Origin of the sequence: Streptomyces griseoflavus, from assembly GCF_014649995.1 — a bacterium.
In the GTDB taxonomy this organism is placed as follows: domain Bacteria; phylum Actinomycetota; class Actinomycetes; order Streptomycetales; family Streptomycetaceae; genus Streptomyces; species Streptomyces griseoflavus.
Genome location: NZ_BMUC01000007.1, coordinates 241,898 through 357,240, shown reverse-complemented (window position 1 = coordinate 357,240; position 115,343 = coordinate 241,898). Strand labels below are relative to the sequence as shown.

Here is a 115,343-nt window from a genome sequence, read left to right as displayed (position 1 = left end):
GGTGCCCTCGACGAAGACGTACTTGCCCGGGCGGCCCTCCTGGACCAGCTTGCGGGAGGCGTCGGGGACGTAGAAGACCGGCTGGAGCTCGCGGTAGCGCCCGGACTCCTCGTTGTAGGACCAGCCGACCCGGTGCCGCATGAACTCGCGGAACACGAAGATCGGCGCGCTGACCAGGAAGGTCATCGAGTTGTGCTCGAAGGGGCTGCCGTGCCGGTCCCGCATCAGGTAGTTGATCAGGCCCTTGGAGCGCTCCGGGTCCTTCCGCAGCTCGCCGATGGACTGCTCCCCCAGCGTCGAGACGCGGGCGGCGAACAGGACGTCGGAGTCGGAGGCGCTGGACTTCACCAGCTCGACGGTGACGTCGCTCCGCAAGGTGACGTCGGTGCGCGGTGACGGCTGGGGATCGTCGGCGGAGGTCAAGGGGGTCCTTCCCGTCGCGGCTGCTGTGCGGCGCCCACTCTACGGGGCGCCCGGGACCGTGACGGAAGTGCCCTGCCGTGACGGAAATCGCGTGCGGGGCACCTTTTGGGGCATCCGCTCGTCTGTACCGGTGACAGTGATTTCGTTCGATCCCGGAGGGAGACGCATCCCGATGTTCGGTCGGCGCGAACCCGTACCGTTCGCCTTCGTCGCCGAGGCGGACCGGTTCCGCAGCAATGTCGCCCCGCCGCCCCGTGAGCGGGCCTCCGCCGGCGAGATAGCCGGGCGCTGGCTGCTCGGGCTCACCCTGGTCGCCGGTCTGGTGGGTTCCCTGGTCCTCGGGACGCCGTCCATGTCCACCGCCCCGTCCGGAGCGGACACCCAGGAGTCCCAGGCCACCGACGGCCGCTGAGCCGCACCCGCCGGCCGCGCGGGCGCCATCCGGACCCCCGAGGGTGGTGACGGGTGACACAGATCGGTAGCCTCACCGGGCACACCCCACGCATGGATCGAGTGAGGACCAGCCGTGCCCCTGCCCTTCCTGACGGCCGACCGCGCCTTCGACACGGCGGACGACGTCGCCCTGCCGTACGACGACCGGGACCGGTGGCGGCGCCCGTACCGCCCCGGGCCCTGGCGGGTGGGGGCGGCGGCGCTCCTGCTGCTGCTCGCCTCGTTCGTGCTGTTCGCCGCGGTGATCATCGCGGCGACGGCGTCGGTGTCGTCCGCCGGGACGGTGTTCGCCATCGCGCTGGCCGGGGTCGCCTGCACGCTGCGTCTGCTGCGCATGGGCGTATGGGTCAGTGCCCGGGGGCTGCGTCACGTGGCCTTCGTCAGCACGCGCACGACGGCCTGGGACCAGGTCGCCTCCGTGCGCACGGTGCAGCAGCCGGTGCGCTGGCTGGGACTGCCGCGGACGGTGCAGGGGCAGGCGCTGGTCCTCGACCGGCGGGGGCGTTCGGCGGAGTCGCTGCCGCCGTTGCTGACCTCGCACAACGCGGACTTCCTGGGGCGCGACCAGCTGGCCTTCGACCGGGCGGCGGACACCGTGGAGGCCTGGGCCGCCGAGTACCGGCGCCCCTGAGCGCCCCGCTCCCCCGCGCGCTCAGGACGAGGTCTTGTGCAGCGTGATCGCCCGCTGCATGGCCTTGCGGGCACGCGGGGTGTCCCGGGCGTCGTGGTAGGCGACCGCGAGCCGGAACCAGCTGCGCCAGTCGTCGGGGGCGTCCTCCGTCTCGGCCCTGCGCCGGGCGAAGACCTCGTCCGCCGAGTCCCGGTCGATCCGGCCGCTGGGCAGACGCCTCAGCTCGTCGACGGGCAGACCGCCCTCGGCGTCGAGGAGGGCCGCGAGCCGGTTGGCGTCGCGGACGAACTCGGTGTTCTTCCACAGGAACCAGACACCGATCACCGGCAGGATCAGCACCGCCACGCCGAAGGTGACGGTGAGGGGCGTACCGGCCTCGATGAGCAGCACACCACGGCTGCCGACCAGGACGAAGTAGACGACCAGGACGGCGGCCGTGACGGCGTAGGAGATCTTGGCGCGCATGGGTCTGCGGGTGCTCAGTTCAGGTCGAGGAAGTGTTCCAGGCCGAAGGTGAGGCCGGGAGTGGTCACCACGCGGCGCGCGCCGAGCAGGATGCCCGGCATGAAGCTGCTGTGGTGCAGGGAGTCGTGGCGGACGGTGAGGGTCTCGCCCTCGCCGCCGAGCAGGACCTCCTGGTGGGCGAGGAGTCCGCGCAGTCGGATCGCGTGCACCGGGACCCCGTCGACGTCGGCGCCGCGGGCGCCGTCGAGGGCGGTGGCCGTGGCGTCCGGGGCGGGCGGGCTGCCCGCCTGCCGGCGGGCCTCGGCGATGAGCTGGGCGGTGCGCGTGGCGGTGCCGGAGGGGGCGTCGACCTTGTTCGGGTGGTGCAGCTCGACGACCTCGACCGACTCGAAGTAGGGGGCGGCGATCTGCGCGAACCTCATGGTGAGGACGGCGCCGATGGAGAAGTTCGGCGCGATGAGCACGCCCGTCTCCGGGGACTGGTCCAGCAGGCCCCGGAGATGCGCGAGGCGGTCGTCGGTCCAGCCGGTCGTGCCGACGACCGCGTGGATGCCGTGCCGCACGCAGAAGTCGAGGTTGCCCATGACCGAGGCGGGAGTGGTCAGCTCGACGGCGACCTGGGCGCCCTGCTCGGCGAGGGTCTCCAGCTTGTCGCCCCGGCCGAGGGCGGCCACCAGCTCCATGTCGTCGGCGGCCTCGATGGCCCGTACCGCCTCGGAACCGATCCGGCCCTTGGCGCCGAGGACCGCCACGCGCAGCTTGCTCATGTTCGTTGCTTCCTTACGGGAGGGGTCAGGCGACGGCGTCGTGCAGGCGGGACGCCTGCTTGTCCTTGAGCGGGCCGATGACCGACAGGGACGGCCGCCGTCCCAGGACGTCGCGGGCGACCGAGCGGACGTCGTCCGGGGTCACCGAGGCTATCCGGGCCAGCATGTCGTCGACCGACATCTGCTCGCCCCAGCACAGCTCGCTCTTGCCGATACGGTTCATCAGCGCGCCGGTGTCCTCGAGGCCGAGGACGGTGGAGCCCCTCAGCTGGCCGATGGCGCGCTCGATCTCCTCGTCGGGCAGTCCGTGCTCGGCGACGTGATCGAGTTCGTCGCGGCAGATCTTCAGCACGTCGTGCACCTGGGAGGGCCTGCAGCCCGCGTACACGCCGAACAGGCCGCAGTCGGCGAAGCCGGAGGTGTACGAGTACACGCTGTAGGCGAGGCCCCGCTTCTCCCTGACCTCCTGGAACAGGCGGGAGGACATACCGCCGCCGAGGGCGGTGTTCAGCACGCCGAGGGCCCAGCGTCGCTCGTCGGTGCGGGCGAGGCCCGGCATGCCGAGGACGACGTGTGCCTGCTCGGTCTTGCGGCCGATCAGCTCGACCCGGCCGGCGGTGCGCAGCGTGCGCAGGCCGCCGCGCGGGGCGATCGGCTCGGCGGCGGTGTCCTTGAGCGCGCCGGCCTTCTCGAACGCCGTACGGACCTGGCGGACGACCTTGTTGTGGTCGACGTTGCCGGCGCAGGCGACCACGAGGTGGGTCGGGTCGTAGTGCTTCTTGTAGAAGCGGCGGATGCGGCCGGCGGTGAGGGCGTTGACCGTGTCGACGGTGCCGAGGACCGGGCGGCCGAGGGGGTTGTCGCCGAACATGGTGTGCGCGAACAGGTCGTGCACGCAGTCGCCCGGGTCGTCCTCGGTCATGGCGATCTCTTCGAGGATCGCGCCGCGTTCGACGTCGACGTCCTCCTCCCGGATCACCGAGCCGGTGAGCATGTCGCACACCACGTCGATGGCGAGCGGCAGGTCGGTGTCGAGTACCCGCGCGTAGTAGCACGTGTACTCCTTGGCCGTGAAGGCGTTCATCTCGCCGCCGACGGCGTCGAGGGCGGCGGAGATGTCCAGGGCGGACCGGCGCGAGGTGCCCTTGAAGAGCAGGTGCTCCAGGTAGTGGGTCGCGCCGTTCAGAGCCGGGGTCTCGTCGCGGGAGCCGACGTGCGCCCAGATGCCGAAGGTCGCCGAGCGCACCGAGGGCAGCGTCTCGGTGACGATGCGCAGGCCCCCGGGGAGGGTGGTCCTGCGGACCGTGCCGATGCCGTTCTCGCCCTTGATCAGGGTTTGGGTACGGGCGACGGCCCGCGCCTCCGAGGAGGTGCGGGCCGTCGCCTGGGAGCCACGGGACGTCACTTGTCGGCGTCGTCCTTCTTCTCGTCGCCCTCTTCGCCCTCGACCACGGGGATCAGGGAGAGCTTGCCGCGGGAGTCGATCTCGGCGATCTCGACCTGGACCTTCTGGCCCACGCCGAGGACGTCCTCGACGTTCTCCACGCGCTTTCCGCCGGCCAGCTTGCGGATCTGCGAGATGTGCAGCAGACCGTCCTTGCCGGGCAGCAGGGAGACGAACGCGCCGAACGTGGTCGTCTTGACGACCGTGCCCAGGTAGCGCTCGCCGACCTCGGGCATCGTCGGGTTGGCGATGCCGTTGATCGTGGTGCGGGCGGCCTCGGCGGAGGGGCCGTCGGCGGCACCGATGTAGATGGTGCCGTCGTCCTCGATCGTGATCTCGGCGCCGGTGTCCTCCTGGATCTGGTTGATCATCTTGCCCTTGGGGCCGATGACCTCGCCGATCTTGTCGACCGGGATCTTCACGGTGATGATCCGCGGCGCGTTGGGGGACATCTCGTCCGGCGTGTCGATCGCTTCCATCATCACGTCGAGGATGTGGAGGCGGGCGTCACGGGCCTGCTTGAGGGCGGCGGCCAGGACGGAGGCGGGGATGCCGTCCAGCTTGGTGTCGAGCTGGAGGGCGGTCACGAACTCCTTGGTGCCGGCGACCTTGAAGTCCATGTCGCCGAAGGCGTCCTCGGCACCGAGGATGTCGGTGAGGGTGACGTAGTGCGTCTCGCCCTCGATCTCCTGGGAGATCAGGCCCATGGCGATACCGGCGACGGGGGCCTTCAGCGGCACACCGGCGTTCAGCAGCGACATGGTGGAGGCGCACACGGAGCCCATGGACGTCGAGCCGTTGGAGCTGAGGGCCTCGGAGACCTGACGGATCGCGTAGGGGAACTCCTCGCGCGCCGGCAGCACCGGCACCAGGGCGCGCTCGGCGAGGGCGCCGTGGCCGATCTCGCGGCGCTTCGGGGAGCCGACGCGGCCGGTCTCACCGGTGGAGTAGGGCGGGAAGTTGTAGTTGTGCATGTAGCGCTTGCGGGTCACCGGGGAAAGGGTGTCCAGCTGCTGCTCCATGCGGAGCATGTTGAGGGTGGTGACGCCCAGGATCTGGGTCTCGCCACGCTCGAACAGCGCCGAGCCGTGCACGCGCGGGATGGCCTCGACCTCGGCGGCCAGGGTGCGGATGTCGGTGACACCGCGGCCGTCGATGCGCTTCTTCTCCTTGATGACGCGCTCACGGACCAGGGTCTTGGTCAGCGAGCGGTACGCGGCGGAGATCTCCTTCTCGCGGCCCTCGAACTCCGGCAGGAGCTTCTCGGCGGCGAGGGCCTTGACGCGGTCCAGCTCGGCCTCGCGCTCCTGCTTGCCGGCGATGGTCAGCGCGGAGGCGAGCTCCGGCTTGACCGCGCCGGTCAGGGCCTCGAGGACGTCGTCCTGGTAGTCCAGGAAGACCGGGAACTCGCCAGTGGGCTTGGCGGCCTTCGCGGCGAGGTCGGCCTGGGCGCGGCAAAGCACCTTGATGAAGGGCTTCGCGGCCTCCAGACCGGCGGCGACGACCTCCTCGGTCGGCGCCTCGGCGCCGCCCTCGACCAGCTTGATGGTCTTCTCGGTGGCCTCGGCCTCGACCATCATGATCGCGACGTCGCCGTCCTCCAGGGTGCGGCCCGCGACGACCATGTCGAAGACGGCGTCCTCGAGCTCGGTGTGCGTCGGGAAGGCCACCCACTGGCCGCGGATCAGCGCGACGCGGACGCCGCCGATCGGGCCGGAGAAGGGCAGGCCGGCCAGCTGCGTGGACGCGGAGGCGGCGTTGATGGCCACGACGTCGTACAGGTGGTCGGGGTTGAGCGCCATGATCGTGGCGACGACCTGGATCTCGTTGCGCAGGCCCTTCTTGAAGGACGGGCGCAGCGGGCGGTCGATGAGGCGGCAGGTGAGGATGGCGTCCTCGGACGGCCGGCCTTCGCGGCGGAAGAAGGAACCGGGGATCCGGCCCGCCGCGTACATCCGCTCCTCGACGTCCACCGTCAGGGGGAAGAAGTCGAGCTGGTCCTTGGGGTTCTTGGAGGCGGTGGTGGCCGACAGCACCATGGTGTCGTCGTCCAGGTAGGCCACGGCCGAGCCAGCGGCCTGACGGGCCAGGCGGCCCGTCTCGAAGCGGATGGTGCGGGTGCCGAAGGAGCCGTTGTCGATGACGGCCTCGGCGTAGTGGGTCTCGTTCTCCACTAGCGATTTCTCCGTTACTTGTCGTCTTTTGTCCCTGCTCGCCCGTGTGGCGAGGGGACGGTGGCGGAGAAGCGCTCCACTGGTGCGGGCCGGTCTTCGATCGAAGCACCCGGGGTTCACTCTCCCGGGGGCCACTACCGAGGACCGGCGGCGGCGAGGTGCGCTTCTCCTCGTGCGTCGTGACGTCCGATGACGTCGGTGGGTGACCCCCGCGGGTCCGCATACCCATGCGGGGCGGGGCATCACACCGTGTCGTGTCTCTTGCGTTGTGCTACCACACTACAAAGGTGCGGTGACAGTCCGCACGTACAGCAAAAGGAGCGGCCCCCTTGTCCCGGGAACCGCTCCCTGCACGGCGTCCTACTTGGCGCCCGCCGCACCGCGGCGGATGCCGAGGCGGTCGACCAGCGCACGGAAGCGCTGGATGTCCTTCTTGGCGAGGTACTGCAGCAGCCGGCGGCGCTGACCAACCAGGATCAGCAGACCACGGCGGGAGTGGTGGTCGTGCTTGTGGGTCTTGAGGTGCTCGGTCAGGTCGGAGATCCGACGGGACAGCAGAGCGACCTGGACCTCGGGGGAGCCGGTGTCACCCTCCTTGGTACCGAACTCGGAGATGATCTGCTTCTTCACTGCGGCGTCGAGCGACACGCGTACTCCTCATAGTCTGTGAGTGGCCACCGAGTGCCCCCGGTCTGCTTCTCGGGGGGTCTTCCACGACTCGGAAGGCGGGGATCCGCTGGGCGCGGCCTCCAGGGCGACAGCTCGCTCCGGGGGTGCGTACACAAACGGCCGTCAGCCAGGGTACCAGGGCGTCGGCCGGCCGCGCGCTGCCCGGGGCGGGTGCGGGTCTCAGCCGGTCAGGGCCCGTACGGCGGTGAGGACGCCGAGCGCCGCCAGGCACAGCGGCACCAGCGTCAGCAGCACGGCCGACTCGGCGAGGTCGAGGAAGCGGCCCCAGAACGGGGTCAGCCCCTTGCGCGGGACGACCAGACCGATGGCGGTGATCAGCGCGGCGCCGGCCGCGACGGCGGCCGTCAGCCAGACCGTCCGCAGGTCGAGCGCTCCCCGGTCGCCGTGCAGGATGAACTCGTCCAGGGCGCCGGACGGCGGGTCGAGCACCAGTCCCAGCAGCAGGGCGGTGATGGCGCCGAGACCGGCGGCCAGGGCGCAGACCACCTGTGAGGTGTAGCGGAACAGGCGGGCGCGGATCAGCATCGACAGACCGGCGGCGAGGGCGAGCAGCTGTCCCCAGACGTTGTCCGAGAAGCCGAGGACTGCGGCGGAGGCGACGACGACGGCAGAGGTGCCGCCCACCAGCCCCAGCAGCAGTTCGTGGCCGCGCCGGGCCTGGGCCGCGATGCGTTCGGCGTCGAGGGCCTCCGCGTCGGGCGCCTGGGAGGGATCGGGGTCGAATTCGTCGGCGAGGGCGGACCGGGGGGCCGCGTAGCCGATCGGCAGCCGCGCGAAGCGGGCGGACAGGCCCGGCAGGAAAGCGACCAGACCGATCGCGCAGGGGGCGCACACGGCGGCCGCGTCACTCGCCGAGGCCTCGGTGGCGATGACGACGAAGGTGGCCAGGGTGCCCACCGCCGCGACGAACGTGGCGGCGACGAAGGGCGCGTCCGATCCGGGGGCGAGCGCGAGCAGGGTCACCGACGCCACCAGCACGACGGCGCAGCCCAGCATGAACTGCAGCCGGCCCGGCCCCTGCCCGTCCTGGGCCGCGACGATGCCCGACCCGGCGATCAGGAGCAGGGGCAGGGCGCCCAGGCCCAGGGCGACGGCGGACGCCCGGTCGTCGTAGACCCGCGCGCGGACACCGGCGAAGGCGGTGAGCAGGAGGCCGAGGGCTCCGGCGATGACGCCGGGCAGCCCGTGCATGTCGTGGCGCACGGGGTCGGCGGACCACAGGACGAACGCGAGCATCAGCAGCAGGACGGCACCGCCGGAGAGGCCCGCGGCACGCAGCAGGCCGTCGCTCCACAGGTGCCGGTCACGGACGACCGCGGAGGCGACCGCGTCCGGCACGTCGTCGTGGACGGCGGGCGGCAGCGACTGGGCGAAGGGCCGCAGGCTGAGGACGTCCCCGTCGAGGATCCGCTCGTCGGCCAGCGTGCGGGCGCCGTCCAGGACCCTGCCGTCGCGTCGCACCAGGTGGTATCCGGTCGGCGTGCCGGCCTCCTGGGTCTGGCCCGTCAGCCTCAGGATCTCCGGGTGGACGTCGGCGACCGGTATGTCGACCGGGAGCGCCACGTCGATACGGCTGTCGGGTGCCACCACCGTCACTCGGCAGAACCCCGTCGCCGTGGTCGTACTCACCTTCACTGCCCCCCTGCTTCGCGGATGCGTACGCTGCGCCGGGCCACCCTACCGACTGGCGGTGGGGGTGGTGGCACGTAGGATCGCCCGAGTGCGGAGGACGACCGTCACCACGGGGGTGCGGTGTGCAACCGATTGTCCGCACAGGGGGATTGATGCTCCGGTGAGCCAGATCGTCATCAAGCGCCCACCGCGTACCCTGCCGCCCGAAGTGCCCTCGGACGAGCTGCAACTGGAGAATCCTCCCGAACTGCCGCGCGGGCAGCAGGAGGGCATGCTCATGCAGGTGCTGCCCACGCTCGGCATGGGCTCGTCGGTGGTGTTCTACTTCGCGTCCCCCAACGCCCATCCGTTCATGCGGATCATGGGTGTGGTGATGCTGGTGTCGACGGTGGCGATGGTCGTCGCCCAGATCGTCCGTCACCGCCGCGGTACGCAGGGGCAAATGGCCGACGTGCGCCGCGACTACCTCCGCTATCTCGCGCAGACCCGCCGCAGGGTCCGCGGCACGGCTCGCCGGCAGCGCGACGCGCAGCTGTACCTGCATCCCGCGCCCGAGCAGCTGTGGGCCGTGGTCGCCGAGGGCAGCCGGGTGTGGGAACGACGCGTGGGGGACGCCGACTTCGGTCAGGTGCGACTCGGTCTGGGCCCGCAGCAGCTCGCCACGCCGCTGTCCGCACCGCAGACCGCCCCGGTCGACGAGCTGGAGCCGCTCTGCGCGGGCGCCATGCAGCGCTTCCTGGCCGTGCACGGCCAGTTGGACGGCCTGCCGGTCGCCGTGTCGCTGCGCGCCTTCTACCACGTGACGGTCTCCGGAGATCCGGACCGCGCCCAGGCCGCGGCCCGCGCACTGGTGGCCCAGGCCGTCACGCTGCACTCCCCCGACGACCTGGTGCTCGCCGTGGTGACCGCGCCGGGCGCGGTGGACCGATGGGACTGGACGAAATGGCTGCCGCACTGCCAGGTGCCGGGGTCGTTCGACGGGGCCGGCAGCCTCCGGCTCTTCGGGGACGACCTGGGTGAGCTGGAACAGCTCCTGGCGGGCCGGCTGGAAGGCCGGCCCCGCTTCAGCCGGGAGGGCAGGCCGCTCCTGGACCAGCCGCACATCCTGATCGTCCTCGACGGCGGCATGGTCCCCCCGATGTCCGCCTTCGCGGCCGCGGAGGGTCTTCAGGGCGTGACGATCGTCGAGGTCGTCTCCGGCGAACTGGACCAGCCGCGCGGAGATCTGTCCGTCGTCGTCCGTCCGGAGCGGCTGTGGCTCGACTCGGGGGCCGGGATCGCCTACGAGGGTGAGCCCGACGGACTGTCCCTGCCCGCCGCCGAGGCGCTCGCGCGGCAGCTGGCGCCGCTGCGTCTGGGCGGCGGGGACGACGACGAACCCCTGCTCGCCAACCTGGACTTCACCGAGCTGCTCGGCCTGGGGGACGCCGCGGCCGTGGACGTCGCGCGCACCTGGCGGCCGAGGTCCGTCCCGGAGCGCCTGCGGGTGCCGATCGGGGTCGGCGAGGACGGCCGCCCCGTGATGCTGGACCTCAAGGAGGCCGCGCAGGAGGGCATGGGCCCGCACGGTCTGTGCGTGGGCGCGACCGGTTCCGGCAAGTCCGAGCTGCTGCGCACGCTGGTGCTGGGACTGGCCGTCACCCACTCCTCCGAGACGCTGAACTTCGTCCTGGCGGACTTCAAGGGCGGCGCCACCTTCGCGGGCATGTCCCGGATGCCGCACGTCGCCGCCGTGATCACCAACCTCGCCGACGACCTCACCCTCGTCGACCGCATGGGCGACGCGATCCGCGGTGAACTGCAGCGCCGCCAGGAGCTGCTGCGCGCCGCCGGCAACTACGCCAACATCCACGACTACGAGAAGGCGCGCGCCGCCGGCGCTCCGCTGGAGCCGCTGGCCTCGCTCGTGATCGTGATCGACGAGTTCAGCGAACTCCTCACCGCCAAACCCGACTTCATCGACATGTTCATCCAGATCGGCCGCATCGGCCGTTCGCTGGGGGTGCATCTGCTGCTCGCCTCGCAGCGGCTGGAGGAGGGCCGGCTGCGCGGGCTGGACACCTATCTGTCGTACCGGATCGGTCTGCGGACGTTCTCGGCCGCCGAGTCCCGGACCGCCATCGGCGTGCCGGACGCGTACCACCTGCCCTCCGTCCCCGGCTCGGGGTACCTGAAGAGCGGCACGGACGAGATGGTGCGGTTCAAGGCGGCGTACGTGTCCGGGACGTACCGCGCGGGCGGCCCGGACACCGGCCGCGGAGACAGCCTGCCCGTGGAGCGCCGGCCCGCGCTGTTCACCGCCGCACCGGTGCCGGTGACGTACGCGGCGCCGGACCCGGACCGGACGCCCGGCCCCGACCGGCGTCAGGAGGACGACGCGCTGGCCGACTCCGTCCTGGACGTGGTGGTGCAGCGGCTGGAGGGGCAGGGCGTGCCCGCGCACCAGGTGTGGCTGCCGCCGCTGGACCGGGCGCCGTCGCTGGACGAGCTGCTGCCCGCCCTGGCCGTCTCCCCGGAACGGGGCGTCCACCCGCCGGACTACCCCGTGCCGGGCAGCCTGACGGTCCCGCTCGGGCTGATCGACAAGCCGTTCGAGCAGAAGCGGGAAATCCTCTACCAGGACTTCTCCGCCGCGGCCGGCCACATGCTGGTGGTCGGCGGCCCGCAGTCGGGCAAGTCGACGCTGCTGCGCACCCTGATCACCTCCTTCGCGCTCACCCACACACCGCACGAAGTGCAGTTCTACGCCCTGGACTTCGGCGGAGGCGGCCTGTCCGCGGTGGCCGACCTGCCGCACGTGGGCGGGGTCGCCTCACGCCTCGACCCCGAGCGGGTACGGCGCACGGTCGCCGAGGTGGCCGGCATCCTCAACCGCCGCGAGCAGTTCTTCCGCGCGCACGGCATCGACTCGGTCGCCACCTACCGCCGGCGCCGCGCGGCGGGCGAACTCCCCGGCGAACCGTGGGGGGACGTCTTCCTCGTCATCGACGGCTGGGGCAACTTCCGCAACGACTACGAGGGCCTCGAAGGCATCGTCAACGACATCGCCGCCCGGGGTCTGGGCCACGGCGTCCACGTCGTCCTCGCCGCCTCGCGCTACATGGAGGTGCGCGCGGTCCTCAAGGACCAGATCCTGGGCCGCCTGGAACTGCGCCTCGGCGACGCCATGGACTCCGAGTTCGACCGCAAGGTCGCCCTGAACGTGCCGGCCGGGGTGCCCGGCCGCGGACAGGTTCCCGCCAAGTTGCACTTCATGACGGCGATGCCGCGGATCGATGCCTCGTCCGCACCCGACGGTCTCGCCGACGCAACGGCCCAGCTGGTCCGCACGGTCAAGGACGGCTGGCAGGGCCCGCCGGCCCCCACGGTGCGGCTGCTCCCCCGCAAACTGCCCGCCGACCAACTGCCCAAGGGCTTCGAGTTCCCTCAGCACGGCATCGCGATCGGCATCGACGAGGCCAACCTGGAACCGGTGTTCATCGACTTCGACACCGACCCGTTCTTCCTCGTCTTCGGGGAGAGCGAGTCCGGCAAGACCAACCTGCTGCGCCTGATCGCCAAGCAGATCGCCGAACGCTACACCCCGGCCGAGGCCCGCATCGTGGTCGGCGACTACCGGCGCACCATGCTGGAAGCGGTGCCGGAGAGCCACCTCCTCGAGTACGCGCCCATGGCGTCCGCGATGCAGGTGCACATGGACGCCGTACGGCAGTTCATGGAGAAGCGGGCGCCCAAGCCGGACATCACACCGCAGCAGTTGCGCGATCGCAGTTGGTGGAGCGGCCCGCAGCTGTTCATCCTGGTCGACGACCACGAACTGGTCGCGGCCAACTCCGGCAACCCGCTGTCGCAGTTGGTGGAACACCTGCCCTTCGCGCGGGACGTGGGTGTGAAGTTCGTCATCGCGCGGAGCTCCGCCGGGGCCTCCCGCGCGATGTTCGAGTCGTTCATGCAGCGCCTGAAGGAACTGGGCGCCCAGGGCATCGTCCTCTCGGGTGACCCCAGTGAGGGTGACATTCTCGGCAACGTGCGGGCCCGCCCGATGCCGCCGGGACGTGGCGTGTTCGTCTCGCGCAAGCGCGGGACACCGCTGATTCAAGTGGGCTTGCTTCCGCAACGGCACTAGGGTGATCGACTGGGCGCCGGAAGGGGCGCCCGTGAGGTAACGGGGAGGCAGTAGACGTGAGTTCGAACGGGGGCGGCGGAGGCACGGGCGGCGCGCCGGACACGGGCAAGTCGTTCGACACGCTGGCCCATGTGAACCCGGCGATGGCGCTGGACATCCAGCACAGCGCCATGGCGGGCTTCAAGAAGCGCGTCGACAACCTGCTGCGGGAACTGGACGAGTCCGAGGCCGCGCCGTCGAAGGTCGGCCAGGACCGCCTCAAGCGCGCGCAGCTGGGTGCCGCGGAGTTCCAGGAAGCGCAGTTCCTCTACGACTCGTACGCCATCGTCCACGACGAACTGGAGAAGCTGTCCAAGGCCCTGGGCGCGCAGATCGAGGGCATGGGGCTGGCGGTGCAGGCGTCCCGGGTGGGCTACGAGAACCTGGACGCGGACATCAAGGCGCGGATGAAGGCGGTCAACGCGGAGGCGGAGAAGTACTACGTCGTGGAGCGGGATCCGTATGTGGAGCAGCCGGCCGTCGAGGTTGAGGCGCCCGCAACCGCAGAGGACAGGGGGGTGACCCACTGATGGGCGCGCAGTCGGGCCGCGGAGCACCGCAGCCAGGGCGTACGGACTTTGAGTCCATGACCCACGAGCAGCTTGCAGCCCTGATCGACTCGGCGAGTTCGGAAGGGGCGTCGCTCCTCGCCACGAAGCTCTCCAAGGCCTCTTCGACGATCACCAAGATCGGCGACGACCTCATGACGTACGTCAAGGGGCTTGAATGGCAGGGAGAGGGCGGGGACGCCTTCCGTGACTGGGGTGGGCAGAGCGCGGCCGCGACGCTGCGCCTGGGGCAGTACGCCGAGGTGTCGTCCCGCTGGATGGCCACGGTGGCCCAGGCGGTCGCCGAAGCCAAGGCGGCGATGCCGGCCACATCCGAGACCACGCAGGCCAAGGCGGACCTCGCCGACGCGCGGAAGACCATCGCAGCGACGCAGGAACCGGGCGCCCGCAACGACCCCGACGCTCGCAAGCTGGCCCAGACGGCCCAGTCCGACGCGACGGCGGCGCAGCAGCGTATGGAGGCCGCGAGGGCTGAGGCGATCCAGCAGCTGAGGAAGCTGGCACAGACGTACGAGTACTCGGCCCATCAAGTGAACAGCGTCGAGCCACCCACTTTTGCGCCTCCGGCGCAGCACTTGGAGGCAAAGGAATGGCGGGCGCCGCAGGGGCAGGACGTTGCCATGCCGGGAGGCTATGCAGCGACAACCAGCTCCTATGTCGGAACTGGCGGGTCTGAAGGACAAGCCGGCGCACCCGTCAGGGCGTCATCGAGTACTTACCTGCCCTCGTCCGGTGACACCTCGACTTTCGACAGAGAACAGTCACGGCCCGCGGCCATGAACATCGACGGCGTGACCGCTGTGCCGGATACCCGCTCCACGACGCCCGCCAACGCGGCACCGACGCAGACCGTCACCGGCTCGCGTCCCGATGTCGGCCACGCCCAGCAACCGGTGATCGTCCCGCAAACAGTCCCAGGCCGTGGTGGCGTCCCCGGTGCGGCTGGTCCGCAGCAGACGCCTCCGACCGTTCGCTCGACTTTGGTGTCGGGGCAGGGCACGCCGAGTGGTGGACGTCTGCGTGTTCCGGGTGATCCCGGCATCGTCGGAGGGCGCCCGGTGCTTCCCGGTGCGGGCAAGCCCGCTACCGCCCTCCCGCGGGGAACAGTGATCGGCGCCGATCTCGGCCACGGACGTCCCTCCCAAGGACAAGCACCCATGGGACGCGGTGTGTCTCCGGGCGTTCCGTCCGGTGGAAGTCCAGCAGCCGGGCAGAACGGCACCAGCGGCGGGCGGCGGCTTGCTTCGGAAACCGGCGGTGTGGTCGGCAGCCGGCCGGTTCAGCCGGGCCGCTCCGGACCACGGCCGTTCACACCGGGCGGTGTCGGGCTGGTACGCCAGTCGAACGCCGGCGAGTCAGCCCACGGCTCGATGGCCGGTCGCGCGACAAGCGGGATGCAGCCCGGTCATCAGTCGTCCTCTCGCCGCGACAATCGCCAGGAGCAGACTCAGCGTCCGGGATACCTCGCGGAAGACGAGGAGACGTGGGCTCGCAGGAACCAGCGTGCGGTTCCGCCTGTCGTCGACTGAGCCGTCAAGAGAACCTCCGTACTCAGGAAGGCACATGCGCACCAGCAGCAAGCATTCACGGTGGCCCCTCTCCATGGCATCGGCCGCTCTCGGCCTGCTGCTGGTAGGCATTGCCGCAACACCCGCCCACGCCGAATCGATCCGTTCGATGCAATGGCACCTCGACGCCATGCACGCTGAAGAGATGTGGGAGGTCAGCACCGGGCGGGGCATCACTGTCGCTGTCATCGACTCGGGCGTCGACGGCACTCTCGCCGACCTGAAGGGCCAAGTCCTGAGTGGACAGGACTACTCCAAGCAACGCGGTGACGAGCACACCGACATCGAAGGCCACGGGACCTCCGTCGCGGCCTTGATCGCGGCCACGGGAGCACGAGGAGCGGAACAAGGGTCCTACGGCCTCGCGCCGGACGCCAAGATCCTCCCGATCCGGATGCGCTACGCCACCGAGGAGTACGGCAAGGTCGACAACAAGGCGGAGTACTCGCGCGTTCTGACCCGAGCGATCCGCTACGCGGCGGACACGGACGCGCGGATCATCAATATCTCCATGGGCAGCTCCGACGCGCCAGGCAGACGGAACGTCGGCACACCGGAGCTGGAGTCGGCGGTCCGATACGCCATCGACAAGGGGAAACTGATTTTCGCGGCCGTCGGCAACAGCGGCGACACCTCCAACCTCTTGGAGTACCCGGCGGCGACCCCGGGCGTCGTTGGCGTAGGAGCCACTGACAAGGACGCCAATGCGCTGGAGGAATCCCAGCACGGTCCGCAAGTCGACCTCACTGCCCCCGGTGGCGACATCGTCAATGCCTGCACCGGACGTACGGGAGTCTGCAAGAGCAGTGGCACCAGTAACGCGACCGCTCTGGCTTCAGCATCTGCCGCACTCATTTGGTCGAAGCACCCCGACTGGACCAACCACCAAGTCCTCCGAGTCATGATCAAGACAGCCGGCAAGGCCAGGAGCGGTGCGGAGCGAACGGACTATGTGGGCTACGGCATGGCACGGCCTCGGATCGCTCTGAAGAACCCGGGTGACCCGGGCCCTGCGGATGAATACCCCCTGCCCGATCTGGACGCAGCCGCCCCGAAGACTCCGTCGGACGAAGCGTCACCGTCCACAGGGGACGACAAAGGTGGCAGCGCAACAGCCGACAAGCCGGATCCCTCAACTGCCACCTCCTCCGACGACGGCGGCATCGAAACTGCGTGGATCGCAGCGGGCGTAGCAGCCGCCGCACTCCTCGCGGCCGCTGTCGCCATCCCCGTGCTTCGCGCCCGTCGTCGGAAGACCGCTCCGAGTCCGACAGCCCCGCCGGCCCCACCGACCTACTCCCCCTACGCACCGCCCATGCAGCCCCCGGCCTACGGACCCCCGGCAGGACACATCGCACCTCCCCCTCCCGGATCCTCCGACGAGGGGCGACACCCTTAAGTACGCCCCTCGGCCCAGGAAGACACATGCACGCCAGCAGCACGCCATCACGGCAGCGCTTCTCCATCGCAGCGGCTGCCCTCGGCCTGCTGCTGGTGGGCGTCGCAGCAACACCCGCCCATGCCCAGTCGGTTCGCTCGATGCAATGGCATCTCGACGCCATGCAGGCCGAGGAGATGTGGAAGAGAAGTACCGGCAAGGGCATCACCGTTGCCGTCATCGACTCCGGCGTCGATGACACCCTTGCCGACCTGAGGGGGCAAGTCCTCGAAGGTAAGGATTACTCCGAGCAACGTGGTGATGAGAACACCGACATCGCCGACCATGGGACATCCACAGCGGCACTGATCGCGGCCACGGGAGCACGGGGAGCGGAACAGGGGTCCTACGGTCTCGCGCCAGGCGCCAAGATCCTGCCGATCCGGATGCGGTATTCCACGGAGAACTACGGTCAAGTCGACAGCAAAGCGCAGTACTCACGCGTCCTGACGCAGGCGATTCGCTACGCGGCGGACTCCGAGGCCCAGATCATCAACGTCTCGATGGGCAATTCCGACGCGCCGGGCAGAAGAAACGTCGGAACCGTAGAGCTTGAGTCCGCAGTCCGATACGCCATCAGCAAGGGCAAGCTGATTTTCGCAGCTGTCGGCAACAGCGGGGACAAGTCCAACCTCGAGGAGTACCCAGCCGCGACCCCCGGGGTTGTGGGTGTGGGAGGCACGGACGAAGACGGCAAAGTCCTGAAGGAGTCCCAGCGCGGTCCGCAAGTCGACCTCGCCGCTCCCGGCGGCGACATCGTCAACGCCTGTGCTGGGCGTACGCAGATCTGCAAAGGGAGCGGCACGAGTGCTTCCGCAGCCCTGGCCTCGGCCTCTGCCGCACTGATCTGGGCACAGCACCCGGACTGGACCAACCACCAGGTTCTCCGCGTCATGCTGAACACCGCCGGAAAGGCCAAGAGCGGCGAGAAGCGGACGGATTCCCTCGGCTACGGCATCGTCCGTCCCCGCATCGCGCTCCAGAATCCAGGTGACCCGGGTCCGGCTGATCAGTACCCTTTGCCCGATCTGACAGCGGCCGCATCGCCGCCGCCATCAGTGGGCACCCCACCCGCCACCGGCGCGGGGGGCGATGTCACAGCGACTGACAAGGCGAAGCCTGCCTCGTCCGCGTCGGGCGACAACGACGGAAGCCGAGCCGCATGGGTAGCTGCGGGTGTAGCAGCCGCCGCACTCCTCGCGGCCGCTGTCGCCATCCCCGTGCTTCGCGCCCGTCGTCGGAAGACCGCTCCGGTTCCGACAGCCCCGCCGGTCCCACCGACCTACTCCCCCTACGCACCGCCGATGCAGCCGCCGCCCTACGGACCGCCGGCAGGGCACGTCGCGCCTTCCCCTCCTGGATCTTCTGACGAGGGGCGACGCCCCTGAGTACGCCCTCAGCCCAGGAGGACACATGCACGCCAGCAGCACGCCGTCACGGCAGCGCTTCTCCATCGCGGCGGCTGCCCTCGGCCTGCTGCTGGTGGGAATCGCCGCGGCACCCGCCCACGCGGAGTCCGGGCGGGACCGCCACTGGCATCTCGATGCCATGCAGGCCAAGGTGATGTGGGAGGTGAGCACGGGAAGCGGCATCACCATCACTGTCATCGACACCGGTGTGGGTGCCTCCTGGCTGACCTCAGAGGTCGAGTCCTGAAGGGCAAGGACCTCTCCAAACACGAAGGAGATGAACGCGCCGATCATTCAGGTCACGGCACGAGTGTGGCTGCGCTGACTGCTGATACTGGCGCGCGCGGCGGCGTCAACGGGCGTCAAGGCAACCGAGGAATAAGTGGCAGCCACTCTGTGAGCTGGTGATGCTGCGGCGCCTCCGACGGGATGAGGTCAATGATCGGACGAAGCAGGGTCAGGAGATTCTTGATACGCCGCAACCGCAGAATCTCCTTCCTGGGAAGCGATGTCCATTCATCCGTGATGGCATCCACGTCGTCTCGCGATTCACGAATCTCTTCAAAGACGGCCCGACACACTTGGATCGGATCGCGAAGCGGATCGCCCTGCAACGGCCCAAAATGCTGCACTGCGTACACGCGTACGTGAATCTCGTCAGCTAGAACGCTCGCCGATTCGAATTTTCCACTGTTCTGCTTCCGACTAAGCGCGGCCAAGGCGAGCCGGGCCCAACGAATCTGCGTCTCCCTGTCCAGGTCAGGATTGCGCATCCTGCCGACCGACAAATCGCGCACCGTTTCCCATGATTGCCAGTCGAGGACCAAGTGATCCGATTGCATCACCAAGGTCTCTAGTTCTTCAAGTGGCGCGCCCGAGATCTTTTCACTTCCGAATTGCGCCGAGCCCTCGTCCAGTGCGTCATTCGAAGAATGGAATTCCTGCACGCTCAAACGCCTCCCTTCCGACTCCCAGGCTCTCCTGCGAGGGTCTGTAATGCCCACTGTTATTATTGATCTCCATACCGAAGTAGTTTCCCCCACTCCCAGAGATCTCCGCCTCTCCAGCTGTCTGCACTTTCCCTCCGCGCGTCAGAACGGGATGCTTCAGCTCGATACCCGAAACATACTTGGGCATTACGAGAAGATTGCCATTTCCATCTACGACCCATTTTACAGTTCCGGAGTTTATCGCTTCATCAAACCCATCATCCCCCACTCTTAGCGGCCTGACGCCCAGGCGATCCGCAACCGCTAGTTCACTATCCAACTCATTCGGCATTTGATTTTCATATGACGGGGAAAGCCCAAGAAAGTCAGCGTTAGTCTGCGGATTCGTCACGTACGCCGCAGGATTGAGGGCCGGTGCGAGACCCAGCGGATCAGGTGTGAGGTACCGCGCCGTTTCCGGGTCGTAGTGGCGGAAGTAGTTGTAATGCAGGCCCGTTTCCGGGTCGTAGTACTGGCCGGGGAAGCGCAGGGGTGTGTAGGCCGTGCTGGAGGTCGGCCAGGTTGTTGTGCCCCACAGGGTGCTGCGGGTGCGCCAGGCTATGTCGCCGTGTTCGTCGATGAGTTCGGTGGGGGTGCCGACCAGGTCGGTGACGATGGCGAAGAAGCGGGAGTCGATCTCCTGCTGACGGGCGTCCGCGGCGGTGATGCGCTCTGATTGAACGATGGGCTGGAGGCCGCGATGGTCCCAGGTCAGGGTGACCGGGTTCGGGAGAGAGACGGATGTTGTTGTCTGCTCGCAGAGAGTTGTGCCGTCCCAGGCGAAGGACACTCGTTCCAGGACGGTGTCGCCGTCCTCAGCCAGGCGGACCTTGGCCGTGCGGCGGCCCAGGGGGTCATAGGTGTAGCGCCAGCGGGTGCCGTCGGGGGTGATGACCGAGGCCAGGCGATCTTCCGCGTCCCATGTGTAGTGCCAGGTGTCCGGCTTGCGGGACGGGCGCGGTTTCTGGCGGAGGGTGGTGCGGCCCAGGGCATCGTGTTCGTAGCGGACGCGGCCGGCTCGGGTGACGTGCATGCCGGAGTAGGTGCGGTCTCCTGCGGCGTCCTGGCCGGGGTAGGAACTCGGCCAGGACGCCTGAGTCTGGTTGCCGGCCTCGTCGTAGGCGTAACGCTCGGTCCAGTTCGCGGCGTGGACGGCCGTCACGCGGCCAGTCACATCCAGGTCGAAGCGGCGCGGGCCCGAGAGCTGGTCCTCGATGCCGATCAGGTTGCCGTCGGCGCGGTAGGTGTACGCGCGGTGCTGCACGGAACTACCGTCTGTGCCTGTCACCGACTGGGTTGTCGGGCGGCCCACGGGGTCCAACGTGTGGGCCAAGGTGATCGATTCGCCTATGCGGCGGGTCAGTTCCCGGCCGGCCGGGTCGTAGGTGAAGTCGATGGTGCGGCCCGAGACCGTCATGCCGGTGCGGCGGCCCGCCGGGTCGTAGGTCCAGGTGGTGGTCGCACCGGTGGGGGTCGTGCGGGCCGTGCGGCGGCCGAGGTCGTCGTAGGCGTAGGTGAGGGTGCGGCTGTCGACCGTTTCGGAGAGGACTCGGCCGTGGATGTCCCGGTCGATCATCAGGGTCGTGCCATCGGGGCCGGTGGCCTGGGTCAGTAGGTCGGTGGTGTCGTACGCGTAAGTGGTGGCTCCGTCGGGCGTGTACTTGGCGGTCACCTGGCCCAGTGCGTTGCGCTCGTACGACAGGGTCTGGCCCAGCACGTTCCTGCGGGACGTCAGGCGGCCGGCCGCGTCGTACGTGTACGTGAGGGTGCGGTTGTCGAAGTCGGTTTCCGTGCTCAGGCGGCCGGCGGGGTCGTAGGTGTAGTTCCAGGTCAGGCCCTGGGGGTTGGTGACCTTGGTGAGGTTCAGTTCTGTGTCGTGGTCGAACTCGTAGCGCACTCCGTCCGGGCCCGTGCGGGCCGTCAGCAAGTCGAAGTGCGTGTATTCGAAGTGTGTGACACCGCCGAGTCGGTCTGTGTGAGTGGTGCAGTTGCCCTCGCCGTCGTAGGTCCAGGACTCGGTGGTGCCGTCGGCGGCGGTGCGGCGGGACAGGCGTCCCTCCACGGTCCATTCGAAGCGGGTCACCGCGCCTGTGGGGTCAGTGATCGTGACCGGGCGGCCGAAAGAGTCCCGTTCGTACGACGTTGTCGCGCCGAGAGGGTCCGTGACGCGTACGGGGAGGCCGGCGTTGTCGCAGTGGATCGCTGTCGTGTGGCCGAGGGGGTCGATGACGGCCGTCAGGCGGCCGCGCTCGTCGTTGGTGAAGTGGGTGGTGTGACCCGTCGGCGCGGTGAGGGAGGTTCTGTTGCCGCGGGAGTCGTACGTCTGGTGGGCGGTGGTGCCGTTCGGGTGGCGGACCGTCGTGGGAAGGTGGAGGTCGTTGTAGTCGGCTCGGGGCTCGCGGCCGTCGGGACGTAGGACAGAGGTGAGGTTCCCTGCCTCGTCATAGCCGAAGCGCGTGGTGTGGCCCAGGGCGTCGGTGCGGGACAGCAGGCGGTTGTAGCGGTCCCGGTCGAAGCGGGTGACCGCGCCCACCGGGTCGACCTCGGCCACCACCTGGCTCAGTTCGTTGACGAAGTAGCGGTAGACGTGTCCGTTGCCCGTGGTGGCGGTGGTGGTGCGCAGGCCCGTCTCGGGGTCCCGGTCGGTGTACGCGATCCGCAGGCTCATGTGGCCTTCGGCGCCACCCTCGGCGATACAGCGGTCGCGGTCGTCGTACGCGTAGGTGTAGCCGCGGTCGTTGGTGTCGGTCCAGGAGGTGATGCGGCCCGCTGCGTCGTAGGTGAAGCGGAGCGGCAGGCCGGAGGAGTTCACCACCTCGGTGAGGTCACCTGCCGTGGAGTAGCCGTAGCGGATCAGTTGCTGGTCGCTGCCGTCCGGGGCCCCGCCCACCAGGTGCAGGGCGGTGATGCGGTGGTCTTCGGCAGTGATGCGGATGCGGTAGCCGCCGCTGTGGGAGAGGGCGGTGGGGGTGCCGTCCGTGTCGTGCTCGAAGGTGATGCGGTTGCCGTTGCGGTCGTCGATCCGGTCCAGGAGGGCGTGGTCGTCGGCATGCCGGGCGAAGTGCCAGGTGCGTCCGAGAGCGGGGTTCGTGATCGTGTAGCCCTCGGGCTCGGAGCGCAGCTCCCAGCGTGGTCCTTCCGTCGGCAGGCTCGTACCGTCCGCCGCCGGGTGCGGGAAGGCCAGGATCAGGCCGTCCTCGTGGACGAAGACGATGCGGTCGGGCTCGATCTCGAGCCGCTGGTCGACGGTCGAGGACCAGGAGGGGCCGAGCCAGCGGCCGGCGCGGTAGCCGGACTCCGCGCGGCGTTTGAACACCAGGGGAAGTGTTCCGGGGAGGGTCACGTCGGTCTGAGGCAGATACATCCTGCCGGTGGCCAGGTCGACCGGGTCGGTGGGGTTGTGCTGGGTGGCGTGGCCGTCGCTGTGGGTGCCGGGGTCGCTTCCGTCCACGTGGGAACCGGCCGTGCCCAGGCCCGTCGGGCTGCCCATGGCGTTGCGGCCGTCCATGTGGCGGGCCAGGCTTCCCGCGCCCTTGAAGGCCGCTCCGCCGGCGAGGCTGGGCACCGCGTAGCCCAGCATGCGGGCCGGGTCCTTCTGGAATTCGTCCCAGGTGTTGACGGCGCCGTCGTAGATGGCGTTCGAGAAGCCGACCGGGTCCCTGACCGCGCCCACGCCGCCGTCGATGACCATCGCTCCGTCGTGGAGGTAGGCCTTCGGTTCGGTGAGCAGTCGGCCCGGGTTGACGGCGAGGCCGAATTCGACGAGGTCGTTCCAGCCCTCCTTCGCTCCCTCGGTCATGCGCTGCCGGCCGCTCGGTCGTTTCGGAGCCTTCTCCGCGGCCTTGTTCAGCGTCCGCTTCGCGGCGTCGGCCGCCTCGGCGACCTCGCCCCGTGCGGTGTTGATCATCTCGACCAGTTCCGCCATCGCGGTCCGCCCCGGGTCGGTCTCGGGTGGCCGGGTGGGCAGCGTGGGCGCTTCCGTCTTGATCGCCGCGTTGTAGTCGTCGACGGCCTTGGCGTACTGGCGGGAGAGCTCGCGGGCGACGGGTGCCTCGTGGTCGAGGATGTGCCGGGTGAGGCGCTGGGCGCCGCCGAGGACCTCGCGGTAGGCGAGTACGGCGGCGCCCGCCTCGACGAAGGCGCCCATCGCTCCGTCGAGGTCCTTGGGCAGCTTCTTGACCGTCTTGCGGAACTCCTCGGCGGCCTCGCCCTGCCAGGGGTCGGTGTTGAGTTTGCGCAGTTGTTCCGCGCCCTCGCCGAAGTGTGCCGCCGCGCCGCCGAGTTTCTTGATCAGCCGGTCGAGCTCAGCGGGTTTGCCCGGGATCCAGTCCTGGACCGTGTCCGCGGGGCCGATCCATATACGGCGAAGGAGGAACCGTTTCTCCGACATGCTGGTGTTCCCGCTCCTGCCGCTACTTCCGGGGTCCGTCAGGGGTTTGGTCCTGGCCGTCGCGCTCCACCGGCACCAGTCGGGCCTGGACCTCGCCGTCCTCGGCTAGTCCGTGCTCCTCGAGCCATGTGGTGACGGGGTGGTCGTTCTCGTACTGCTGCTGCCGCTCGAGCATCATGGCCTTGTACCGGTTCTTGGTCTCGGTGACCAGGAAGTCGTTGATCGTGGCGCTCAGCGCGGCGACGATCATGTCGGCGTCGTCGGCGATGCAGCCCAGGCCGTGGCACCACTTGTCAAGGAAGTCGTTGACCGCCTCGGTGACTTCACCGGCACCGGTCCTGTCCTCGGTGACCTGGAAGGCGTCGTCGAAGAACTGGCCGGCGCGTTCCTTGGAGATCTTCCGGGCAGCGGACGTGGACTCCTCCAGCGGCCGTGCGATCGACTGGAGGAACTGCACCTCCCACTTGAACTCGCCGCCGTCCGCGCCCCGTCGGATGAGCCAACCCTGTACGTCGCTCATGCCGCACTGCCCCGGGGACGGTAGGAGATGTGCAGTACCGGTTCGGCGGCGGTGGCGGCCGAGGCGAGGCGCACGGTGTGCTCGGCGGCCGGGTCCAGCCAGACGTCGAGTTCAGGTGGCAGCAGGCCGAGGAGGTCGGCGCCCGTGGTCGAGAACCATGCTCCGCCGCCGGTGAACAGCTGGAACTGCTCCAGCGAGGTGAACACCGGTACCAGCCGGGTCGCCGCAGGGGCGGCGGGTTCGGCGGTGGCCAGGTCGAGGATGCGGGAGCGTGGCGGTGCGTCGTCGGCTGCGGACTCCGGTGCGTTCATCGTCAAGAAGCCCGGCTTTTGCGGTCGTTCGCAGTACACGCGGGTTCGGAGGAAGGCGTCGAAGACGTCCTGCGGGGACGCCTCACCGCGCTTGGCCCGTCGTACGGTGCCGGCCAGGCCGGCCCTGTCGTCCGGCTGCTGCCGTGCTTCCTGTGGCTTCGCCGTGCCGGCGTCGTTGGTCGTGGTCATGTCGGCGCCGCCCCCATTCGCACGCATGTGCTCAAAGATCACACACGTCGACGGTGGTGTGCAACGCGCCTTCGCCGGCCGGGACGTGGCGAAGCGCGCAGGCGAAGAGGAGGCGTACCGGGGCCGGTTCGCCTCCTCTTCGGCCGGCGCAGTGCCGTGTGGGTCAGCCCATCAGCATGCGGAAGCGGGCCGCGTTGCCGTGGTCGGTGTCCTTGTAGCCGATGACGGACTCGTCGAGGAGCTGGGCGATGCGGGCCAGCTTCTGGCACATCTGGTCCATCTCGACGCTGCTGCTGCGCTGGATCTCGGTGTAGGCGGTCTTCGCCTCGCCCTCCCAGGTCTCGGCGACGGCCTTGACCTGGCGCATGAGGACGTCGAGCTGCTCGCTCATCTCCTTGGCCGTCTTGCGGACGTCGATGGCGGCCTGGGTGACGGTGTCGAAGTTGACCGCTGTGCGGTCGTAGTTGACGCTCACTGTGTGCTTCTCCCGGATGCGGCGGTGTCGGTCAGGCGAGGTCGGTGATGCGGCTGGAGACCTGGTAGGAGTTGTCCACCCGGCGGATCTCGGAGACGCGCTCCTGCTCGTTCGCGCTGAAGCCCTTGACGCTCATCCGCATGACGTCCTCGAGGTCGACGAGGTCGTCCTGGAGCTTCTTCAGGTGCTGGTTGACCCCGCGCTGGACGGCGTCGAACTCCTTGCCCGCGGCGCCCTGCCAGCCCGCCTGGATCATGTCGACGACGGTGTTGAGGGACGTCACCCTCTTGCTCACGTCCGTGTGGAAGTCCTGGATCTTGTTGGCGAGATCCGTAAGGTCGGAGTCGCTGTAGTCGACGCTCATGTGCCTCTTGCCCTCCTTGTGAAGTGCTGGTGGCCGTCGCCACCGTGACGGGTCGCCATGGACGGATGTCCAGGTGTCCTGGCGGGCAAGAACCGCTGCCTCCCAGCGCGACACGTGGTCGCAGCGTCGCGCCGCCCCCGTGCGGTACCACACGCGTGGCACCGGGAGCCACTTTAGTCACTTGGTGTGGGTGTTCCAACTGCAAAGCGGCCACGGGCGAGTTCGGGCCCGGTACTGTCCGCCGCAACCGTGTGATCCGGCCACGGAACGGACATGCCCCGCGGGGGGTGCCCAGTACTGTGGCCGGGGATCGTTCGTACGTGACGAGAGGACACCGTTCCGCCATGGCTGATCTGCCGGACCGGGAGCGCGAGACGCCCGAGGACATCAAGGCGCGCAAGGAGCGTGAGCGGGACGAGCTGTACGCGCTGGACATCTCCGGCGTCGAGTGGCACTCCGCTCCGGGCACGGAGGAGCACGAGGAGCGGGTGGAGATCGCCTACCTGCCCGACGGCGCGGTGGCCATGCGGTCCTCGCTCGATCCGGGGACGGTGCTGCGCTACACGGAGGCCGAGTGGCGTGCCTTCGTCCTGGGGGCGCGGGACGGGGAGTTCGACCTGGAGCCGTCGGCGGGCAACGCGGCCGCCGGCGACTGACCCGCGCGGGACGTCACGCCTCCCGCTCCCCCCGGCGGCGGCGCAGGTCGCGCAGGGCCACCGCGGTACCGGTGATGACGGTGACCAGGACCCCGGTGATGCCCAGGGCGTAGGTGGCGTGCCGTTCGTCGCGTTCCGCCGGGGTCTCCGCCAGGGAGAACGGGGCGACGTCGGGCGACTTGGCCCTGGCCACCCCGGGGTCGGGCGTGGGGGACGAGGGGGGGTCGGCGAGGTCGGACTCCTGGACGGCGCGGACCGGGTCGACCACGCCCCAGCCGACGAAGTCGTCGTGGCCGTTGACCGAGCGCTCCGCCGTCTGTTCGATCCGGGTGACGATCTGGGCCGGGGTCCAGTCGGGGTGCTTCTCCTTGAGGAGGGCCGCCACCCCGGCGACGAAGGGGGCGGAGAAGCTGGTGCCGCTGTCCGTGCACTGGCCGCCGCCGGGGACCGTGGAGACGATGTCGACTCCCGGCGCTGCCACTCCCACGAAGTCGCCGGCCTGGGAGAAGGCGGCGCGTTCGTTGTTGCGGTCGGAGGAGGCCACGGCGAGGACGCCGTCGAAGGCGGCGGGGTAGGTCTTCCTGGCCTTGCCGTCGAGACCGTCGTTGCCCGCCGACGCGACCACGACGACCTCGCGCGCGATGGCCTTGCGGACCGACTCCGCGAGGGCGGAGGTGGCGGACAGCGGCTTGGCGGTGTCCTGGGAGATGTTGATGACGTCGGCGCCGCGGGCCACGGCGTGGTCGATGGCCCGCGCCATGCTGTCGGAGTCGCCGCTGCTGTCGGCGTCGTTCTGGCGGATCGGGATGATGGTGGCGCCCGGTGCCAGGCCGACGAATCCGGTTCCTTCGCGGGGGCGGGCGGCGATGATGCCGGCGACCTTCGTTCCGTGCCCCACCTCGTCGTTGGTGGGGTCGCCGCCCTTGCCCGTGGTGAGCAGGTCCAGTCCGGCCGCCTTGTCCACGGCGCCGGTGAGCTGGGGGTTCTTGTCGTCGACGCCCGTGTCGATGACGGCGACCCGGACGCCCTTGCCCTTGCCGGTGCCCTGCCAGAGTTCGTCCAGCAGGACGCGCTGCAGGGACCAGGGGCGTGCCTTGAACTGCTGCTCACTGGGGTAGGTGCACTCTCCGCTGCCGTCGAGCCGGACGGGCTCGGGCGGCGGTCCGGACGCCGCGCGGGCGGGGGTGGGCGGAGCGGCGCCGAGTGCGGTCAGCAGTACGGCGGTGGCCAGCAGGGCGGCCTTGGTGGGCGACACCGGTGCGGTCCCTTTCATGTCCGTCGTCCGTGGTCCGTGCGTGGTGGGGCGGCGGGTGTCCGCCCGGGTCCCCCGGATCACGAACCCTGGGGCTGCCGTGCGCTGTTGGTGTCCAGGCGCGGTCCCTTGGCGAGGAACTCGGACCAGGCCAGCGGGATCCTCGTCGGCCTGACGTTCTGGTAACCGAGCTTGACCTGGGCCTCGCTGGGCTCGGGCGCGGTGTCCTGCTCCTGACCCGCGTCGTCCTTGTCCGGGGCGCCCGCGCCGATGTCGGAGGTGTCGCTGTCGCTGTCCCCGTTCGCCTGGACGGCGTACCGCAGTCCGGTGTCCGTCACCAGGAAGAGGGAACCGGCGTCGGAGGCGGTGCCCTGGATCTGCGTGTAGAGCTGACCGGTTCCGGGGGTCACGTAGGTGCTGGTGCCGCCGGCCGTGATCTCGACGGGGTAGCCGCTGCCCGCCCAGGTGCTGAGCACCGTCGAGTTGTCCTCGCCCACGTCGCGCAGCACGCTGCACACCGTGTTCCGGCCGCTGTCGGCGGAGTTGACCTGCTGGGCCCGGAGCCGGGGCCAGTCGGCGGGCTGCCCGGCGAACGGCTCGGGGTCGGCCGTGAAGTCCTGCAGGCCCACGGTGCGGGCCTTGCCGTTCAGGTTCAGTACGGCCGTCTGCGGTGAGGAGATCAGCAGCCAGGCGGTGAACTCGCTGACCGGCTGCACCTTTCCGGGCAGGACGACGAAGTACCGGGTCCCCTCGCCGGTCTCCGTCCTGAGGACCGTGCCGACCCTGTTCTCGTCCGCCGACAGCTGTCCCGGGACGCCCGCCGGATCGCCGACGTTCGCGGGGAGCCGCGGGAAGCGGATGGGATCGCCCTCGTGAAGGGTGGCGAGCCATTCCTCGGAGACGAGCTGGGGTGTGCGGGAGCCGACGAGGGCGACGGTCAGCGGGTCGGATTCGGCGCCGGTGACGGCGTACGAGGTCCCGCGGGCGTCGACGAGGTGGCGCTCGCCGCCGCGGGTCTTGACGTACAGGGTGTCGCCGCCGGTGAGCCGGCCCGCTCCCTCGGTCTTCTTCTTGTCGGCGTCGGCGAGCACGAACGTCGCCTCCTGGACGGTGCTGTTGCCGTTCTTGCCGCCGGGCTGCGCGCAGACGGCCCAGCGTTTGGCCCGGCCGGCCTCGTCCGCGGAGGGCAGGCGGTCGGGGGCGTAGGGGATGCCGAGGATGGGTCCGCGCGGCAGTTTGCCGGAGTCGAGGATCTTGTCGTCGACCTGGACCACCTTGTATCCGGCGTCCTTCATCAGCAGGCGCGCGGAGGCGTGGTTGAGCACCGGGTGCAGGCGGGTGTCACCGTCCGTCTTGAGGACGACGTACCGGGTCGTCGACTGCTTGCCGACGATCACGCGGGTACCGGGCTTGTCCCAGTCGGGCGGGGCGGTGGGCTTGAACATGCCCCAGGCGCCGAACACGCCGAGCACCAGCGCGCCGACCACCAGGCTGGGGACGACCGCGCGCAGCGGCCGGGGCGCTCCCTCCTCCGACCCCGTAGGTGAGGGCTGGAGGAACGCGGCCAGCATGCGCCGCTTCGCGAACGTGTAGGCGTTGAGTTCGTCCCGCCGTGATGCCATGAGTGACTGCCGCTCCCCGTTACCGCCCCCGGGGTCCGAGTCCCGGGCCGTCCGTTGTCGGACGGGCCCCCTACTATGCCTGGTGATCGTCGGCGTGCGGGGAGCAGGTAGGGTTCGGGCTCCTTCCGGGCCCGTGGCGGGGCAGGCGCCCGGGGCGAGTTGAGCAGATCGGGGGATGGTGTGAGGGCTTCGGGGACGCGGGTGCGTGGCCCGGCGGGAGTGCGGGGGCCGTCCGCGGGCGGGCCCGAGGGGGCGGGGCAGCCGTCGGCGGCCGGGGAGCCCTCGCGGGAGCAGCCGCGCCTCAAGGCGCGCCCGGAACAAGGTGGTTCGTTCCGGTTGCAACGGCTTGTGCTGCTGGAGATCGCCGCGGCCGTGCTGCTCGTCGGCTGGGTGACCGGTCCGGTCGGCCTGGTGCCGGCCGTGGTCGTCGCCGCCGTGCTCGTGGCGCTGGCCGTGGTCCGTCGCCGTGGCCGCTCGCTGCCCGAATGGCTGGCCACCGCGCGGGCGTTGCGTGCGCGGCGGAAGCGGGCCGCGGCGCTCGTGGTGCCGCCGGGGACCGAGCCGGGGCTGGTGCCGGTGCTCGAATGCGCGCCGGCGCTGCGCACGTACTCCCACGGGGTGCGGGACCGGCGGCCGGTGGGGATCATCGGGGACGGCACCTTCGTCACCGCGGTGGTGCACGTGGAGGCGGACTTCACCGCGCTGCGCGCGGAGCGCGGCAGCCGGCCGCTGCCGCTGGGTCTGGTGCGGGACGCCCTGGAAGTGGACGGGATACGGCTGGAGTCGGCGCAGGTCGTGCTGCACACCCAGCCCGCTCCCGCGCTGCACCTGCCCCGGCAGTCCGTGGCGGTGGCCAACTACGCGCCGCTGCAGGAGCAGATCGAGGCCCCGGCGGTGCGCATCACCTGGGTCGCGCTGAAGCTGGACCCCGAACTGTGTCCCGAGGCCGTGGCCGCGCGGGGCGGCGGGCGGCTGGGGGCGCAGAAGTGCGTCGCCCGCGCGGCTCATCATCTCGCCAGCCGGTTGACGGGTGCCGGTTTCCGGGCTGCCGTGCTGGACGAGGAGGAGCTGGTCGCGGCCCTCGCGACGTCGGCGTGCGCCAATCCGCTGGTGACGGCGGAGGCGGGGCGGACGGAGACGAGGGAGCGTCGGACCGAGGAGTCCGGCCGCAGCTGGCGCTGCGACAACCGCAGGCACACGTCGTACTGGATACGCCGGTGGCCGGGGGCCGGTGGCGGCGACGGGCCGTCGCTCCCCCAGTTCGTCGCCCGTGTGACCGCGGTGCCCGCGCTCGCCACGACCTTCAGTCTCACGCTGGCGCGTGCGGAGGGGCAGGAGGTGTCCCTCTGCGGTCACCTGCGGGTGACGGGACGCAGTGACGACGAACTGGTGGCGGCGCGGCGCGCGGTGGAGGAGGCCGCCCGGGGGACCGGGGCGGGCCTGGCCCGCCTGGACCGGGAGCAGTTGCCCGGCATGCTGGCCACGCTGCCGCTGGGAGGTGCGCGGTGACGACGACCACGACGGGTACGGCCGACGGGGCGTCGGCTCAGGGTCCCCCGGACGAGGGTGCCCCGCCTGCGGGCCGGCGGGGCGGTGTCGGGCGGCTGCTCAGTGGCTTCGGGCTGCTCGGGCCGCGGCACGGGCGGCACACGCTGTCCGCGGCCGAGGTGGACGCGCTGGCGCTGCCGATCGGTGACGACGGGGTCATCGCCGGGGTGGACGCCGAGGGCCGGCCGGCGGTGCTGGGGCTGAACCGGCCCACGCCGTACGACGTCGTCCTGATCGGCGGGTTGTGGACGGCGCAGGTGCTCGCGCTGCGCGCGGCGGCGACGGGGGCGCGCGTCGCGGTGGAGACGGGCCGCCCGCAGGCCTGGTTGCAGATGCTCCACGCGATGGGCGGCGGACAGAACGGTCTGGCGGTGTACGACGTGGGCCGTGTGCCGCCGCAGGGCGCCTCCGCGGGGACGCCCGTACTGGTCGTGCGGGACTGCGGGATGCGACCGCCGAGGGGGCGGGTCGCCTCGGGTCCCTGGCAGTCGCTGCTGACCCTGTTGCCGTATCTGAGTCCTGTCGCTCCCGGGCTGCTGCGGCGGGCCCGGCTGGCCGGCATCCAGCGGGTCTCTCCGGACGAGGCGGCGGAACTGGGCCGCACCATGGGCCTCACACCGGCCGAGGTGGAGTCCCTGCCCACCCTCGCGGACGGCGTGACGCTGTGGTGCGCCGACGGCGACCGGCAGTACGTGACGACCCGGCCCACGGACGCGGAGACCGGACTGCTGGGCATGCCGCGGCGGATGGACTGACGGGACCGGGGACGCGCGGCGTCGTTCCCTCACCCGGTGTTCACCGCATTCCCACATGACCGCCCGGCTTGCCCCGTTTGCGGGCGGATGTCGGGCGGCCGGTCCTCGGCGGTGTTCCCTCGGCGGCCCGGAGGGCCGATGGTGGTGGGTGGACGGGCCTGCCGATGTGGGGCGTGTGGTGATTAGGCTGGGAGTGGGCGTGACGCCGGAACCCGTGAACCGGGCGGCGGCGTCCCGGACGGGGGCGGGGGAGGCCGGCGGCGCCGGAGCAACTCGCCCGGCCTCGAGCGGCTTCGGACCACTGCGAGGCACTACGGACGACGGACACGGTCGCCCCAGCGTGGCATGGGGGTGCACGACCAATCAGGAGGAACTGTGAGCAGCGATCGGGACGGGACGCGCGGGGGCTGGGCGACACCCGGCGATGACCAGCCCGACGCGGAGTCAGCCATCGACACGACGGGCGAGTTCACCATCGACTACGCGCCGCCGGCCTGGTACACGCAGAATTCCGCGGGGAGTTCGGGCCCGGAGGCGTCGTCCTCCTCTTCCGGTCCCTCCGATGCCGCCGGTTCCCCGGCTTCCTCCTCTTCGCCCGTTTCCGGTTCCCCGCCCGTCCAGCCGCCGGCGGCGCCTTCCGCCGCAGGGCCCGTTCCGCCGCTGCCCGGGCCGATCCCGCCGCCGCACGGTGTGGGGGCGGCGTCCGACTCCCCGTCCGCGCCGGGGGCGCCGTTCGCTCCTCCCGCGCCGCCGTCCGGGCCGCCGGTGGCCGTGCCCAGGCTTCCCGTGGGGAGCGGGTTCGAGCCGCAGCGCCCGGACGCGGAGGCCGCGCCGGACGCCGGGGGTCCGGATGCCGGTGCGGCGTCACCCTCGGATGCGCCGGACGCTCCGGCGGGCGGGGGCCCTGCGCCGTGGTCCGCGTCGCAGGTCTCCCCCGCGCAGCCGGGGCAGCCGGAGCCGACCGGCAATGGTGATCTGGAGAGCGGTGCCACGATCCGCTTCTCCGCCGCCGCGTTGAAGCGGGAGATCGCACAGCGGGAGACGGCCGGCGAGGTGCCCGCGGAGGCGGGGACCCCGGCGGACACAGGGGCAGCGGCGGATGCGGACGCCACGGCGGAAGCTGGGGCACCGGCGGATGCGGGGCCGGCGGCCGGCGCCGCAGGACCGGCGGACGGCGACGAGGACGCCCCGGCGGGGCCCGCGGATGCCGCGGGCTCCTCCGGCGACGGGCCGGGCGACGCCGAGAGCACCGAGGGTCCCGTGGACGGTGAATTGGCCGCGGAGCCCTCCGGCGCCGCGGCCGGCGGCGTCTCCTCCACCGAGGACGCGGTCGCGAAGGCCGACGGGGAGGACGAGGACGCCGGATCGCCGGTGACGGACGGGACCGACGGGGCGGACGGGGCGGGCGACGCCTCGGCGGCGGAGCCGGTGGCCGGGCCCGAGGACGCGGTGCCCGCCGAGGACGTGCCGGCGGCGCCGGAGCCGGAGGACGCCGAGCCGGTCGGGTCCGGCTCGGCGCCGGCCGAGGAGACCCGCGTCGGGGCCGACGAGGACGGCACGCCCCGGGATGCCGTCCCGGCGCCGGCCGACGCCGCGCCCGCCTGGACTCCCCCGGTGCCCCAGGTGCCCCCGGCCCCGCCGGCGGCGTACCCCGCCGCCGCACCCGCGCCCGCGGCCGAGTGGCCCGTGCAGCCGCCGCAGGCACCGGTGCAGCCGCAGCCCGCGGCAGCGCAGGACCAGCCCGCCGTCCCGGCCCAGCAGCCGCCGTTCCAGCCGCAGGCACCGCAGCCCGCGCCCGCCGCCTGGAACCCGCCGCCGACCGCTCCGGCCCCGCCCGGGCAGCAGCCCGCCGCGCAGCCCGGTTACGGATTCCCGCAGCCGGGAGCCGCCGCCCAGCAGCCCGCCGTGCAGCCCCCTGCCCAGCCGCAGGCCCCGCAGCCCGGGTACGGGTTCCCGCCCGCCGGTGCGGTCCAGCAGCCGCCCGCGCCGGGGCACCCCGTGAACCCGCCCGCGCACGACCCGCAGGCCGGTTACGGCTTCCCGCAGCCCGGCGCCCCGGCCCAGCCCGCCACTCCCCCGGCCGCGAACCCGCCGTCACCGCAGGCCGGTTACGGCTTCCCGCAGCCGGGCGCTCCCGCGGCCCAGCAGCCTCCCGCCCAGCCGCCGGCCGCGAACCCGGCCGCGCCGGAAGCCGGTTACGGTTTCCCGCCCGCCGGTGCCGCCCCGACTCCCCCGGCGCAGCCCGGTGGTTACGGTTTTCCCCAGCAGCCCCAGCAGCCGCAGCAGCCCCAGCAGCCGCAGCACCCCGGTGTGCCCCCGCAGGCGCAGCACCCGCAGGCGCAGCCCGGGCAGCAGGTGCCGCAGCAGCCCGTCGACCCGCGTGCCGGGGCCGCCTGGCCGCAGCCCATCCAGCACGACCAGCGGCAGCCGACCAACCCCGGCGCCGCGCCGCTCGGTTACACCGCTGCCGTGGAACTGTCGTCGGACCGGCTGCTCAACAGCAAGCGGCAGAAGGCGAAGAGCAGCCGGCCCGCGTCCGGCGGGTCGCGTTTCAAGCTGGGCGGGAAGAAGGAGGAGGCCGAGCGGCAGCGGAAGCTGGAGCTGATCCGCACGCCGGTGCTGTCCTGCTACCGCATCGCCGTCATCAGCCTCAAGGGCGGTGTGGGCAAGACGACCACGACGACCGCCCTCGGTTCCACGCTCGCCACCGAGCGGCAGGACAAGATCCTCGCGATCGACGCCAACCCGGACGCCGGGACGCTGGGCCGCCGGGTGCGGCGCGAGACCGGGGCCACCATCCGGGACCTGGTCCAGGCGATCCCGTACCTCAACTCGTACATGGACATCCGGCGGTTCACCTCACAGGCGTCCTCCGGTCTGGAGATCATCGCCAACGACGTCGACCCCGCCGTGTCCACGACGTTCAACGACGAGGACTACCGGCGCGCGATCGACGTGCTCGGCAAGCAGTACCCGATCATCCTCACCGACTCGGGTACGGGTCTGCTCTACAGCGCCATGCGGGGCGTGCTGGACCTCGCCGACCAGCTCATCATCATCTCCACGCCGTCGGTGGACGGTGCGAGCAGTGCCAGTACGACGCTGGACTGGCTGTCCGCGCACGGGTACGCGGACCTCGTCTCGCGGTCCCTCACGGTCATCTCGGGGGTGCGCGAGACGGGCAAGATGATCAAGGTCGACGACATCGTGGCGCACTTCCGGACCCGGTGCCGGGGCGTGCTCGTCGTGCCGTTCGACGAGCACCTGGCCGCCGGTGCGGAGGTCGACCTCGACATGATGCGGCCGAAGGTGCGGGAGGCGTACTTCAACCTCGCCGCGCTGGTCGCCGAGGACTTCGTCCGCCACCAGCAGTCGCACGGGCTGTGGACCTCCGACGGCAACCCGCCGCCGGTCGCCGCCCCGCCGCTGCCCGGCCAACCCGTGCCCGGCCGGCCGCAGGTCCCGGGCCAGCCGATGCCCGGCCCGTACCCCCAGCAGCCGCCGCCCGGACAGCACTACCCGCACCCGGGACAGCCGCACCAGGGACAGCCGCCGGTCCCGCCCGGGCAGCCGTACCCGCAGGTACCGGGTCAGCCCCATCCTCCGCAGCCCGGACAGCCCGGCCCGCAGTAGGCCCGCGAACGCCGGAAGCGGCCCCTCACCCGAGGGGCCGCTTCCGGCATGTACGGGTCCCGCTACTGCGGCGGTGCGGCCGCGGCCACGAGCTCCTTGCAGCGCTCGACGTCCTCGGCCATCTGCTCCAGCAGCGCCTCGATGGTGTCGAACTTCGCCTGCCCGCGGACGAAGGCCAGGAAGTCGACGGCGACGTGGAGGCCGTACAGGTCGAGGCCGACGCGGTCGATGGCGTACGCCTCGACCGTGCGCTCGGTGCCGTCGAACTGGGGGTTGGTGCCGACGGAGATCGCGGCCGGCATGGCCTCGCCCTGGGCGTGCAGCCAGCCTGCGTACACGCCGTCGGCGGGGATCGCGGTGTGCGGGAGCGTCTCGACGTTGGCCGTGGGGAATCCCAGGTCGCGGCCGCGCTGGGCGCCCCGGACGACGATCCCCTCCACCCGGTGCGGACGGCCCAGGATCTCGGCGGCGCCCCCGACCTCGCCCTCGGCGACCAGGCGGCGGGTGAGCGTGGAGGAGAACGGCTCGCCGCCGCCCGCCTCACCGCTGACGTACAGGTCGACGACCTCGACGTCGAAGTCGTAGACCTCGCCCTGCTCGGCGAGGAAGTCCACGGTGCCCGCGGCCTTGTGGCCGAAGCGGAAGTTGGGGCCCTCGACGACCGCTTTGGCGTGCAGCTTGTCGACGAGGACCTTGACCACGAAGTCGGCCGCGGACAGCTTCGAGAACTCGGTGGTGAAGGGGAGGATCAGGACCGCGTCCACCCCGAGATCCGCCATCAGCTCGGCGCGCCGGTGGTGCGGGGCGAGCAGCGGGGGGTGGCTGCCGGGGCGGACGACCTCGCTGGGGTGCGGGTCGAAGGTGACGACGACGGCCGGGACGCCCAGCTCGCGGGCCCGGTCCACGGCATGCCTGATGATCAGCTGGTGCCCGCGGTGGACTCCGTCGTAGGAGCCGATGGTGACGACGCTGCGCCCCCAGTCCTGGGGGATGTCCTCCAAGCCACGCCAGCGCTGCACTGTGCCTGCTCCTCGTCGAAAACTTGCCGGACGGACCCGGGTCCGCGGACTTCTCTGCGCAGGTCTAAGGGTGCCATGCCGCGTGCTGTCCGCCCGCATCGGCATGGTCACTGTGTGACGGGGTGCACGTGGGTGCGGGTCAGGCGGGGACTCCCGCGCCCGCCAGTTCCTCGATCGTCCGCCGCGTGGCCGGGCCCACGAGCGGGGCCCACTCGCGCGGGGCGTCCGCGAGCCAGCCGGCCACGGTGACGGCGAACCCGGGGACGTGGCGGCCCAGGTCGGTCAGGCAGCGTTCGAAGCGGGCGGCGCCCTCCGGGGTGCGGCCGAGGAGCAGCCCGGTGCGGTGGACGAGGACGCGCGGCTCGGGGCCGCTGGTGCGGGGGGCGGCGCGCAGCACCGCCTCCAGGACGGCGGGGTCGGACTCGCGGGCGAGGAGGGCGTCCAGCAGTTCGCGGCGCAGCGGGCGGGACGCCTGGGTGCCGGGTGCGGCGAGGACCCCGGCGAGGACCAGCCGGAGCGGTTGCGGACCGTCCTCGAGCAGGCCGGTGAGCAGGGGCCGGAGTACGGCGTGGTCGGCGGGGCCGCCGTGGTCCAGTCTCCGGTCGGCGTACGCGGCGAGGGGCCCGGTGAGTTCGGGCCGCCGTGCCGCGCTGTCCCGCAGGAGGGCGGCGACCGGCCGGGCGAGGGCGGGGGTGGTGGCGTCGGCGAGGGCGTGGAAGGTGCCGGCCGGATCCGCCGCTCCTGCCAGCCTCGCCCGGAAGGCGTCGAGGACGGGGCCCGGGTGGGTGTCGAGGGCGCCGGTCAGCGCGCTCGGCGGGAGGTGGGGGTCGCCGTCCGCGAAGTGGGCCAGGGCCCGGGCGAGGTGCCGGTCCCTGCTGTCGGGGTCACGGACGAGGAGGGCGAGCGCCCCGCCGTGCAGCTCGCGGTCGGTGGCGCGGACGAGGACGGAGAGGGCCGCGTACCGGAGCAGGGTGCGGTCGGCGGCGTCGCGTGCGTGCGGCGCGGCCCGCAGGCCGTAGGTGATCGCCGCGGCCCGGCGCGCGGGACGTTCGTCGCGCGCCCAGCGGTCGGCGGCCCGGCACATCGCCGCGGGCTCCTCCTCCGTCAGGACGGTGAGCAGTTGGTCGGCGCGCCGGTGGGCGCTGTCGGCGAGGGCTTCCGTCAGCGTGTCCAGGGCCTCGTGGCGGTGGGTGTGCAGCAGCGCCTGCGCGGCCGTCGCGACGGTCGCGTGCGGGGTGGCGGGCAGCGGCCGCTCGTCCTCGAACCAGCGCACCAGGTACGGCAGTACGGCGGCGGGGTCGGCGGTGAGCAGCCGGGCGGCGGCGTCCAGGAAGCGGGGTCCGCCCTCGCACGGGGGGCCGTCGGCGTGGACGAGGCGGCGCAGCAGGGCGCAGCGGTCCTCCGGCGGCAGCCGCAGGGCGGTCCAGAAGGCGGGGCCGAGCTCCGGCGGGACCGTCCGGCGTTGTTCCCGCCATGCCACGATCCGGTCGGTCAGCAGGCGCAGCACGTCCGTGTACGGGGTCGCGTCGGGCACGCGGGCGAGGGTGGTGGTGAGCAGGCGGGCGGCCCACCAGGAGCCGGGGTCGGCGTCGAGGGCGTGGGTGAGGTCCGCCAGGCGTGAGGCGAGGCGGCCGGTGCCGTGCCGGCGGGCGAGGAGCAGCAGGGCCTCGACGACGGGACCGACGCGGTGGTGCGGGACGGACTCCGGGGGCGGCGGGGTGCGGTGGCCGTGGTGGACCAGGGCGCGCAGGGCAGCGTCCACGTCGAGGTGGAGGCCCTGGAGCCAGGCGGCCTGCTCCTCGTGGGCGAAGTGGTATCCGGTCCCCGCGGGCACCAGGAGTCCCTCGGCGAGCACGGCGGCTGCCCAGCCGGTTCCGTCCCCGCCGGGCCGTCCGGGGGCGGGACCGGCCGGGAACAGGTCCTCGAACGTCTCCCGGTCCAGTCCGCCGTGCCCGGTGCCGAGGCCGCGGCGGGCGGCCTCGTGGACCCGTCCGGCCACCTGGGCCGCCAGCCGCCGTACGGCCGTGCCGCGCAGTCCGTCCTCGGCGGCGAGGCGGGTGGCGATCCGCAGGCACAGCAGGTCCAGGTGGGCCGAGAGCACGTCCTCGCGGTGGACGGGGACGTCGGGCGCGTCGCCGGCGAGGGCGGACCTGACCTCGGCCAGCAGTCGCAGGGTCAGCGGGTGGCGGGCGTGGGAGCCGGTGACCGCGCCGTCGGGGATGCCGTGACGGGCACGGACGTCGCGGGCCTCCTCGGCGGTGAGGCCGCCGAGGAGTACGCACGGGGGGAGCCCTTCGGGGCGGGGCTCGCCGGAGTGCAGCAGGTCGTCGGGGAACCCCGCCTCCTCCCAGTACTCCGCGCGGCAGGCCACCACCAGCCGCGTGCCCGTGGCCCGGAGCCACCGCGCGGTGCCGGCGGTCCATTCGGGGAGGCGGTGGAAGAGTTCCGGCGGCATCCGCTCGGGGTCGTCGAGGAGCAGCAGCAGGGGGTGGCCGGCGGTGCGGGCGAGGCGGGCGAGACGCTCCGGGCTCACGTCGCCGAGGGCGTCCGGGGTGACCGGTGAGGGAGTACGGGAGGCGGCGACGGCCTCGGCGGCCCGGTCCAGTGCGCGGCGGGCGGCGTCCGCGAGGGAGCGGTCGTGCTCGCGGAGGTCGGCGCCGCGCAGCGTCAGTGTGGGCCGTCCGGCTCGCCGGCGGCGGGCGGCGAGCGCGGCGAGTTCCGTGCTGCGGCCGCTGCCGGGGGCGCCGACCAGGCCCAGTACGGTGGCACCGCCCCGCTCGAAGGCGGCGAACTCCGCCAGGACGGCGAGCCGTTCGACGTGGTCCACGGTGGTGGTCGGTGCTGTCCCACCGCGGGGGGAGGTGACCGCCGTGCCCGCCGGAGCGACGGCGGAGTCCGCCGTGTCCGGTACGAACCCGGCGCCCCGGACCACGAGTCGCGCCGCGTCAGCCGCCCGTCCGGGGGCGGCGCCCGCCGGGCGCACGATGTCCGGGACGAATGCCGCGCCCTCGGCCGGAGCCGCCGTGGCCACCGTCGGGGCAGTGGTGAACCCTCCCGCGCCGGTGGGGCGTTCGTCCCACGCGGCCGTCAGTTCCACCAGCCCGGCGAGGTTGAGGTCGGCGCCGTGGGCGGGGACCGTGGCCGCGTTCTCGGCGAGCAGTCCGGCGAGGGCCGGAGCCGCCGAGGGGAGCGGCACGGCGAAGCCCACGTCGCTGTCGGCCGAGCGGAGGGCGGTGCCGAGGACGCCGAGCACGGTGCCGGTGCGGGCGTCGAGCACCGGGCCTCCGGCGGCTCCCCCACCGAGCCGCAGCGCGTCCCGGCCGGCGGTGCCGACCGCCAGCTCCAGGGCGTTGGCGACGGGGTACGGGCGGTCGGTGGCGGTGTAGGTGACGGCGGCCGTGCCGAGGACCCGCGCCTCGCGCCAGCCCCCGGCGGCGATGCGCACATAGGTGCCGGTCCCGACGCCCTCGCGCGCGGAGACGGGCAGCGGCGCCACGCCCAGCCCGTCGGTGCGTACGAGGGCCAGGGCGAGCGCGGGCAGCGGGGTGACGGCGTCGGCGGTCACCACACAGTGGCGGTTGCCCGCCGCGTACAGCACGAGCCGGGACAGACCGTCGACCGCCTCGTGGCTGGTGATCACGGTGCCGTGCCGGTCGGCGACGAAGCCGGTGCCGCGCGGGCGGCCGGCCAGGTCGCGCAGGCGGACCAGGCCGTCGTCGACGGGGTGCTCCGGCGCGTCCGGCCCCCCGTCCGGCAGAGCACGGGGCGCGGCCGAACAGGCGAAGGGGTCCGGGCGGCCGGGGGTGACGAAGGCGGCCGAGGCGACCCCGAGGCCGGCGAGGTCGCCGCCGGGCCGCTCCGAGGCCCAGGTGGGCCGGGGGCGCCCGGACGACTCCACGCGCCCCGGTGTCCTCCCGTCGCCGGAGGGGTCCTCGCGGTCCCGGGGACGCGGAAATCCCGGGGCGCCGCTGGAAACCGCGGGGCTGCCCGGGACGTCCCGCTCCTCGCGGGACCCGATTCGTGACGGCATCCTCGAGCCTCCCGCCGTACATCCGTGCCCTGGTCTGTGACATTAGGCCCGAAATGATCAGCGGGACAGGTCCACCGGCGAACGCGCCCCGTGCGCTCCCCCGGTTCACTCCGAGCGCCCGCACCTACGGGTGAACAGGCGGGCGCGAAGGGATGGACCCTGGAGGTGGGGGAACCGAGGGGGACCGTGGAGCGGCGTCATGTCCATCCCCGTGACGCCGCTCCACGGGCGGACCCGCGGTCCGGTCGCCGCGGTCAGCCGAAGACGGCCAGGCTCTTCGCCTTCCCCCGCTGTTCCTCGACGAGCGCCAGGAACCGGCCCCCGGGGGCGAACACGCCCACGGCTCCGGATCCGGCGTACTCCTCGGGCATCTCCAGCCGCACGCCGTTGGTGAGCAGCCTGGCCCGCCGCTCGTCGACGTCCCAGCGCGGGAAGGCGGCCGTGGCGGCCTCGGCGATGGGCATCACCGTCAGCTCCTCCTGGAGCTGGTCCAGCGTCTTCGCGGCGTCCAGCTTGTACGGGCCGACGCGGGTGCGGCGCAGCGCGGTGAGGTGGCCGCCGACGCCGAGGCCGGCGCCGAGGTCGCGGGCGAGGGCGCGGATGTAGGTGCCGGAGGAGCAGACGACCGACACCACCAGGTCCAGCACCGGGGTGCCGTCCTCGGCGACGCCCTCCCGGACGTCGTACACGGAGAAGGACGAGACGGTGACCGGCCGGGCGGGGATGTCGAACTCCTCGCCCTCCCGGGCCCGCTTGTAGGACCGCACCCCGTTGATCTTGATGGCGCTGACCCTGGACGGGACCTGCATGATGTCGCCGGTCAGCCGGGCGACACCGGCGTCGACGGCCTCGCGGGTGACCGCGGAGGCGTCGGTGGAGGAGGTGATCTCCCCTTCGGCGTCGTCCGTCAGCGTGTTCTGTCCGAGCCGGACGGTGCCGACGTACTCCTTCTCGGTCAGCGCGAGATGACCGAGGAGCTTGGTCGCCCTCTCGACTCCGAGGACGAGGACGCCCGTCGCCATCGGGTCGAGGGTGCCGGCGTGGCCGACGCGCCGGGTGCGGGCGATGCCGCGCATCTTGGCGACCACGTCGTGCGAAGTGAAGCCCGACGGCTTGTCGACGATGACAAGGCCGTCGGGCGTGGTGTGCTTCTGGGTCATTCGGCGGTGTCGTCCGTCTCGTCGTCTTCCGGCTTGCGGTACGGGTCGGCGTCGCCGGCGTACCGGGCGCCCGCGGACGCCTCGCGCACCTTGGCGTCGGACTGGCGCGCCTTGTCGAGGAGGTCCTCGATGTTGCGTGCCGTGTCCGGCAGGGCGTCCATGACGAAGGTGAGGGTCGGCGTGAACTTCACGCCCGCCGCCCGGCCCACCTCGGAGCGCAGGATGCCCTTGGCGCTCTCCAGGCCCGCCGCGGCGGCCTTCCGCTCCTCGTCGTCCCCGTACACGGTGTAGAAGACGGTCGCCTCCCTCAGGTCACCGGTGACCCGGGTGTCCGTGATGGTGACGTGCGAGCCGAGCCGCGGGTCCTTGATCCCGCGCTGCAGTTTCTGGGCCACCACCTCTCGGATGAGGTCCGCCAGCCTTTTCGCCCGCGCGTTGTCGGCCACTGGTCCGTCTCCCGTTCTTTCCTGTCTGCGTGTCTCTGGGCTGTGGTCGTCAGTCGTCGTCTTCGCCGTGGAAGCGCCGCCTGACGGACAGCAGCTCCACCTCGGGGCGCCCGGCGACCAGCCGCTCGCACCGGTCCAGTACGTCTCTCAGGTGCCCCGCGTCACCGGACACCATGGCCAGGCCGACGACGGCCCTGCGATGGAGGTCCGTGTGGTCCACCTCGGCCGCGCTCACCGCGTACTTGCGCTGGAGCTCGGCGACGATCGGGCGGACGACGGAGCGCTTCTCCTTCAGCGAATGTACGTCGCCGAGGAGGAGGTCGAAGGACAGCGTCCCCACATACATGTGTGAACCGGTTCACCCGCCGGTACGGGATCGGTGGCCCCGCCATCCGTGGTGGGCAGGGACACCAGAACCGTACATCGAAGGGAGCGTGGCGATCGACGGATATTGCGCCCGCCGGAGCCCCCCTCGACGCCCCTCGGGGCTCCCCGGACCTGCCCGGATCGTCCCGGGGCGCGTCGCGGGTGCCCCCACACACGAGCCGGCCGGCGGGACCGTGGTCCCGCCGGCCGGTGTGCACCTCGGGGTGTTACGCCCGCGGCTTCTCGCGCATCTCGTACGTCGCGATGACGTCGTCGACCTTGATGTCGTTGAAGTTTCCGAGGTTGATACCGCCCTCGAAGCCTTCGCGGATCTCGGTCACGTCGTCCTTGAAGCGACGCAGACCCTCGATGTTGAGGTTCTCCGCGATGACCTTGCCATCGCGCAGCAGCCGCGCCTTGGTGTTCCGCTTGACCTCGCCGGAGCGGATGAGCACACCCGCGATGTTGCCCAGCTTGGACGAGCGGAAGACCTCGCGGATCTCCGCCGTGCCGAGCTCGACCTCTTCGTACTCCGGCTTGAGCATGCCCTTGAGGGCCGCCTCGATCTCCTCGATCGCCTGGTAGATGACCGAGTAGTAGCGGACGTCCACGCCTTCGCGCTCGGCCATCTGCTGCGCGCGCCCGGCGGCGCGCACGTTGAAGCCGATCACGATGGCGTCCGAGCCCATCGCCAGGTCGATGTCGGACTCCGTGACCGCACCGACGCCGCGGTGCAGGACGCGGATGTCGACCTCTTCGCCGACGTCCAGCTGGAGCAGGGAGGACTCGAGGGCCTCCACCGAACCGGAAGCGTCACCCTTGATGATCAGGTTCAGCTGCTGGACCTCGCCGGCCTTGAGCACCTTGTCCAGGTCCTCCAGCGACACGCGGCGCGTGCGCTTGGCGAACGCGGCATTGCGCTCACGGGCGGCGCGCTTCTCGGCGATCTGACGGGCCGTACGGTCCTCGTCGACGACGATGAAGTTGTCGCCCGCACCCGGGACGTTGGTCAGGCCCAGGACCTGGACCGGCGTCGACGGGCCCGCCTCGGCGACGTTGTTGCCGTTGTCGTCGAGCATGGCGCGCACGCGGCCGTAGGCGTCGCCCACGACCATCGTGTCGCCGACCCGCAGGGTGCCTCGCTGGACGAGGACGGTCGCCACGGCACCGCGGCCGCGGTCGAGCCGGGACTCGATCGAGATGCCCTGCGCGTCCTGCGTGGGGTTGGCCCGCAGGTCGAGCGAGGCGTCCGCGGTGAGGACGACGGCCTCGAGGAGGCTGTCGATGTGCAGACCCTGCTTGGCGGAGATGTCGACGAACATGGTGTCGCCGCCGTACTCCTCGGCCACCAGACCGTACTCGGTCAGCTGACCGCGCACCTTGGTCGGGTCGGCACCCTCGACGTCGATCTTGTTGACCGCGACGACGATCGGGACCTCGGCCGCCTTGGCGTGGTTGAGCGCCTCGACCGTCTGCGGCATGACGCCGTCGTTGGCCGCGACGACCAGGATCGCGATGTCCGTCGACCGCGCACCACGGGCACGCATGGCGGTGAACGCCTCGTGACCCGGGGTGTCGATGAAGGTGATCCTGCGCTCTTCCTCGTTGACCTCGGTCGCGACCTGGTAGGCACCGATGTGCTGGGTGATGCCGCCGGCCTCGCCCGCGATGACGTTGGTCTTGCGGATGGCGTCGAGAAGGCGGGTCTTGCCGTGGTCGACGTGACCCATGACGGTGACGACCGGCGGGCGGACCACCAGGTCCTCCTCGTCGCCCTCGTCCTCGCCGAACTCCAGGTCGAAGGACTCGAGCAGCTCGCGGTCCTCCTCCTCCGGGCTGACGATCTGAACGGTGTAGTTCATCTCGTCCGCGAGGAGCTGGAGCGTCTCGTCGGAGACGGACTGGGTCGCGGTGACCATCTCGCCGAGGTTCATCATGACCGCGACGAGCGACGCCGGGTTGGCGTTGATCTTCTCCGCGAAGTCGGTGAGCGAGGCACCGCGCGACAGGCGAATGGCTTCGCCGTTGCCGCGAGGCAGCATCACGCCGCCGACCGACGGGGCCTGCATGGCCTCGTACTCCTGGCGCCTCTGCCGCTTCGACTTGCGGCCGCGACGCGCGGGACCACCGGGACGACCGAAGGCGCCCTGCGTGCCACCACGGCCACCGGGACCGCCGGGACGACCGCCGAATCCGGGACGGCCACCGCCGCCACCGAAGCCGCCGCCACCACCGGGACGGCCGGCGAAACCGCCACCGCCACCGGGACGACCGGCACCGCCACCGCCGCCGGGACGGCCGGCGAAGCCGCCGCCGGGACGGCCGGCACCACCGGGACGACCGGCACCGCCCGGACCGCGGCCACCGGGGCCGCCACCGGGACGCGGGCCCGCAGCGGGACGCTGCGGCATCATGCCGGGGTTCGGACGCGGGCCGCCGGGGCCGCCACCGGGACGGGGACCGCCCTGCGGACGCGGCATCGAGCCCGGCGTCGGGCGCTGCCCGCCCGGAGCCTGCGGACGCGGACCGCCGCCCTGGCCACCGGGGGCCTGGGGACGGGGACCGGCGCCGGGGGCACCGGGGCCGCCGGGACGCTGGCCCTGCGGGCGCGGGGCCTGCGGACGGGCCATGCCGGTGGAGCCACCGGAGGTGAACGGGTTGTTGCCGGGACGGGGACCGGCCGGACGGGCGCCCGGACGCGGAGCGCCGCCACCGGGGCGCTGACCCTGGCCGGCCGGACGGCCGCCCTGGCCACCCTGCCCCTGGCCCGGACCGGCCGGACGGCCACCGGGCTTGGGGGCACCGGGACGCGCGCCGCCGGGCTTCGGCCCGGACGGGGCGGGGGCCGCCGCCGCGGGCGGGGCCTGGAACTCCGGGGCCGCCGGAGCCGGACGCGGCGCGGGCCGCGGGCCCGGCGTCGGGCGCGAACCGGAGGCCGCCGGCGAGGGCGCCGACGGGGCCGCGGGCTGCTGGGCCGCGGCGGGCTTGGGCGCCGACGGCGGCTTCGGGGCAGCCGGACGGTCCCCCGCTGCCCCAGCGGCGCGGGAGGGGCCCCCAGCCTGCGCCGGGGATGGCGCCGCCGGCCTGGGGGCGGCCTTCCTGGGCGCACCGGGCTTGGCGGCGGACTTGCCGTTGCCGCCGCCCTGGAAGGCGTCTGTCAGCTTGCGTACTACGGGCGCTTCGATGGTCGAAGACGCCGAACGGACGAATTCACCGAGTTCCTGGAGCTTGGCCATGACGACCTTGCTCTCCACGCCGAACTCCTTGGCGAGTTCGTAGACCCGGACCTTAGCCACTTCGCTCCTCTGAGGTCCGGGTTGCGTCCGGACCGTCGCTAGTTCATGGGCGTACTCATCGCGTACTCATCGAGTGCTCATCGCAATCTCGACCTGCTTTCGACTCGCGAGGTACCAGACCGCACGGGGGTTTCCGTGCGGCATGTTCGTGCCGTGTTGCCGTACAGCCGGCGCGGAGCCGCTGCTCAGCAACCTTGTGCCTGCTCGACGTAGTGGCGCAACGCCTTTACGTCGAGCGGTCCCGGGACGCGCAGCGCCCTGGGGAACGCCCTGCGGCGTACCGCCTGGTCGAGACAGACCGGGGCGGGGTGCACGTACGCACCCCGGCCGGGCAGCGTACCGCGAGGATCCGGGACGCACGCGTCCTCGATCGCCACGATGCGCAGCAGCTCGTTCTTGACCGCTCGCTCCCGGCACCCCACGCAGGTGCGCTCGGGGCATACGCCAGCTCGTGTCCGGCCAGACACTCCTCAGTCTACCTCCCCGGACCGACCTCACCCCTTCGGGGCAAGAATCGAACACCACCGCGGACAAAGCTGTCGTGATCTCAGCCCGCCGCGGCCTGGATCTATTCCCCGCTCTGCTCGGTGTCGGGCCGGATGTCGATCCGCCAGCCGGTCAGACGGGCGGCCAGGCGGGCGTTCTGCCCCTCCTTGCCGATCGCCAGGGACAGCTGGTAGTCCGGCACGGTGACCCGGGCGGAGCGGGCCGCCAGGTCGACGACGTCCACCTTGGAGACACGGGCCGGCGACAGCGCGTTCGCCACCATCTCGGCCGGGTCGTCCGACCAGTCGACGATGTCGATCTTCTCGCCGTTCAGCTCGCCCATGACGTTGCGCACACGGCCGCCCATGGGGCCGATGCAGGCGCCCTTGGCGTTCAGACCCGACCGGGTGGACCGTACGGCGATCTTGGTGCGGTGGCCGGCCTCGCGGGCGATGGCGGCGATCTCCACCGAGCCGTCGGCGATCTCCGGCACCTCCAGGGCGAACAGCTTCTTCACCAGATTGGGGTGCGTGCGCGACAGGGTGACGGACGGGCCGCGTACGCCCTTGGCCACCCGGACGACGTACGACCGCAGCCGCATGCCGTGGGGGTAGGTCTCGCCGGGCACCTGCTCCTGCACCGGCAGGATGGCCTCCAGCTTGCCGATGTCGACCAGCACGTTCTTGGGGTCGCGGCCCTGCTGGACCACGCCGGTGACGATGTCGCCCTCGCGGCCGGCGTACTCGCCGAGCGTCGCGTCGTCCTCGGCGTCGCGCAGGCGCTGCAGGATGACCTGCTTGGCCGTGGTGGCGGCGATACGGCCGAAGCCGGACGGGGTGTCGTCGAACTCGCGGGCCTCCTGGCCCTCCTCGAGGTCCTCGGGGTCCTCCTTCGCCCACACGGTCACGTGTCCGGTCTCCCGGTCGAGCTCCACGCGCGCGCGCCGGCGGCTTCCCTCGGTGCGGTGATAGGCGATGAGGAGGGCCGACTCGATCGCCTCGACCAGCAGGTCGAGGGAGATCTCCTTCTCCCGTACCAAGAGCCGGAGAGCACTCATGTCGATGTCCACGATTACGCCTCCTCTTCCTTCTTGTCGTTGTTCTTGTCGGACGCGTCGTCCTTGCGGTTGAACTCGACCTGGACGCGCGCCCTGGTGATGTCGTCGAAGGCGAGCCGGCGCGCGGTGGGCCTGCGGCCCTTCACCCCGGGCACCTCGACGTCGAGTCCCTCGTCGTCCGCCTCGGTGATCCTGGCGACGAGTTCGTCGCCGCCGGCCAGCTGGAACCGCACCAGGCGGCCGGTGGCGCGCACGTAGTGGCGGTGCTCGGTGAGCAGGCGCTCCGCGCCCGGGGTGCCGACCTCGAGGGTGTACTCCGCGCTGCCCATCGCGTCCGTCTCGTCCAGCTTCGCCGAGAGCGCGCGGCTCACATCGGCGATCCGGTCGAGGTCCGCACCGGTGTCGGAGTCGACGACGACGCGCAGCACACGCTTGCGGCCGACCGCGTCCACGGCGATCTCTTCGAGATCCAGGCCCTGGGAGCTGACGAGCGGTTCCAGAAGTTCTCGAAGCCTCTCGCTCTGGGTGGTGCTCATCCGGGTGACTCCTCGGCCGCGTGTGCTGTTGTGGGACGGTGCGCTGTCTGCGTCAAAGGGTATCCGGTCGCGGGGGGTGTTGCCGTCCACCCCGGTCAGGGAGGGTGCCGCTGACGGCCGCGGGGCGGACGCACGGGTACCGTGATCGCGGGCCAGCGGTCCGCTTCCCTTCCGTCGTCACGTTCGTACGAGTCCCCGAGGACGTCTGCCGTGCCGTTCCCCTCGTCTCCGCCCGCCCGTTCGGGGCCGCGCAGAAGGATCCTGCTCGCCGTCGCCCCGGCGGCCCTGCTGGCGGCGGGCTGTTCCGCCGGGCCCGGGAAGCCCGAGGACGGCGGCAGCGGCCGCCCCTCGGCGGCCGACCGGACCCGCGCGCGTGCCGCCGCGGACAGCAGGGAACTCGCCGAGCGGTACGACGCGGTGGTCGCCGCGCATCCCGGGCTGGCGGGGCGGCTGGGTCCGCTGCGGGCGGAGGTCGCCGCGCACGCGCGGGCGTTCGGGGAGGGCGGTGCGGCGAAGGCCTCGCCGTCGGCGTCACCGTCACCGTCGGGTTCCGGGACGGCCGCTGCCGCGTCCCCGGCTCCCACCCGGGCCGCCGTGCCCGTGAAGGAGAAGGAGGCCCTCGCCGAACTGGCGGTGGCGGAGCGGGAGATCGCCGACCGGCGGACGCGGGAACTGCTGGACGCGCCGGACGAACTGGCCCGGCTGCTGGCCTCGGTGGCCGCGGCCGGCGCGGCGCATGTCTATCTGCTGACGGAGGCCGGACGGTGAACGAGGCGGGCGACGCGCAGGACGGGGAGCTGCGGGCTCTCCAGGCGGCCCTGGCCGCGGAGCACGCGGCGGTGTACGGCTACGGGGTCGTCGGCGGGCGCGTCGCCAGGGAACGGCGCACCGAGGCACGGACGGCGTACGACGCGCACCGGGCGCGCAGGGACGCGTTGGCGCGCGCGGTGAGGGACACGGGGGGCACGCCCGTCGCCGCCGCGGCGGGGTACGCGCTGCCGTTCCCGGTGCCGGACGCGGCCGCGGCGGTGCGGCTGGCGGCCGAGCTGGAGAGCAGGGTGGCCGGGGTGTACGCCGATCTGGTGCGCGCGAGTACCGGCGAGCGGCGGCGCGGGGCGGCCGAGGCGATGCGGGAGGCGGCGGTGCGGTCGGTGCGCTGGAGCGGGGAGAGCGTAGCCTTCCCTGGGCTCGCCGAGCGGGGCGGTACGGCTTCGGGGACACCGGCGCCGTCCGCGTGACGTGACGGGGCGGCAGGCACCGCGTACAGCAGGAAGGGAACGACTCGCGCATGGTTTTCGAACCGCCGCAGCGTCTGGTGAGGGCGCTCGGTGAGACGGCGCCCGAGGGTGACGACTGGCTGGAGAGGCTGCCGGAGCTGGCGCACGAGGCCGTCGAGCGGCGCGAGTTGACCGTGGAGCGGGTGCAGGTGCCGGGCGGGCGCAGCAGCCTGGTGGTGCTGGTGCGTACGGCCGGCGGGAAGCCCGCGGTGCTGAAGCTGGCGCCGCGCCGGGCCCGCCCGGAGAGTGAGCGGGCGGCGCTGGCCCTCTGGGACGGGCTCGGAGCGGTGCAGTTGCTGGAGGAGCCCTCCGCGTCGCCGGGGGCCGGGGGTGTGCTGCTGCTGGAGCGGCTGCAGCCGGACGTCTCGGTGCGGACGCTGCCGGAGGCGCGGGCGTTGCTGGAGGCGGCGGGGACACTGCGCCGGCTCTGGGTGGACCCGCCCGCTGAGCACGGTTTCGAGACGGTCGCCGAGCGGACGGGGCGGCAGGCGCGGGCGATGCGGGCGAGCGCGGAGGCCGACCCGGAGGTGGCGCCGCTGGTGGACGCGGCGCTGACGGCCCGGGAGGAACTGCTGGCCGCGCCGCCCGAGCACCGTCTGCTGCACGGGACGTTCCGGCAGAGCAAGGTGCTCGCCGGGGAGCGGACGCCGTGGCTGGCGGTGGGCCCCGACCCGGTGGTCGGTGAGCACGCCTTCGACCTGGCCCGGCTGGTCCGCGACCGTGTGGAGGACCTGATCGCCCAGCCGTCGGGCGCGACGACGACGCGCCGCCGGGTGAAGCGGCTCGCGGAGTCCCTGGACGTCGACCGTGACCGGCTGCGGGGCTGGACGCTGTTCCGTGCGGTGGAGTCCGGTGTGCGGGCCCGGCGGGTGCGGCGTGAGCGGGACGCGGAGCTGTTGCTGGAGTTCGCGGCCTGGCTGTGAGCGGGGTCCTGCGGGGCGACGGGTGTCGGTGCGGCCGGGGGGCGGCGCGGCCCGACGCCAGCGGGGTGCCGCCGCGCCCGCCCTCCCCCTCGCCCCGTGCGGCACGGCTGTCCGCGGCGCGGGGCGGCACCCCGTGGGTGCCGCCCCGCGGCCCGGGGGTCAGGCCGTGAGGCGGGTCACTGCTTCCTCGACGGTGAGTTCCTCGCGCTCGCCGGTGCGGCGGTCCTTGAGTTCGACGATGCCCTCGGCGGCGCGGCGGCCCGCGACCAGGATCCGCGGGACGCCGATCAGCTCGGAGTCGGTGAACTTCACGCCCGGGGAGACGCCCGCGCGGTCGTCGACCAGGACGCGGAGCCCGGCGGCGGACAGCTTCTCGGAGACGTCGAGCGCGAGCTCCGTCTGCAGCGCCTTGCCGGCGGCGACCACGTGCACGTCGGCCGGGGCGACCTCGGCGGGCCAGCACAGGCCCTTGTCGTCGGCGGTCTGCTCGGCGAGCGCCGCCACGGCGCGGGAGACGCCGACGCCGTAGGAGCCCATGGTGACGCGGACCGGCTTGCCCTCCCGGCCGAGGACGTCGAGCTTGAGGGCGTCGGCGTACTTGCGGCCGAGCTGGAAGATGTGGCCGATCTCGATCGCGCGGTCCAGGCGCAGCCCCGTGCCGCACCTGGGGCAGGGGTCGCCCTCCTGCACCACCACGACGTCCACGTACGCGTCGACCTCGAAGTCGCGCCCGGCGACCACGTTCTTCGCGTGCGTGTCGGCCTTGTTGGCGCCCGTGATCCAGGCGGTGCCGGGCGCGACGCGCGGGTCGGCGATGTACGTGACCTTGTCCAGGCCCTGCGGGCCGACGTAGCCGCGCACCAGGTCGGGGCGGGCGGCGAAGTCCGCCTCGGTGACCAGTTCCACCGCGGCCGGGGCGAAGTGCGCCTCGACCTTGCCCATGTCGACCTCGCGGTCACCGGGCACGCCCACGGCGACGATCTCCCCGGCGACCTTGACCAGCAGGTTCTTCAGCGTGGCGGACGCGGGCACGCCGAGCGACGCGGCGAGGGTCTCGATGGTCGGGGTGCCGGGGGTGGGGATGTCCTCGGCGGCCGGGACCGCGGAGCCGTCGACCGGCTTCAGGTCGTAGGCGACGGCCTCGGTGTTGGCGGCGAAGTCGCAGTTCGGGCAGTCGGCGAAGGTGTCCTCGCCGGCCTCGGCGGGGGCGAGGAACTCCTCGGACTTGGAGCCGCCCATGGCGCCCGCGGTGGCCGCGACGATCCGGTAGTCGAGGCCGAGGCGCTCGAAGATCTTCTGGTACGCGGCGCGGTGCAGGGCGTACGACTGGGCGAGGCCCTCGTCCTCGAGGTCGAAGGAGTAGGAGTCCTTCATGAGGAACTCGCGGCCGCGCAGGATGCCGGCGCGGGGGCGGGCCTCGTCGCGGAACTTGGTCTGGATCTGGTAGAGGATCACGGGCAGGTCCTTGTAGGAGGACGCCTGGTCCTTCACCAGCAGGGTGAAGATCTCCTCGTGGGTGGGGCCGAGGAGGTAGTCGCCGCCCTTGCGGTCCTGGAGGCGGAACAGCTCGGCGCCGTACTCGTCCCAGCGGCCGGTGGCCTCGTAGGGCTCACGCGGCAGCAGGGCGGGGAGCAGGACCTCCTGGGCGCCGATGGCGTCCATCTCCTCGCGGACAATGCGCTCGACGTTGGCGAGGACCTTCTTGCCGAGGGGCAGCCACGTCCAGATGCCGGCGGCGGTACGGCGTACGTAGCCCGCGCGGACCAGCAGCTTGTGGCTGAGGACCTCGGCGTCCGCCGGGTCGTCGCGCAGCGTCTTCGCCATCAACTGGGACATGCGCTGGACCGGTGCGTTCGCCATGCTTCTCGTACTCCTGCTGCTGAGGGTCCCCCCGCTCGAGCGCGGCCGAGTGTGGGGCTGGTGGATGACAGGGAGGTTAGCCGGGCGGGAGGCGGCGGCGGAAATCGATTGTCCGCCGTCCGCTACGCGCGCGGCAGCGGCAGCGGGGCTCCCATGACGGCGTACGGCCTGGCGGCGCTGGGGAAGTGGACCTGCCGGGCGAGGTCCTGGTAGCCGAGGGAGCGGTAGAGGTGGCGGGCGGGGCTCTCGATGTCGATCGCGGAGAGGATGGAGCGGGGCTGCTCGGCACCGTCGGTGATCGTGGTGATCAGGGCGCGCCCGATGCCGTGCTTCTGGTAGCGGGGGTGGACGTGCAGTTCGGTGATGACGAAGGAGTCGTCGAGCCAGTCGCCGTGGCCGCGGGCGCGCAGATAGGGCTCGACGACGGTGGACCACCAGTGGGTGCGGTCGTTGGGCATGCCGTAGACGAAGCCGACGAGGCGGCCCCTGACCGTGGCGCCGAAGGCCCTGGCACCCGGGAAGGTCATGTGGCGCAGCACGATCTGCCGGCGGACGGCCACCTCGTCGGGGCCGAGGCCGAACGCCAGTGCCTGCACGGTCAGCGCCTCGTCGACGTGACCGGGCAGGTCGAGGGGGCCGATCACGATGTCGTCGGGCTCGGGGCGGCCGTGACCGGGGAAGCGCAGCATGCCGGGGAGACTACAGGGGCGCGCCGGTCAGAACAGCACGCTCATGAAGGCTCCGACCTCTTGGAAGCCGACCTTCTCGTACGTCCTGCGGGCGGGGGTGTTGAAGTCGTTGACGTAGAGGCTCGCCACGGGGGCGACGTCGGCGAGGGCGTAGCGCAGTACGGCGGCCATGCCGGGGGCGGCGACGCCGTTGCCCCGGTGCTCGGGGGCCACCCACACGCCCTGGATCTGGCAGGCGCGGTCGGTCGCGGCGCCGATCTCGGCCTTGAAGACGACCTTGCCGTCGGCGTCGAAGCGGGCGAAGGAGCGGCCGGCGCCGACGAGTTCGGCGACCCGGGCCTGGTAGAGCAGGCCGCCGTCGCCGGCCAGCGGGGAGATGCCGACCTCCTCGGTGAACATCGCCACGCACGCCGGCATGATCGTCTCCAGTTCGTCCTTGCGGACGCGGCGGACGCGGGGGTCCGGGGCGACGGTGCGGGGCATGCGGTCGGTGACCATGAGGGGCTGGTGGGCGCGGACCTCGCGGGCCGGGCCCCACTGGGGTTCGAGCAGCCGCCACAGTTCGGCGGTGGGCTCGGCCGGGCCGACGACGGAGGAGCAGCGGCGCCCGGCCCGGCGGGCGCGGTCGGCGAAGGCGCGCACGGCCCGGGGGGTGGCGCAGATCGGCACCAGGTTGGCGCCGGCGTAGCAGAGGGAGGTCAGGACGCCCCCCTCGTACCAGCCCCACATCTCGCCGCCCAGTCTCCAGGGGTCCAGGCCGGCGATCCGGACCCGGGCCGTCACGAAGGCGTTCGCGACCGGCTCGCGGTCGAGTACGGCGAGGGCTGCGGCCAGGTCGCTCGGCTCGAGGACCCGTGAAGTGGTCTGCGTCAACAAAAGCGGGGGCCTCACACAAAGGGGTCTGCCTGATTTCCGCACTGTACCCGCGGAAGCCGGGCAGCGCCGCCCCGGTCCGGCCCCGGGCCGGGGCGCCCCCACCCGCCGGGCGCGGGCCGGCTGCCGCGGCCCGCGCCCGGCGCGACCGTCAGCCGGCGACCGAGACCTCGGGCTCGCCGGAGGCCACGCCGTCCTTCTCCATCTGCTCGGCGATCTTCATCGCCTCCTCGATGAGCGTCTCCACGATCTTCGACTCGGGGACGGTCTTGATGACCTCGCCCTTCACGAAGATCTGGCCCTTGCCGTTGCCGGAGGCGACGCCGAGGTCGGCCTCGCGGGCCTCGCCGGGGCCGTTGACGACGCAGCCCATGACGGCGACGCGGAGCGGGACGTCCATCCCGGTGAGGCCGGCGGTGACCTCCTCGGCGAGCTTGTACACGTCGACCTGGGCGCGGCCGCAGGAGGGGCAGGAGACGATCTCCAGTCCGCGCTGGCGCAGGTTCAGGGACTCCAGGATCTGGATGCCGACCTTGATCTCCTCGACCGGCGGGGCCGACAGCGACACCCGGATGGTGTCGCCGATGCCCTGGGAGAGCAGGGCGCCGAAGGCGACGGCCGACTTGATGGTGCCCTGGAAGGCGGGGCCCGCCTCGGTCACGCCGAGGTGCAGCGGGTAGTCGCACTGGGCGGCGAGCTGGCGGTACGCCTCGACCATGACGACCGGGTCGTTGTGCTTGACGGAGATCTTGATGTCCCGGAAGTCGTGCTCCTCGAAGAGGGACGCCTCCCACAGGGCGGACTCGGCCAGCGCCTCGGGGGTCGCCTTGCCGTACTTCTGGAGCAGGCGCCGGTCCAGCGAGCCGGCGTTGACGCCGATGCGGATGGGGGTGCCGTGGTCCTTGGCGGCCTTGGCGATCTCCTTGACCTGGTCGTCGAACTTCTTGATGTTGCCGGGGTTGACGCGGACGGCGGCGCAGCCGGCCTCGATCGCGGCGAACACGTACTTGGGCTGGAAGTGGATGTCGGCGATGACCGGGATCTGCGACTTCCTCGCGATCACCGGGAGGGCGTCGGCGTCGTCCTGGGTGGGACAGGCCACGCGGACGATCTGGCAGCCGGACGCGGTGAGTTCGGCGATCTGCTGGAGGGTCGCCCCGATGTCGGACGTGCGCGTGGTCGTCATCGACTGCACGGACACGGGGGCGTCCCCGCCGACCGCCACGGATCCGACCTGGATCTGCCGGCTCCTGCGGCGCTCGGCGAGCCTGGTCGGAACGGACGGCATGCCGAGAGAAATCGCGGTCATCTGCTGTGCAACCCCAAGTCGTGGTTCGAGCTCCGGCTCCCCGTGAGCAGCGGGCCCCGGGCTCCGAGATTACGGCACGGGCCGGTGCGCGGGCACATCGCGCCCGTAAACCCGCCCAAAGGGCGACGGCCCGGAACGCCGGGGTTCCGGGCCGTCGTGGACGGCGGGTGGCCGGGCCGTCGTGGACGGCGGGTGGCCGGGCCGGGTGCTAGGAGATCCTCACCGGGTTCACCACGTCCGCGATCAGGACGAGGATGGTGAAGCAGACGAAGACCCCGGCCACGACGTAGGCGACCGGCATCAGTTTCGCCACGTCGAACGGCCCCGGGTCGGGGCGGCGCAGCAGCCTGGCGAGGTTGCGGCGCAGCGACTCCCACAGCGCGCCCGCGATGTGTCCGCCGTCGAGCGGCAGCAGCGGGAGCATGTTGAACAGGAACAGGGAGAGGTTGAAGCCCGCGAGCAGCATCACGAACATGGCCATCTGCTGTGATGCGGGGATCTCCAGGGTGGCGATCTCGCCGCCGACCCGGGCGGCGCCGACGACGCCCATCGGGGAGTCCTGTTCGCGCGGGCCGTCACCGAAGGCGGCGTCCCACAGGGCGGGGATCTTGGACGGCAGGGCGGCGAGGGAGTCGACGGCGTCGCCGACCCGGTCGGTCATCCAGACCACGGAGTCCCCGAGGTCCTGCTTGACGACGCCGGTGGCCGCGCTGAAGCCGAGGAAGCCGGCCTTGACGTACTCGCCCTCGACGTAGGCGCCGTTGCCGTCCTTCTTGGCGACCAGGTTGGTGGCGATCTTCGCCTGGAGGGTGACCTCCCGGCCGTCGCGGTCCACGACGATCGGCACGCTCTTGCCGGCGCTGTCCCGGATGAGGTCGGAGAGGGTGGCCCAGTCGTCGGTCCTGACGCCGTCGAAGGCGACGATCCTGTCCTTGGCCTTCATGCCGGCCGCCGCGGCCGGGGACTGCGGGTCGGACTTCGCGCAGTCGTCGCGGTTCTCGCTCTGTGAGATCACGCACTGGGAGACGGAGCTCACGGTGGTGGTCTGCTGCTGGATGCCGAAGCCCATCAGCACGGTGAGGAACAGCACGGCGGCGAGGATCAGGTTCATGAACGGGCCGGCGAACATCACCACGACGCGTTTCCACGGCTTGCGCGTGTAGAACAGCCGCTTCTCGTCGCCGGGCCGCAGCTCCTCGAAGGCGGCGGAGCGGGCGTCCTCGATCATGCCGCGCCACGGTGAGGTGGAGCGGGCCTCCACCCGGCCGTCGGGGCCCGGCGGGAACATGCCGATCATGCGGATGTATCCGCCGAGGGGGATCGCCTTGACGCCGTACTCGGTCTCGCCCTTGTGCCGGGACCACAGGGTCGGGCCGAAGCCGACCATGTACTGGGGCACGCGGATGCCGAACATCTTGGCCGTGGACAGGTGCCCGAGTTCGTGCCAGGCGATGGAGAACAGCAGGCCGACCGCGAAGACGACTATGCCGAGGATGAACATCACGATCGTCATGCACGCGCCTCCGCGCTCGCCGTCCGGACTGTCAGTTCCCGGGCCCTGGTCCGGGCCCAGGTCTCCGCTTCGAGGACGTCCGACACGGTCAGGGAGGTTCCCGTCGCCGGGGTGCCGTGTTCCTCGACGACCCGGGTGACCGTCTCCATGATCCCGAGATACGGCAGCGCGCCGGAGCGGAACGCCTCGACGCACTCCTCGTTCGCCGCATTGAACACCGCCGGGGCCGTCCCCGCGAGCTCGCCGACGTGCCGGGCGAGGTTCACCGAGGGGAACGCCTCGTTGTCGAGGGGGAAGAACTCCCAGGTGGACGCCTTGCTCCAGTCGAAGACCGGGGCGGCGTCGGGGACCCTTTCGGGCCAGCCGAGGCCGATGGCGATGGGCCCGCGCATGTCGGGGGGCGTCGCCTGGGCCAGTGTCGATCCGTCCGTGAACTCAACCATCGAGTGGACATACGACTGCGGGTGCACCACGACCTCAATGCGGTCGAAGGGAATGTCGTAGAGGAGGTGCGCCTCGATGACCTCCAGGCCCTTGTTGACGAGGGTCGCGGAGTTGATCGTGATGACCGGGCCCATGGCCCAGGTGGGGTGGGCGAGGGCGTCCTCGACGGTGACGCCGGCCAGCTGCTCCCTGGTGCGGCCGCGGAAGGGGCCGCCGGAGGCGGTGACGACGAGCTTGGCGACGTCGGCGCGGGTGCCGGCGGCCAGCGCCTGGAAGAGGGCGGCGTGCTCGGAGTCGACCGGGATGATCTGGCCGGGCGCGGCCAGCGCCTTGACCAGCGGGCCGCCGACGATGAGCGACTCCTTGTTGGCGAGCGCGAGGGTACGGCCCGCCTTCAGGGCGGCGAGGGTCGGCGCGAGGCCGATGGAACCGGTGATGCCGTTGAGGACGGTGTGGCAGTCGGAGGCGGCGAGCTCGGTGGCCGCGTCCGGTCCGGCCAGGATCTCGGGCAGCCGCTCCCCCGTGCCGTACTGCGCGGACAGCGCCTCGCGCAGCGCCGGTACGACGTCCTCGCGGGCGACGGCGACCGTGCGCACCCGCAGCAGGCGGGCCTGCTCGGCGAGGAGGGCGACCCGGCCGCCGTTGGCGGACAGGCCGGTGACCCGGAAGCGGTCGGGGTTGCGCAGCACGAGGTCGATGGCCTGGGTGCCGATCGACCCGGTGGAGCCGAGGATCACCACGTCCTTCGGGCCGTCTCCCACCACGGGGTCGTACACCAGGTGCGGATCGGCGAGGGGGGCTGGAGCGTCGGTCATGGCCCCCATTGTGTCGGGTCCCGGCCGCCGCCGGGGCCCCGCCCCGGCTGCCGGGGCGGGCGTTCTTCCGGGCGCGGGGGCGGGGGTCTCCCGGCCGGGCAGGGGGATCCGGTCGTACGGATGCCGCCCTGCCCGGACGTGGATCACCACCGGAAGGGGGGTGCGGGCCGCGCGGGTCAGCGGATCGGCCGGTGCACGTTCTCGCGCTCGGACGGGCCCGGTGTGGCGTCGGCGATCCAGGGTCCGTCGTCGGAGGGGTCGATGACCCCCTGTTCGAGCCACGCGTACGTGCCGGAGAGCACGCCCTTGACGACCTTGCGGTCGAGGTCGTCGGTGTTGGACCAGAGCCGGCCGAAGAGTTCCTCGACGCGGATGCGGGACTGGCGGCAGAAGGCGTCGGCGAGCTGGTAGGCCTCGCGGCCGTTCTCGCCGCGGCCGCGCAGCAGTTCCGCGCGGACGCAGGCGGCGCTCATCGCGAACAGTTCCGCGCCGATGTCGACGATCCGCCCGAGGAAGCCCTGCTTGGTCTCCATCTTCCCCTGCCAGCGGGACATGGCGTAGAAGGTGGAGCGGGCCAGCTTGCGGGAGGTGCGCTCGACGTAGCGCAGGTGCGCGGACAGGTCGACGCCGTGCTTGAACTCGCCGTAGGCGGTGGGCAGCTGTCCCGGCCCGGCGACGAGTCTCGGCAGCCACTTGGCGTAGAAGAGGCCCGCTCCGGCGCCGGCTTTCGCCTTGTCGCCGAGGGACTTCTCCGGGTCGATCAGGTCGCCGGCGACCGACAGGTGGGCGTCGACGGCCTCGCGGGCGATCAGCAGGTGCATGATCTCGGTGGAGCCCTCGAAGATGCGGTTGATGCGCAGGTCGCGCAGCATCTGCTCGGCGGGGACGGCGCGTTCTCCGCGGGCGCGCAGGGACTCGGCGGTCTCGAAGCCGCGTCCGCCGCGGATCTGGACCAGTTCGTCGGCCATCAGACAGGCCATCTCCGAGCCGTACAGCTTGGCGAGGGCGGCCTCGATGCGGATGTCGTTGCGGTCCTCGTCGGCCATCTGCGAGGACAGGTCGACCACGGCCTCCAGGGCGAAGGTGGTGGCCGCGATGAACGCGATCTTGGAGCCGACGGCCTCGTGCAGCGCCACCGGCTTGCCCCACTGCTCGCGGGCCGCCGACCACTCGCGGGCGATCTTCAGGCACCACTTGCCGGAGCCGACGCACATCGCGGGCAGCGACAGCCGTCCGGTGTTCAGCGTGGTCAGCGCGATCTTCAGGCCCTGGCCCTCCTCGCCGATGCGCTGGGAGGCCGGGACCCGCACCCGGTGGAAGCGGGTGACGCCGTTCTCCAGCCCGCGCAGGCCCATGAAGGCGTTGCGGTTCTCGACGGTGACGCCCTCGGAGGACGCCTCCACGACGAACGCGGTGATGCCGCCCCGGTGCCCGTCGGACCTGGGCACGCGCGCCATGACGACGAGGAGGTCGGCGACCACTCCGTTGGTGGTCCACAGCTTCACGCCGTCGAGGACGTAGTCGTCGCCGTCGGGGACGGCGGTGGTGGCGAGGCGGGCCGGGTCGGAGCCGACGTCCGGCTCGGTGAGCAGGAACGCCGAGATGTCGGTGCGGGCGCAGCGCGGGAGGAACGTCTCCTTCTGCTCGCGCGTGCCGAAGATCTTCAGCGGCTGCGGGACGCCGATCGACTGGTGGGCGGAGAGCAGCGCGCCGATGGCCGGGCTGGCGGAGCCGACCAGGGCGAGGGCCTTGTTGTAGTAGACCTGGGTGAGGCCGAGGCCGCCGTACTTGGTGTCGATCTTCATGCCGAGGGCGCCGAGCTCCTTGAGCCCGGTGATCACCTCGTCGGGGATGCGCGCGTCGCGTTCGATCGTGGCGCCGTCGATCTTCGTCTCGCAGAAGTCGCGGAGCTTGGCGAGGAACTCCTCGCCGCGCTGGACGTCGTCGTCGGCGGGCAGGGGGTGGGGGTGGATCAGGTCGAGCCGGAAGCGGCCGAGGAACAGTTCCTTGGCGAAGCTGGGCTTGCGCCAGTCCTGCTCACGGGCGGCCTCCGCGACCTCGCGGGCCTCCCGTTCGGTGACCGTGGGCCGGGCCGGGGACTCGGGTACTGCGGACATGAGGCTCACCTCGCCGCGAAGTGGGTGGAGTCGTGCGGAGTCGTGCGTTACTGACTGGTGCTACCCGATCGTATGTACCCGATTCGTAGCGACCCCACCACCCTTCGTGCGGCCGTTCGGCCGATACGCGCGCTCAGGGCGCCGGGGCCGGCAGGGCGAGCCGGCCGTCGCGGACCTCGGCGATCCGGTCGACGGCGGTGAGCAGGCCGCGGTCGTGGGTGACCAGGACGGTGGCGGTGGCGCGCCGGTGGGTGAGCCGGGTGAGCAGGTCCACGACGGCGGCGCCGCGCTCGTGGTCGAGTGCGCTGGTGGGTTCGTCGACCAGCAGGACGGTGGGGTCGTTCATCAGGGCGCGGGCGATGTTCACCCGCTGGCGCTGGCCGCCGGAGAGCTGGTGGGGGCGGTGGCCCGCCCGGTCGGCGAGGCCGACGGCGTCGAGCAGTTCCATCGCCCGGCCGCGGGCCCCGCGCGCCGGGCGGCCGTCGATCGCGGCCATGACCTGGAGCTGTTCGGCGGCGGTGAGGGAGGGCAGCAGGCTGGGCTGCTGGAAGACGATGCCGATGGCGCGGCGGCGCAGGTCGGCGAGGTCGCCGCGCCCGAGCCCGGTGGTCGTGGTGCCGTCGACGGTGACGGTGCCGGAGTCGGGGGTGACGAGGGTGGCGGCGACGGCGAGCAGGCTGGACTTGCCGGAGCCGGAGGGCCCGACGATGGCGGTGACGCTGCCGCGGGGGACGTGCAGGGTGACCCGGTCGAGGGCGGTGAGCCGGGTGTCGCCGTCGGGGTAGGTGAGGGTGATGTCGGTCAGTTCGAGGGTCATCGGGTGCTCCCCAGGGCGGTCAGCGGGTCTACGGACGTGATGTGGCGGACCGACAGGGCGGCCCCGAGCGCGCCGAGGACGACCGTCACGGCGGCGGGGACCAGCACGGTCGCGGGGGTGAGGGCGAAGGGGACCGCCGATCCGGAGACGGCGGCGCCGATCGCGGCGGCGAGGGCGGTGCCGGCCAGGGTTCCGCCGGTCAGCAGGACCAGGGCCTGGCCGAGCGCGTCCGCCAGCAGCCGGCGGGTGGGTGCGCCGAGCGCCTTCAGCACGGCGACGTCGGCGCCGCGCTGGATGGTCCAGACGGTGAAGAACGCGCCGACCACCAGGGCGGAGATGGCGAACAGGAAGCCGCGCATCAGCTGCAGGGAGCCGTTCTCGGAGGTGTAGGAGCCGATCGCGGAGAGGGAGTCGTCCTTGGTGACGGTCCGGGTGCCGGCGGCGCGGTCGGCTGCCGGGAGGTCGGCGTCCGGGCCGGTGTCCAGGGCGATGACGGTGGCGGTGGGTCCGCCGTCGCGGGCGGCGGTGGGCGGGGCGACGGCGTTCCAGGTGCGCAGGGAGGTCCAGACGACGGGGGTGTGGCTGAAGGAGGCCAGGCCGCCGGTGGCGGCGACGGTGAGCGTCCGGCCGGCGAGGGTGACGGGGTCGCCCGCGCCGACACCGAGCGTCTCGGCCGCGGCGGCCGACACGATCACCGTGCCGTCCGCGATCCGGGCGCCGTCGGGGGCCAGCGTCGAGCCGGGCAGGACACCGAAGACGGAGACGCCGGTGGTGCGCGCACCTGCGGTCGCCCTGGTGGTGGTGATGCCGAGCGGTTCCGCGCGCGTCACTCCGGGGGTCTTGGCCCACCGCCGCCACTGCGCTTCGGTGACGGTGGAGTCGGCGTAGGAGAGGTCCTGGCCGCCGGCGGGGGCGGCGAAGGCGACGCGGTCGGCGGGCAGCCCCGTCACGGCGGAGACGTTCTCCCGGGCGAGCCCGGCGGTCAGGCCGGACAGCAGGCCGACCAGCAGGGTGATCAGGACGACGACGGCGCCCATCAGGGCGAATCTCCCCTTGGCGAACGTGAGGTCCCTCCAGCCGACGAACATGTTCCGGCCTGCTCCTTCGATCGGTGAATCGGTGTGCTCCCACCGTCGCGGCCGGCCGGGCCCGGGGGCATCGCGCCCAGGAGGGGAGTTTGCGAATCGAAGGGTCGGTGCCGGTCTCCACCTTTTGATCGATGCCCGGTATGCGCTGTTCTCCGTAGGCTGGGGTCGATGAACAGCCTCACTCCGACCACCCGGGCCCTGGCCCGTTCGCTGCACCTGCTCGTGGCGGGGCTGCTGGCCCTGGCCGCCGTGCGGGCGGCGACCGGGGACGTGGCGCACACCGGTGCCGTGATCGGTGTGTGCGCCGCCGTGGCGGGGGTCTACGCGGCCGGGCCGCTCACCCCGGCCGTGTCCGCCTCGCGCCGTGCCGCCCGGTGGTGGCTGGCGGCGCTGGGCGCGGGCTGGCTGCTGTTGCTGGCGCTGACCCCGGACGGGGTGTGGCTGGCGTTCCCGCTGTACTTCCTCCAGCTGCACCTGCTGTCCCGGCGCGGCGGACTGCTCGCGGTCATGGCCACCGCCGTCGCCGCGGTCACCGCGTTCGCCGCGCACCGGGGGGTGTTCTCCCCCGCCGTGGCCATCGGGCCGGCCCTCGGGGCGGCCGTCGCCGTCGCGGTGGTGTGGGGGTACCAGGCCCTGTACCGGGAGAGCGAGCGGCGCCGCCGGCTGATCGAGGAGCTCACCGCCGCCCGCGCCGGCCTGGCGGCCGCGCAGCACACCGCGGGGGTGCTGGCCGAGCGTGAGCGGCTGGCCCGCGAGATCCACGACACCCTGGCCCAGGGGCTGTCGAGCATCCAGCTGCTGCTGCGCGCCGCCGAGCGGGCCCTGCCCGACCGGCCCGCGGCGGCCGCCGCCCACGTCGTGCGGGCCAGGGAGACGGCCGTGGGCAATCTCGCGGATGCCCGGCGGTTCGTCGCCGCCCTCACCCCGCCCGCGCTGGAGGGCACCACCCTGGCGGGCGCCCTGGAGCGGCTGTGCGCCACCACCAGCGCCCAGCACCCCGTCGCCGTGCGCTTCCGCCTCGCGGGCACGCCCCGCGCGCTGCCCACCGCCGTGGAGGTGGCCCTGCTGCGCATCGCCCAGTCGGCGTTGTCCAACACCGTCCGGCACGCCCGTGCCACCACCGGGGAGGTCACCCTGAGCCACCTCGACGACGGGGTGCGGCTCGACGTCGTCGACGACGGCACCGGTTTCGACCCCGGGGGGCTGCCGGCTCCGGACCCGGAGGCCGGCGGGTTCGGCATCGCGGCGATGCGGGCCCGGGCGCGTGCCCTGCACGGCGCCCTGGTCCTGGAGTCGTCCCCGGGCGGCGGCACCGCCCTGTCGGCACGGTTCCCCCTGGACGCCGGACAGCGGCGCTCCGGCGCACCGGACGGGAACGAGGCCTAGGTGGACGACCTCCCCATCCGCATCCTGATCGCCGACGACCACCCGGTGGTCCGGGCCGGGCTGCGCGCGGTCCTGGAGACCGAGCCGGACTTCGCCATCGTGGCCGAGGCCGCCACCGCCGAGGAGGCCGTGGAACTCGCCGCGTCCGGCGGGGCCGACGTCGTACTGATGGACCTGCGGTTCGGCGGCGGCATGAACGGATCGCAGGCGACCGCCGCCATCACCGCCCGTCCCGGGGCGCCCCGCGTGCTGGTCGTCACCACCTACGACACCGACGCCGACACCCTTCCCGCGATCGAGGCCGGAGCCACCGGCTACCTCCTCAAGGACGCGCCGCCGGAGGAACTGGCCGCCGCCGTGCGCACCGCGGCGGCGGGACGCACCGCGCTCGCGCCCGCGGTCGCCGACCGGCTGATGAACCGGCTGCGCGCCCCGCACACCGCGCTGACCAGGCGCGAGACGGAGGTGCTCGCCCTGGTCGCCGAAGGGCTGTCCAACCAGGGCATCAGCGAGCGGCTGCACCTCACCCGGGCCACGGTGAAGTCCCACCTGGCGCACGTCTACGCCAAACTCGGGGTCGACTCGCGCACCGCGGCGGTCGCCGCGGCCCTGGGGCTCGGCATCATCCGGCGTTGAGGGACAATTCTCCCGCGGAACGTCTCCGGGGCGCCTCACCGCGTCGCACACCTGAACAAAACTGTCGAAGCGCTTCGACAGCCTCTGGACACCCCTTGTCCTGTGCGGCTACTGTCGAACCACCCTCACCCACCCCGGTACGCCCCGCCTTATTGTCGAAGCGCTTCACACACTTGGAGAACGCGGATGGTCACCCTCGCCGAGGTCGCCCAGCACGCCGGAGTCTCGGCGAGCACGGTGAGCTACGTCCTCAGCGGCAAGCGGTCCATCTCCGCGGGCACGCGCCAGCGGGTCGAGCGGAGCATCCACGAGCTCGGGTACCACCCCAACGCCGGGGCCCGCGCCCTGGCCAGCAGCAGGTCCAACATCATCGCGCTGATGGTCCCCCTGCGCACGGACATGTACGTGCCGGTGATGATGGAGATCGCCATCGCGGTGGCCACCACCGCGCGCACCCACGGGTACGACGTGCTGCTGCTCACCGGCGAGGAGGGTCCGGACGCCGTGCGCCGGGTCGCGGGCAGCGGGCTCGCCGACGGCATGATCCTCATGGACGTCGAGCTGGACGACGAGCGGCTGCCGCTGCTGCGCGGGGCGCGGCAGCCCGCGGTGCTGATCGGTCTGCCCGCCGACACCGAGGGCCTGACCTGCGTCGACCTCGACTTCAAGGCCACCGGCGCGCTGTGCGTGGAGCACCTGGCCGAGCGCGGGCACCGGGACGTCGCCGTCATCGGCGAGGCCCCGGCGGTCTACGAGCGGCACACCGGTTTCGCCGAGCGCACCCTGGACGGACTGCGCGGCCGGGCGCGGGAGCTGGGGGTGCGGCTGCTGCACCGTCCGTGCGAGGGCGGGTACGACGCGATGGCGGTGACGCTCGCCCGGATCCTCGACGAGCGTCCCGGCACCACGGGTTTCGTCGTGCAGAACGAGTCGGCGGTCGAACCGCTGCTCGCGCTGCTGCGCCAGCAGGGCCGGGCCGTGCCCGAGGACGTCTCCGTGGTGGCGGTCTGCCCGGACCAGGTCGCCGTGCAGGCGTCGGTGCGGCTGACGTCGGTGGCCATCCCCGCCCAGGAGATGGGCCGGCACGCCGTGGAGCAGCTCGTCGCCAAGCTCGACGGCCGCGCCGGCGACGAGGTCGTCCTGCTCGCGCCGGAGCTCACACTGCGGGCCAGTTCGGGTCCGGCACCCCTTCCGTAGGAGCCGCCCGCACCGCGGGCCGGTGCGGGCGGCGTGGAGCCGTGCCGCCTAGCCGCCCGAGACGGTCAGGTTGTTGGTGCGGAAGTCCAGTCCGCCGGACGACGAGGTGATCTCGAAGCCGAACTGCACGTCACCGATGGTCTCGTTGCCCATCCAGCCCTTGGTGTCCTTGATCCACTTGAGGATCGGCAGGATGTCGACGGTGCCGGAGTTCGAGTCCGAGGTGCGCAGGAACGAGAAGACCTCGTTGTGCCCGTTGCTTCCCTTGTACACGTTCCAGGTGTGCCCGCCGAGACTCACCGTGCCCTGGGGGGAGCCGAGCGGGCCGACGGCCCCGTGGTGATTGACCCACAGCATGATCTCGTAGTCGTAGTCCGTGTCCCAGATGTCGTACGAGGTGTTGTACGCGCCCGAGGACGGGACGGTGACGTTGTAGCTGCTGGTGAGCGAACCGAGGGAGGCGATCGGCTTGTTGATCACCTTCTTGGAGTTCGGGTAGGACTTGATGCCTCCGGTGTCGGGGTGGTTCGCCCACACGCCCCAGTTGGTGCCGGAGTTGGCCCAGAAACACTGGGCTCCGGGGCCGGAGCCCCAGATGTTGTTGTAGAGGGTGTAGCCGTTCAGGCCGGTGTTGCCCCACTGGTCGCAGGTGCTCCAGACGGCGGCGTGCGCGGGGGCGGAGGCGAGGCCGACCGTCGCGCCGAGCGCGAGGGCGGGTGCCAGCAGGACCCTGGTGATCCTGCTCATGGTGCTCGTTGCCATGGGGTTCCTTCCATGGGTGGGGGGACTGCGGGGGTCACCGCGTCCTCGGCGTGAGGACGCGGTCTTCTCCGGCGACCAGGTCGAGCGGTTCGGCGCCGGCGGAAGTCCACAGGGTGACGCGGTGGGTGCGGGCCGGCCGGACGACGGCGGTGGCGCCGTCCGGGGACCAGGTCAGGTCGAGTACGGCCCCGAAGCGGGTGCGGATCCCGCGCAGCCGCCCGCTCGGGTAGGCGGGCAGCGGGGCGGGGAACAGGACCAGCCGGTCGGGGGTGGACTGGACCAGCGCCTCGATCAGCACGGCGGGCAGGGTGTGGGCGGCGTCGGCGTTGTAGACGTGGCGGTGCGGGTAGTGCGCGCTCATCAGGGAGGCGTGGAAGAAGTCGCCGTCGAGGACCCGGCCGAGCGCGTGGGTGACCCGCTCGCCGTCCCGGAGGCGGGCCGCGATCAGCGCGTGGTGCAGGTGTCCGTGCGCGGAGTCGTTCTCGGTGCCGCGCAGTTCGAGAGCGCGGTGGGCGGCGGCGGCCAGGTCCGGGGTGTCGTAGGGGGAGATCTCGTCCAGCGGCCAGACGCCGTAGAGGTGGCTGAGGTGGCGGTGGTCGTAGGAGTCCTCCAGGCCGGGCCACGCCCATTCGGCGAGCGCGCCGTCGGCGTTGATCCGGTGCGGGGGGAGCCGGTCGGCGAGGGCCCGCAGGCGGCCGGCGTCGCCGGGGTGGTAGGCGGCGGCGGTCCGCAGGGCGTGGCGGGCGGCGGAGAGGTCCATGGCCGCGTTGACGGTGCCCCAGCCGGCGTTGGCGGGCCGGTTCTCCGGGGAGTAGGAGGGGACGACGACCGGACGGCCCTCGCCGTCGGTACGGGTGAGGAAGTCCTCGTAGAACAGGGCTGTCTCGGCGAGCGCGGCGGCGGTGCGCGGGTCGCGTTCGCCGCGGGTCTCGTCGTGGTCGACGAGGGGCTTGAGCAGCCAGTCGGCACCGGCCGTCCACAGGTGGAGGGGGTACTCGCGGCTGAAGTGGTACGAGTGCCCGGACTCGCCGTCGCTGTGGGCGGGCGCGACGACGCCCCGGGCGCCGAACACCGTACGGGCGTTGTCCCGCCAGTCCGGCAGCTGGCGCTGGATCAGGGCGGCCAGCGCCTCGGTGACCTCCGGCAGGGCGGCCGCGGCGGCGGACGCGGTCTGCAGGTTGAGGTTGGCGTCGTGGGTGAAGGCGCCGGACCAGGCGGTGTCCCAGTCGCCGGTCCACAGTCCGGTGAGCCGGGGCGGCAGCAGACCGCTGGAGGACAGCAGGTGGTAGCGGCCTGCGGCGAAGAGCCGTTCGAGCAGGGCGGCGCTGCCCGGCCGGGTGAGCAACTCGGATCCGGGCAGCGCGCGTTCGTCCGGGTCGGCGGCCAGGTCGAGGGTGACGCGTTCGTAGGCGGAGCGGTGCGGGGGCAGATGGCGGGCCAGCAGGCCCTCGTACGGGGTTCCGGGCACGTCGTCGAGGAGGTCGCGCAGGGCGCGGCCCTCGGTGAGCACGTCCGCCTCCCCGGTGTGCCGGCGCACCCGGGTGAGCAGCAGCACCGACCGCGCGCCCTGCACGCGCACGCCGGGCGGGGCGAGGGAGGTCGTGCCGCCGGTGACGGCGACGAGGGTGACGCCCGTGTAGGCGAGGTCGCTGCCGGGGTAACGGGCGCGCAGGCTCAGCAGGGCGCCCTCGGGCGTGAGGACGGCTCCGTGGCCGACACCCAGGCCGGCGGGGGCGCCGGGGAGGCGGTGGTCGAGGGAGAGGTCGAGGGAGAGTCCGGCGCCGGTGACGTACTGGACGATCACGTCGTCGGCGCGGGAGACGAAGACGCGGCTGGCCCAGCCGTCGCCGGTGGCCTCCGCGACGCCGGTGGCGAAGTCGACCGCGCGGCGGTACCCGGACGGGTCCCGGTCGCTTTCCGCGCGCCGCGCACGGATCTGGAAGGCCGGGTGGAAGGGGCGCACCCACCGCAGGGGGCGTCCGTCGGTGAACTCCTCGGCCGCGGCCGTGTCGCCGGCGAGCAGCCGGTCCTGGAGTGCGGCGAGCCGGCCGGCCAGCGCGGGCGGCCGCCGGTGCCGGTCGTCGCCCTCGGCCGGGCGGACGAGGGTGTGGTGGGTGACGACGGTGCGGTCGTCGTCCGGATCGCCGAACACCAGGGCGCCGTGGTGGCCGTTGCCGCTCAGGAAGGCGTCCTCCCAGCGGGCGGCCGGGTGCGGCTCCCAGGTTCCGTGGACGGGCGTGGCGCTCATGACTCCAGCACCGCCACGCCGTAGCGGCCCAGGGTGATCCGGTCGGTCACGGTGGTCTCCGTCAGGAGGTCGCGGTGGGTGCCCGGGACGTCCACGGTGACCGGCTCCCGGCCGTGGTGGAGCAGGAACAGCAGCTCGCCCCGGCGCACCGCCTCGACCTCGTCCGGGAGCCCGTCGAGCACCGGCCGTGCCCCGGCGCCGGCGGCGACGCGGGACAGCAGGGCGCGCAGGGCATCGGGGTCGGGGAGCGTGGAGACGTACCAGGCGCGTCCTTTGCGCAGCACGGCGGGCAGCCCGTCCAGCTCGCCGCCCCGGTAGCGGACGGTCTCCTCCGCGGTGCCGTCGGGTTCCAGTTCCTCGGACCACAGGGTGCCGCGCAGGCCGCCCTCGCAGCCGGCCTCCTCCCCCGGCTCCAGCGGCCACCATGCGTGCAGGGTGCGGATGCCGAACAGGTCGCGCAGCCTGGCGTCCATGCCGCCGGGGCGCACCCGGTCGTCCTGGTCCGCGACGCCGGTCAGGAAGCCGCAGACCAGGGTGCCGCCGCCGCGTACGTACGCCAGGAGGTTGTCGACGGCAGCGTCCGTGAGGAGGTAGAGCTGCGGGACGACGACCAGCCGGTAGCCGGACAGGTCGTGTGCGGGGTGGGCGAAGTCGGTGGTGAGGTGGGCCCGCCACAGTGCCCGGTGCCAGGCGCCGAGGACGTCCGGGTAGGCGACCTCGCGGGAGGGGCGGCCCTCCTGGTCGCCCGCCCACCAGGAGTGCCAGTCGTGCAGCACGGCGACGTCGGCGGTGACGCCGCTGCCGCTGACGCGCGGGGCGATCCGGGCGAGGTCCGCGCCGAGCCGCTCGGCCTCCTGGTACGTGCGTCCCTCCTCGCCCGCGTGGCCGACCATGCCGGAGTGGAACTTCTCGGCGCCCTGCCGGGACTGGCGCCACTGGAAGTAGCAGACGGCGTCCGCGCCCCGCGCCACGGCCTGCAGCGACCACAGCCGGTTGAGGCCGCGCGGCTTGGGGTGGTTCACGGGGCGCCAGTTGACCGCTCCGGCCGCCTGCTCCATGAGCATCCACGGGCCCCGGGCCTGGGAGCGGGTCATGTCCTGGACCAGGGCTCCGCCCTGCGCCCCGGACGGGTCGCGCGGGTCGGGGTAGAGGTCGACGGAGACGACGTCCTCCTCCTCGGCCCAGCGCCAGGCGTCCTGACCGGCCCACAGCGGCATGAAGTTGGTGGTGACCGGCAGGTGCGGGGTGTGCCGGCGGACGATGTCGCGCTCGGCGGTGTAACACTCCAGGAGCATGTCGGACGTGAAGCGCTTGAAGTCCAGCACCTGGGTGGGGTTCTTCATGTAGTGGGTGTGCCGGGGTGGGAGCACCTCGGCCCAGTCGCCGTAGTTCTGGCTCCAGAAGGCGGTGCCCCAGGCGGTGTTGAGGGCGTCGAGGGTGCCGTAGCGGTGGCGCAGCCAGTCACGGAACCGGGCGGCGGCCTCGTCGCCCCAGTCGTAGGTGCAGTACTCGTTGTTGATGTGCCACATGGTGAGGGCCGGGTGGCCGGCGTAGCGGGCGGCCAGGTCCTCGGTGAGGGCGGCGGCGAGGCGGCGGTAGGTGGCGCTGGAGTGCGAGAAGTGCTGGCGTCCGCCCCACCACTCGGTGCGGCCGTCGGCGTCGCGGGGCAGGGTGTCGGGGTGGAGGTGTCCCACCCAGGGCGGCGGTGAGGCGGTGGGGGTGGCGAGGACGACGCCGACGCCGTGGTCGTGCATCAGGTCCATCAGCCGGTCGAGCCAGCCGAAGTCCCGCTCTCCCGGCCGGGGTTCGATCCTGGCCCAGGAGAAGACGCCGAGGGTGACGGTGTTGACGCCGGCCCGCTTCATCAGGCGGACGTCCTCGTGCCAGGTCTCCTCGGGCCACTGCTCGGGGTTGTAGTCGCCGCCGTAGAGGATGCGGCCGCGGGTGGTGTCGTTCAGGTTCGGCATCAGGCGGGCTCTCCGTACTGGATGCCGCGCCCGTTGGTGGCGAGGTAGACCCGGCCGTACACGCGCGGGTCGCCGGTGACGGTCTCGCCGGTCCAGCCCCACTGGTGGTCGTCGTCGTTGATGCGCACCCAGGTCCTCGCCTCGTCGTCGGAGCGGTACACGGCGGTGATCGCCCCGGTGGAGCCGACCTGGTAGATCGCCGGGTAGGCGGCGCCGGCCGCGGCCCTGCCGAAGCCGAGGGTGTAGGAGGCCCGGCAGCTCTCCACCGCGGTGAAGCTCCTGCCCCCGTCGGTGGAGCGGTGCAGCCCGTTCCCCTTGGCGCTCAGCCACAGGTCGCCGGTGCGGCCGGGCGCCGCGACCACCTTGAACTGGCTGTCCCCGGCCGGCAGTCCGCTCGCGCGGGCGGCGAAGGAGCGGCCCCCGTCCGTGCTGGCGAACAGCGTTCCCGTGGCGGTGTCGTACGCGTAGAACAGGGCGGGGTCGGCCGGGTCGGCGACCGGCACGGCACCCTTCGGGAAGGAGGGGACCTCGGACCAGGTGGCGCCGTCGTCCGCCGAGCGGTGGGCCGGGTACGTCGTGCCGTCCCAGTGCGCGAAGGACCACAGCAGCACGCTGCCGTCGGCGTTGACCGCGATCGGACCCGGTGCGTCCTCGGCGATGCCGGGCTGGGACGCGAACGGCCGCCAGGTCCGGCCGCCGTCGTGGGAGGCGGCGCCGTTGCCGTTCTCGCCCCAGCCCGCCCGGACGACGTAGGCCGGCCGGCGCGCCGCCTGCGCGAGTCCCGTCGCCGATCCGGACACGGGGTTCGTCGCCATGCCCCGCGCGGGGGACGAGGTGAGCCGCTCGTGGTACATCACGCCGATGTCCCGCGCCCCGCTGATCAGGTGCGCCCTCCCGGTGGGGGGCGAGACCAGCTGGGTCACGGAGGTCTCCTCCAGGCCGCGGACCCGCGGCGCCCAGTGGCGCAGGTCGCGGGTGCCGTAGAGGGTGGCCCCGGTGCCGTACACCAGGTGGTGCGAGTCGTACGGGTCGAGGGCGAGGGCCTGGATCCACCAGCCGAACTTGGGCTCGTCCTCGCCCCACTTCAGGTAGGGCGTCTCGGAGACGTCGAGCACGGCGGTCTCCTTCAGTGAGCGCCAGCTGCGGCCGCCGTCGGTGGAGCGGTACAGGGTGTCGACGGCCGCCCAGCGGTTGTTGGTGGAGACGACGACGGTGCCGGGACGGCGGGCGTCCACGGCGAGACCGCCGTAGCCGAAGGTGTCGGCGGAGCCCGCGTCGGGCTTCGCCGGGGTGACCTCGGTCCACTCGTCGCCGGCTGTGCGCAGCTTGTGCACGCTGCCGTCCGACTGGCCGTTGGGGCCGGGCGCGTCGGCGTAGGTCACGTACAGCTCGCGGGCGTGCCGGTCGTACGCGGCCCGGATCGGCACGCGTGCGGCGGTGCCGGACGGCTGCCCGGGGACCGCCTCCCAGGTGACGCCGTCGGAGGTGCGGAACAGGTTCGTGTCGCCGCCGTCGCCCCAGCCGGCGTAGACGGTGCGCCCCGCCGCGACGAGGAACGTGACGCCCTGGCCGGTCGCGGAGGGGGTGGCCGGGAAGCCGCCCGCCGGCGCCCAGCCGGCGCCCCGGTCGGTCGACTTGAGCAGTCCGTCGTGCCGGGTGCCCAGCCACAGCGTGTCGCTGTCCCGGGGGTCGACGAGGAGCCGCTCGCCGGTGCCCCGGCCGTCCTCGTTGGCGCCGAGCCGCACGGTGAGGTCGGTGCGCCGCCAGGTGGCGCCGCGGTCGTCCGAGCGCAGCACCGCGCCGTTGTCCGCCCACGTCTGGGCGTAGGTGCCGCAGGCCAGGTAGAGCCGGTCCGGACGGGCCGGGTCGACCGCCATCGCCTCGACACCGAGGAGGTTCCAGTCGTCCCACCCGATGTGGTCGAGCAGCGGGACCCAGCTCTCGCGCCGGCCGTCCCAGCGGTAGGCGCCCCCGATGTCGGTACGGGCGTAGGCGAGCCCGCGCACCCGCGGGTGGAACAGCACACCGGTGATGAAACCGGTCCCGCCGATGACGACGTTGCGCCAGCGGTAGCCGGAGGCCCCGGCGGCCCGCGCCCGGCCGGCGAGGACGGGCACACCGGCGACAGCGGCGACGGCGGCGGCCCCGGCAAGAACGGCACGCCGGCTCGGGGAGGAGGTGAGCATGGGAGAACCTCGCCTGTGAGGGGGTGGGGGAGGAAACCTGAGAGGGCGGGGGGAACCGCGCGATCGACCGCACGGGACGCGCGGCCGGTATCCGGCGCGGCTCCCCCGGAAGGCAAGGGCGTCAGCCCTTCACGGCACCGGTGAGCATGCCCTTCTTGAAGTGCTTCTGGACGAACGGCGACAGCACGGCCACCGGCAGCAGCGCCATCACCATCACGGCCATCTGCACCGCGAGGCCGGACAGCTCACCCGTCTTGATCGCCTGTCCCAGACCGACCGGCGCCTCCTGCTTCTGCACCAGCTGGATCATGACGTTCTGCAGCGGCAGCATGTCCTGGTCGTTCAGGTACAGGGAGGCGTTGAACCAGGCGCTCCAGTAGCCGACGGCGTAGAACAGCGTGATCACGGCGACGACCGCGCGGGAGAGCGGCAGCACGATCTGCCACAGGATGCGCAGGTCCCCCGCGCCGTCGATGCGGGCGCTGTCGGTCAGCTCCTGCGAGATGCCCATGAAGAAGCCGCGCAGCACCAGGATGTTGAAGACGCTGATCGCGCTGGGCAGGATCAGGGCGAGGTAGGTGTCCGTCAGGCCCAGGGACTGCACCAGCAGGTAGGTGGGGATGAGGCCGGCGCTGAAGAACATCGTGGCCAGCAGCACCATGAGGATCCAGCGGTGGCCCAGCGACCCGGTGCGGGACAGTCCGTAGGCGCACAGCACCGACACCGTCATCGAGAACACGGTGCCGACGAGGGTGATGCCGATGCTGACGAGCGCGGCGCGGGTGACCTGGCCGCCGCTGAGCAGTTCCTGGTAGGCGACGAAGGTGATGTCCGTCGGGATCATCACCAGCCCGCCGGCCTCGTCGATGGCCTTGCGCGTGGACAGGCTGGTGACGACGACGATCCACAGCGGGAAGAGGATGGCCAGGCAGGCCAGGAGCAGGACCAGACCCTTGCCGGCGAGTCCGGCCCGGCCGGGCGCTTCCTCCCACACCGGCCGGGGCGGGGCCGCCCAGCGGCCTGGTCTGCGCGCGGGTCTGTCGATGACGGCGGTCACTTCTTGTACACCCCCTGCTCGCCCATGAGATGGGCCACCTTGTTCGCGATCAGGACCAGGCCGAGACTGATGACGCCCTTGACGAGCCCCGCGGCGGCCGCGTAGCCGAAGTCCTGGTTGCGCACGCCGTTCCACCACACGAAGGTGTCGAGGACCTCCGCGGCTCCCGGTCCGACCGCGTCGCGTTGCAGCAGGATCTGTTCGAAGCCGACCGTCAGGGCGTCGCCGACGCGCAGCACCAGCAGCAGGGCGATCACCGGGCGCAGCGCGGGCAGCGTGACGTGCCACATGCGGCGCCAGCGGTTCGCGCCGTCCATCGCGGCGGCCTCGTACAGGTCGGGGCTGACCGAGGCCAGCGCGGCGAGGAAGACGATGATCCCCCAGCCGGCGTCCTTCCACACGCTCTGCGCGGTGACCAGGAACTTGAACGTGTCCGGGTCGGTCATGAGGCTGAGCCCGTCGTACCCGTGGTCGCGCAGCAGCTGGGACAGCAGCCCGGCGCCGCCGAACAGCTGCTGGAACACGGCGATGACCAGCACCCAGGAGAAGAAGTGCGGCAGGTAGAGGATGGCCTGCGAGATCGCCCGCACCCGGGGCCTGACCACGCTGTTGATGAGCAGCGCGAGCAGGATGGGGATCGGGAAGTACAGGACCAGCTGGAGGAAGAACAGCACCAGGGTGTTCCGCACCGCGTTCCAGAAGGCGGAGTCCTCGAAGATGCGCTGGAAGTTCTCCACGCCCACCCACGGGCTGTGCAGGATGGAGACGACCCCGTTGTCACTGATGTAGGGGTCGTACTCCTGGAACGCGACGACGTTGCCGAGGATCGGCAGGTAGTTGAAGAGCAGCACCAGCAGCACGGCCGGCAGTGTCATCAGCAGCAGGACGCGGTCGCGCCGGAGCCGTGTCCTGAGGCTGAGCTTCCCGGCGGGTGGCTGCTTCCCGGCCCCGGTGGCGCCGCCGTGCGCCTGTGGCCGGTTCTCCTTCGCTTCGGCCTCGGTGTCGGTCCGAGGCACCGTGCTGTGGGACACGGCGGTTCTCCTTGCCTCGGTGCCCGGTCAGCCGGCCGCCGTGCCGTTCTCGTCGAGGATCTTCTTGTACCAGTCGCGGAGTTCGTCCCCGCCCTTGCTCCTCCAGTCGGAGACGGCCTGCTGCACGTCGCTGATCTTCTTGCGGCCGCGGACGACGTCGTCCTCCAGCTGCTCGAAGTCGTTGGAGAGGTTGGTCCAGCGGGCGGGCTCGGTGATCTGCATGCCGTAGAAGGACGACTTCCTGGTGAAGGCGCCCATCCGCTGCTGCCACTCCACCTGGCCCTTGGCGACCTCGGGGAAGTCGGGGTGGGCGATGGTCGCGGCGGGGCTCGCGATCATCACGAAGGCGTTCATCACGTCGATGTTGCCCTGTTCGGTCTTGGTGGGCACGCCGTCCTTGACGGTGTAGTGGGTGCCCTCCACGCCGTAGTTGGTGGCCATGTACTCCTTGGTGCCGTAGGGCGCGGCGGTGACGTTGGCGACGGCCAGCACGTCACGGATCACGGCCTCGGAGGCCTTCTTGTTGACGAAGGCGAAGATGCCGGCCGGGTTCTTGGCCCACAGCGTGGGATCGCCGCCGTCGTGGCCGAAGACGTCCATGCCCCAGATCTTGAATTCGGGGTTCTGCACGGCCTGTTCGGCGGTGCGGCTCCACCACTGCGAGGAGTCCTGGTTGTAGATGAGGAACTCACCGGCGGCGAACTTGGGGCCGGGGTCGTTGGCGTTGCTCTTGCCCAGCGCGGCGTCGGGGTGCACCACGCCGGCGGCGAACAGCTTGCGCGTCCACTCCAGGGCCTCGAGGTACTCCTCGGTCTCGATGCGGTAGATCAGCTTGCCGTCGACGTCGTTCCAGCCGAGCGACTTCTCCTCGCCGGAGAGCACGCCGAAGGCGTTGAAGGCGGTCCACTTCATGTCCAGGCAGGCCCAGCGCTTGGCCTTGGCGCTGGTGGCCTCCTTCGCCAGGGCCAGGAACTCGTCGCACGAGCGGGGGACTTCGTAGCCCTCCTTCTCGAATATGTCCTGGCGGTAGAGCGGGACGATGCCGGTGACGTAGGAGGACGGCATGGGCAGGCCGCGCAGCTTGCCGCCGAAGATGGACCGCTGCCAGGCGTCGGTGGGGATCGCCGCGAGGTTCGGGTAGTCCTTGACGGCGTCGCCGGACAGGTAGGGGCCGAGGTCGACGAACTTGCCGATGACGGCACTGGGGATCTTGCCCGTCATGTTCCAGCCGGGCACGACCACCACGTCGGGCACCTCGCTGGAGGCGAGCACCGCGCCGAGCTTCTGGTCGTAGGTGTTGCCGTCCTGGTTCTGCCAGACCACGTCGACGCCGATGAGGTCGTTCATCGACGTGTAGTAGGTGTTGCCGGCCTTCGGCGGGGACCCCCAGAACGGGGACATCACGGTGACCCTGCCGCCCTTGCCGAGCTTCTCGGGCACCGACGTCTTCAGGCCCCTCAGGTCGAGCTTGCCGGTGAAGCCGACCGCGGATCCGTTCTTGCTGGGGATGTCGGGGGTGACCACGTTGCTCGCCACGTACGCCGGGAGGATCTTCTTGGCGTCCTTGCCCGACGTGGTGCCGTCCCGCGAACCACCGTCGGATCCACCGCATGCCGCGAGCAGCGGCATCCCTCCCGCCACCGCTGCGGTGGCGACCGCCGTGGAGGCGAGGAAGCTTCTCCGGCTCGGTCCGGAGGAGAGGGAGGCGTTCGGCGTCATTGCGTCAACCCTTCATGGCGCACCAGGACACCCGGCAGGGGGCCGTCGGCTGCGGTGTCTTCAGTGGAACTGGCTGAGCCGAAGCGGTCGGTCGGCGGGAGCTGCGCCGCACGGGGCGGGCCTCGCAGTCGAAGCGCTTCGATGTTGCTGCGAGGTTAAGTGAACACCCAGGGGCACACAAGGGTCACATCCAAGATTCCTCGGATGTATACGTGATCGCGACGCCGGCTTGAGAGGGGAGGACCACCGGAGAAGTGCCCGATCCGGTCCCTCTGGATCCCTTGACACCCACCCCCGCCTCGAATGAGCATCGAAGCGCTTCGAAAGCGCCTCGCCGCTCCACCCCGAGGGGAACTCCACGTGACCGCACCCACGCCGCCCACGCTGCCTTTCCGCGATACGGCACTGCCGTTCGCGAAGCGCATCGACGACCTTCTGTCGCGGTTGACCCTCGACGAGAAGACCCGGCTCCTGCACCAGTTCGCACCGGCCGTCGAACGTCTGGGCATCGCCGCCTTCCGCACCGGCCAGGAAGCCCTGCACGGGGTCGCCTGGATGGGCCCGGCGACGGTGTTCCCGCAGGCCGTGGGCCTGGGCGCCACCTGGAACGAGGAGTTGGCGCGCCGGGTGGGCGAAGCCGTGTCCCGGGAGGCGCGCGCGATGCGCGCCCGGGACGAGCGCGTCGGCCTCAACGTCTGGGCGCCGACCGTCAACCTGCTGCGCCATCCCCTGTGGGGCCGCAACGAGGAGGGCTACTCGGAGGACCCGAAGCTCACCTCCGCGATCGCCACCGCCTACACCCACGGCCTGCGCGGCGACCACCCGGTGTACTGGCGCACGGCGCCGGTGCTCAAGCACTGGCTGGCGCACAACAACGAGACCGACCGCGACACCTCCTCCAGCTCCGTGCGCCCCCGCGTCCTGCACGAGTACGACCTGCGCGCCTTCCGGGAGACGGTGGAGGCGGGCGCGGTGGCCGGGGTGATGCCGGCGTACAACCTGGTCAACGGCCGCCCGAACCACGTCTCGCCGTACCTGCGGGAGCAGCTGCGCTCCTGGACCGGGGAGGAGCTGCTGGTGTGCTCGGACGCGGGCGCGCCCTCCAACCTGGTCGACTCCGAGCACTACTTCGACACCCACGAGGAAGCCACCGCGGCGGCCCTGCGCGCGGGGGTCGACAGCTTCACCGACCACGGCACCTACAGCTCGAAGATCATCGGACGGGTGGAGGGCGCGCTGGAGCGGGGACTGCTCACCGAGGCCGACATCGACGCGGCCGTCCGCCGCCAGCTCTCGGTGCGTTTCCGGCTGGGCGAGTTCGACCCGGGCGCGGACCCCTACGCCGGGGAGCAGGCCTTCGACACACCCGAGCACCGGGCGCTCGCCCTGGAGGCCGCCGAACAGGCGGTCGTCCTGCTGAAGAACGACAGCCTCCTGCCGCTCGCCCCGGACACCCGCGTCGCCGTCGTCGGACTGCTCGCCGACGAGTGCAAGCTCGACTGGTACAGCGGCAGCCTCATCCACCGCTCCACTCCGCTGGAGGGCCTGTACGAGCGGTTCGGCGCGGACCGCGTGGAGTTCGCCGAGGGGGTGGACCGGGTCCTGCTGAAGACCTCCGCCGGTGCCTTCCTGCACGTGCCGCCCGCCTCCGGCGCCCTCGAGGAGGCGCGCGGCGCCGAAGGCGCCCTCGACCCGGCGCTGCTCGCCGGCCGCACCGACCTGCCGCCGCTCACCGCGGGGCGGGCGGGCACCGAACTGGCCCTGGTCGACTGGGGCGCCGGCGTGCTCACCCTGCGGGCGCCCGACGGCCGCTACCTCTCGGTCGCCGAGGACGGGTACGTGCGCGCCTCCGCCGACCAGCCGGGCGGCTGGATCGTGCAGGAGACGTTCCGGCTGGAACCGCACGGGGACGGTCACCTCCTCAGGCACGTGGGAACGGGACGCCATGTGCAGGTCGCCGCCGACGGCGTGAAGGTTGCCGAGGAGGATGCCGAGGTCTTCGAGCTGGTCGTCGTCGAGCGCGGGGTGGACGCGGTGACGCGCGCCGCGGCCCGCGCCGACGTGGTCGTGGTGGTCGCGGGCAACGACCCGCACATCAACGGGCGCGAGACGGAGGACCGTACGACGCTGCGCCTGCCCGCCCAGCAGGAGGCGCTGCTGGGCGCGGCCCGCGCCGCCAACCCGGACACCGTGCTGGCGCTGGTCTCCGCCTACCCGTACGCGGTGGACCCGGCGGGCCTCCCGGCGGTCCTGTGGACCGCGCACGGCGGCCAGGCCGCGGGCACCGCCCTGGCCCGGGTGCTCGCCGGTGACGTCTCCCCCGCCGGCCGGCTGCCGCAGACCTGGTACGCCGGCGACGCCGACCTGCCGGACCTCCTCGACTACGACGTGATCGGCTCCCGCCAGACCTATCTGTACTTCGAGGGCACACCGCTGTTCCCGTTCGGACACGGCCTCTCCTACGCGTCCTTCGCCTACGGGGAGTTGACCGCACAGGTTGTGGACGGGGCGGTACGGGCCGAGTTCACCGTCACCAACACCGGTGCCGTCACCGCCGACGAGGTGCCGCAGCTCTACGCCCGGGCCGTCGACCCGTCGGTGCCCCGCCCGCGGCGCGAGCTGCTGGCGCACCGGAGGGTGACGCTGGCGCCCGGGGAGACGGCCGAACTGTCCTTCGTCCTGCCGCTGTCCGCCTTCGCGTTCCATGACGTGGCGGCAGGCCGGTGGCGGGTGGAGCCGGGTGCGTACGAGCTGCTGGCCGGGGCCTCCAGCGAGGACGTCCGCGGGCGCGCCACCCTCGCGCTGGAGGGCGAACCGGCCCTCCCCCGGCCCGTCCTCGAACGCGGCCTCGACGCGGCCGACTTCGACGAGGAGAGCGCCACCGTGATCGTCGACCGGACGAGGACGGCCGGCGACTCGGTCACCGCGGTCGCCGGCAAGGACGGCGAACTGCTCTTCCGCCACTGCGACTTCGGCACCGGCGTGACGCAGGTGACCGTGGAGGTGTCCGGCGAGGGCACGGTCGAGTTCTCGCTCGCCGACGGCCCGGTGCTCGCCTCGCTGTCGACCCCGGCACCCACACCGGGCCCGTACGACTACACCACGCTCCGTGCGTCCTGCGCCGTCGTCGACGGCGTGCACGACGTGCGCCTGCGGCTGCGCGGCCCGCTGCGGCTCGCGCGGGCCGGCTTCTCCGGTTGAGGGTCCGGAGACGGCCGGCACGACGGAGGGGTCCGGCACCGGCGGCGTGGACGCCGTCGGTGCCGGGCCCCTTCCGGTGCGGGCGGCCTCGTCGGGTCAGAGGTCGAGACCGGTGAGGACCATCACCCGCTCGTAGGTGTAGTCCTCCATCGCGAACCGGACGCCCTCGCGTCCCACCCCGGACTGCTTGGCCCCGCCGTACGGCATCTGGTCGGCGCGGTAGGACGGCACGTCGCCGACGACCACGCCGCCGACCTCCAGGGCGCGGTGGGCCCGGAAGGCGGTCTGCAGGTCATGGGTGAACACTCCCGCCTGGAGGCCGTACTTGGAGTCGTTGACGGCGGCGAACGCGGCGGCCTCCCCGTCCGCCTTCTGCACGGTCAGGACCGGACCGAAGACCTCCTCGCAGGAGATCGTCACGTCGGCCGGCACGTCGGCGAGCACGGTCGGCGCGTACGAGGCGCCGTCGCGCTTGCCACCGGTGAGGAGGGTGGCGCCCGCGTCCACGGCTTCCCGCACCCACGCCTCGACGCGCTGCGCCGCCTCCTCGCTGACCAGCGGGCCGACGTCGGTGGCCTCGTCGTCCGGGTCACCGGTGACCTGCGCCTCGACGGCGGCGACGATGCGCGGCAGCAGCCGGTCGTACACGGAGGCGTCGGCGATCACCCGCTGCACGGAGATGCAGGACTGGCCGCCCTGGTAGTTGGAGAAGGTCGCGATGCGCTGCGCGGCCCGGTCCAGGTCCTCGTCGCGTCCGAAGTCGGCGAGGACGACCGCCGCGCCGTTGCCGCCGAGCTCCAGAGTGCAGTGCTTGCGCGGCACCGAGTCCATGATGGCGTAGCCGACCTTCTCGGAGCCGGTGAAGGAGATCACCGGCAGCCGCTCGTCCTGGACGAGGGCGGGCATGCGGTCGTTGGGCACCGGGAGGATGCTCCAGGCGCCGGCGGGCAGCTCGGTCTCGGCGAGCAGCTCACCGAGGACCAGCCCGGACAGGGGCGTGGCGGGCGCCGGCTTCAGCACGATCGGGGCACCGGCCGCGATCGCCGGGGCGATCTTGTGGGCGCACAGGTTCAGCGGGAAGTTGAAGGGCGCGATGCCGAGGACGACACCCTTGGGGAAGCGGCGGGTGAACGCGAGCCGCCCCGTGCCGCCGGCGTCGGTGTCCAGGCGCTGCGCCTCGCCGCCGTTGAAGCGGCGGGCCTCCTCGGAGGCGAACCGGAACACGGAGACAGCGCGGCCGACCTCGCCGCGGGCCCACTTGATCGGCTTGCCGTTCTCGGCGGAGATCAGCCGGGCGATCTCCTCGGTGCGCTCGGCGAGGCGCCGGCTGACGTGGTCCAGGGCGGCGGCGCGGACATGGGCGGGAGTGGCGGCGAACTCGTCCCGTACCGCGTGAGCGGCGGCCACGGCCTCCTCGACCTGGGCGTCGGTCGGCACGCTCACCGTGCCGACGACCCGGCCGTCCCAGGGGGAGGTGACGTCGAAGGCGGCCTCACCGGTGGCCCGGCGGCCGGCGAGCCAGAAGGCGTGGGTGGAAGTCATGTGGAGTCCCGGCCCTTCCGCGTAGGGGGTGTGCTGGATTTTCTGGGGTCCACGGTAGGGGCGCCTCGACGGACGGGCGCTTGTCCGGCACGTACGGGTGCGTGGGGCCAGTGCGCCGCATCGGCACAAAGCAGCGCGGAGCGGCCCCGCGGCCCGGACACCCCGTCACCCGCCGACCACCCGGCACGGCACGGCCCCTCTCCGGAGCCCTGGCCCACCGCGACACGCACGGCACGGCCACCCGCCGGAGCCCCGGTCCACCGCGACACGCACGGCGCGCCGCGTCGGCACGCCCGGTGCCGGGGCGAGCCGCACCCCGCCGTCGCCCGTCACCCGTCGTGCGCCGCACGGGCCACCGCCCGCGTGCCCGCCGGTTCGGCAGCGGGGGCCCGGCCGCGTGGACGCCGGCCGGCGGTCAGCCGGTCTCGGACGACGTCGCCTTCAGGGCCAGCCAGAGCTCCATGCGGACGTCGGGGTCGTCGAGGGAGCGGCCGAGGATCTCCTCGACCCGGCGCATGCGGTAGCGCAGGGTGTGGCGGTGGACGCCGAGGTCGGCGGCGGCCGCGTCCCACTGGCCGTGCCGGGAGAGCCAGGCGCGCAGCGAGGCGACGAGATCACCGCGGCCGGTCGCGTCGTGTTCGCGCAGGGCGCGCAGCAGCCCGTCGGCGAACGCCCTGACCGCGTCGTCGGCCAGCAGCGGCAGGACGGACCCGGCGGCCATGTGCTCGTGCTCCACCAGCACCCTGCCGCGCCGCCTGGCCACCGAGAGCGCCTGTTCGGCCTGTTTGTAGGCGGCGGACGCGGCGATCGGCCCGGCCGGGGCGGACAGTCCGATCACCAGGTCGTCGTCGTCGGCCTTGCGGGCGCTCTCCCGGGCGGCGGCGTGTTCGCAGACGGCGGCCACCGCGGCGCCCCCGTCCGCGGCCAGGACGACCAGCCTCTCCCCCTCCGGCACGACGAGGACCGCCTCGCCGGAGCGGGCGGCGGCGGACTCCGCGGTCTCGGCGAGGATCCCGAGTCCGTCGCCCCCCTCGCCGCCGACGGCGACGATGATCCGGAAGGGGGCGTCCAGGAGGTTCCCGAACAGGTCCCCGGCCACCGCGCGGGCGTGGTCCGGCTCCCCGGCGAGCAGCATGCGCAGCACGGCGGCGCCGATGCGCTGTTCGGCCGCGTGCAGGGAGCGGGAGCGTTCCGTGGTGAGGGTGAGCAGGGCGACGGCGGAGTGGACGGCGTACCGCTCGGCGGTGCCGAGGGCGGCCGCCGTGCCGACGGCGAGCGCCGCCCGGGGACGGCGGCCGGTGCCCAGGGAGTGCAGTTCGACCCGGTCGTCGTGGTCGGGCCCGGCCACGACGGAGGAGGCCGGCGCCGGACGCTCCCGCAGCCGGGTCACGTCCGCGGTGAGCCGGGCGGCCCGCCGGGTGGCCCATTCCGGTGCCGTGGCGACGAGGGCGCCCGAGGCGTCGTAGAGCGCGGCCCAGCCGTCGACCTGGCCGGCCAGCGCGGCCAGCAGGCCCTCGGGGCCGTCGGTCAGGGTCTGCCGGGTCAGTTCCCGCTGGGCGGCGAAGCCGGCGGTCACCGCCCGGTACTGGTCGGCGGCTATGGCGGCGGACACGGCCTTGCTGATCGCCAGGAAGGGGGTGCGGCGCGGCACCTCCAGCAGCGGCAGGCCCTCGGCGCGGGCCGCGTCGAGGAGGGCGTCGGGGATGTCCTCGTAGTGGACGCCGACGGCGAATCCGAGCCCGACGACGCCCGCCCCCACCAGCCGCTTCACATAGCGGCGCATCGCCTCCCGGTCCTCCGCGTCCAGCTTGAGCGCGGTGATAAGCAGCAGCTCCCCGCCCTCCATGTACGGCACCGGGTCGGCGAGTTCGCTGGCGTGCGCCCAGCGGACGGGCGCGTCGAGGCGGTCCTCGCCCGCGCGCACGGTCAGCTTGAGCGCGGAGTGGTGGACGAGCGAGGCGAGCGTCGGGGGCATCGGAGCCTTGGGCCTTCGGTCGGCGTCGGGGTGGGTGAGGACTCGGTGATCTTTTGGCCGTCGCGTATGAACGGCCCCTGTCGATTCTGCCTCACTGTACGGTCACCGGCCGCCCGGGGCGCTCACCCCCGCAGGTCCACCAGGAGCGGCGGCGCGTGCTCGCCCGTGACGGTCGTCAACGAGAGCACCGCGTGCCCCGCCGGCACCGCGTGGGCGAGTTCGGAGGCGGACCACCGCTCCCGCTCGACCTGCCGCACCGTCACCGCGTCCGTGGTGACCGCCTTGCCCGTCACCAGCTTGCGCAGCGCGTGCAGGGCGCGGGTCATCGGCTGGTCGGCGAAGACGGTGTGCTGGGCGACCTCCGTGGTCTCCACCCACTCGGTGCCCCACGTCTGCGCGAACCGGTTGCCGTCCCAGGTGGTGACCCCGGAGAACGCCATGCGGCAGCCCACGGCTCCGTAGAGCGGGCCGTGCAGCGCCTCGGGGACGTCGGCGACGGTCCGCAGGGTGAGCAGTACGCCCGCGTTCTGCGAGCGCAGCCGCTGGATGCGGCGCACCGACTCCGCGGTGACGGTGCCGGTCGCGTCGTCCAGGACCAGGCAGGCGAAGTGGGCGCGCCGGCCCTCCCGTACGACGGCGTGGAACTGGGCGAGGACCAGCCGTGTGATCAGCCGTCCGGCCTCCTCGTGGCCGCGCTCGGGCAGGTCGATCCGGACCCGCAGGGGGTGGTGGGCGATCGCGCGCAGGGAGAACGGCCTGCTGGGTCCGCCCCCGCCGAAGAAGTCCGCGAACACGGGCCGGTTGAGCAGGGCGAGCCGGTCGGCGAGGGTCCGTCCGGTGTCGCCCGGCGCTCCCGTCTGGCGGGCGCGCGCGTCGAGTTCGCGCCGCATGACGTCGTTGCCGCTCGCGGCGAGCGCCTCCCGCAGCCGGGTCAGCGCCGCCTCGTCGCCCTCCAGCAGTTCGCGCAGCTCCGGCAGGGTGGGGAAGCGGCCGTGCACCGCCCGGAACGGGCCGAGCAACTGGGCGAGCGTGGTGGCGGCGCTCCGCGTGCCGGCCGGGTCGAGGTCGCCCGCCAGCGCCTCGGCGAGCACGGCGGCCGCCTCGTCCGGGTCGTCGGACTCGGCGTACGGGTCGAGGTCGTGCACGGAGGACGGGTCACCGATCCGCACGATCACGTCGAAGGCGTCGTCCGCGCCGAGCGGGCTCCCTGCGGCGGAGACGGCGACCACGGCGCAGCGCCCGGTGAGCGCCTGCAGCGCGAGCGCCTCGGTCACCGGTTCGACGAGGGTGCGGGTCTTGCCGGACCCGGAGGGTCCGACGGCGAGCAGCGAGGTGCCGAGGGCGTCCGGGCCGAGGGCCGCCCCGGCGCCGCGGTAGGGCTCCGGGGCGCGGTCGGCCGCCACCCAGCTGCCGATCCGCACCTGCTCGGTGAGCAGGTCGTGGCGGGCGGTCCGGCGCGGCAGGTCGCGGGCGCCGGAGGGGTGGGTCCAGGCCGCGCCGGCCTGCCGCAGGACGGTGTCGCGGAAGGCGGCCTGCGTGCCGGCGCGCCGGGCGACGGCGAAGGCGTGCTCGATCCTTGTGCAGTCGACGTCGTTCATCCGGCCGCCGGCCACCTCGGCGGCGAGCCGGTCGGCGGCCTCCCCGAGGCCCGCGTCGCGCAGGTCCGGCCACTGGGAGCGGGGCCGCTCGGCCGCGGCGGCGCCCGGATCGGTGCTCCCCCGGCGGGCGGTGAGCAGTTCCCTCGCGTACGGCAGCCAGCCGCCCAGACGGGCGAACGGCCACACCACGAGCAGCGTGACGACCGTGTACAGCGTGTTGGTGAAGAAGGACGACGCCATCAGGTCGTAGCCGTCCGTGATCAGCACGGTGAGGGAGAGCAGCGGATCGACGACCGGTACCGGGGACCATCCGGCGAGCGGGAACGCGCCGGGGAAGACGAGGCTGAGGGCGAACAGGGCGAGGAGGGCCGCGACCAGCGCCCGCGCGGGCTGCGGCCTGCGGGCCACGTAGTGGCGGACGATGGCGCGCCAGCTGCCCAGGACGGCCACCGCGACGGCCAGCACGGCGAAGGAGAGGCCTTCGTAGACCACGAGGGCCTCCGCCCCGGGGGACGGAACCGCCGCTCCCGCGAACACCTTGGGTGAGACGACCGTGCCGGCCCACCACCAGTCGTCCGGCGTGAAGGCCCGCAGGGGGGCCATCTGGTACGAGGTGACGCCCCGCTGCCAGAGCGACCAGACGAGTGCCGCGAGGGCGAGCGGGACCAGCATGCCGGCGAGCGTCACCGGCGCGATGCGCCGGGTGGCCTGCTGGGGGGGCCGGTAGCCGTACCGCCAGATCCCGGGCCGGGCCGCCGGCCTAGAAGCGTCGAGCCAGGCGGCGACGGTGGAGGCGGGCCGGGGCGCCTGCGCGGGTACGGGTGGCACGCCCGGGGCGCCGCTCGGCCGCGGCGGCGCCGCCGGTACGTCCGGTGGTCCGGCCGGGCGCGGCACGGGGTCGGCATGCGTGCCCCGCGCGTCCTGGGTACCGTCGCTGTCCATCGCCCTTGCCCCCTGAGCAGCCGCGCCATCCGCCATCAGCGAGCCAATCTAACGCCCCGGCAGGTCGAGTCCAGCGATTGCGCGGTCCGGCCGCGGGCACTCGCGTGCGGCGCGCGCCGTGCGGGCCGCCCGCCCCGCTATGTCCACCACGGACAACGGGAGACCCCGCACAGCGCCCACATGGAGCATGCCCCGGCCCCTTCCTCGGCCCTAACCTGCGAGAAAAGAAGGAAAAAGCGTCCGTTACACCCCTCCAGGAGCCCCGCATGACCGCACTTCCGCAGGAGCGCCGCGTCGTCACCGCCATCCCCGGCCCGAAGTCGCAGGAGCTGCAGGCCCGCCGCACCGCCGCGGTCGCGCAGGGCGTGGGCTCCGTACTGCCCGTGTTCACCGCCCGGGCAGGCGGAGGGATCATCGAGGACGTCGACGGCAACCGGCTGATCGACTTCGGTTCGGGCATCGCCGTGACCTCCGTCGGCGCCTCCGCCGAGGCCGTGGTGCGCCGTGCCTCCGCCCAGCTCGCCGACTTCACGCACACGTGCTTCATGGTCACGCCGTACGAGGGGTACGTGGCCGTCGCCGAGGCGCTGGCCGAGCTGACCCCGGGCGACCACGCCAAGAAGTCCGCGCTGTTCAACAGCGGCGCCGAGGCCGTCGAGAACGCGGTGAAGATCGCGCGTGCCTACACCAAGCGGCAGGCGGTCGTGGTGTTCGACCACGGCTACCACGGGCGCACCAACCTCACCATGGCGCTGACCGCGAAGAACATGCCGTACAAGCACGGCTTCGGCCCGTTCGCGCCCGAGGTGTACCGCGTCCCGGTCGCCTACGGCTACCGCTGGCCGACCGGCGCGGAGAACGCCGGCCCGGAGGCCGCGGCGCAGGCCATCGACCAGATCTCCAAGCAGGTCGGCGCCGAGAACGTGGCCGCGATCATCATCGAGCCGGTGCTCGGCGAGGGCGGCTTCATCGAGCCGGCGAAGGGCTTCCTGCCCGCGATCGGCGAGTTCGCCGCGGACAACGGCATCGTCTTCGTCGCGGACGAGATCCAGTCGGGCTTCTGCCGCACCGGCCAGTGGTTCGCCTGTGAGGACGAGGGCATCGTCCCGGACCTGATCACGACCGCGAAGGGCATCGCGGGCGGTCTGCCGCTGGCCGCCGTCACCGGCCGCGCGGAGATCATGGACGCCGCGCACTCGGGCGGCCTGGGCGGCACCTACGGCGGCAACCCGGTGGCCTGCGCGGGCGCGCTCGGCGCCATCGAGACGATGAAGGAGCTGGACCTCAACGCCAGGGCGAAGCACATCGAGTCGGTCATGAAGGGCCGCCTTGCCGCCATGGCCGAGAAGTTCGACCTCATCGGCGACGTCCGCGGCCGTGGCGCGATGATCGCGATCGAGCTGGTCAAGGACCGTGACACCAAGGAGCCGGCCCCGGAGGCGACCGCCGCCCTGGCGAAGGCCTGCCACCAGGAGGGACTGCTGGTCCTGACCTGTGGCACGTACGGCAACGTGCTGCGTTTCCTGCCGCCGCTGGTCATCGGCGAGGACCTGTTGAACGAGGGACTCGACATCATCGAGCAGGCGTTCGCGCGCATCTGAGCCGGTATCGGGGCAGGTGAGCCGCCTGCCCCGCACCGCGGCGGCAGCCGGACGGCGGAGCGTGTGAAGAACGTGTGCGGGGTGGATGGCAGGTGGCCGTGGGCCCTGTCGCCGGGCCACCCCCTGCCGTAGGTTTCTCCCCGGATGAGAGATACAACCCGTCCACGGGGAACCGTGGACGGCTCAGGCCGGGGCCTCCCCAGCTTCGACCTGGTCGTGCCCTCGCGCACACAACCGGGGCCCGCGGGCTTCGGGTCTCCTCAGGATCGGACGGTCGCCCGCCCCAAACCCCCCGGGGCGCGCGGCGTTCCGATCCGGACGGCCGTCCGGGCACCTCGTACGGCAAGCCGTTCTCCGAAGGGCCGGCGCTCACCCCCCTTGCGCCGGCCCTTCGGCGTTCACGGACGGGGCTCCTCCCCGGTGACGCGCGCCAGCACGGCGCGGGCCCTCCCGATGCGGGGGTGGGCCGGATGCAGACTGCGCTCGCAGTCGGCCAGCGCCCGGCGGACCGCGGCCTCCGCCTCCGCACGGCGCCCCGCACCCAGCAGGGCCTCGGCCGTCACCAGGTCGAGGAGTCCGCTGTCCTTGCGGTCCCGTGGCGGCGTGACGCCCCGCACCTCGGTCAGGGCCTCCTCGTACCTGCCCTGTCCGTTCAGGCTGCGCGCCAGCGTGACGCGCGGGGCCGCGGCGCCGTCGTCCGCGCGGGAGAGGTTGCCGCGGGCGATGGCCTCCGCCTCCTCGAAACGGCCCTGCCCGCACAGGGCTCCGGCCAGGAGGCCCAGGGCGCTCAGCTCCAGCTTCGACAGGGTGATGAGGTGGGCGAGACGGGAGATCTCACCGAGGATGTCCAGTGCCTCCCGCTCGGCCTCCTCGTAGCGCTCCAGGCCGGAGAGCACCACCAGGCGGTTGCGGCGCACCACCAGCCGCAAAACCTGCGTCTCGACGTCGACCGGCTCCAGCTCGGCGATCAGCGTCTCCAGCTCGCCCAGCACCTCCGCCTGGCGCCCGTGCGCGACCGCCACCATCGTGGCCAGCGTCCGCGCCTGCCGTTCCGGCAGGGGCCGCTTCCGCCAGGCCCGCCGCGCGCCTTCGGCGAGCGCGCGTGCCGTGGCCTCGACCTCCTCGTACTCCCCCTGCCTGAACCGGTCTTCGAGCCGGGCGAAGAGCTCGCGCCGCTCCTTTTCCCGTATACGTCGTATCGGCTTCACGGGCGGTGAGCCTACGGGCCCGCCGGCCTGCGAAGCTGGGCGGCATGCTGCTCCTCGGACCGCCCCTGCTCCTCTTCGCGCTGATCACCTGGCAGGTCGTCGTCGACGGGCCGCTGGTGGATCTCGACGAGCGGCTGAGCGAGGACCTCGTCCGGCCGGACCGGGCCTCCGAACTGCTCTCCGACCTCGGCAACATCGAGGTGGCCGTGCCCGTCCTGGCGGTCGCGCTGGCCGTGGCCGGGTGGCACGGGCACCGGCGGGGCCGTGACCGCTGGTGGCTGCCGCCCCTCGCCGGGGCCGTCGCGATGGCGCTGGTGCCGGTGCTGGTCGCGCCGCTGAAGGAGTGGACCGACCGCCCCGGCACCCCGGCCGTGCCCCCGGCGGTCGGCTACTACCCCTCCGGCCACACCGCCACCGCCGTCGTGGCGTACGGCGCGGCGACGCTGCTGCTCCTCCCGCTGCTGCGGTCGCCGGCCGTACGCCGCGGTCTGGTCGTGCTCTGCGGCGTCCTGGTGCTGGGCGCCTCCTACGGACTGGTGCGCCGGGGCTACCACTGGCCGCTGGACGTGGCGGCCAGCTGGTGCCTGGGCTCGGTGCTGCTGACCGGTTGGTGGCTGCTGGCCGGACGCACGGGCTCTCCCGTCCCCGAGGGCGGCGGCGGTTCCCGCCCTGTGCGCCGTTGACGGCCGCTTCCCTCAGCTGTCGAAGCCCAGGCCCAGCCGGTCCATCGTCCGCAGCCACAGGTTGCGGTGCCCGCCCCGGGCGTCCGCCCTGGCCAGGGACCACTTGGTGAGGGCGATGCCGGTCCAGGCGAACGGCTCCGGCGGGAACGGCAGCGGCTTCCTGCGCACCATCTCCAGCTCCGTGCGTTCGGTCCGCTCCCCCGCCAGCAGGTCCAGCATCACCTCGGCGCCGAAGCGGGTGGCACCGACGCCGAGGCCCGTGTAGCCCGCCGCGTAGGCCACGCGGCCGGCGTGCGCCGTGCCGAAGAACGCCGAGAAGCGCGAGCAGGTGTCGATGGCGCCGCCCCAGGCGTGGGTGAAGCGCACGCCCTCCAGCTGCGGGAAGCAGGTGAAGAAGTGCCCGGCGAGCCTGGCGTACGTCTCCGGGCGGTCGTCGTACTCGGCGCGCACCCGGCCGCCGTAGGGGTAGACCGCGTCGTAGCCGCCCCACAGGATCCGGTTGTCGGCGGACAGCCGGAAGTAGTGGAACTGGTTGGCGCCGTCGCCGAGGCCCTGGCGGTTCTTCCAGCCGATGGAGTCCAGCTGTCCTTCGGTGAGCGGCTCGGTCATCAGGGCGTAGTCGTACACCGGGACCGTGTAGGGGCGCACCCGCCGCACCAGGCTGGGGAAGACGTTGGTGCCGAGCGCCACCGTGCGGGCGCGGACCGCTCCGTACGGGGTGCGTACGGCCATGCCGCCGCCGTGCGGTCTCAGGCCGAGGGCGGGGGTGTGCTCGTACACGCGGACGCCCAGGTCGAGGCAGGCCCGTTTCAGTCCCCAGGCGAGCGCGGCGGGGTTCAGCATCGCCACGCCCCGGCGGTCGTACAGGCCGGCCTCGAAGGTCGGGGAGTTCACCTGGTCCCGTACGGCGTCGGTGTCCAGGTACTCGATGCCCTCGGCGAGGCCCTCGGAGCGGATCCTGTCGTACCAGTGTCTGAGTTCCCGGGCCTGGTAGGGCTCGGTGGCGACGTCGATCTCGCCGGTGCGTTCGAAGTCGCAGTCGATGGAGTGGCGGGCGACCGTCTCCTCGATGGCGTCGAGGTTGCGGGCGCCCAGCCGCTCCAGGGTGCGGATCTCGTCCGGCCAGCGGGTCAGTCCGTTGGACAGGCCGTGGGTGAGGGAGGCGGCGCAGAACCCGCCGTTGCGGCCGGAGGCGGCCCAGCCCACCTCGCGGCCCTCCACCAGCACGACGTCCCGTGCGGGGTCGCGCTCCTTGGCGATCAGCGCGGTCCACAGGCCGCTGTAACCGCCGCCCACGACCAGCAGGTCGCAGGTCTCGGGGCCGGTGAGGGCCGGCTCCGGGCCGGGCCTGCCCGGGTCGTCCAGCCAGTAGGAGACCGGGCGGGCCTCGGAAAGGGATCTCGTCCAACGGCTCATGGCTCCAGGGGCCATGATTTCAACTCCCTACGGGGGACTGCGGGTTTCTCTCTACGCCTTCTGCCGGTTCCGGCGGTTGCCGATGAGCATGGAAACCAGGACCAGCGACACGGCGAGGACGAACATGGCCGTACCGATGACGTTGATCTGCACGGGGGTTCCGCGCTGGGCCGATCCCCAGACGAACATCGGGAAGGTGACGGTCGAGCCGGCGTTGAAGTTGGTGATGATGAAGTCGTCGAAGGAGAGCGCGAAGGCGAGCAGCGCGCCCGCCGCGATGCCGGGGGCGGCGATCGGCAGGGTGACCCTGAGGAACGTCTGGACCGGGCCGGCGTAGAGGTCCTGCGCGGCCTGTTCGAGGCGGGGGTCCATCGACATCACGCGCGCCTTCACGGCGACCACGACGAAGCTGAGGCAGAACATGATGTGGGCGATCAGGATCGTCCAGAAGCCCAGCTGGGCGCCCATGTTGAGGAAGAGGGTGAGCAGCGAGGCGGCCATGACGACCTCGGGCATCGCCATCGGCAGGAAGATCAGTGAGTTGACGGCGCCGCGGGCGCGGAAGCGGTAGCGGACCAGGGCGAAGGCGATCATCGTGCCGAGGAGGGTGGCGCCGAGCGTCGCCCACAGCGCGATCTGGAGGCTCAGCGACAGCGAGGCGCAGAGCCCGGAGACACCGCAGGGATCCTGCCACGCCTCGGTGGAGAACTCCTGCCACGTGTAATTGAACCGCCCCTTCGGATTGTTGAAGGAGAACACGGTGACGACGACGTTCGGCAGAAGGAGGTAGGCGAGGGTCAGCAGCCCCGCGATGACGACGAGATGGCGCTTGAGCCAGTTGACGAAGGCCATTTACACCAGATCCTCCGTCCCGGACTTGCGGATGTAGAGCGTGACGATGGCGAGAATGGCGGCCATCAGGATGAACGAGAGTGCCGCGGCCGTCGGATAGTCGAGGATCCGCAGGAACTGCGACTGGATGACGTTGCCGACCATGCGGGTGTCGGTGGACCCGAGCAGGTCGGAGTTGATGTAGTCGCCGGACGCCGGGATGAAGGTCAGCAGCGTGCCGGAGACCACGCCCGGCATCGACAGCGGGAAGGTGACGCGGCGGAAGGTGGTGGACGGCTTGGCGTAGAGGTCGTTCGCCGCCTCGTGCAGCCGGGGGTCGATGCGCTCCAGGGAGGTGTAGAGCGGCAGGATCATGAACGGCAGGAAGTTGTACGTCAGGCCGCACACGACGGCGAGCGGGGTGGCGAGCACCCGGTCGCCGGCGGTCCAGCCGAGCCACGCGGTGACGTCCAGGACGTGCAGGGCGTTCAGGGCGTCGACCACCGGGCCGCCGTCGGCGAGGATCGTCTTCCAGGCGAGGGTGCGGATGAGGAAGCTGGTGAAGAACGGCGCGATCACCAGGATCATGATCAGGTTGCGCCAGCGTCCCGCGCGGAAGGCGATCAGGTAGGCCAGCGGGTAGCCGAGCAGCAGGCACAGCACGGTCGCGGAGGCCGCGTAGAGCACCGAGCGGACGAACTGCGGCCAGTACTCGGAGAGCGCCTCCCAGTACGTCGCGAAGTGCCAGGTGACCTCGTAGCCCTGTTCCAGGGAGCCCGTCTGCACGGACGTGGAGGCCTGGTAGATCACCGGCAGCGCGAAGAACACCAGCAGCCACAGCAGGCCGGGCAGCAGGAGCAGGTACGGCGTCCAGCGGCCGCGTCTGCGCGGCGGTCTCTTCTCCGGGGCGGGCGGCGGCGCCACGGGGGGCGCCTGGGTGAGCGTGGCCATCAGGCGACCTCTTCCTCGACCGTCTCGACCCCTGCGTCGATGTCCTGGGCAGCGTCCAGGCCGAAGGTGTGCGCCGGGTTCCAGTGCAGGACGACCTCGGCGCCGGGCACCAGCCGGGGGTCGCGGTCGATGTTCTGGACGTAGACCTCGAAGTCGGCGCAGACGGGGCTGTCGACGACGAACTGCGTGGAGACCCCGATGAAGCCGGCGCCGGCTATCCGGCCGGTGATGCGGTTGCGGCCCGCGGGTATCCCGCCGGCGTCGTCGGCGTGGGTGAGGGAGATCTTCTCCGGGCGCACGCCCACCAGCACCTTGCCGCCGGTCGTCGTGGGGGCGCTGTTGCGGGCCTCGGGCAGGATCAGCTTGCCGCCGCCCGCTCTCAGCACGAGCTCCCCGCCGGACGCCGAGTCCACCTCGGCCTCGATGAAGTTGGAGGTGCCGAGGAAGTTGGCGACGAAGGTGGTGCGCGGGTTCTCGTAGAGGTCGGCGGGCGCGCCGAGCTGCTCGACGCGGCCGGCGTTCATCACGGCGACCGTGTCGGCCATGGTCATGGCCTCCTCCTGGTCGTGCGTGACGTGCACGAAGGTGATGCCGACCTCGGTCTGGATCCGCTTGAGCTCCAGCTGCATCTGGCGGCGCAGCTTCAGGTCGAGGGCGCCGAGCGGCTCGTCGAGGAGGAGCACCTTGGGGTGGTTGATCAGCGCGCGGGCCACGGCGACGCGCTGCTGCTGGCCGCCGGAGAGCTGGTGCGGCTTCTTGCGGGCCTGCTCGCCGAGCTGGACCAGCTCCAGCATCTCCTCGACCTGCTTCTTCACGCTTCTGATGCCGCGTCGGCGCAGGCCGAAGGCGACGTTCTCGAAGATGTCCAGGTGCGGGAAGAGCGCGTAGGACTGGAAGACGGTGTTCACCGGCCGCTTGTACGGCGGCAGCGCGGTGACGTCCTGGTCGCCGAGGTGGACGGTGCCGCTCGTGGGCTCCTCCAGGCCGGCGATCATGCGCAGGGTGGTGGTCTTGCCGCAGCCGGACGCGCCGAGCAGGGCGAAGAAGGAACCTTCCGGCACGGTCAGGTCGAGAGGGTGCACGGCGGTGAAGGCGCCGTAGGTCTTGCCGATGCCGGTGAGGCGGACGTCCCCGCTGTCGCCGGGCGCGGTGGTGTCTTTGGTCGTCTTCATCTCGTCACGCCCCAGTGAGCTTCGCGAACTTCTCTTCGAATTCCGTTTCTTCCTTGGAGCTCAGGGAGCGGAAGGCACGGGACTTGGCCTGCATGGCCTTGTCGGGGAGGATCAGCGGGTTGTTCGCCGCGTCCTCGTCGATCTTCGCGAGCTCGTCCTTCACTCCCTCGACCGGGCAGACGAAGTTGATGTAGGCGGCGAGCTCCGCGGCGGCCCGCGGCTCGAAGTAGTAGTCGATGAGCCGCTCGGCGTTGGTCTTGTGGCGGGCCTTGTTCGGCACCAGCAGGTTGTCGCTGGACATCATGTAGCCGCTGTCCGGTATCAGGAAGTCGATGTCCGGGTTGTCCGCCTTCAGCTGGACGACGTCCCCGGCCCAGGCGACGCAGGCGGCGAAGTCGCCCTTGGTGATGTCGGCCGTGTAGTCGTTGCCGGTGAAGCGGCGGACCTGGCCCTTGTCGACGGCCCTCTGGAGCCGGGCGAGCGCCGCGTCGAAGTCGTCGGCGGTGAACTTCTCCGGCTCCTTGCCCATGTCGAGCAGGGTCAGGCCCATGGTGTCGCGCATCTCGGTGAGGAGGCCGACGCGTCCCTTGAGCTTCGGGTTGTCCAGGAGGTCGGAGAGCGTCTTCACCTCGATGCCGTCGAGCGCCTTCTTGTTGTAGGCGATGACGGTCGCGATGCCCTGCCAGGGATAGGAGTAGGCACGTCCCGGGTCCCAGTCGGGGCTGCGGAACTGGGGCGAGAGGTTGGCGAAGGCGTTCGGCAGGTTGGCGGGGTCGAGTTTCTGCACCCAGCCGAGCCGGATCAGGCGGGCGGCGAGCCAGTCGGTGAGGACGATGACGTCGCGGCCGGTGTCCTGGCCGGCGGCGAGCTGCGGCTTGATCTTTCCGAAGAACTCGGTGTTGTCGTTGATGTCCTCGGTGTACTTGACCTCGATGCCGGTGCGTTCGGTGAACGCCTCCAGCGTGGGGTGCTGGCGCCCGGTCTCGTCGACGTCCATGTACTCGGTCCAGTTGGAGAAGCTGACCGACTTCTCCTCCTTGGAGTGGTCCTCCGCCGGGACGCCGCCCTGGGTGTTCCCGGCGGCGGGGATGCCGCAGGCGCTCAGCGCGCCGAGTCCGCCCACCGCGAGCGCGCCGCCCGTGGAGGCGCGCAGCAGGGAACGGCGGGTGAGTGCCGCCCTTCCGTTGCGGAAACTGCGCCGGACGGCGGCCTCCTGGGCCGGCGAGAGGCGGTCGGGCTCGTACTGCTCCATGCGCGTGGTGCCCTTTCGGGAGGATGGCCGCGGTCGGACGGCCTGGTTGCTATCGGTCCCCGAAGACGGTGCGGTGCCAGTCCTTGCGGACCACCGCCGTGTTGTCGAACATGACGTGCTTGATCTGGGTGTACTCCTCGAACGAGTACGCGGACATGTCCTTGCCGAAGCCGGACGCCTTGTAGCCTCCGTGCGGCATCTCGCTGATGATCGGGATGTGGTCGTTGATCCACACGCACCCCGCCTCGATCTCACGGGTGGCCCGGCCCGTGCGGTACACGTCGCGGCTCCAGGCGGAGGCGGCGAGCCCGTACGGGGTGTCGTTGGCCAGCGCGATGCCCTCGTCGTCGGTGTCGAAGGGCAGGACGACCAGCACCGGACCGAAGATCTCCGACTGCACGACCTCACTGTCCTGCGCCGCGTCGGCGATGAGCGTGGGGCGATAGTACGCGCCGTCGCGCAGTTCGCCCAGGGGTGTCCCGCCGCCGGTCACGACCCGTGCGTAGGCCCGGGCCCGGTCGACGAAGCCGGCCACCCGGTCGCGCTGGGCGTGCGAGATCAGCGGGCCGAGGTCGGTGCCGGGGGCGAAGGGGTCGCCGAGCCGGACCGTGTCCATCAGGGCGGCGGTGCGCTCGACGAACGCCTCGTAGAGCGGGCGCTGCACGTAGGCGCGGGTGGCGGCCGTGCAGTCCTGTCCGGTGTTGATCAGCGCGCCCGCGACGGCGCCGTTGACGGCGGCGTCGAGGTCGGCGTCGTCGAAGACGAGGAAGGGTGCCTTGCCGCCGAGTTCCAGGTGGAGGCGCTTGACGGTGGCGGTGGCGATCTCGGCGACCCGTTTGCCGACGGCGGTGGAGCCGGTGAAGGAGGTCATGGCCACGTCGGGGTGGCCGACCAGGTGCTCACCGGCCTCCTTGCCGGTCCCGGTGACGATGTTGATCACACCGTCCGGGATCCCCGCGTCGGTGGCCGCCCGCGCGAAGAGAAGGGAGGTGAGCGGGGTGAGCTCGGCGGGCTTGAGGACGATGGTGTTGCCCGCGGCGATCGCCGGGAGGATCTTCCAGGCGGCCATCTGGAGCGGGTAGTTCCAGGGGGCGATGGAGCCGACCACGCCGATGGGCTCGCGGCGCACGTAGGAGGTGTGGTCGCCGGAGTACTCGGCTGCGGACTGGCCCGGGAGGTGGCGGGCGGCGCCGGCGAAGTAGGTGATGTTGTCGATCGTGCCCGGGACGTCGAACTCGCGGCTCAGCTTCAGGGGCTTGCCGCACTGCAGCGACTCCGCCCGGGCGAAGTCCTCGGCGCGGTCGGCGACCACGGCGGCGAACCGGTGCAGGGCCTCGGACCGCTCGCCGGGCGTGGCCGCGGCCCAGGCCGGGAACGCCTCCCGCGCGGCGGCGACCGCCGCGTCCACGTCGTCCGGGCCGGCGAGGTCGTAGATGTACACCTCCGCGCCGGTGGCCGGGTCGACGACCGCGTGGGTGCGGCCCGAGGTGCCCTTGGCCGGGCGGCCCGCGATGAACTGCGCGCCGTCCGTGAACCGGTCCTGGGCGGGGAATCGTTCCGGGGTGGTGCTGCCCGGGTTGTGCATGTCGCGCTCCTCCGTGTCCCCGAGGGGGCGGCGTGGCTCCAGCTCGATTTGACTGCCGATCCTGACAGAGCGATGAGTCGTCAACAAGTGATTCCGTTGTTGAATTTTGGTTACGCGACGAAATCTGTCGACCATGTGTCGAGCGGCCACGGAAAAGGCAGGACGGAGTGTCCGTGGTGCCTGCCAGAATCGCGTGCAGGGCCGGGATCACGGGGGTGGCGATGAGCGGGACGACGGGGACGGCCGGTTCCAGGGAGGCGCTGATCGAGGCGCTGAAAACCGGGGCGCGGGTCACGTACCTGCACTTCTGGGGGCATCGGCCGCTGCCCGGCGGAGGGGTCGGGGCGGGCTGTCTGAGTCAGTGGTGGCCCTCGCCGTTCACGGTGGACGGCGAGACGTACGCGACCGCCGAGCACTGGATGATGGCGGCCAAGGCCCGGCTGTTCGGGGACGCGGAGGGCGAGCGGCGGGTGCTGGCCGCGGAGCACCCCGCCGAGGCGAAGAAGGCGGGCCGGCTCGTGCGGGGCTTCGACGAGGCGGTATGGCGCCGGGAGCGGTTCGGGATCGTCGTGGAGGGCAGCGTGCACAAGTTCGCGGCCCACGACGACCTGCGGACGTATCTGCTGAACACCGGCGACCGGGTGCTGGTCGAGGCGAGCCCGGTGGACCGGGTGTGGGGCATCGGGCTCGCCGCGGACGCCGAGGGGGCGTCGGACCCGGGACGGTGGCGGGGGCCGAACCTGCTGGGCTTCGCACTGATGGAGGCCCGCGAGCGGCTGCGGGCCCCGGAGGCGGCTACGTGAGCAGCACGAGGATGCCGAAGGCGATGCCCAGCGCGATACCGGCCGATCCGCAGATGATCCCCGCCAGGGCCTGACCCCCGTTGGTGGCCTCGCCGCGCGTGGCCTTGCCCCGGCCGATCCCTCCGAAGATCACGGCCAGCACGCCCAGCAGGACGGCCACCGGCCAGAGGCAGAACACGACGGCCGAGATGATCCCCAGCACCAGCCCGGTGACGCCCAGTCCGTTGCTGGGCATCGGTGCGGTGCCCGCCCAGCCGGGGTACGCCGGTGCCGGCGCGGCGCCGTACCCGCCGCCGACGGGGTAGCCGTAGGCGGCCGGTCCGGGGCCCTCCGGGCCGATGGGCGGCGGCGGGACCGGCTCACCGCCGGCCGGGGGCGCGAACGGGTTGGCCGCCGGGACGGGTGCGGCGGGCGGCACGGGAGCGGACGGACCGGCCCACGGCTGGGCCGGGGCGGGACGGTCGCCCACCGCGGGGAAGGACGTCACCGTCTGCTGGTCGTGGACGGACGAGGACGGTGCGGCGGGCGCGGACGGCGCCGACCAGGGCGGGGCCCCGCCGGACACGACCGTCTCACCGGGGCCGCCGGACGCCGGCGTGCGGTCCGACGGCAGCGCCCACGGGTCGGGGGCGGCCGGGCGGGAGGTCTCGGTGGTCCGGGCGTCCACCAGGGAGCCGTCCAGGGCCTGCGCGTCCTGCCCGCCCCCGTCGGCCGGTGCCGGCCACACGGCACCCCCGGGCGGACCTCCCGGCGGCGTACCACCGGCTGTCTGTTCCCGCGCCTTCGGCGTCTGCGCGTCGTCGGCCATGCGCCAGGGCCCCCTCCGTCGGACGTCCCGTCATGCTACGGCCCGCACCCGCCCCGCGCGCGCCCGGCCTACGATGACCCCCGGACCACCGATCAGCCGATCACCCGCGTCCCGCCGCGACCCGGCCGGGGACGCCGTTCCCGGGGAGGAACCATGACCGACCGCCTCGACGCGGCCATCACCGGCCAGGACCGCGACCTGCACGCCTTCATCGCCGGACTGCCCAAGGCCGAACTGCACGTCCACCACGTCGGCTCCGCCTCCCCCCGCATCGTCTCGGAGCTGGCCGCCCGCCACCCCGACTCCAAGGTCCCCACCGACCCCGAGGCGCTCGCCGACTACTTCACCTTCACGGACTTCGCCCACTTCATCGAGGTGTACCTGTCCGTCGTCGACCTCGTCCGCACCCCCGAGGACGTCCGGCTCCTGACCTTCGAGGTGGCCCGCGAGCTGGCCCGGCAGCGGGTGCGGTACGCCGAGCTGACGATCACTCCGTTCTCCTCCACCCGCCGGGGCATCGACGAGCGCGGGTTCATGGACGCCATCGAGGACGCCCGCAAGGCCGCCGAGGCCGAGTTCGGGACCGTGCTGCGCTGGTGCTTCGACATCCCCGGCGAGGCCGGCCTGGAGTCCGCCGAGGAGACCGTGCGGATGGCCACCGACGACCGGCTGCGCCCGGAGGGCCTGGTCTCCTTCGGTCTGGGAGGCCCCGAGATCGGCGTGCCGCGCCCTCAGTTCAAGCCCCACTTCGACCGTGCCCGCGCCGCCGGGCTGCGCTCCGTGCCGCACGCCGGCGAGACCACCGGTCCCCAGACCGTGTGGGACGCCATCGACGAGCTCGGTGCCGAGCGCATCGGACACGGCACCAGCACCGCGCGGGACCCCCGGCTGCTCGAGTACCTGGCCGAGCGGCGCATCCCCCTGGAGGTGTGCCCCACCTCCAACATCGCCACCCGCGCGGTGGCCACCCTCGACGAGCACCCCATCAAGGAGTTCGTCCGCTCCGGCGTCCTGGTGACGATCAACAGCGACGACCCGCCGATGTTCGGCACGGACCTCAACAACGAGTTCGCGGTCGCCGCGCGGCTGCTGGACCTCGACGAGCGGGGCTTGGCCGAGCTGGCGAAGAACGGGGTCGAGGCGTCGTTCCTGGACGCCCCCGGCAAGAAGCGGCTGGCCGCCGAGATCGACACCTACACCGCCGGCTGGCTCGCCTCCTGACCACCCCGCGGAGGGCCGCCATGCACGACGTGACCGCCGTCGCACACCGCGGCGACCCCTACCGGGCGCGGGAGAACACCCTCGCCTCGCTGCGGTCCGCGCTCCACCGGGGCGCGGACGCGGTGGAGATCGACGTACGGCTCACCCGGGACGGCGTCCCCGTGCTGCTGCACGACGCGACGCTGAAGCGGCTGTGGGAGCACGACCGCCCGCTGTCGGCGCTGTCGTGGGAGGAGGTGCGCGGGCTGACGGAGGGCGGGGTGCCGGCGCTCTCCGACGCGCTGGCGGCGACGGACGGCAGCCGGGTGATGATCGACCTGCCCGGGACCCCGGACGTCCCGGCAGCGCGCCGGATCGTGGACGCCGTGCGCGCCGTCGGCGCCCGGGACCGCGTCTACTACTGCGCGGGTGCCCCCGCCATGCTCGCGGTCCGCGCGGCGGACCCGTCCGCCGAGATCGCCCTCACCCGGTCGACCCGGGCACCGGCCCGGCCGGGCCTCCTGGCGGCGATCCGCCCGCGCTGGCTGAACTACCGCTTCCCGCTGGTGGACCGGGCCCTCGCCGAGCACGTCCACCGCGACGGCTACCTGCTGTCCGTCTGGACGCCGGACACCCGCCGCTCCATGCGCCGGCTGCTGGCCATGGGCGTCGACTCGATCACCACCAACCGCGTCGACGTCCTGTGCGCGCTGCGCCCGCACGGGCCGGCCGGGTCCGCGGCACCGAGACGGCCGTAGCCGGGCCGGCGGCCGGGGGTCCCGGCCGCCGGCCCGGACTCAGATGCCCATCGAGGCCATCTCGATCGCCGAGCGGTAGTTGGCCGCGGTCGTCACGACACAGGCCCGGTAGGAACGGTTGTCCTTCACGGCCAGGAAGTAGTCGCGCAGGTTCTTCCAGTAGTTGACGAGGTAGCCGAGGCCGGGGACGAACCCCGGCGGGCGCGGCACGAGGGAGAACGCCTCGCTGCACCGGAGGATCTCCCCGGTGGCCGTGGACAGGACGTCGGCCACGTCGGCGTTCATGTTCCATCCGGCGGCCAGTTGCGGGGTCCAGATCGCGCCCGCCACCTCCCTGAGCCGCTCCTGCTCCTCCGGGGTCGGATCGCTCAGCACACCCGCCGACACCGGGACCGGTGCCGTGGCCGGCGGGCCGCCGGCCGCGACCGCCGCCGGTCCCGCGGCCACCGCGCCGACCACCGCCGCCGTCAGTACGACACAGGCCCTCAGCCCTCGCCCTCTCGCCCCCGTGCGCCCACCTGTCGTCATCGTTCGTCCCCTCCCGGAGAAGCCTCGCCCCGGCCGGTCATGCCGGAGGCAAGGCCGACCGTGTCACGGGCCTACGGGGCGGTCAACGGTGGCAATCGCGCCACCTTCCGTCTCTCTCCCGGCCGCCGGCCCGGTGGTGCCGGCGGAGGGCGGCAGGAGCGCTTCCAGCCGCTTGATCCTCCGGCGGACGACGTACAGCGGGATCACGCCGAACACCCCGAAGGCCATGTCGATGACGCTCCACCAGAAGGGGATGCCGCGGATCGGACCGCAGACGAGGGCGAGCGGGACGATGCCCGCGCAGGCGATCATGCCGAACTCGACGACCCAGATGTTGCGGACGGGGTCGCGGTAGGGGCCGTAGAAGGCGACCGCGATGACGAGATGGGCGAAGGCGAGCCAGTCGGTGCCGTAGAGGAGGAAGGGGTGTTCGGCGTCGGCGGTGTCGAGTCCGTCCCGTACCCGCGCGATCCAGTCCATCAGGCCGGGGAGGTGCTCCTGCACCGGGAGGGTACGCAACAGGTCCTCCGTCCAGCGCAGTTCGTGCACCAGGGGGAAGGCGGTGACGCCGCTGAGCACCAGGCAGACGACGAAGAAGACCAGCCAGGCGCGAATGCCCTTGAGCAGGGCGGCTCTGTCGCTCATGACGACAGCGTACGCTGAATTGAACACGTTCAAAACCAGGTCGCTCCGGCCGCCCGGCAGGAAAAAGCCGCCCCGCACCCCGAGCGGGGTGCGGGGCGGCTGCGGCCGGGGGACTCGCCGCGGCGGGCGCCTACGCGTCCAGGGACGTCATCACGTGCTTGATCCGCGTGTAGTCGTCGAAGCCGTACGCCGAGAGGTCCTTGCCGTAGCCGGACTTCTTGAAGCCGCCGTGCGGCATCTCCGCCACCAGCGGGATGTGCGTGTTGATCCACACGCAGCCGAAGTCGAGCTTCTTCGACATGCGCATCGCGCGGGAGTGGTCCTTGGTCCACACCGAGGAGGCCAGCGCGTACTCGACGCCGTTGGCGTACTCGACCGCCTGGTCCTCGTCGGTGAAGCGCTGGACGGTGATGACCGGACCGAAGACCTCCTTCTGGATGATCTCGTCGTCCTGGTTCAGGCCGGAGACGACGGTCGGCGCGTAGAAGTACCCCTTGTCGCCGACGCGCTTGCCGCCCGCCTCCACCCGCGCGTGCGCGGGCAGCCGCTCGATGAAGCCCTCGACCTGCGCGAGCTGGTTGGCGTTGTTGAGCGGGCCGAACAGCACGTCCTCGTCGTCCGGCATGCCGGTCTTGGTGTCGGCGGCGGCCTTGGCGAGCGCGGAGACGAACTCGTCGTGGACCGACTCGTGGACCAGGACGCGCGTGGCGGCCGTGCAGTCCTGGCCGGCGTTGAAGAAGCCCGCCTCCGAGATGCCCGCGACGGCGCCCGCGATGTCGGTGTCCTCGAAGACGACGACCGGCGCCTTGCCCCCCAGCTCCAGGTGGACCCGCTTGAGGTCCTTGGACGCGGACTCGGCGACCGACATGCCGGCCCGCACCGAACCGGTGATGGAGGCCATCGCGGGAGTGGGGTGCTCCACCATCAGGCGGCCGGTGTCGCGGTCGCCGCAGATGACGTTGAAGACGCCCTTGGGCAGGATCGAACCGAGGATGTCGGCGAGCAGGGCCGTGGACGCCGGGGTGGTGTCCGAGGGCTTCAGCACGACCGTGTTGCCCGCCGCGATCGCCGGGGCGAACTTCCACACGGCCATCATCATCGGGTAGTTCCACGGCGCGACCTGCGCGCAGACACCGACCGGTTCCCGGCGCACGATCGAGGTCAGGCCCTCCATGTACTCGCCGGCCGAGCGGCCCTCGAGCATCCGCGCCGCGCCCGCGAAGAAGCGGATCTGGTCCACCATCGGCGGGATCTCCTCGGTGCGGGTCAGCCCGATGGGCTTGCCCGTGTTCTCCACCTCGGCCGCGATGAGTTCCTCGGCCCGCTCCTCGATGGCGTCCGCGATCTTCAGCAGGGCCTTCTGACGCTCGGCCGGGGTGGTGTCGCGCCAGCCGGGGAACGCCTCGGCGGCGGCCGCCATCGCGGCGTCCACATCCGCCTGCCCGGACAGCGGAGCGGTCGCGTACGCCTCGCCCGTCGCGGGGTTGACCACCTCGGTGGTCCGTCCGTCGGCGGCGTCCCGGAACTCCCCGCCGATGTAGTTGCGCAGACGACGCAGCTCGGTGCTCACTGCAGGCCCTCCTGATGGTCCTTGTGGGTGTTTCCGAGGTGTACAGGGATGAGATGTCAGGTTGTCCACCCTCTGAGACACCCACCCTAAACCGACGGCTGCCGATTTCAACACCCCCACCCGTCCCACTCCTGCGAAATCCGCACGACAGGGCCTCGCAGACAACGAATTTCATCGATCGAGCCTTGCAGAACTGTCGATACGTCGTGCACAGTGGCCCCGTGGCCAGTCGAAGCGCAGACCCGAAGGACTCCCGCGAGTCCAAGAACGGCGGCGGTCCCCAGTTGGACGCCGTCTCCCTCGCGATCATCGAGCAGCTCCAGGAGGACGGCCGCCGGCCGTACGCCGCCATCGGCAAGGCCGTGGGTCTGTCGGAGGCGGCCGTGCGCCAGCGCGTGCAGAAACTGCTCGACCAGGGCGTGATGCAGATCGTCGCCGTCACCGACCCGCTCACCGTGGGCTTCCGCCGGCAGGCGATGGTCGGGGTCAACGTCGAGGGCGACGTGGAGTCCGTGGCCGACGCGCTGACCGCCATGGACGAGTGCGAGTACGTGGTGATGACCGCGGGCTCCTTCGACCTCATGGTCGAGATCGTCTGCGAGGACGACGACCACCTCCTGGAGGTCATCAACCGGCGCATCCGTGCCGTCCCCGGAGTGCGTTCCACCGAGAGTTTCGTCTACCTCAAGCTCAAGAAGCAGACCTACATGTGGGGAACCCGATAATCGTGAGCACCGACAGCACCGAGGACCTCAGCAAGTCCGCGTACGACCACCTGTGGATGCACTTCACCCGCATGTCCTCGTACGAGAACTCCCCCGTCCCCACCATCGTCCGGGGCGAGGGCACCCACATCTACGACGACCGCGGCAAGCGCTACCTCGACGGCCTCGCGGGCCTGTTCGTGGTGCAGGCCGGCCACGGCCGTCAGGAGCTCGCGGAGACCGCCGCCAAGCAGGCGCGGGAACTGGCCTTCTTCCCGGTGTGGTCCTACGCCCACCCCAAGGCCGTGGAGCTGGCGGAGCGGCTCGCGCACGAGGCGCCGGGCGACCTCAACAAGGTCTTCTTCACCACCGGCGGCGGTGAGGCGGTGGAGACCGCCTGGAAGCTCGCCAAGCAGTACTTCAAGCTCGTCGGCAAGCCGACCAAGTACAAGGTCATATCCCGCGCGGTGGCCTACCACGGCACCCCGCAGGGCGCGCTGTCCATCACCGGCCTGCCGGCCCTGAAGGCCCCGTTCGAGCCGCTGGTGCCGGGCGCCCACAAGGTGCCGAACACCAACATCTACCGGGCGCCGGTCCACGGCGACGACCCGGAGGCGTTCGGCCGCTGGGCCGCCGACCAGATCGAGCAGCAGATCCTCTTCGAGGGCCCCGACACGGTCGCGGCGGTCTTCCTGGAGCCCGTGCAGAACGCCGGCGGCTGCTTCCCGCCCCCGCCCGGCTACTTCCAGCGGGTGCGCGAGATCTGCGACCAGTACGACGTGCTGCTCGTCTCCGACGAGGTCATCTGCGCCTTCGGCCGCCTCGGCACCACGTTCGCCTGCGACAAGTTCGGCTACGTGCCGGACATGATCACCTGCGCCAAGGGCATGACCTCGGGCTACTCCCCGATCGGCGCGTGCATCGTCTCCGACCGCCTGGCCGAGCCCTTCTACAAGGGCGACAACACCTTCCTGCACGGCTACACCTTCGGCGGCCACCCGGTCTCCGCGGCGGTCGGCATCGCCAACCTCGACCTGTTCGAGCGCGAGGGCCTCAACCAGCACGTGCTCGACAACGAGGGCGCCTTCCGCGCCACCCTGGACAAGCTCCACGACCTGCCGATCGTCGGCGACGTCCGCGGCAACGGCTTCTTCTACGGCATCGAGCTGGTCAAGGACAAGAACACCAAGGCGTCCTTCGACGCCGACGAGACCGAGCGTGTCCTGTACGGCTTCCTGTCGAAGAAGCTCTTCGAGAACGGCCTGTACTGCCGTGCCGACGACCGCGGCGACCCGGTCGTCCAGCTCGCCCCGCCGCTGATCTCCGACCAGGGGACCTTCGACGAGATCGAGCAGATCCTGCGCGCGACCCTCTCGGAGGCGTGGACCAAGCTGTAGTCCCGTTGCTCCGTCCGAGGTTCCGATCTTCCTTATGGATGATCAACACCGGCCCCGGTGCCGCCCGTTCGAGTGAGAAACGGCGGCCCGGGGCCGCGTGCTGTCCGGCCTCCCGCCGCGGCCTGCCTAGCGTGCCTGTGACCGATCGGCCGCGCCTTCGTTCCCCCGGACGGGGGACATTCCCGCATCGCGCACGGCATTTCCGATCCGAACCGAGGTGTACGCCATGGTGGCCCCACCGGACAACGACGTGCTCTGGGCGCGCGCCCTGCACTTCCGGCACGACGACGGCTCGCCCGGCCTGAGCGGCGTCTCGCTCGGCGTCCGGGAGGGCGAGATCCTCGCCGTCGGCGGTCCGCGCGGCAGCGGCAAGACGACCCTGTTGCGCTGTCTGTCCGGCCTGCTGCCCGCGAAGAGCGGCGAGGTCTGGTTCAACAGTGTGCCCGTGCACACCATGACCCCGGTCGCCCGCGAGCGGCTGCGCCGGGAGCGCTTCGGCTGGATCGACCCGGCCCCGCTGCTCGTGGCGGAGCTGAACGTGTGGGAGAACGCCGCCCTGCCCCTGATGCTGCGCGGCACCGGCCGGCGCCGCGCCAAGACGGCCGCCCTGGAGTGGCTGGAGCGCCTGGACATCGGGGACACGGCCCGCAGGCACCCCGAGGAGCTGACGCACGCGGAGCGGCAGCGGGTGTGCATCGCCCGCGCCCTCGCCCCGGCGCCCTCGGTGCTGTTCGCCGACGAACCGACCGCGCCGCTGCACCGGATCGACCGCGCGCACGTCCTGCGCACGCTGACCACCGCGGCCCGCTCGCACGGCATCACCGTCGTCCTCGCCACGCACGACGCGCAGACCGCCGCCCTGGCGGACCGCACCGTGTCACTGCTCGACGGACGGCGCGTGCACACCCTCCACCTGCCGCCGCTCCCCGGTACGGCCGAGACGGAAGGCCTGGCGGCGTGCTCGCTCTCCGTCTGAGCCTCGGCTCCCACCCCGCCGTCCAGCTGCGCCGGTTCCTCGTCGCGGCCGCGTCGGCCGGCACGGGCTTCCTGCTGCTGAGCGCCCTCGGCCACGCCCTGGCGCACCCGGACCCGTCCGTCTCGGCGCTCCGGCTGGCCTGGTGCGCCGCCCCGCTGGCGGCCACGGTGTACTTCGCGGTCGCGGTCGCCCGCACCGATCCGGGCACCCGGCCCCGGCCCGGTCTGTCGGCGGTCGGCCTCGGTCCCGCCCGGCTGATGGCGATCTCCGCGGTCACCACGGCGGTGTCCTGTCTGCTCGGCTCGGCGCTGGCGCTGCTGGTCTTCCTCGGGTTGCGCGGCGACCTCGCCGCCGTGCCCTTCGACGGCGCCGGGACGGACTTCCTCGCGGCCGGCCGTCCGCTTCCGCTGCCGGCGGCGCTGACGCTGCTGGCGCTGGTGCCGCTGAGCGCGTCGGCGGCGGTCGCGACGGCGCTGCGGCCCCGCGAGCCGGTGACGGGCGCGCCCCGCGTGCCCCGCGTCCACGGCCGGTTCGGCGCGTACCGGCGCACACCGGTGAGGGAGTCCTTCGGCGCCTACGGACGGTTCGGCAGGCAGTTCGGGCCGTCGGCGCGCGGCCGGCGCACCGCGGCGGCGCCGGAGCAGGAGGGTGCCGCGGAAGGCGCCGAGGGCGCTGCCGAGTCCGCCGGCGTCCCGCCCGCCGCGGCGCGGACCACGCCCTCCGGGCTGCCCTGGGGCATCACGGTGCTGGCGGTGGGGCTGGCCGTGGAGGCCTTCGCGAGCCGTCCGGGCCCCGGGGCGCCGGTCGACCGGCCGGCCGTGCTGCTCGGACTGGCCCTGGCCTGCGTCGGGCTCGCGCTCGCCGGGCCCGGCCTCACGCACCTGTGCGGCCGGCTGCTCCAGACGATCCGCCCGGGCACCCTGCGGCTGCTGGCCGGACGGGTGCTCATGACGGAGGCCACCCGCCTCGGGCGCCCGCTGGGGGTGGTCTGCGCGGTGATGTCGGCGGCGTACGCCATGGCGTCACTGCACGAGCGTGAGGACACCTCCTCCGCTCCGCTCGTCGCGCTCGGGGTGCTGCTGGTGGCCGGCTGCACGGTGGCCACCCTGCTGACGGCGGCCGTCGAGTCCAGGCAGGCCCGCGCCGAGACCACCGCCGCGCTCAGGCGCCTCGGGGCGCCCGCGGTGACCCTGCGCAGGGCGGCCGCGCTGCGCGCGGGAGTCCTGCTCGCCCTGTTCGGGCCGCTGTCGCTGGTCGTGGCCGAACTGTCGGCGTGGCCGCTGACGGGCTGAGGACATCCGGCGCGCCTCCCGCGGACCGCACGGGAGGCGGGCCGGAGGAACCGCCCGGGGACGGAGGGGAAGCGGCCGGAGAAACCGCCTGCGGGCCGGACGGGAGGCGGCCGGCGGAAACCCCCCGCGGGCCGATGAGTTCCGCGGGGAGCCCCGGTCTACCCCTTCGAACGCTACGGACCGACCGGGAGATGCCCCGCCATGTACCAGCAGATGATCTTTGTGAACCTGCCCGTGGCCGACCTCGACGCCTCGAAGAAGTTCTTCACCGGGCTCGGCTACTCGATCGACCCCCGGTTCAGCGACGAGAACACCGCCTCGGTCGTGATCAGTGACACGATCATCGCGATGCTGCTGACCCGGCAGAAGTACGCGGAGTTCACGAAGAAGGAGATCGTGGACGCCACGAGGAGCAGCCAGGTGCTGCTGGCGCTGAGCGCCGAGAGCCGCGAGAAGGTCGACGAGCTGGTGGAGAAGGCCCTGGCCGCGGGCGGATCGACCGCCGGCGGGACGCAGGACCTGGGCTTCATGTACGGCCGCTCCTTCGACGACCTCGACGGCCACACCTGGGAGGTCGCGTGGATGGACCCGGCCGCCCTGGAAGGCTGAGCGACCGGCAGGGGAATCCGGCGGGGACGGGGACGGAACGACCCGTCCCCGCCCGGTGTCGCGGGTCGCGGAGGCGTTGAAACGTCCGGATGGTTAATGAGTGGGCAAAGCCCGAGCCTGCGATCGGCATATGCGTTGACACTACTTATGCGTCGCTTATAGACCTGGGGGCTTCATGGGAGTGCTGATGCTCCGTCAACACTCCCCCAACCCCCCGCATTCGCGTATCCCGTGAAGGACAAACGTGGCAGTTCTGTCCCTACCCCGCCGCACCGTCTCGCGCTCCGTGCGCGCCCTCGGTGTCGTCTCCGCGTCCGCCGCGCTCACGCTCGGCATCGCCGGCAGCGCGGCGGCGTGCAACATCAACGAGTTCTCGGCCGAGGCCAAGTGCGTCGGTGACAACGGTGTCATCACCGTCACCGACGTCGACCCGGCCGGCGTCCCCGCGACCGTCACCGTGTTCCTGCAGAACAACGGCGCCGACATACAGAAGATCGGCGAGCAGGTGGTCAAGGGCTCCCGCAAGGGCACCACCATCACCTTCGAGGAGGACTGGAAGCCGAACGCCGAATACCGCATCCACGTCAAGGCGACGCCCTACGTCGACGAGGACATCAAGCCGAACCTGACCACCCCGGCGACGCCCTGCAAGGGCGAGGAGGAGCCTCCGGCTCCCGAGGAGCCCGCGCCCACCCCGTCGCAGTCCTCCTCCACCCCGGCGGAGGAGCCCGGCACACCGGCCCCGTCGGCGTCGGAGAGCGGCAGCACCCCTCCGGCGGACACCTCGGGCAACGTGCCGTCCCCGGCCGGTGAGTCGAACCTCGCCGAGACCGGCGCCGGCTCCAACACCGGTCTGATCGCGGGCGTCGCGGCCGCTCTGGTCGCGGTCGGCGGTGGCGCCATATTCTTCGGCATGCGCCGCCGCGGGACGAACAGCGAGCGCTGACGCGTCACGGACACACGGGCGGCCCGTCCCCTCGCGGGGCGGGCCGTTCGCCGTCGGGCGGAGCCGCTCAGCCGAACGTCGCCCGCTCCAGCCACGACTCCAGCACCTCCCGCTCCCCGAGCACCTCCACCTCCGGCGAGTCCAGCGGCAGACGCCGGTAGAAGGCGAGGAGCACCGCGGTGAGCGGGCCGCGCAGGGTGACCGTGGCCTCCTCGTGCCCGCGGCGCCAGGAGACACCGTCCTCGGTGAGCTCGATCAGCCTCCCCCAGCCTTCGGCCGGAGCGACCCCCGTCTCGTCACGCCCGGCGGTCTCCACCGGCCCGGTGTCCGTGGCGTGCAGGTGGAGGGTGCGCCGGGGACCGCGCAGTTCGTGCACCTCGTCCTCCGGCTGCGTCCGCTGCGCCCACTCCACGATCTCCAGCCACTCGTCGACCGCGTCGGCGGCGGCGTCGGGCGCGACCTCGAAGGGCAGCCCGGCGGCCAGGGCCGCGTCCGCGCGGTGCACGATCAGCTCGTGCGTCATACGACGGGCCCAGAACCCGGCGTCGGGTATCCCGGCCCAGCTCCACACCCGGGCGTCCGGACCGGCGTCCCGCAGGGCACCGACGATCAGCTCGCCGGACTCCGCCAGCCACGCGTCCAGCGCGCCCCGGTCGCCCCGCGCCCCCGGTCCGTCGAACCCCGGCACGCGCTCCTCGGGAACCTCGTCCTCGGCCCCGGTGCGGACCATCAGCGCCGCCCAGCGCAGCGCGCCGCCGACATGGCGCACGAGGTCCTCCAGGGACCACTCGGGGGTGGTGGGCACCGTACGGGACAGATCGGCGCCGGAGGTCACCACCGTGCGCAACTGCCCGGTCTGGTGGGCGATCTCCTGGCAGTACCGGTCGTGCGTGAGTCGGGTCATGCCGCACACCCTAGGCAGACGGCGGTCACCCGAGCACGGTGATTTCCGCCCCGTCGAACTCCACGCCGACCTCGTCCCCGACCTCCGGCGCCGACCGGAGCGCGCAGGCCGCCTCCAGAAGCGGTGCGTCCTCGGGCCGCAGGCGCACGGCGACATGGGTGCCGCGGAACGTGCGCGCGGCCACCGTGCACCGCAGGCCCTCGTCGGCGGGGACCAGGCGGACACCGGCCGGCCGGACCAGCAGTGTCCGGGCGCCCTGCGGGGCGCCGTCCGGCACGGGCACCTTGCCCCAGGGCGTCACGGCGACCCCGTCGGTCACCGTGGCACCGACGACGTTCTCGAAACCGAGGAAGCGCGCCACGAAGGCGTCGGCCGGCCGCTGCCACACCTCGAGGGGCGTACCGGACTGGGCGATCCGCCCGTCCCGCATCACCACGACCCGGTCGGCCAGGGCGAACGCCTCCCCCTGGTCGTGCGTCACGGCCAGCACGGTCGTGCCCAACCGGCCGAAGAGTTCCCGCAGTTCGACGACGAGGCGTTCCCTCAGCGACCGGTCGAGCTGGCCGAGCGGCTCGTCCAGCATCAGCAGCCGCGGGCTGGGGGCGAGGGCGCGGGCCAGGGCGACGCGCTGCTGCTCGCCGCCGGAGAGTGCGGCGACGGCCCGCCCGGCCGCCCCGGGCAGCCCTACGAGGTCGAGCAACTCCTCCACGCGCCGCCTGCGTTCGTCCCGCGGGGTGCCGTGCATCCGCAGCCCGAAGGAGACGTTGCCGCCCACGTCGCGCTGCGGGAACAGCTGGTGGTCCTGGAACATCAGCCCGACCCCGCGCCGGTGCGCGGGGACGCCCGCCTGGTCGTGGCCGTCGAGCAGGATCCGCCCGGAGTCGAGGGGCTGCAGTCCGGCCACCGCCCGCAGCAGGGTCGACTTGCCGCTGCCGCTCGGCCCGAGCACGCACACGATCTCGTGCTCCGCGACGCCCAGGCCGACGGCGTCCAGCACCGCCCGCCCGCCGAAGCGGACGGTCGCCGACTCCAGGTTCAGCAGCATCTAGAACTCCCCGGTCCTGTCGGTGCGCAGCCGCTCCAGCACGAGCAGGGCCACCGCGCACACGATCATCAGAATCGTCGACAGAGCCATCGCCTGCCCGTAGTTGAGGTCCCCGGGCCGTCCCAGCAGCCGGGCCACGGCCACCGGCAGCGTCGGGTTCTCCGGCCGGGCGATGAACACCGTCGCCCCGAACTCCCCCAGCGACACCGCGAAGGCGAACCCGGCCGCGATCAGCAGGGCCCGCCGCACCATCGGCAGGTCCACCTCGCGCCACGCCCGCCACGGCGACGCCCCGAGCACCGCAGCCGCCTCCCGCAGCCGCACGTCCACGGCCCGCAGCACCGGCAGCATCGTCCGTACGACGAAGGGGACGCCGACCAGCGCCTGCGCGAGCGGGACCAGGATCCAGGAGGCCCTGAGGTCCAGCGGCGGCTCGTCGAGGGCGATCAGGAAACCGAACCCGACGGTCACCGCGGAGACTCCGAGCGGCAGCATCAGCAGCGCGTCGAACCCGCGCACCAGCCGCCCCGCGTCCCGCCGGGTCAGCGCGACGGCGGCGAGACCGCCGATCACCACGGCGATGGCGGTGGCGGCGACGGCGTACTGCAGGGAGTTGCCGACCGCCTCGATGGGCGGCACCAGGAACACTCCCCCCTCGTCCTCGGTCAGCGCCCGGTAGTAGCCAAGGCCCGCGCCGCCGAAGGAGCGCTGCACCAGCACGGCGAGCGGCAGCAGGATCAGTACGGCGACGGTGGCCACGACCGCGCCGAGGAACGCCCACTGCCCGGCGCCGCGCGGCCTGCGCGCCGTGACCGAGGCGTCCACCAGGCGCAGCGCGGTCTCCCGGCGCCGTACGGTCCAGGCGTGCAGGGCGAGGATCGACCCCACGGCGACGAACTGGATCATCGTCAGCACGGCGGCCGTGGGAAGGTCGAAGATCTCCGAGGTCTGCCGGTAGATCTCCACTTCGAGGGTGGAGAAGGCGGGCCCGCCGAGGATCTGCACCACACCGAAGGAGGTGAAGGTGAACAGGAAGACCATCAGCGCGGCGGCGGCCACGGCGGGCGCGAGCGCGGGCAGGGTGACGGTGCGCCAGGCCGCGAACCGTGAGGCGCCGAGCATCCGCGCGGCCTCCTCCTGCCGCGGGTCGAGCTGGGACCAGAGCCCGCCGACGGTGCGGACGACGACGGCGTAGTTGAAGAAGACGTGCGCGAGCAGGATCGCCCACACGGTGGTGTCCAGCCGGAAGCCCCACAGGTCGTCGAGGAGTCCGCCGCGTCCGACCAGCGCCATGAACGCCGACCCGACGACGACCGTCGGCAGCACGAACGGCACGGTGACGACGGCGCGCAGCACCTGCTTGCCGGGGAAGTCGTAGCGCGCGAAGGCGTACGCGCCGGGCAGGGCGACGAGGAGGGTGAGGGCGGTGGAGGCGAGCGCCTGCCAGGTGGTGAACCACAGCACCTGACGGACGTCCGACTGCGCGAGTACCTCCCCGATCCGCCCGAGCTGCCAGGTCCCGTCGGCCTTCAGCCCGCGTGCGACGATCGCGGCGACGGGATAGGCGAAGAAGACGGCGAAGAACGCGACGGGCACGGCCATCAGGCCGAGCCGCGCCGCGTTCCCGCGCCGCTTCGCCGCGGACCTGGTCACCTCAGTACGAGCGAGGTCCACGACTTGACCCACTGGTCACGGTTCTCGGCGATCTTCGCCGGTTCCATGGTCTGCGGTGCCTTCGCCTGCGGGCCGAACCGCGCGAAGTCCTCGGGCACCCGGGCGCCCTCCACCACCGGGTACACGAACATGTTGAGCGGCATGTCGTCCTGGAACGTCGTGCCGATCAGGAAGTCGAGCAGCGCCTTGCCGCCCTCGGGGTTCTTGGCGTTGGCGAGCAGCCCCGCGTACTCGACCTGGCGGAAGCAGGTGTCCTCGGCGACGCCGGTGGGGGCGGTGTCCGGCTTGGGGTCGGCGTAGATCACCTCGGCGGGCGGCGAGGAGGCGTAGGAGACCACCAGCGGCCGGTCGGCGCCGGCCTTCCTGCCGCCGGCCGAGCCGGAGAACTCCTCGTTGTAGGCCTGCTCCCAGCCGCCGGCGACCTTCACGCCGTTCGCCTTCAGCTTCTTCCAGTAGTCCTGCCAGCCCTCGTCGCCGTACTTCGCGGCCGTCCCCAGCAGGAAGCCGAGACCGGGCGAGGAGGTGGAGGCGTTCTCGACGACGAGGAGGTCCTTGTACTCGGGCTTGATCAGGTCGTCGAACGTCTTCGGCGGGGTCAGGTCGTGCTCGGCGAACCACGCCTTGTCGTAGTTGACGCAGATGTCACCGCTGTCGACGGGGGTGACCCGGTGCTGGTCCTCGTCGACCCGGTACTCGGGCAGGATCGAGCCGGATCCCTTGGCCTCGTACGGCTGGAACAGTCCGTTGTCGAGGGCGCGGGAGAGGAGGGTGTTGTCGACGCCGAAGAGGACGTCGCCCTGCGGGTTGTCCTTGGTCAGGACGGCCTTGTTCACGGCCTGCCCGGCGTCCCCGTCCTCGAGGACCTTCAGCCGGTAGCCCGACTGCTTCTCGAAGGCTGCGACGACGTCCTTCGACACCGCCCACGAGTTGTGGCTGACGAGGGTGACGGTCCTGGAGCCGCCGCCGTCGCCGCCCGTGCCGCCGTCGTCGGACGACCCGCACGCGGACAGCGTGACCAGTCCCAGCCCGACGGCCAGGACCGTGACCTTCTTGGTGATGCCCACTTGATTCCTCCTGGAGGGACCAGGAAGAGACGCGGCCCTGCCCGGGTCCCCTGGGCGGAGTCCCGGGCAGGGCGCAACAGCTCGAGTGATGACCGATCTCCCTACCCAGAATGACCTGGGCCAGGTTCGGAGGGTCTGCGGCCGGTGCCGCACTCTCAGCGCTGTGGCGCTCCCCTGTCGGAATATGAAGATGTACTTGCTCGCGTCACCCTATCGTTCGCTCGCGGCGAGCTGACCACACGCCCCGTCGATCTCCTGACCACGGGTGTCCCGGATCGTCACCGGCACACCGTGTGCGGCGATCGCCTCCACGAACGCCTTCTCGTCCTCGGGACGGGAGGCGGTCCACTTGGAGCCCGGGGTGGGGTTGAGCGGGATGAGGTTGACGTGCACGGGCCGGCCCTTGAGCAGCCGCCCGAGGCGGTCACCGCGCCAGGCCTGGTCGTTGATGTCCCGGATCAGCGCGTACTCGATGGACAGCCGCCGCCCCGACTTCGCCGCGTACTCGAACCCGGCGTCGAGCACCTCGCGCACCTTCCACCGCGTGTTCACGGGGACGAGGGTGTCGCGCAGCTCGTCGTCGGGGGCGTGCAGCGAGATCGCGAGCCGGCACTTGAAGCCCTCGTCGGAGAACCGGTGGATGGCCGGCACCAGACCGACCGTGGACACGGTGATCCCGCGCTGGGACAGCCCGAGCCCGTCCGGCTCGGGGTCGGTGAGCCGGCGGATGGCGCCGACGACCCGCTTGTAGTTGGCGAGCGGCTCCCCCATGCCCATGAACACGATGTTGCTGAGCCGCGCCGGTCCGCCCGGAACCTCGCCGTCCCGCAGCGCCCGCATCCCGTCGACGATCTGGTGCACGATCTCGGCGGTGGAGAGGTTGCGGTCCAGCCCGGCCTGCCCGGTCGCGCAGAACGGGCAGTTCATGCCGCACCCGGCCTGCGAGCTGATGCACATGGTCACCCGGTCCGGGTAGCGCATCAGCACGGACTCCACGAGCGTGCCGTCGAACAGCTTCCACAGCGTCTTGCGGGTGGTGCCCTCGTCGGTCGACAGATGCCGGACGACCGTCATCAGCTCCGGCAGCAGCGCCTCCTGGAGCCGGCCGCGCGAACCGGCCGGGATGTCGGTCCACTGCTCCGGGTCGTGCGCGTACCGCGCGAAGTAGTGCTGCGACAGCTGCTTGGCACGGAACGGCTTCTCACCGGCCCCGACGACCGCCTCCTTCCGCTCGGCGGGCGTGAGGTCGGCGAGGTGCCGCGGCGGCTTCTTGGCTCCGCGCGGCGCTACGAAAGTGAGTTCTCCGGGCTTAGGCATGGCTGTACCAGTGTCGCAGATCGACTCGGGTGACCTGCGGGTGTCGGCTGCCACACCTGTCGGCGGTGGTCATCGTTGGCCGTCCTTGAGCGCCCTCGGACGGCCCAGAGACGGCCCAGTCCTGCTTGACGATGCCGAGGCCACGGCCTCGCAGGGGCGGGCACTCGCCCATGGCGACCCGCGCAGCTGTAATGGCTGCGGCCAGCCGTGTTCGCCGCTGCTGGTCTCAACCGCAGCACAGTCATGGGTCATGACTGTGGAGAATCTGTATGCGCTAGCAACCGGACCCGCCCCATACTGTTCATCGATAACAGCTACGGAGGCACATGTGGACCTGAGCGCCGAGGTATACGCCTGCTGCGAGATTCCCTGGGCCGCAACTACCGTCGAGGGAAATTACTACTCCGTCCAGGTGAATACACATTTCGGGAATGAATATGTTCCCGCCATCGTCGCCTTGACGACCCTGTCACCAGGGATCGGATTTGGCGAGGGAATAAACCCTGGCGCCTACGAAGGAACCGTGAGAATCTTCGGGGATGAACATCCGATGTGGATCAATGAGGCCACATTCGGCGCACCGGACGCATTGCCACCAAGGACGAGCGTCTCCCTCAAATTTACACTTCCGGATTGGAGTCAGCTCTACCTTCCAGACGAGAATGGCCAACCCATAAAGAACCCACCGGCATTCGAGGATTTCTACGACTGCATCCTTTTTGCGATCAATCAGGCTCTATTTAGCGCGGCCGAGGACGGGCCAGTTATCGCTGGACCCATCTCGCACGGAGATCTCATCGGTGACGGCCTGGTGCGAATAAACCCGGCAATCTCAAATGAACCATTTTACGTGAGACTCCCAGCCGCCAGTCCGCTCGGATCCTACAATTCGGAGCGTGAAGGCCATCCCGCAATGTCCGCCGAGAAGGGACTGGAGTTGGCTTTTTCTGAACTCAGCTCTTCCGCTCCTGTGCGTAGGCTTTTCTTCTGGATGCGGCGATCTGTCCTTCGCGCTCACCGGAGGGAGTGGGCCGAGGCGATTGTGGCACAGCAAGCCGCCCTGGAAGACTGGATGCATCATCTGGTTTGCGGTATAGCTGCGGACCACGGCTACACGAGTACGGAATTTGCTACTGCCGGCCTGGAAGAAAAGAACGCTGCAGAGACGTTCGGCATTCTCTCATCGCACTTGGGCGGCGATCCCACAGCCGCCTCAAAAGCCCAGAAGACAGTTTGGCGTAACCGTAATTCAGTTGTTCATCGAGGCGAGCGGGCAACCGAAGCACTGTTCCGGGAGGCTTATGATGCTGCAATATTCTTGCAAGATTGGAGCAAGGAACGATTGCTGATCCCCGAGGTCGCGAGACGTCATCCGATCACTTCCTGGATTCTTCATCACGATGATGCCCCGCTCAGTCCTACAGTCAGAGCAGCCATTGCAGAAATGATCCAGAAAGCAGACCTGGCCTCGTTGCCGGTGGTTAACGATCAGCGGCCACTTAACGATTTCCCTCCCCGAAACATCCGGCGTCCTGGTGAATGCTGGGGCAAGGGAGCAAAGGTTCCGCGTCCCTTCGAGTAGAAGGAGCGGGCCCCATAAAGAGCCGACACATACCAACGGTCGGCGGAGCGGCTTTGGGCTGGAGCTGCTTTGGGGCGAGTGATCATGGCCCCGTAAGCTTCCGGCGCGTCGGGCAGTCTGTGGACCTGCCCGTTAAAGCACGACGTGGGGGCCATGATCTTAGAGGCTCGCCCCAAAGTGGCTGCCTAAAGCCGTGGAGCCGACCGCCCCAGCCACAGACGTTACAACCTCAGCGCGGTCAGGCGAGGCTTTCGAGGCCGAGCTTGGCCAGTCGCGACCGGATGGCGCTGGGCTTCCGACCGAACTGCTTGCCGAGGGTGTCGAAGTCCCGTTCGCCTTGCTGGTAGAGGGCAAGGAGGCGGGCGTCGTCCTCCGGTGACCACGGGTGGCCCATCCGTGGGAAGCGAGCTCGTAGCTCTTCCGGCGTCTCACGCTTCTTGCCGGCGTCGTGGTGAGGGCAGACGGACTCGATGATGTCGAGGGGGAACTCTCCGACGTGGGTGCCTGTGAGCCAGAGGTTCAGGTGGCCGTCGGCGAACGTGATCCGGTCGGCATGGATGGTTACTGCTCGTCGTAGGACGTCGCTGTCGTTCGGGTCCTGGTGATAGTCAGTGAAGATCAGACGGAACGCTGTGCGCACGGTGGAATCCCCCATGGCAGCCATCCTGACGGTCGCATTGGGTATGCGGTAGATCATTTCTCGTCCTTGCCCGCTGCACGCG

At 72.0% G+C, this 115,343-nt stretch carries 91 protein-coding genes and 1 riboswitch (1 of these 92 cut by a window edge); of the genes, 31 read left to right on the top strand and 60 right to left on the bottom strand.

Annotated features, from left to right (window positions below; translation table 11 throughout):
- Positions 1 to 423: the 5' portion of an FAD-dependent thymidylate synthase gene (gene thyX / locus IE172_RS17525; RefSeq protein WP_190098169.1), read on the bottom strand. 330 nt of this gene lie to the left of the window's left edge; the window shows 423 of its 753 coding nt (coding positions 1–423); it begins with the start codon at positions 421 to 423; the stop codon falls past the left edge of the window.
- Between the two features lie 172 nt (positions 424 to 595).
- Here thyX and IE172_RS17520 point away from each other — a divergent pair, with 172 nt between their 5' ends.
- Positions 596 to 835: a hypothetical protein gene (locus tag IE172_RS17520; RefSeq protein WP_190098168.1), complete on the top strand. Its 240-nt coding sequence runs from the start codon at positions 596 to 598 to the stop codon at positions 833 to 835.
- Positions 836 to 949: 114 nt separating this feature from the next.
- Entirely contained in the window at positions 950 to 1,507 is a 558-nt protein-coding gene (locus IE172_RS17515) for an SCO5741 family PH domain-containing membrane protein (RefSeq protein ID WP_190098167.1), read from the top strand.
- A 21-nt stretch (positions 1,508 to 1,528) separates the two neighbouring features.
- Here IE172_RS17515 and IE172_RS17510 read toward each other — a convergent pair whose 3' ends face one another.
- The 6 genes from IE172_RS17510 to eccD form a co-directional block, all read right to left on the bottom strand.
- A complete protein-coding gene (locus IE172_RS17510; RefSeq protein ID WP_190098166.1) occupies positions 1,529 to 1,972 on the bottom strand; it encodes a tetratricopeptide repeat protein in 444 nt (147 codons plus the stop codon).
- A 14-nt stretch (positions 1,973 to 1,986) separates the two neighbouring features.
- Positions 1,987 to 2,739 (bottom strand): 4-hydroxy-tetrahydrodipicolinate reductase, encoded by a 753-nt coding sequence (dapB, locus tag IE172_RS17505; protein ID WP_190098165.1) that lies wholly within the window; start codon positions 2,737 to 2,739, stop codon positions 1,987 to 1,989.
- A 25-nt stretch (positions 2,740 to 2,764) separates the two neighbouring features.
- Complete coding sequence (locus IE172_RS17500; protein WP_190098164.1) at positions 2,765 to 4,144, bottom strand: M16 family metallopeptidase; 1,380 nt, start codon at positions 4,142 to 4,144, stop codon at positions 2,765 to 2,767.
- Entirely contained in the window at positions 4,141 to 6,357 is a 2,217-nt protein-coding gene (locus IE172_RS17495; protein WP_190098163.1) for a polyribonucleotide nucleotidyltransferase, read from the bottom strand. The genes IE172_RS17500 and IE172_RS17495 overlap by 4 nt, the downstream gene beginning before the upstream one ends.
- Before the next feature lie 360 nt (positions 6,358 to 6,717).
- The gene (rpsO, locus tag IE172_RS17490; protein WP_004924725.1) at positions 6,718 to 7,005 is read right to left on the bottom strand and encodes a 30S ribosomal protein S15; all 288 of its coding nucleotides are present in this window, start codon (positions 7,003 to 7,005) and stop codon (positions 6,718 to 6,720) included.
- 201 nt (positions 7,006 to 7,206) lie between these two features.
- A complete protein-coding gene (gene eccD, locus IE172_RS17485) occupies positions 7,207 to 8,676 on the bottom strand; it encodes a type VII secretion integral membrane protein EccD (RefSeq protein WP_190098162.1) in 1,470 nt (489 codons plus the stop codon).
- 163 nt (positions 8,677 to 8,839) lie between these two features.
- Between eccD and eccCa the strand changes: the two genes are divergently transcribed.
- Genes eccCa through IE172_RS17455 form a run of 6 tightly spaced genes read left to right on the top strand, consistent with a single transcriptional unit; the run spans position 8,840 to position 18,075 of the window.
- A complete protein-coding gene (gene eccCa, locus IE172_RS17480; RefSeq protein ID WP_190098161.1) occupies positions 8,840 to 12,805 on the top strand; it encodes a type VII secretion protein EccCa in 3,966 nt (1,321 codons plus the stop codon).
- 56 nt (positions 12,806 to 12,861) lie between these two features.
- Positions 12,862 to 13,374 (top strand): DUF2563 family protein, encoded by a 513-nt coding sequence (locus IE172_RS17475; RefSeq protein ID WP_190098160.1) that lies wholly within the window; start codon positions 12,862 to 12,864, stop codon positions 13,372 to 13,374.
- A gap of 56 nt (positions 13,375 to 13,430) precedes the next feature.
- A complete protein-coding gene (locus IE172_RS17470) occupies positions 13,431 to 14,942 on the top strand; it encodes a hypothetical protein (protein ID WP_229886148.1) in 1,512 nt (503 codons plus the stop codon).
- Positions 14,943 to 14,976: 34 nt separating this feature from the next.
- Positions 14,977 to 16,380, top strand: coding sequence for a type VII secretion-associated serine protease mycosin (gene mycP, locus IE172_RS17465; protein WP_190098158.1), 1,404 nt, complete (start codon positions 14,977 to 14,979; stop codon positions 16,378 to 16,380).
- A gap of 26 nt (positions 16,381 to 16,406) precedes the next feature.
- Positions 16,407 to 17,807, top strand: coding sequence for a type VII secretion-associated serine protease mycosin (mycP, locus tag IE172_RS17460; RefSeq protein ID WP_190098157.1), 1,401 nt, complete (start codon positions 16,407 to 16,409; stop codon positions 17,805 to 17,807).
- A gap of 25 nt (positions 17,808 to 17,832) precedes the next feature.
- Entirely contained in the window at positions 17,833 to 18,075 is a 243-nt protein-coding gene (locus IE172_RS17455) for a hypothetical protein (protein WP_190098156.1), read from the top strand.
- A 115-nt stretch (positions 18,076 to 18,190) separates the two neighbouring features.
- Here the strand turns inward: IE172_RS17455 and IE172_RS17450 are convergent, their stop codons facing one another.
- The 6 genes from IE172_RS17450 to IE172_RS17425 all read right to left on the bottom strand — a co-directional run bounded on the left by IE172_RS17450 (position 18,191) and on the right by IE172_RS17425 (position 25,066).
- A complete protein-coding gene (locus IE172_RS17450) occupies positions 18,191 to 18,775 on the bottom strand; it encodes a hypothetical protein (protein ID WP_190098155.1) in 585 nt (194 codons plus the stop codon).
- The gene (locus tag IE172_RS17445) at positions 18,750 to 23,207 is read right to left on the bottom strand and encodes a putative T7SS-secreted protein (RefSeq protein ID WP_229886146.1); all 4,458 of its coding nucleotides are present in this window, start codon (positions 23,205 to 23,207) and stop codon (positions 18,750 to 18,752) included. The genes IE172_RS17450 and IE172_RS17445 overlap by 26 nt, the downstream gene beginning before the upstream one ends.
- 22 nt (positions 23,208 to 23,229) lie before the next feature.
- Entirely contained in the window at positions 23,230 to 23,727 is a 498-nt protein-coding gene (locus IE172_RS17440; protein ID WP_190098154.1) for a hypothetical protein, read from the bottom strand.
- Entirely contained in the window at positions 23,724 to 24,254 is a 531-nt protein-coding gene (locus IE172_RS17435) for an SseB family protein (RefSeq protein WP_229886145.1), read from the bottom strand. The genes IE172_RS17440 and IE172_RS17435 overlap by 4 nt, the downstream gene beginning before the upstream one ends.
- A 136-nt stretch (positions 24,255 to 24,390) precedes the next feature.
- On the bottom strand, positions 24,391 to 24,702 hold the full coding sequence (locus IE172_RS17430) for a WXG100 family type VII secretion target (protein ID WP_190098152.1): 312 nt from the start codon (positions 24,700 to 24,702) through the stop codon (positions 24,391 to 24,393).
- A 31-nt stretch (positions 24,703 to 24,733) separates the two neighbouring features.
- A complete protein-coding gene (locus tag IE172_RS17425) occupies positions 24,734 to 25,066 on the bottom strand; it encodes a WXG100 family type VII secretion target (protein ID WP_190098151.1) in 333 nt (110 codons plus the stop codon).
- Between the two features lie 344 nt (positions 25,067 to 25,410).
- Between IE172_RS17425 and IE172_RS17420 the strand changes: the two genes are divergently transcribed.
- On the top strand, positions 25,411 to 25,722 hold the full coding sequence (locus IE172_RS17420) for a DUF397 domain-containing protein (protein WP_190098150.1): 312 nt from the start codon (positions 25,411 to 25,413) through the stop codon (positions 25,720 to 25,722).
- A 13-nt stretch (positions 25,723 to 25,735) separates the two neighbouring features.
- Here the strand turns inward: IE172_RS17420 and mycP (IE172_RS17415) are convergent, their stop codons facing one another.
- Both mycP (IE172_RS17415) and eccB read right to left on the bottom strand, forming a co-directional pair.
- Positions 25,736 to 26,995 (bottom strand): type VII secretion-associated serine protease mycosin, encoded by a 1,260-nt coding sequence (mycP, locus tag IE172_RS17415; RefSeq protein ID WP_190098149.1) that lies wholly within the window; start codon positions 26,993 to 26,995, stop codon positions 25,736 to 25,738.
- Between the two features lie 59 nt (positions 26,996 to 27,054).
- Positions 27,055 to 28,596, bottom strand: coding sequence for a type VII secretion protein EccB (gene eccB / locus IE172_RS17410; RefSeq protein WP_190098148.1), 1,542 nt, complete (start codon positions 28,594 to 28,596; stop codon positions 27,055 to 27,057).
- 180 nt (positions 28,597 to 28,776) lie between these two features.
- Here eccB and eccE point away from each other — a divergent pair, with 180 nt between their 5' ends.
- The 3 genes from eccE to IE172_RS17395 all read left to right on the top strand — a co-directional run bounded on the left by eccE (position 28,777) and on the right by IE172_RS17395 (position 34,532).
- Positions 28,777 to 30,105 (top strand): type VII secretion protein EccE, encoded by a 1,329-nt coding sequence (gene eccE, locus IE172_RS17405; RefSeq protein WP_438817019.1) that lies wholly within the window; start codon positions 28,777 to 28,779, stop codon positions 30,103 to 30,105.
- Complete coding sequence (locus IE172_RS17400) at positions 30,102 to 30,899, top strand: hypothetical protein (protein ID WP_190098147.1); 798 nt, start codon at positions 30,102 to 30,104, stop codon at positions 30,897 to 30,899. The genes eccE and IE172_RS17400 overlap by 4 nt, the downstream gene beginning before the upstream one ends.
- A gap of 375 nt (positions 30,900 to 31,274) precedes the next feature.
- Positions 31,275 to 34,532, top strand: a complete 3,258-nt coding sequence (locus tag IE172_RS17395) for an SCO5717 family growth-regulating ATPase (RefSeq protein ID WP_229886140.1) — start codon at positions 31,275 to 31,277, stop codon at positions 34,530 to 34,532.
- Positions 34,533 to 34,594: 62 nt separating this feature from the next.
- Here the strand turns inward: IE172_RS17395 and IE172_RS17390 are convergent, their stop codons facing one another.
- The 9 genes from IE172_RS17390 to rimP all read right to left on the bottom strand — a co-directional run bounded on the left by IE172_RS17390 (position 34,595) and on the right by rimP (position 46,928).
- Positions 34,595 to 35,551: a bifunctional riboflavin kinase/FAD synthetase gene (locus tag IE172_RS17390; RefSeq protein WP_190098145.1), complete on the bottom strand. Its 957-nt coding sequence runs from the start codon at positions 35,549 to 35,551 to the stop codon at positions 34,595 to 34,597.
- Between the two features lie 139 nt (positions 35,552 to 35,690).
- Positions 35,691 to 39,308, bottom strand: a complete 3,618-nt coding sequence (locus IE172_RS17385; protein WP_190098186.1) for a trypsin-like peptidase domain-containing protein — start codon at positions 39,306 to 39,308, stop codon at positions 35,691 to 35,693.
- Between the two features lie 527 nt (positions 39,309 to 39,835).
- Complete coding sequence (truB, locus tag IE172_RS17380; RefSeq protein WP_190098144.1) at positions 39,836 to 40,741, bottom strand: tRNA pseudouridine(55) synthase TruB; 906 nt, start codon at positions 40,739 to 40,741, stop codon at positions 39,836 to 39,838.
- Positions 40,738 to 41,187 (bottom strand): 30S ribosome-binding factor RbfA, encoded by a 450-nt coding sequence (rbfA, locus tag IE172_RS17375; protein WP_190098143.1) that lies wholly within the window; start codon positions 41,185 to 41,187, stop codon positions 40,738 to 40,740. The genes truB and rbfA overlap by 4 nt, the downstream gene beginning before the upstream one ends.
- 49 nt (positions 41,188 to 41,236) lie before the next feature.
- A complete protein-coding gene (locus tag IE172_RS17370; RefSeq protein ID WP_190098142.1) occupies positions 41,237 to 41,533 on the bottom strand; it encodes a DUF503 domain-containing protein in 297 nt (98 codons plus the stop codon).
- Between the two features lie 247 nt (positions 41,534 to 41,780).
- The gene (gene infB / locus IE172_RS17365) at positions 41,781 to 44,849 is read right to left on the bottom strand and encodes a translation initiation factor IF-2 (protein WP_190098141.1); all 3,069 of its coding nucleotides are present in this window, start codon (positions 44,847 to 44,849) and stop codon (positions 41,781 to 41,783) included.
- Positions 44,850 to 45,034: 185 nt separating this feature from the next.
- A complete protein-coding gene (locus tag IE172_RS17360; RefSeq protein ID WP_189559457.1) occupies positions 45,035 to 45,316 on the bottom strand; it encodes a YlxR family protein in 282 nt (93 codons plus the stop codon).
- Positions 45,317 to 45,417: 101 nt separating this feature from the next.
- A complete protein-coding gene (gene nusA / locus IE172_RS17355; RefSeq protein ID WP_190098140.1) occupies positions 45,418 to 46,404 on the bottom strand; it encodes a transcription termination factor NusA in 987 nt (328 codons plus the stop codon).
- A 2-nt stretch (positions 46,405 to 46,406) separates the two neighbouring features.
- Positions 46,407 to 46,928 carry a ribosome maturation factor RimP gene (rimP, locus tag IE172_RS17350; RefSeq protein ID WP_190098139.1) on the bottom strand — a complete coding sequence of 174 codons (522 nt, stop codon included), beginning with the start codon at positions 46,926 to 46,928 and terminating at the stop codon, positions 46,407 to 46,409.
- Positions 46,929 to 47,138: 210 nt separating this feature from the next.
- On the opposite strand from rimP, the gene IE172_RS17345 reads away from it, so the two are divergent.
- Genes IE172_RS17345 through IE172_RS17335 form a run of 3 tightly spaced genes read left to right on the top strand, consistent with a single transcriptional unit; the run spans position 47,139 to position 49,128 of the window.
- Complete coding sequence (locus IE172_RS17345) at positions 47,139 to 47,696, top strand: hypothetical protein (RefSeq protein ID WP_190098138.1); 558 nt, start codon at positions 47,139 to 47,141, stop codon at positions 47,694 to 47,696.
- The gene (locus tag IE172_RS17340; protein WP_190098137.1) at positions 47,693 to 48,166 is read left to right on the top strand and encodes a ferritin-like domain-containing protein; all 474 of its coding nucleotides are present in this window, start codon (positions 47,693 to 47,695) and stop codon (positions 48,164 to 48,166) included. The genes IE172_RS17345 and IE172_RS17340 overlap by 4 nt, the downstream gene beginning before the upstream one ends.
- 50 nt (positions 48,167 to 48,216) lie before the next feature.
- Entirely contained in the window at positions 48,217 to 49,128 is a 912-nt protein-coding gene (locus IE172_RS17335; protein ID WP_190098136.1) for an aminoglycoside phosphotransferase family protein, read from the top strand.
- 159 nt (positions 49,129 to 49,287) lie between these two features.
- Here IE172_RS17335 and IE172_RS17330 read toward each other — a convergent pair whose 3' ends face one another.
- The 9 genes from IE172_RS17330 to IE172_RS17290 form a co-directional block, all read right to left on the bottom strand.
- A complete protein-coding gene (locus tag IE172_RS17330) occupies positions 49,288 to 50,988 on the bottom strand; it encodes a proline--tRNA ligase (RefSeq protein ID WP_190098135.1) in 1,701 nt (566 codons plus the stop codon).
- A gap of 122 nt (positions 50,989 to 51,110) precedes the next feature.
- Positions 51,111 to 51,677 carry a GNAT family N-acetyltransferase gene (locus tag IE172_RS17325; RefSeq protein ID WP_190098134.1) on the bottom strand — a complete coding sequence of 189 codons (567 nt, stop codon included), beginning with the start codon at positions 51,675 to 51,677 and terminating at the stop codon, positions 51,111 to 51,113.
- 27 nt (positions 51,678 to 51,704) lie between these two features.
- Positions 51,705 to 52,553, bottom strand: a complete 849-nt coding sequence (locus IE172_RS17320) for a GNAT family N-acetyltransferase (RefSeq protein ID WP_190098185.1) — start codon at positions 52,551 to 52,553, stop codon at positions 51,705 to 51,707.
- Between the two features lie 148 nt (positions 52,554 to 52,701).
- Positions 52,702 to 53,859 (bottom strand): flavodoxin-dependent (E)-4-hydroxy-3-methylbut-2-enyl-diphosphate synthase, encoded by a 1,158-nt coding sequence (ispG, locus tag IE172_RS17315; protein WP_190098133.1) that lies wholly within the window; start codon positions 53,857 to 53,859, stop codon positions 52,702 to 52,704.
- A gap of 208 nt (positions 53,860 to 54,067) precedes the next feature.
- Positions 54,068 to 55,372: a M50 family metallopeptidase gene (locus tag IE172_RS17310; RefSeq protein WP_498067187.1), complete on the bottom strand. Its 1,305-nt coding sequence runs from the start codon at positions 55,370 to 55,372 to the stop codon at positions 54,068 to 54,070.
- Positions 55,369 to 56,631: a 1-deoxy-D-xylulose-5-phosphate reductoisomerase gene (dxr, locus tag IE172_RS17305; RefSeq protein ID WP_190098132.1), complete on the bottom strand. Its 1,263-nt coding sequence runs from the start codon at positions 56,629 to 56,631 to the stop codon at positions 55,369 to 55,371. Before dxr ends, IE172_RS17310 begins: the two co-directional genes overlap by 4 nt.
- 176 nt (positions 56,632 to 56,807) lie before the next feature.
- On the bottom strand, positions 56,808 to 58,748 hold the full coding sequence (locus IE172_RS17300) for an acyl-CoA dehydrogenase family protein (protein ID WP_190098131.1): 1,941 nt from the start codon (positions 58,746 to 58,748) through the stop codon (positions 56,808 to 56,810).
- Between the two features lie 133 nt (positions 58,749 to 58,881).
- Positions 58,882 to 59,565, bottom strand: coding sequence for an ABC transporter ATP-binding protein (locus IE172_RS17295; protein ID WP_190098130.1), 684 nt, complete (start codon positions 59,563 to 59,565; stop codon positions 58,882 to 58,884).
- The gene (locus IE172_RS17290; RefSeq protein ID WP_190098129.1) at positions 59,562 to 60,653 is read right to left on the bottom strand and encodes an ABC transporter permease; all 1,092 of its coding nucleotides are present in this window, start codon (positions 60,651 to 60,653) and stop codon (positions 59,562 to 59,564) included. The genes IE172_RS17295 and IE172_RS17290 overlap by 4 nt, the downstream gene beginning before the upstream one ends.
- Before the next feature lie 168 nt (positions 60,654 to 60,821).
- Here IE172_RS17290 and IE172_RS17285 point away from each other — a divergent pair, with 168 nt between their 5' ends.
- The 3 genes from IE172_RS17285 (at position 60,822) to IE172_RS17275 (ending at position 63,872) form a co-directional block, all read left to right on the top strand.
- Complete coding sequence (locus tag IE172_RS17285; RefSeq protein WP_190098128.1) at positions 60,822 to 62,039, top strand: sensor histidine kinase; 1,218 nt, start codon at positions 60,822 to 60,824, stop codon at positions 62,037 to 62,039.
- On the top strand, positions 62,040 to 62,675 hold the full coding sequence (locus tag IE172_RS17280; RefSeq protein WP_190098127.1) for a response regulator: 636 nt from the start codon (positions 62,040 to 62,042) through the stop codon (positions 62,673 to 62,675). It begins immediately after the preceding gene.
- Positions 62,676 to 62,861: 186 nt separating this feature from the next.
- Positions 62,862 to 63,872: a LacI family DNA-binding transcriptional regulator gene (locus tag IE172_RS17275; protein ID WP_190098126.1), complete on the top strand. Its 1,011-nt coding sequence runs from the start codon at positions 62,862 to 62,864 to the stop codon at positions 63,870 to 63,872.
- Positions 63,873 to 63,920: 48 nt separating this feature from the next.
- Here IE172_RS17275 and IE172_RS17270 read toward each other — a convergent pair whose 3' ends face one another.
- The 7 genes from IE172_RS17270 to IE172_RS17240 all read right to left on the bottom strand — a co-directional run bounded on the left by IE172_RS17270 (position 63,921) and on the right by IE172_RS17240 (position 74,842).
- Entirely contained in the window at positions 63,921 to 64,634 is a 714-nt protein-coding gene (locus IE172_RS17270; protein ID WP_190098125.1) for a glycoside hydrolase family 12 protein, read from the bottom strand.
- 34 nt (positions 64,635 to 64,668) lie between these two features.
- Complete coding sequence (locus tag IE172_RS17265) at positions 64,669 to 66,882, bottom strand: glycosyl hydrolase family 95 catalytic domain-containing protein (protein ID WP_190098124.1); 2,214 nt, start codon at positions 66,880 to 66,882, stop codon at positions 64,669 to 64,671.
- A complete protein-coding gene (locus IE172_RS17260; protein WP_190098123.1) occupies positions 66,879 to 68,849 on the bottom strand; it encodes a beta-galactosidase in 1,971 nt (656 codons plus the stop codon). The genes IE172_RS17265 and IE172_RS17260 overlap by 4 nt, the downstream gene beginning before the upstream one ends.
- Positions 68,849 to 71,035, bottom strand: a complete 2,187-nt coding sequence (locus IE172_RS17255; RefSeq protein ID WP_190098122.1) for a sialidase family protein — start codon at positions 71,033 to 71,035, stop codon at positions 68,849 to 68,851. Before IE172_RS17255 ends, IE172_RS17260 begins: the two co-directional genes overlap by 1 nt.
- Positions 71,036 to 71,156: 121 nt before the next feature.
- Positions 71,157 to 72,092: a carbohydrate ABC transporter permease gene (locus IE172_RS17250; RefSeq protein WP_190098121.1), complete on the bottom strand. Its 936-nt coding sequence runs from the start codon at positions 72,090 to 72,092 to the stop codon at positions 71,157 to 71,159.
- Entirely contained in the window at positions 72,089 to 73,123 is a 1,035-nt protein-coding gene (locus IE172_RS17245) for an ABC transporter permease (RefSeq protein ID WP_190098120.1), read from the bottom strand. Before IE172_RS17245 ends, IE172_RS17250 begins: the two co-directional genes overlap by 4 nt.
- Before the next feature lie 27 nt (positions 73,124 to 73,150).
- Complete coding sequence (locus IE172_RS17240; RefSeq protein ID WP_190098119.1) at positions 73,151 to 74,842, bottom strand: extracellular solute-binding protein; 1,692 nt, start codon at positions 74,840 to 74,842, stop codon at positions 73,151 to 73,153.
- Between the two features lie 360 nt (positions 74,843 to 75,202).
- On the opposite strand from IE172_RS17240, the gene IE172_RS17235 reads away from it, so the two are divergent.
- Positions 75,203 to 78,043: a glycoside hydrolase family 3 C-terminal domain-containing protein gene (locus IE172_RS17235; protein ID WP_190098118.1), complete on the top strand. Its 2,841-nt coding sequence runs from the start codon at positions 75,203 to 75,205 to the stop codon at positions 78,041 to 78,043.
- A 96-nt stretch (positions 78,044 to 78,139) separates the two neighbouring features.
- Here IE172_RS17235 and IE172_RS17230 read toward each other — a convergent pair whose 3' ends face one another.
- From IE172_RS17230 to IE172_RS17220, 3 genes are all read right to left on the bottom strand, one after another.
- The gene (locus tag IE172_RS17230) at positions 78,140 to 79,585 is read right to left on the bottom strand and encodes an aldehyde dehydrogenase family protein (RefSeq protein WP_190098117.1); all 1,446 of its coding nucleotides are present in this window, start codon (positions 79,583 to 79,585) and stop codon (positions 78,140 to 78,142) included.
- Between the two features lie 415 nt (positions 79,586 to 80,000).
- Positions 80,001 to 81,560 (bottom strand): PucR family transcriptional regulator, encoded by a 1,560-nt coding sequence (locus IE172_RS17225; protein WP_190098116.1) that lies wholly within the window; start codon positions 81,558 to 81,560, stop codon positions 80,001 to 80,003.
- A 122-nt stretch (positions 81,561 to 81,682) separates the two neighbouring features.
- A complete protein-coding gene (locus tag IE172_RS17220) occupies positions 81,683 to 84,100 on the bottom strand; it encodes an ATP/GTP-binding protein (RefSeq protein WP_190098115.1) in 2,418 nt (805 codons plus the stop codon).
- Between the two features lie 266 nt (positions 84,101 to 84,366).
- Here IE172_RS17220 and gabT point away from each other — a divergent pair, with 266 nt between their 5' ends.
- Positions 84,367 to 85,701 (top strand): 4-aminobutyrate--2-oxoglutarate transaminase, encoded by a 1,335-nt coding sequence (gene gabT, locus IE172_RS17215; RefSeq protein WP_190098114.1) that lies wholly within the window; start codon positions 84,367 to 84,369, stop codon positions 85,699 to 85,701.
- A 398-nt stretch (positions 85,702 to 86,099) separates the two neighbouring features.
- Here the strand turns inward: gabT and IE172_RS17210 are convergent, their stop codons facing one another.
- Positions 86,100 to 86,909 carry a tetratricopeptide repeat protein gene (locus IE172_RS17210; protein ID WP_190098113.1) on the bottom strand — a complete coding sequence of 270 codons (810 nt, stop codon included), beginning with the start codon at positions 86,907 to 86,909 and terminating at the stop codon, positions 86,100 to 86,102.
- Positions 86,910 to 86,953: 44 nt separating this feature from the next.
- Here IE172_RS17210 and IE172_RS17205 point away from each other — a divergent pair, with 44 nt between their 5' ends.
- Complete coding sequence (locus tag IE172_RS17205; protein ID WP_190098112.1) at positions 86,954 to 87,592, top strand: phosphatase PAP2 family protein; 639 nt, start codon at positions 86,954 to 86,956, stop codon at positions 87,590 to 87,592.
- A gap of 12 nt (positions 87,593 to 87,604) precedes the next feature.
- On the opposite strand, the gene IE172_RS17200 is transcribed toward IE172_RS17205, so the two are convergent.
- Genes IE172_RS17200 through IE172_RS17175 form a run of 6 tightly spaced genes read right to left on the bottom strand, consistent with a single transcriptional unit; the run spans position 87,605 to position 94,799 of the window.
- Positions 87,605 to 89,023: an NAD(P)/FAD-dependent oxidoreductase gene (locus tag IE172_RS17200; protein WP_190098111.1), complete on the bottom strand. Its 1,419-nt coding sequence runs from the start codon at positions 89,021 to 89,023 to the stop codon at positions 87,605 to 87,607.
- 36 nt (positions 89,024 to 89,059) lie between these two features.
- On the bottom strand, positions 89,060 to 89,860 hold the full coding sequence (locus IE172_RS17195) for an ABC transporter permease (protein ID WP_190098110.1): 801 nt from the start codon (positions 89,858 to 89,860) through the stop codon (positions 89,060 to 89,062).
- On the bottom strand, positions 89,861 to 90,790 hold the full coding sequence (locus tag IE172_RS17190) for an ABC transporter permease (RefSeq protein ID WP_190098109.1): 930 nt from the start codon (positions 90,788 to 90,790) through the stop codon (positions 89,861 to 89,863).
- The gene (locus IE172_RS17185; RefSeq protein ID WP_190098108.1) at positions 90,790 to 91,962 is read right to left on the bottom strand and encodes an ABC transporter ATP-binding protein; all 1,173 of its coding nucleotides are present in this window, start codon (positions 91,960 to 91,962) and stop codon (positions 90,790 to 90,792) included. The genes IE172_RS17190 and IE172_RS17185 overlap by 1 nt, the downstream gene beginning before the upstream one ends.
- A 4-nt stretch (positions 91,963 to 91,966) precedes the next feature.
- Complete coding sequence (locus IE172_RS17180; protein ID WP_190098107.1) at positions 91,967 to 93,214, bottom strand: polyamine ABC transporter substrate-binding protein; 1,248 nt, start codon at positions 93,212 to 93,214, stop codon at positions 91,967 to 91,969.
- A gap of 49 nt (positions 93,215 to 93,263) precedes the next feature.
- A complete protein-coding gene (locus IE172_RS17175; protein ID WP_190098106.1) occupies positions 93,264 to 94,799 on the bottom strand; it encodes a gamma-aminobutyraldehyde dehydrogenase in 1,536 nt (511 codons plus the stop codon).
- 221 nt (positions 94,800 to 95,020) lie between these two features.
- On the opposite strand from IE172_RS17175, the gene ybiA reads away from it, so the two are divergent.
- Entirely contained in the window at positions 95,021 to 95,602 is a 582-nt protein-coding gene (gene ybiA / locus IE172_RS17170) for a riboflavin biosynthesis intermediates N-glycosidase (RefSeq protein ID WP_190098105.1), read from the top strand.
- Here ybiA and IE172_RS34575 read toward each other — a convergent pair.
- A complete protein-coding gene (locus IE172_RS34575) occupies positions 95,595 to 96,410 on the bottom strand; it encodes a DUF4190 domain-containing protein (RefSeq protein WP_229886136.1) in 816 nt (271 codons plus the stop codon). The genes ybiA and IE172_RS34575 overlap by 8 nt on opposite strands.
- Before the next feature lie 153 nt (positions 96,411 to 96,563).
- Between IE172_RS34575 and IE172_RS17160 the strand changes: the two genes are divergently transcribed.
- Together IE172_RS17160 and IE172_RS17155 are read left to right on the top strand one after the other, a co-directional pair.
- On the top strand, positions 96,564 to 97,631 hold the full coding sequence (locus IE172_RS17160) for an adenosine deaminase (RefSeq protein ID WP_229886134.1): 1,068 nt from the start codon (positions 96,564 to 96,566) through the stop codon (positions 97,629 to 97,631).
- Positions 97,632 to 97,651: 20 nt separating this feature from the next.
- A complete protein-coding gene (locus tag IE172_RS17155; RefSeq protein WP_190098104.1) occupies positions 97,652 to 98,368 on the top strand; it encodes a glycerophosphodiester phosphodiesterase in 717 nt (238 codons plus the stop codon).
- Positions 98,369 to 98,407: 39 nt separating this feature from the next.
- Here IE172_RS17155 and IE172_RS17150 read toward each other — a convergent pair whose 3' ends face one another.
- The 3 genes from IE172_RS17150 to IE172_RS17140 form a co-directional block, all read right to left on the bottom strand.
- On the bottom strand, positions 98,408 to 98,896 hold the full coding sequence (locus IE172_RS17150; protein WP_190098103.1) for a hypothetical protein: 489 nt from the start codon (positions 98,894 to 98,896) through the stop codon (positions 98,408 to 98,410).
- Positions 98,897 to 98,959: 63 nt separating this feature from the next.
- On the bottom strand, positions 98,960 to 99,541 hold the full coding sequence (locus IE172_RS17145; RefSeq protein WP_190098102.1) for a hypothetical protein: 582 nt from the start codon (positions 99,539 to 99,541) through the stop codon (positions 98,960 to 98,962).
- Between the two features lie 130 nt (positions 99,542 to 99,671).
- Entirely contained in the window at positions 99,672 to 101,111 is a 1,440-nt protein-coding gene (locus tag IE172_RS17140; protein ID WP_190098101.1) for a gamma-aminobutyraldehyde dehydrogenase, read from the bottom strand.
- Positions 101,112 to 101,317: 206 nt separating this feature from the next.
- Between IE172_RS17140 and IE172_RS17135 the strand changes: the two genes are divergently transcribed.
- The 6 genes from IE172_RS17135 to IE172_RS17110 all read left to right on the top strand — a co-directional run bounded on the left by IE172_RS17135 (position 101,318) and on the right by IE172_RS17110 (position 107,035).
- Positions 101,318 to 101,836 (top strand): Lrp/AsnC family transcriptional regulator, encoded by a 519-nt coding sequence (locus IE172_RS17135; RefSeq protein ID WP_190098100.1) that lies wholly within the window; start codon positions 101,318 to 101,320, stop codon positions 101,834 to 101,836.
- Between the two features lie 2 nt (positions 101,837 to 101,838).
- Positions 101,839 to 103,212 carry an aspartate aminotransferase family protein gene (locus tag IE172_RS17130; protein WP_190098099.1) on the top strand — a complete coding sequence of 458 codons (1,374 nt, stop codon included), beginning with the start codon at positions 101,839 to 101,841 and terminating at the stop codon, positions 103,210 to 103,212.
- Positions 103,213 to 103,438: 226 nt separating this feature from the next.
- Positions 103,439 to 104,188, top strand: a complete 750-nt coding sequence (locus IE172_RS17125) for an ABC transporter ATP-binding protein (protein WP_190098098.1) — start codon at positions 103,439 to 103,441, stop codon at positions 104,186 to 104,188.
- Entirely contained in the window at positions 104,170 to 105,480 is a 1,311-nt protein-coding gene (locus IE172_RS17120; protein ID WP_190098097.1) for a hypothetical protein, read from the top strand. The genes IE172_RS17125 and IE172_RS17120 overlap by 19 nt, the downstream gene beginning before the upstream one ends.
- A 201-nt stretch (positions 105,481 to 105,681) precedes the next feature.
- Entirely contained in the window at positions 105,682 to 106,089 is a 408-nt protein-coding gene (locus IE172_RS17115; protein ID WP_190098096.1) for a VOC family protein, read from the top strand.
- Between the two features lie 244 nt (positions 106,090 to 106,333).
- Complete coding sequence (locus IE172_RS17110; RefSeq protein WP_190098095.1) at positions 106,334 to 107,035, top strand: LAETG motif-containing sortase-dependent surface protein; 702 nt, start codon at positions 106,334 to 106,336, stop codon at positions 107,033 to 107,035.
- A 67-nt stretch (positions 107,036 to 107,102) separates the two neighbouring features.
- On the opposite strand, the gene IE172_RS17105 is transcribed toward IE172_RS17110, so the two are convergent.
- The 5 genes from IE172_RS17105 to rlmN all read right to left on the bottom strand — a co-directional run bounded on the left by IE172_RS17105 (position 107,103) and on the right by rlmN (position 113,039).
- Positions 107,103 to 107,939, bottom strand: a complete 837-nt coding sequence (locus IE172_RS17105) for a maleylpyruvate isomerase family mycothiol-dependent enzyme (RefSeq protein ID WP_190098094.1) — start codon at positions 107,937 to 107,939, stop codon at positions 107,103 to 107,105.
- Between the two features lie 25 nt (positions 107,940 to 107,964).
- Positions 107,965 to 108,984: an ABC transporter ATP-binding protein gene (locus IE172_RS17100; protein ID WP_190098093.1), complete on the bottom strand. Its 1,020-nt coding sequence runs from the start codon at positions 108,982 to 108,984 to the stop codon at positions 107,965 to 107,967.
- Positions 108,985 to 110,586: an ABC transporter permease gene (locus IE172_RS17095; RefSeq protein WP_229886153.1), complete on the bottom strand. Its 1,602-nt coding sequence runs from the start codon at positions 110,584 to 110,586 to the stop codon at positions 108,985 to 108,987.
- A 47-nt stretch (positions 110,587 to 110,633) separates the two neighbouring features.
- Positions 110,634 to 111,722 (bottom strand): thiamine ABC transporter substrate-binding protein, encoded by a 1,089-nt coding sequence (locus IE172_RS17090; protein WP_190098091.1) that lies wholly within the window; start codon positions 111,720 to 111,722, stop codon positions 110,634 to 110,636.
- A gap of 80 nt (positions 111,723 to 111,802) precedes the next feature.
- Positions 111,803 to 111,908, bottom strand: a riboswitch (TPP riboswitch).
- A gap of 24 nt (positions 111,909 to 111,932) precedes the next feature.
- Entirely contained in the window at positions 111,933 to 113,039 is a 1,107-nt protein-coding gene (gene rlmN, locus IE172_RS17085; protein WP_190098090.1) for a dual-specificity RNA methyltransferase RlmN, read from the bottom strand.
- 328 nt (positions 113,040 to 113,367) lie between these two features.
- Here rlmN and IE172_RS17080 point away from each other — a divergent pair, with 328 nt between their 5' ends.
- A complete protein-coding gene (locus IE172_RS17080) occupies positions 113,368 to 114,621 on the top strand; it encodes a hypothetical protein (protein ID WP_190098089.1) in 1,254 nt (417 codons plus the stop codon).
- A 238-nt stretch (positions 114,622 to 114,859) separates the two neighbouring features.
- On the opposite strand, the gene IE172_RS17075 is transcribed toward IE172_RS17080, so the two are convergent.
- Positions 114,860 to 115,318 (bottom strand): SANT/Myb-like DNA-binding domain-containing protein, encoded by a 459-nt coding sequence (locus IE172_RS17075; RefSeq protein WP_190098088.1) that lies wholly within the window; start codon positions 115,316 to 115,318, stop codon positions 114,860 to 114,862.
- Positions 115,319 to 115,343: the final 25 nt, after the last annotated feature.

Bases quoted from the DNA above. Each gene is read 5' to 3' on its own strand.
- IE172_RS17520 (WP_190098168.1), top strand. From the start codon at position 596: ATGTTCGGTCGGCGCGAACCCGTACCGTTCGCCTTCGTCGCCGAGGCG.
- IE172_RS17510 (WP_190098166.1), bottom strand. From the start codon at position 1,972: ATGCGCGCCAAGATCTCCTACGCCGTCACGGCCGCCGTCCTGGTCGTC.
- dapB (WP_190098165.1), bottom strand. From the start codon at position 2,739: ATGAGCAAGCTGCGCGTGGCGGTCCTCGGCGCCAAGGGCCGGATCGGT.
- IE172_RS17470 (WP_229886148.1), top strand. From the start codon at position 13,431: ATGACCCACGAGCAGCTTGCAGCCCTGATCGACTCGGCGAGTTCGGAA.
- mycP (WP_190098158.1), top strand. From the start codon at position 14,977: ATGCGCACCAGCAGCAAGCATTCACGGTGGCCCCTCTCCATGGCATCG.
- mycP (WP_190098157.1), top strand. From the start codon at position 16,407: ATGCACGCCAGCAGCACGCCATCACGGCAGCGCTTCTCCATCGCAGCG.
- IE172_RS17455 (WP_190098156.1), top strand. From the start codon at position 17,833: ATGCACGCCAGCAGCACGCCGTCACGGCAGCGCTTCTCCATCGCGGCG.
- IE172_RS17445 (WP_229886146.1), bottom strand. From the start codon at position 23,207: ATGTCGGAGAAACGGTTCCTCCTTCGCCGTATATGGATCGGCCCCGCG.
- IE172_RS17440 (WP_190098154.1), bottom strand. From the start codon at position 23,727: ATGAGCGACGTACAGGGTTGGCTCATCCGACGGGGCGCGGACGGCGGC.
- IE172_RS17435 (WP_229886145.1), bottom strand. From the start codon at position 24,254: ATGCGTGCGAATGGGGGCGGCGCCGACATGACCACGACCAACGACGCC.
- IE172_RS17425 (WP_190098151.1), bottom strand. From the start codon at position 25,066: ATGAGCGTCGACTACAGCGACTCCGACCTTACGGATCTCGCCAACAAG.
- IE172_RS17420 (WP_190098150.1), top strand. From the start codon at position 25,411: ATGGCTGATCTGCCGGACCGGGAGCGCGAGACGCCCGAGGACATCAAG.
- mycP (WP_190098149.1), bottom strand. From the start codon at position 26,995: ATGAAAGGGACCGCACCGGTGTCGCCCACCAAGGCCGCCCTGCTGGCC.
- eccB (WP_190098148.1), bottom strand. From the start codon at position 28,596: ATGGCATCACGGCGGGACGAACTCAACGCCTACACGTTCGCGAAGCGG.
- truB (WP_190098144.1), bottom strand. From the start codon at position 40,741: ATGACCCAGAAGCACACCACGCCCGACGGCCTTGTCATCGTCGACAAG.
- IE172_RS17370 (WP_190098142.1), bottom strand. From the start codon at position 41,533: ATGTATGTGGGGACGCTGTCCTTCGACCTCCTCCTCGGCGACGTACAT.
- rimP (WP_190098139.1), bottom strand. From the start codon at position 46,928: ATGAGCACCACCCAGAGCGAGAGGCTTCGAGAACTTCTGGAACCGCTC.
- IE172_RS17335 (WP_190098136.1), top strand. From the start codon at position 48,217: ATGGTTTTCGAACCGCCGCAGCGTCTGGTGAGGGCGCTCGGTGAGACG.
- IE172_RS17330 (WP_190098135.1), bottom strand. From the start codon at position 50,988: ATGGCGAACGCACCGGTCCAGCGCATGTCCCAGTTGATGGCGAAGACG.
- IE172_RS17325 (WP_190098134.1), bottom strand. From the start codon at position 51,677: ATGCTGCGCTTCCCCGGTCACGGCCGCCCCGAGCCCGACGACATCGTG.
- ispG (WP_190098133.1), bottom strand. From the start codon at position 53,859: ATGACCGCGATTTCTCTCGGCATGCCGTCCGTTCCGACCAGGCTCGCC.
- IE172_RS17310 (WP_498067187.1), bottom strand. From the start codon at position 55,372: ATGACGATCGTGATGTTCATCCTCGGCATAGTCGTCTTCGCGGTCGGC.
- dxr (WP_190098132.1), bottom strand. From the start codon at position 56,631: ATGACCGACGCTCCAGCCCCCCTCGCCGATCCGCACCTGGTGTACGAC.
- IE172_RS17300 (WP_190098131.1), bottom strand. From the start codon at position 58,748: ATGTCCGCAGTACCCGAGTCCCCGGCCCGGCCCACGGTCACCGAACGG.
- IE172_RS17295 (WP_190098130.1), bottom strand. From the start codon at position 59,565: ATGACCCTCGAACTGACCGACATCACCCTCACCTACCCCGACGGCGAC.
- IE172_RS17290 (WP_190098129.1), bottom strand. From the start codon at position 60,653: ATGTTCGTCGGCTGGAGGGACCTCACGTTCGCCAAGGGGAGATTCGCC.
- IE172_RS17285 (WP_190098128.1), top strand. From the start codon at position 60,822: ATGAACAGCCTCACTCCGACCACCCGGGCCCTGGCCCGTTCGCTGCAC.
- IE172_RS17275 (WP_190098126.1), top strand. From the start codon at position 62,862: ATGGTCACCCTCGCCGAGGTCGCCCAGCACGCCGGAGTCTCGGCGAGC.
- IE172_RS17270 (WP_190098125.1), bottom strand. From the start codon at position 64,634: ATGGCAACGAGCACCATGAGCAGGATCACCAGGGTCCTGCTGGCACCC.
- IE172_RS17265 (WP_190098124.1), bottom strand. From the start codon at position 66,882: ATGAGCGCCACGCCCGTCCACGGAACCTGGGAGCCGCACCCGGCCGCC.
- IE172_RS17260 (WP_190098123.1), bottom strand. From the start codon at position 68,849: ATGCCGAACCTGAACGACACCACCCGCGGCCGCATCCTCTACGGCGGC.
- IE172_RS17255 (WP_190098122.1), bottom strand. From the start codon at position 71,035: ATGCTCACCTCCTCCCCGAGCCGGCGTGCCGTTCTTGCCGGGGCCGCC.
- IE172_RS17240 (WP_190098119.1), bottom strand. From the start codon at position 74,842: ATGACGCCGAACGCCTCCCTCTCCTCCGGACCGAGCCGGAGAAGCTTC.
- IE172_RS17230 (WP_190098117.1), bottom strand. From the start codon at position 79,585: ATGACTTCCACCCACGCCTTCTGGCTCGCCGGCCGCCGGGCCACCGGT.
- IE172_RS17225 (WP_190098116.1), bottom strand. From the start codon at position 81,560: ATGCCCCCGACGCTCGCCTCGCTCGTCCACCACTCCGCGCTCAAGCTG.
- IE172_RS17220 (WP_190098115.1), bottom strand. From the start codon at position 84,100: ATGGACAGCGACGGTACCCAGGACGCGCGGGGCACGCATGCCGACCCC.
- gabT (WP_190098114.1), top strand. From the start codon at position 84,367: ATGACCGCACTTCCGCAGGAGCGCCGCGTCGTCACCGCCATCCCCGGC.
- IE172_RS17205 (WP_190098112.1), top strand. From the start codon at position 86,954: ATGCTGCTCCTCGGACCGCCCCTGCTCCTCTTCGCGCTGATCACCTGG.
- IE172_RS17200 (WP_190098111.1), bottom strand. From the start codon at position 89,023: ATGGCCCCTGGAGCCATGAGCCGTTGGACGAGATCCCTTTCCGAGGCC.
- IE172_RS17195 (WP_190098110.1), bottom strand. From the start codon at position 89,860: ATGGCCTTCGTCAACTGGCTCAAGCGCCATCTCGTCGTCATCGCGGGG.
- IE172_RS17190 (WP_190098109.1), bottom strand. From the start codon at position 90,790: ATGGCCACGCTCACCCAGGCGCCCCCCGTGGCGCCGCCGCCCGCCCCG.
- IE172_RS17185 (WP_190098108.1), bottom strand. From the start codon at position 91,962: ATGAAGACGACCAAAGACACCACCGCGCCCGGCGACAGCGGGGACGTC.
- IE172_RS17180 (WP_190098107.1), bottom strand. From the start codon at position 93,214: ATGGAGCAGTACGAGCCCGACCGCCTCTCGCCGGCCCAGGAGGCCGCC.
- IE172_RS17175 (WP_190098106.1), bottom strand. From the start codon at position 94,799: ATGCACAACCCGGGCAGCACCACCCCGGAACGATTCCCCGCCCAGGAC.
- ybiA (WP_190098105.1), top strand. From the start codon at position 95,021: ATGAGCGGGACGACGGGGACGGCCGGTTCCAGGGAGGCGCTGATCGAG.
- IE172_RS34575 (WP_229886136.1), bottom strand. From the start codon at position 96,410: ATGGCCGACGACGCGCAGACGCCGAAGGCGCGGGAACAGACAGCCGGT.
- IE172_RS17160 (WP_229886134.1), top strand. From the start codon at position 96,564: ATGACCGACCGCCTCGACGCGGCCATCACCGGCCAGGACCGCGACCTG.
- IE172_RS17155 (WP_190098104.1), top strand. From the start codon at position 97,652: ATGCACGACGTGACCGCCGTCGCACACCGCGGCGACCCCTACCGGGCG.
- IE172_RS17150 (WP_190098103.1), bottom strand. From the start codon at position 98,896: ATGACGACAGGTGGGCGCACGGGGGCGAGAGGGCGAGGGCTGAGGGCC.
- IE172_RS17145 (WP_190098102.1), bottom strand. From the start codon at position 99,541: ATGAGCGACAGAGCCGCCCTGCTCAAGGGCATTCGCGCCTGGCTGGTC.
- IE172_RS17125 (WP_190098098.1), top strand. From the start codon at position 103,439: ATGGTGGCCCCACCGGACAACGACGTGCTCTGGGCGCGCGCCCTGCAC.
- IE172_RS17115 (WP_190098096.1), top strand. From the start codon at position 105,682: ATGTACCAGCAGATGATCTTTGTGAACCTGCCCGTGGCCGACCTCGAC.
- IE172_RS17105 (WP_190098094.1), bottom strand. From the start codon at position 107,939: ATGACCCGACTCACGCACGACCGGTACTGCCAGGAGATCGCCCACCAG.
- IE172_RS17100 (WP_190098093.1), bottom strand. From the start codon at position 108,984: ATGCTGCTGAACCTGGAGTCGGCGACCGTCCGCTTCGGCGGGCGGGCG.
- IE172_RS17095 (WP_229886153.1), bottom strand. From the start codon at position 110,586: ATGGCCGTGCCCGTCGCGTTCTTCGCCGTCTTCTTCGCCTATCCCGTC.
- rlmN (WP_190098090.1), bottom strand. From the start codon at position 113,039: ATGCCTAAGCCCGGAGAACTCACTTTCGTAGCGCCGCGCGGAGCCAAG.
- IE172_RS17075 (WP_190098088.1), bottom strand. From the start codon at position 115,318: ATGATCTACCGCATACCCAATGCGACCGTCAGGATGGCTGCCATGGGG.